This window comes from Paenibacillus sp. FSL H8-0261, assembly GCF_045040645.1.
Classification (GTDB): Bacteria; Bacillota; Bacilli; order Paenibacillales; family Paenibacillaceae; genus Paenibacillus_AQ.
Genome location: NZ_CP150297.1, coordinates 1,960,827 through 2,076,169, shown reverse-complemented (window position 1 = coordinate 2,076,169; position 115,343 = coordinate 1,960,827). Strand labels below are relative to the sequence as shown.

The window sequence follows — 115,343 nt, the reverse complement described above, 5'->3', positions numbered from 1 at the left end:
ACTACATCCCCAACTCGTAAACTACGGATATCCTCTTCACTAATCGGTGTAGTCAGGTGGACTTCGCGAGATCCAGTAGCTGCATTGTCTTCACTTGCATCTGCCACTTCCGTTTCCGACGCCTGGTCCCGTCCATCATCAACCGAAATCCCTGTACCACTCTCGTACAACCAGTCCTCTATATTGCCTGTTGACGGATCAACCAGCACACCTTGGCGACGGAAAGCCCAACAATTGTAGGCAACAGATACGAAAAAGCTGGCTGGCAAACGATTCATAACGCCGACCTTACAACCAAGCAGCGAAACTTCCCCACCAAAGCCCATCGTTCCAATACCCAACTTATTGGCATTCTCCATGATGTAGTCTTCCAGCTTGCTGAGATCCTCTATTGGATTAACATCCTCCACTTTGCGGAACAACTGCTTCTTAGCCAGCTCATAGCCAGTTGTGCGGTCGCCGCCGATACCAACACCTATAAAACCAGCGCTACAGCCTTGCCCTTGTGCCTGATAAACAGCATGTAAAATACATTTACGAATTCCGTCCAGATCACGGCCTGCCTTGCCCAATCCTTCTAATTCTGCTGGAAGGCTGTATTGAATATTCTTATTCTCGCAGCCGCCACCCTTCAGAATCAGTCTGACATCTATTTTTTCCTCTTCCCATTGTTCAAAATGAATGACCGGTGTCCCTGCTCCCAAATTATCTCCGCTGTTCTCACCTGTCAATGAATCTACAGAATTTGGACGAAGCTTACCATTCTTGGTCGCCCGTACAATGGCGTTGTGAATATCTTTTTTCATCTCAATCTGATTGATTCCCACAGGTGTGTGAATGATAAATGTAGGCATTCCCGTATCCTGACAGATCGGTGATACTTGCTGCTCAGCCATTCCGATATTTTGAGCAATCGTAGTTAACGCAAGACCTGACCGGGTAGCTCTGTCCTCTAGTGCGCGACCCTTGGCGACCGCCCGGCGTACATCACCCGGCAAGTTCGTGGACGTTTCAACAATTAGATTATAAATGCTGTCTTCAAAATGCTGCATATTCATTCAAGCTCCTCTCAGCAGATCCAGATTATCAAAAGTCTGATACAATTAGTATAATAATATCATACCTAGCAGCTCATGAAAGGGGTTACTTTAAAATTGAACTACCATTTTTCCGCCTATTTATATCGGCTTCAATACATTCAGCGCTGGAGCCTAATGCGCAGCACCGCACCTGAGAACGTTGCTGAGCATTCTTTCCATGTAGCTCTGCTCACACATATGCTCTGTTCCATTGGTAATATTCATTATGGACGTTCATTAAACGCCGAAAGAGCAGCAACTATGGCCCTGTTCCATGATGCCAGCGAAGTGTTCACGGGTGACATTGCCACACCAGTGAAATACAATAATCCTCGGCTACTAACCAGCTTCCGCGAAATGGAAAGAATTGCTGCGGAACGCTTGACCGGTATGATTCCTCCCGAACTTCAGGGCATTTACACGCAGCTCATGCAGCCAGAAGACAGTTCTCCCGATTCGGAGGACGTTCTCCTGCACAGCTACGTTAAGGCAGCCGATCGACTGGATGCTTACCTAAAGTGTGTCTGGGAGGTTGCTGCGGGCAACCGTGAATTCGCAGCGGCGAAAGAGCAGACAGGTGCGAAGCTACGCGGACTCGGCTTACAGGAAGTAGATTATTTCCTCACTCATATGGCTCCGAGCTTTGAAATGTCGCTCGATGAGCTGTCTGCTGGAAACTAAATCCCAAGATCAATACAAAAAGCTCTAATTCGGCTAACCCTGAATTAGAGCTTTTTATATAAGTATCTAGGTTTGGTTGGCTGAGCCTCTACCCGTTTACGACCTCGCCACCGTTTACATGGATGACCTGTCCGGTCACATAACTCGAATCGTCGGAGGCTAGATATACATAAGCTGGGGCCAGCTCCTCCGGTTGTCCCGGTCGCTTCATAGGCTGCGTACCGCCGAACTCACTAACCTGTTTTGCATCAAAAGTAGATGGAATAAGCGGTGTCCAAATTGGACCCGGAGCAACGCCATTTACCCGAATGCCTTTCTCTGCCAGATTCGTAGATAAGGAACGCGTGAAGCTCAGAATGGCTCCTTTCGTTGAAGAGTAGTCCAGTAATTGTGGACTACCACGATAAGCGGTAATCGAAGTCGTATTAATGATAGCTGATCCTGCTTTCAGATGAGGCATAGCCGCTTTGGTCAAATAAAACATTGCAAAAATATTCGTACGGAATGTACGCTCTAGCTGCTCGGACGTAATATCCTCAATCTTAGCTTGTGGATGTTGCTCCGCCGCGTTATTGATGAGAATATCCAGTTTCCCGAGGCCCTCTACCGTCTGTTTAATGAGATCTTTACAGAAGGTTTCCACACCAATATCTCCTGGAATCAGAATGCATTTGCGACCTTCCTGCTCCACCTGGCGTTTCGTTTCCTCTGCATCAGAGTGTTCATTCAGATATGAAATAACTACATCGGCGCCTTCTTTTGCAAAAAGAACAGCCACTGCCCGTCCGATCCCGCTGTCTCCTCCAGTAATAAGTGCCGCCTTGCCCTGCAATTTACCTGCCGCCTTATAATTAGCCGGCTCATATTTCGGCAACGGCTTCATTTCGCTCTCAATTCCTGGCTGATGATGCTGTTCTTGCGGGGGTAAGGTTTTCGTAGCTTGCTTGTCGTTTGACATAATCCTAGCTCCTCTCGTTAAGTAATTGATAGTTAACTGATCGTCTTAGGATGGCTCAAGCGTATACGTTTATACGCCGGCTTTATCATTTTTTTAAAATTGCTGTATGAAAAGTTACTTACCACATGGCTGAGAGAATCAAACAATCCGAAGTTTTTTTGAACACAAAAAAACCCGCTCTCCTTTACGGAAGCGGGCTCATAGTCGTACAGATTAAATAATATCGTTAAATACCATGAAGAATACCATCAGCAGCAATGACACGGACAGCAGCGCACTAAGCGTACGCAATTTGCCTGTTTCTGCTTTGACATCACGGTTCTCACGAATTCCAGCAGCAGCAAGACGCAGAGGCTTGCTCATAATACCACCAAGCGCAAACATTGCTAGCAACAATACAACGATAATGATCATCCATGCTACAGAATAATCACCCTTGGTCATCATGTAACCACCTGTAAGTAGTTGAATCACTAAACCGTACTGTGCAAAGCGGTTAAATCCAGTAACTGCACTTAACGTACCTTCTTTTGCTGCAGGCGACAATTTTTCAGCACGACCGATGATGAAAGGCAGTACAAGGTAAAATCCTAGTGCCAGCGTCCCGATCATATGTAAGAAAAACAAAACGTTCCAATCCATATCATATCTCCTCCAATTTAACTGTGATAATAGTTACATATAATTATACCCATAATATTAGAATAAGAAAAGCAACTTAGGTGTCCATTCTTTGAAGTTGTTGATATAAAAAAAGAGAGCGCCCTTAAGCCATTTCACGGCCTTCGGGACCCTCCCCTTTCATCTGACACAATCTACACAGATAATATTGCTGTTACACTACGTACGGACTCTGCGGACTTATCTAAAGCCGCTTTCTCCTCAGCCGTAAGCTCCAGTTCAAAGATCTTCTCAATCCCATTCGCACCAAGAAGAGCTGGAACACCCAGAAACAGATTGTCATAACCATATTCGCCTTCAAGCAAGGCAATAACCGGAATGATCCGTTTCTTATCCTTCAAGATCGCTTCCGTCATCTGAACTAAAGAGGCTGCAGGAGCATAATACGCACTACCATTTCCTAAAAGGTCAACGATTTCCCCGCCACCCACACGTGTACGCTTCACAATCTCCTCGATACGATCCGCAGAAATCAATGTATCGATTGGAATGCCTCCGACACTAGAATAACGAACGAGCGGTACCATATCATTGCCGTGTCCGCCTATTACGAAACCACGTACATCTTCAACGGATACGTTCAGTTCTTGCGCAATAAAAGTGCAGTAACGCGCTGTATCCAGCACGCCGGATTGTCCAATTACGCGGTTTTTCGGAAAGCCTAACGCTTCAAATGCAGCATAAGTCATCGCATCTACCGGATTACTCAAAATAATTACGATGGATTCCGGTGCTACATCTCTTACGTTCTCGCATACCGACTTTACAATCCCTGCATTGATATTCACAAGATCGTCGCGGCTCATCCCAGGTTTACGGGCAATCCCTGCAGTGATAATTACAATATCAGAATCTACAGCATCTTCATAACTTGAGGTTCCAATAATATGACTGTCGAATCTCTGCACAGGACCTGCTTCTTGCATGTCAAGCGCCTTACCCTTGGTTGGGTTCTCCATTTGTGGAATATCGAGCAGCACAACGTCTCCAAGTTCCTTTTGAGCTAACATAAGAGCTGTAGTAGCGCCGGTAAAACCGGCGCCTACCACTGTAATTTTATAACGCTTGATCGCCACAGATTCGCCTCCTAGAAATGATAAAGGTAAGGCTAATGTTATCTGGCTAATCTAACCTATAGGTGGTTAATAATTTCGTCTGCAAATGCGGAGCATTTCAGCTCAGTTGCACCTTCCATCAGACGGGCAAAGTCATAAGTCACGGTCTTATTGTTGATAGCAGTTTCCATACCTTTATAAATCAGGTCCGCTGCTTCCTGCCAGCCCAAGTGCTCCAAGAGCATTACGCCGGACAGAATAACAGAACCGGGATTCACAACGTCTTTGTCTGCATATTTAGGAGCTGTACCATGGGTAGCTTCAAAGATGGCGTGGCCAGTAATGTAGTTAATGTTCGCTCCAGGAGCGATGCCGATGCCGCCGATTTGTGCAGCCAGTGCGTCGGACAGGTAATCCCCGTTCAGGTTCAACGTAGCAATAACATCGAAATCAGTTGGACGAGTCAGAACTTGTTGCAGCGCGATATCCGCAATTGCATCCTTGATAATGATTTTGCCAGCAGCTTCAGCATCCTTCTGAGCAGCATTAGCGGCAGCCTCACCGTCACGTTCCTTAATCACATCATATTGACTCCAAGTGAAGACCTTATCTCCGAACTCTTGCTCAGCTACTTCATAACCCCAGTTTTTGAAGGCACCTTCAGTAAACTTCATGATGTTTCCTTTGTGAACAAGCGTTACGCTCTTACGTCCGTGCTTGATCGCATATTCAATTGCAGCGCGCACCAAGCGCTTCGAACCTTCGGAGGATACCGGTTTGATACCAATACCAGAAGTTTCAGGGAAACGGATTTTGTTAACTCCCATTTCTTTTTGCAGGAATTCGATGACTTTCTTCACTTCAGCAGAGCCTTCTTGATATTCAATCCCTGCATAGATATCCTCTGTATTCTCACGGAAAATAACCATATCCACCAGCTCAGGACGTTTAACAGGAGAAGGAACACCTTGGAAATAACGAACTGGACGCAGACATACGTACAAATCCAATTCTTGACGCAAAGCTACATTCAATGAACGAATACCGCCTCCGATTGGAGTAGTAAGTGGTCCCTTGATCGCCACAAAATATTCGCGGATTGCTTCCAACGTATCATTTGGCAACCATTCACCATATGTATTGAAAGCTTTTTCGCCAGCAAATACTTCGTACCAAGCGATTTGCTTAGTGCCACCATAAGCTTTAGTTACTGCTGCATCAAGTACGCGCTTGGAAGCTTTCCAAATATCACGGCCTGTGCCGTCACCCTCGATAAAAGGAATGATTGGATTATTCGGAACTTGTAGTTTTCCTTCTTTAATCGTGATTTGTTCGCCTTCTGTAGGTAGATCGAATTTTTCTAGTTTCAACATTTGAGTGTATTCCTCCTAAAGTTTTGTGGGATTTAAATAGCATTGACAAGCATCGAACAAAACTCTCATCATCATTAAAATCAAAAATTTAAAACACTATTGCTAGGGTTCATTCTACTAAACTTTAGGAGCAGCCCGCAAGGCTGCTCTTCTATCTTTCGTCTACTGGAACGTATTTCTGTTCAACCATACCCGTGTATTCTGCACGTGGACGAATAATGCGGTTATCTGTATATTGCTCCAGAATATGCGCAGTCCAACCTGAAGTCCGGCTAATTGCAAAAATAGGAGTGAACAGTTCACGATCTATGCCTAGCTGTGTATAAACAGAAGCCGAATAGAAATCAACATTCGGTCTTAATCCCTTTTGCCCGGTAATCAATTGTTCAATATTTACGGACATGTCGTACAGGGTGGTGTCATTTTTCATCGTACCAAGCTCCAGCGACATTTTCATCAAATGTTTTGCACGTGGATCACCATTCTTATATACTCGATGACCGAAGCCCATGATTTTCTCACGGTTATCCAGTTTCTTACGGATAAACGGTTCAACCGCTTCCAAACTTCCGATCTCCTCTAGCATCTTCATAACTGCTTCATTCGCCCCACCGTGAAGCGGGCCTTTGAGCGCACCAATAGCGGAGGTGACCCCAGAATAAATATCGGATAATGTCGCAACTGTAACCCGGCCAGCAAAAGTTGAAGCATTCAGCTCATGGTCCGCATGAAGAACAAGTGCGGTATCAAGTGCTTTGACAGATACGCTGTCCGGCTCTTTTCCCCACAGCATATACAGGAAGTTCTCAGCAATAGAAACGCCTTCTTTCGGAGCCACTGGTTCAAGCCCTTTGCGAATACGCGACAGTGCCGCCACAATAGTTGGGAGTTGTGCTTGCAGTTTTACCGCCTTAATCTCGTTCGCTTCTCTGCTCATATCGTCAGCCGCTTCATCATAGAGAGCAAGGCTTGATACAGCCGACCGCAATGCTGCCATGGTGTTGGCGTCTTTTGGATAGAGCTTCATTTGCTCGATTACCTGTTCAGGAATCTGTGCGAAGGCACTAAGATCCCGCTTGAGCGCTTCCAGCTCTGGCACCGTCGGCAGACTGCCGAACCATAACAAATAAGCTGTTTCTTCGAAGGTAGCATGTTCTGCAAGTTCATCAATATCATAACCGCGGTAAGTGAGTACACCATCCACAATAGAACTAATGGATGAAGTTGTTGCAACGATACCTTCCAAGCCTTTGGTAGCTGTCATAGCATATCTCTCCTTTGCCAACAAGGTATAAAAACAATCTTAGTTCCATGAAAACATTTCCAATTCAAAGCATTAAAAAATCTAATAAGTGCGTGTAAGAACATTTCCGTCAGGAATGCTGTATGACCAACATGCTTCGTATCTTTATTCATCATACTGGATTTTGTCGGTTATGTGAACAATGTGGAAGCTTTGGAGCGCATCAAATGATTTTATCAGAGAGATAGAAAAAAACTTCTAATCCTCTGATTCAATTTTTTCATTTCAGTTTAGAGATTCCGGCCCATTCTAATATTTATCCCGCATTCTAGTCTTTAAATCGATCCTATGAATATATATGAAGACGAGCTCTTATTCCCCTGTCTATGCAGGAATGAAGAAGGTGTGGTCTCGGTATGGATCGTTTGGTATTAAAAAGACTGCTGCGCGGCCTGTGGGTCGTTCTGGCAACTTCCATCCTCCTGCTCGCAATCTATTTATTACTTCCGCTGTTATACCCCCTGTTGCTCGCTTGGCTGCTCGCATATATCATGCATCCATTAGTACTTATTCTTAAAGGCTTTAAATTACCCAGCTGGCTTGCGGTATCACTTGCACTGCTATTTTATATAGGCGGAATCACACTAGTCTTAACCGCGATGATTACAAGACTCGTAAAAGAATTAATCGTCTTGCTGCAAACCTTTAATCTCCACACCGACCAATGGAAGGATCTTCTGATGTCCTTAAGCCAGAATGCAAGCATTCAGAACATCATCAACCAGATTAATCAATTCTACCGAGACAATCCTGACTATCATGCTACGATTGACAGCAATATCAGCAGAACAACGGAAACTGTAGGTTACGCAGTCACGCAAGTGGTCACGGGATTTTTTAATGTAATATTGAAACTGATCTCCGCACTTCCTAGTATGGGTACGATTCTTATCGTGGTTGTCCTTGCTGCCTTTTTCATTAGTACGAGTTGGGAGCGTCATAATGATAAACTTACAGGCTGGCTGCCGACAGTATTCCTAAAGCCTGTGTCAGATATCTGGAGAGATTTACGCAGAGCGCTCTTCGGTTATCTTCGCGCACAGGTCATCCTGATCTCCATCACAGCGATCATTGTAGTAATCGGGCTGTTGCTGCTGGGTGTGAAGTCTGCATTTGCTATCGGCTTAATGATTGGCTTTGTGGATCTATTGCCTTATCTCGGTGTGGGAATTGTGATGCTGCCTTGGGCGTTATATTCTTATATGACGGACAATTTGGCACTAGGGATAGGACTATCCATACTTTACGCTGTTATTCTTATTACCCGGCAGGTGCTTGAGCCGAAAGTGCTCGCCAGCAGCATCGGACTCGATCCCCTTGCCATGTTGATTGGCATGTTCGCCGGTCTGCAGTTGTTCGGTATGCTAGGGCTGATCATCGGACCCGTTGTCCTAGTAGTCCTTGTTGCCTTTAACCGAGCGGGCGTATTCCGAGCTTTGCACAGCTACATTGTTAGCGGCAGATTAAGATAGGAACCGATAATCATCAATTCGTAAAATAGCAAACAGAGCGGTCCCTTCAGCAATGACAGGGGTCCGCTCTGTTATTGTTGTAAAAAGTATACTAACGACGGTAAAAGGTGAAGGTGCCATTCTTCATCTTCTTCTCAATCCACTTCAGCAAAAATATACGGTACAAAGGCCGAGTTAATGGAAATACTAACGTGAAACCGACAATATCGGTTACGAAGCCCGGCAATATCAGTAGCAATCCTCCGAAAAAAATACATAAACCATCCAGCATCGTCCGACCAGGAACGCGGCCCTCCTGCATATGTGTTCTGCTGTCCTGCAGCACTTTCTTACCTTCAAATCGCATCATTAGTAGACCGATTACTGAAGTGGTCAGCATAAGCAGCAACGTTTTAAATGCTCCAAGTTGATCTGCTACGTAGATAAAACCGAATAATTCCACAGCAGGAATAATAAATAGTCCAGCCCATAACCATTTGCTTCTAATCATACTGAACCCCCTTCTTCCCGCAGCGCCTCTTTTATTGCGTGAAAGAGCTCTGGAAGGGCTCTATCCAGCCTAGCAGGCCTCCATTCCCGGTTCACCCAAACATGACTTGTCGTGCCGGTAACCAGCAGCTCCCCAGGTGGTTCCATCGACCGCAACTCCCCTAGAGTAGCCAATAAATCTTCTGAATTTCCACCTTCTTCTTCCGAAAGCCTCCGCACTTGATACTCAAATACGACTCGTAACGCTGAGAAGGTAGTCATTCGCGCATACACGGAGATAAGATCATCATATCGCGCCGGACTTTTAAATTGCAAATCTGCTGAGGTGACAGGAAGTAAGACGCCTTGTTTCTCAAGTTCACGATAAGTAAAACCAACCTGACGAAACATCTCCGTACGACCAGACTCAAACCAGTTCAAATAATTCGCATGATACACGACACCCATCTGATCACTTTCCTGATAGCGAACACGCAGGGTTGACTTATACCATCGGCTGGGCAAGCCAGCTCGTTCTAATTCCATCTATAAATACTCCTTTCAGCATAGCAGCAGGGAAGCGTTAAGCCTGGGTCCCGCCTGAAGATAGCGTCGTCGATAATTTGCGCCGAGAGTTTCTGGCAACATAGAACAGCAGCATTGCTCCTGCGATAGAGCTCAACATACAAGACAGATTCATTACTTCTACCCCGCCTTGATTGAGCAAGAATCCATTCAGTAAATTACCGACAATGCCAGAAAAACCTGCAAACACCATATTAAATACACTTTGGCCAGTGGCCTGCATCTCGTTAGACGTGATCTGAGATACATATTCGACTGCAGCAATATAAAAGAACCCAAATGAAAGACCATGCAGCACTTGCACTCCGATCATTACCGATGGATAAGGAAAAGCAACCTGAATACCCCACCGCAAAACATAAATAAGAGCCCCAAGGAGCAAGGTCCGCTCACGACCCAACCTCTTAATCACCTTAGAAGCAAAAAGCATGGAAGGCACATTCGTCACCGATGCGAGAAAGAGCGCAATCCCTGCATAGCGAGTAGACCCTCCAACCGATTGAAAAGCAATTACAAAGTATGTACCAAAAGCAGCCATCGTCTGGTTCACAAGAAAGCTGCCACCCAAAAACGCAAGGAAGACCCGATTCCCCAGCAGTTGTCTTACCCCCTGAGTAAACGATTGCCTCATCATATGATTCTCTTCCGCCTGCTTCGGCAATGTAAACGCAATAAGGACTGCAATCAGATTAAAAAAGAGAAAAGGTAGCCATATCGTGGATACAGAGAAGGTAGATACGTACACCCCTCCTGCATAAGCTCCCAGAGCCGCCCCAATGCTCATCATAAGCCGGATGCTACCGTAAGTGGCTCCAGCTCTATTCGCCGCCGAGATCGCGTAAGAATCGGCTATAGGAGCCTGTGTAGAGGAGAAGATCGTTGAGCACGTATACACCAGAAGAAGTACAATGAAATATTCCGAACGATAAAAGACAGCTAGTAAGGCCGGAACCGCCACACTTAGGATAAGTACTAAACGCGTCTGATTATACCGATCAGAGATAATCCCCCACATCGGCTGAATGGTGATTGCAACTAGTGTGCCTGTTGCCATTAGTATACCTATCTGTCCACTATTAAGTCCATTATGGACCAGCAGCAGCGAAAGATAAGAGCCAAATGAACCGCCGGCCAATCCTAAAAATAGATAAAAGCCGCGCAGCTTCGATAATTTTTCCATTTGTACTATGAGTCCTCCAGCTTTATATTTTTATATTTTAACAGAACACCCGTACTTCATATGTAATCATCGCATTTAATATAGCAGTACTATAAAGGCGGTGGACAAGTTGAGCATAAAATATAACTCTCTCATGGTAAATCATCCTTGTCTAACAGACAAATCTAATGCGAGCAATAGACAAAGCTCTGCTTTTGGCTGGTCATCTAAGAACTGGAGTGGCTACACTGTTACTGGTAGAAAAGGTGCCTTCAATCGCATTTCCGGTGAATGGACCGTCCCATACGTAAAACCAACCCACAAATCCACCTATTCCTCCGCATGGATTGGCATCGACGGCTTCAAGAACAGCAACCTTATTCAGACGGGAACAGGTCATGAATTCGTAAATGGGATTGCCCGTTATTACGCCTGGTGGGAAATACTACCTGACGTCGAGACCGTAATCCCTTTTCCAGTATACCCCGGAGATCATATGAAGGGTACTATCACAAAAATAAGCCACACGAAGTGGTCTATCACACTCCGGAATTTAAGCCGAAATTGGACCTTCCGAACGCTTCAGCGATATACTGGTCCGCAGACCTCCGGCGAATGGATTATGGAGGCTCCTGAGGTCGATGGTTCCATCGCAAAGCTGGCCCGCGTGGGCACTACCTGCTTCAACTGCTGTCGAATCAATGGAAAACAACCTAGGTTAACTCTTTCTAATGGAGGGATCATGGTCCAGAATAACACCACCGTTGCGGTTCCTTCCAGTCCAAGCCCTCGAGGGGACTCTTTTAGCGTCAAACGTATATACTAACAGCATAAATGGATTCAGCACAAAAAAAAGAGCTGCCTCATTTGTAGATTTTCACTACATCTGAGACAGCTCTTCTATTTTGCGTAAAATCTACGAATCAGGCAAAGCACAGTCGAGTACTACTCGATTGTGCTTACTTTTACCAAGTTAGTGGAACCGGAACGTCCAAGTGGAATTCCTGCAGTAATCACAACTAGGTCGCCAGCTTGAACCAGACCGGAATCCTTACCACCTTGGATTGCTGTTTCAAGCAATTCATCTGTGGAAGTAGCTACTTTACCGAATACTGGCGTTACGCCCCAAACGAGGGACAATTGACGCATAGTTCTTTCTTGTGTCGTAACAGCAATGATTGGTGCTTTAGGACGGTATTTGGAAACAACGCGTGCAGTATGACCTGTAACAGTCGAAGAAAGAATAGCCTTAGCGTTCAGATCCAAAGCGGAAATTGCAACGGATTGGCTGATAGCTTCTGTAACTGTAGTTTCTTGTAAAGTTTGTTGTTTTGAGAAAATTTCACGGTGGTCCAGAGCGGACTCCGCTTTCTCAGCAATACGGGACATTGTAAGAACGGATTCTACTGGATATTTACCAGCAGCAGTTTCTCCGGAAAGCATGATTGCATCTGTTCCGTCGAAAATAGCGTTTGCTACGTCACTTGCTTCAGCGCGAGTAGGACGTGGGTTACGTTGCATAGAATCCAGCATTTGTGTAGCTGTGATTACTGGTTTGCCAGCAACGTTACATTTTTGAATCATCAATTTTTGAGCCAAAGGTACATCTTCAGCTGGAATTTCAACACCAAGGTCACCACGAGCAACCATCAGGCCATCGGAAGCTTCTAAAATTTCATCAAGGTTGTCAACACCTTGTTGGTTTTCGATTTTGGAAATGATTTGAATGTGAGAAGCGTTGTTTTTCGAAAGCAGCTCACGAATTTCCTGAACGTCGCTAGCTTTGCGAACGAAGGAAGCGGCGATAAAATCGATGTCCTGTTCGATACCAAAAAGAATATCGTTGGTGTCTTTTTCCGTAATACCCGGCAAGGAGATGTTTACTCCTGGTACGTTAACGCCCTTCTTGCTCTTGATCGTACCACCGTTTACAATACGGGTCTTGATTTCAGTTCCTTGAATGTCGACAACTGTCAAACCAATCAGACCGTCATCAATAAGGATGGTGGAGCCTACTTGAACATCATTAGGAAGCTCGCTGTACGTGATGGAAATACGTTCTTGGGTGCCAAGGATTTCTTCCGTAGTTAGTGTCAGGTACTCGTCCTGAACTAGTTCAATCGGTTCTACTTCCAACTTGCCTGTGCGAATCTCCGGTCCTTTTGTATCGAGCAGGATAGCAACAGTTTTGTTCAGTTCCTTAGATGCTTGACGGATCGTTTTAATCCGAGCACCATGCTCTTCAAAATCGCCGTGGGAGAAATTCAAACGGGCCACATTCATACCAGCCAAAATCAATTTTTTGATATTCTCCAACGATTCACTCGCAGGTCCGATCGTACATACAATTTTACTTTTCCGCATTAGGTTTTCCTCCGTTTTTTCGTTCTCTCTGTCTCACTTTTTCCAACTACAAAATCTACTACAAGGCTAACTAATTAAATAGGAACTTTGTCACATGTGCCTTTAACTACGCCCTTATGAATATTACTGCAACTTAGACACAAAATCAATGTTGTAGGCTCTTTTAGATGTAATTTGAGCTCGAATTATCTGAACGCACAAAAAAAATTAAAATAATCCCGGCATTGCGTCGAGATTATTTTAATTCCAATAAAATGTATAATTTACACTTAATTCAATATGGTCCACTAAGTATGGTTATATGTCTTAAAGTGCAAATGGAAAGGCACTATTCACACTTCAGATTCCACTTCTTCTTCAAGGAAAATCTGCTCCTGCTGGACTTCAGCAAACTCACCAATTTTACGGAATTTACGATAACGATCTTCTTTCAATTCCGCTCTATCCAGAGGAATTAGCTCCTGCAAGTGACGCCATAATGCATCCTTAATTGCAGCTGCCGTAGCTTCGTAATCACGATGTGCGCCGCCTTTTGGCTCAGGAACAATCTCTTCGATGACTTCCATTTCAAGCAGATCAGATGCCGTTATCTTCATGGCTTCTGCCGCTTGATCAGCCTTCGAAGCATCCTTCCATAGAATTGATGCAGCACCGTTAGGAGATATCGCCGAATAAATGGCATGTTCCAGCATAAGCACTCTATTACCAACTGCCAGTGCTAATGCGCCCCCACTTCCGCCTTCACCGATAACCACACAGATTACAGGAACACCAAACTGAGACATCTCGCGTAAATTACGGGCAATTGCTTCGGATTGCCCTCTTTCCTCAGCTGTATTGCCTGGATATGCACCTTTAGTATCTACAAAGGTTATAATGGGACGATTGAACTTGTCCGCTTGCTGCATCAGACGCAGTGACTTACGGAAGCCCTCAGGGTGTGCACTGCCGAAAAAGCGTAAAATATTCTCCTTCGTATCTTTACCGCGCTGCTGGCCAATGACCGTAACCGGGACACCGTTAAGTTTGGCGATACCGCCTACAATTGCAAGATCATCCCCAAACATTCGATCCCCGTGAAGCTCGATAAAATCTGTGAAGATCTGCCCCATAAGATCAAGAGAAGTCGGACGTCCTTGATGTCTAGCTAGATGCATTTTTTGGGAAGGGGAGATATTAGAATAAACTTCCTCCTCAAGCACACGGTACCGTTCTTCCAGTCTTGCTACCTCATCCGTAAAATCAATACTTTTCTCTTCGCCAAACTGCTTTAGCTCGGCAATTTTCTTGCGCATTTCAACCAGAGGCATTTCAAAAGGCAACTCTCCTGCCAACCTAAAATCCCCCTTTCACATCATGCAATTCCAAAATTTTGGTCAGTGTGGCGCGCATTTCTTTACGGTGCACAACCATATCAATCAAGCCATGCTGCAGATTAAATTCAGCCGTCTGGAAATCATCCGGAAGCTTCTGGCGAATTGTCTGTTCAATGACTATACGTCCTGCGAAACCGAATACCGCCCCAGGCTCAGCAATAATAATATCGCCAAGACTAGCAAAACTCGCAGATACTCCGCCAGTTGTCGGATCCGTAATTATAGAAATATAAAGGCCGCCCACTTCGTTGAAACGAGCAAGCGCTGCACTGGTCTTCGCCATTTGCATAAGACTTAGAATACTCTCCTGCATTCTCGCTCCGCCAGAAGTAGAGAAAATAAGGAGTGGAAGCTGCTTCTCCGTGGCTTCTTCAATCGCCCGGGTAATCTTCTCACCAACTACAGATCCCATACTGCCGGAGAAAAATTCGAAATTCATCACAGCTACGATCACTGGATGTCCGCCAATAGATCCCTGACCCGTAATCACGGCATCAGTTTGTCCCGATTTTAGTTGCTGTTGCTCCAGTTTAGAGGCATAACCCGGGAATTTCAGCGGATCTATAGAATACATTTCACTATCAAACTCAATAAAGCCCTCTGGGTCTAACGTCATAGCAATACGCTCTACGGCGTTCAAGCGCAAATGATGACCACAAGTAGGACATACTTTTAGATTCTTTTCCAATTCCTTGCTATACTGGATCGTTCCGCATTTATTACATTTACTCATTAATCCTTCTGGAATTTCCCGTTTGGGGCGTTCGCCTTCTGCAGGCACGCCGCTTCGCTCCAGACGTTCTGAAGGAATAGTCGCGTACTTCCGTTTCTTCTGAAATAAATCTTTGAACACACCCGCACCTCTTCAGCCGTTTATTTGCGTTATGCAGCTTGCCGCTGTCATGACTTTTCTCTTGATAGAAATTCAGGGATGCAGAATAAGATTAAGGACTTCCTGTACTTCCTCCAGTTCACCCGAAGGAACCAATATCTCAAACTGCTGCTTGGACATATTGATTGGACGGCATTTTACTAAAAAACCTTCTTCAGTCAGCTTACTCTTAATCATATCCGCCACTTTGGCGGTCGGCGCGATATATATTACCGTCCACATGCCTTGCAAGGCCTCCCCAATCTTAATTCCCAGCCGTATCCCGTATAATGGAATTATGATAACACAGTTTTCTTTTTTCCCGCAACAGGCGTAGGGCAAAGGAAGCAAGACTGAGGAACTCGTTCAAACGAAATGAATCGGGTCATTTATTCCGTATCCGTGACCAGAGGATATACTTTTGCCCCTTCCTGCCGATGAGCGATTCTAGCAGAAGCAGCTGCAGCGATACCCGCTACTAAGTCATCCAAGAACACGTGAATCCTCCCCTTATCATCGTTCAATTCACCAATGATTCCAAGCTTTATTTTGTCCAAGTACCCAAATCCTGTAAGTCCGATCATCCCATATACCCCTGTGATGCCAAGGGCTAGAGTCTCGTCCGCTCCATAAAGTGATTCATCCGCTTCCATTACTGCCTGGAGCGGCTGCGGAAGCAGTCTTTTCTCTGCCAGCTCATCAAGTGCGATCCCCGTCATTAACGTGTACTGCACTTCTCTTTTTCCCAATACAGATTTCACACTGGAAAGGCATTCTTCCTTGGATAAACCGGGATAATAGACCGATTGTAAAATATATACGATTTCAGCAATGGAAGAAAGTGATACGCCTCTACGTTCCAACAGATCAACTGCCATTTGATAGGACATGATGTGATTCCCCTTTCCGCCCAGGGATTCGCCCTGTGGTTTCCTAATGTATGCGGAAAAGGGTGGAATTGTTCTTATTTTATTCTTACGGTACCTGCCCCCAGCATAGACTCGATAGCCGCGATTAGCTCCTCGGTAGGCTTAATCCGATAATTATCGCTAAGGGCCAGGAGCTTCTGATCCCGTTCGTAGAACAGAATCGTCGCTACTGGGCCTGGATGATTCTGCAGCAGCTCCTTCAGGCGCGACAGCTGCGCAGCATTCTCGGCGGCCGGCGTGATCTTGATAAAGACACGCTGGCCTGAGCCCGGCGCTGACGCAGCAGCCGGTGCAGGTGTTGCAGGCGCAGCTGCGCTGCCTGCAGGGCCAGTGGCGGCCCCGCTAGCCCGCGAAGCAGGAGCCGCGCCACGCGGCTGCGCTCCTGCTGAGGCCGAGCGTCCCGCGCTATACGGACGGGACGCGGCGGCACTACGGCGCTGCAGCAGACCGCGGAGTGTCTCCGTGGATAGCAGCGCCACTTCCTCGGCCAGCAGCTTGAAGCCTTCGTCCTCCTGCTGCACCTTGGCGCGCAAGGCCAGCAGCGCGCCCTTGGCAATCAAGCCGCGGCTTCGCTTCCACACCTCGGGGAAGAGCACGACTTCGCAGCGCTCGATCTGATCTTCCCATTCGATGAAGGCCATCGATTTTCCTTGCTTCGTCGTAATTTCCTTAACGGATACGACCATGCCGGCCGTAACCGTCTGGCTCTCATCTGCGGCTTCGCCGAGATCCATAAGCCGCTGTATACCCGTCTCCTCAAGCAGCTCAGCACTATCGTCGAGCGGATGACCTGATAGATACAGCCCCAGCAGCTCACGTTCCATCTCCAGCTGCTGTCCTACTGTAAACTTAGGGATATCCGGATAGCGAATCTCCCAATTCGGCGTCTCCACCAAATTATCGAACAACTGAATTTGCAGTTCATCCCGCTCCTTGCGCCATTTCGTCGCGGCGTCAACGGTCTCGTCCAGCATAGCCAGCAGCTGGGCCCTATGACCCGGCAGACAGTCAAAGGCTCCTGCCTGCAGCAAAGACTCCACTACCCGCTTGTTGCAGACCCGCAGATCCACACGTCGACAGAAATCGAGCAGGCTGTCGAACGGCCGCTCCTTGCGGACCGACATAATATTCTCCACTGCTAGCGTGCCGACGTTCTTAATCGCTGCGAGCCCAAAGCGGATATGCCCTGTTCCCGTTTCCTCTCCTGGAACAGGGGTAAACAGTACGCCGCTCTCATTCACATCCGGCGGTAATACGCCGATGCCCGTACGGCGGCAGTCCAGTACATATTCCGCCACCTTACGGTGGGTTCCCATCACAGCGGTCAGCATAGATGCCATAAACTGTACCGGATAATGCGCCTTAAGATAAGCCGTCTGAAAAGCCAGCACACCATAAGCCGCCGCATGCGCACGCGGGAAGCCGTAATCGGCAAATCGTACGATCATATCATAAACGGCATTCGCATCCGTTTCGTTATATCCTTGCTGCAAGCTCCCCTGTACAAAATGACTGCGTTCCTTATCCAACGTCTCGCGCTTCTTCTTAGAAACCGCTCGGCGGAGCAGATCCGCTTCACCAAGCGAGAATCCAGCCATAAGCGAAGCAATCTGCATAATCTGTTCCTGATACACAATTATCCCATAGGTATCCGCTAATATAGATTTCAAATCAGGATGCGGATACTCTACTTCGATCTGACCGTGCTTACCTGCTATATATTTCGGGATAAACTCCATCGGACCCGGACGATACAAGGCTAGGACCGATACGATATCTTCAAAACCATTAGGCTTCAAATCCTTAAGCACACGTCTTACACCCGCCGACTCCAGCTGGAAGACCCCAGTCGTCTCACCAGCACCTAACATTTCATACGTGAGCGGATCATGATCTGGTATGATTTTAAAATCTGGAACACTGCCACTCATTTCTTTAATCGAATTCATGCAGCGTTCGATAATCGACAAAGTACGCAGGCCCAGAAAATCCATCTTCAGCAGCCCAACACTTTCCAAATGCTCCATAGAGTACTGAGTTAACGCTGTACTTTCGTTGCCCTCTTGAAGGGGTACAGCATCAGTCAGCGGACCTTTGGAAATAACAACCCCGGCAGCATGTGTCGAAGCATGACGAGGCATACCTTCCACTTTCATTGCCATATCCAGCAAGCCTTTGATCTTCGGATTACTGTCATACAGCGCTTTTAGGTCTGGAGTAGTCTCCAGCGCTCTAGCAAGGCTGATGCCTAGTTGTCCTGGGATGAGCTTGGCAGCCTTATCTACCTCGTTATAAGGTAAATTCAGTACCCTGCCCACATCACGAACTGCAGCCCGTGCAGCCATGGTTCCGAACGTAATGATCTGTGCCACATGTTCTTTGCCGTATTTCTCCACCACATAAGCGATAACCTCATCACGACGCTCATCACTAAAATCGATATCAATATCCGGCATCGTGATCCGTTCTGGATTTAAGAAACGTTCAAAGAGCAAGTTATACTTAAGCGGATCTACATCCGTGATTCGTAGGGAATAAGCGGTAAGACTCCCCGCGGAAGAACCCCGGCCCGGACCAGTAGCAATCCCCTGACGATGACAATAAGCGATAAAATCCCACACAATTAGAAAATAATCGCTAAAACCCATATTCTCGATGACGCCAAGCTCATAGGCAAGACGCTTTTCAGCGGTTTCTCTTTGCTCAGGCGATGCCCAAAGCGGTGTGTCTATATACCGTTCTTCAAGCCCTTTAAAGCACAACTCTCGCAAATATGCAGCGGAGTCCTTACCTTCTGGAATTGGTGAATAGGCAGGCAGAATATGTTGACCGAAGGTAAGCTCCAAATTACATTTTTCTGCGATCAATAGCGTGTTACTGATAGCTTCAGGCACATGCGGGAACAACGCCGCCATCTGATCACTGCTTTTGAGAAACAGCTGATCTGTTCCGATTTTGAGCCGTTCCTCATCATCCACAGTTTTACCTGTTCCAATACAGATCAGAACATCCTGTACCTCTGCATCTTCCTTGGCCAAATAATGGACGTCATTCGTAGCTACAAGTGGGATCTCACAGGCCTTGGCAAGTGCGATCAGCTTCGGATTTACTCGTTTTTGCTCGGAAATTCCGTGATCTTGAAGCTCCAGGTAGAAGTCTTCGCCAAAAATCTCCTTATATCGCAGCGCAGCTTTTCGCGCCTCGTCATCTCTTCCATGCAACAGATGCTGCGGCACTTCGCCGCCAAGACAGGCACTGAGGCATATGATCCCCTCCGAATGAGCGGCCAGAACCTCCATATCAATACGAGGTTTATAGTGATGACCTTCCAGATGACCGATAGAGATCAGCTTCATTAGGTTCTTGTAGCCGGTTTCATTCTTGACGAGCAGAATCAAGTGATAAATCGGTTGATCTTTACGACTGCCTCGCTCACGGCGAGAGCCCGCGGTTAAATAAGCTTCACAGCCGATAATCGGCTTGATTCCATTCTCTTTACACGCTTTATAAAAGGGGATCGCCCCATACATCACTCCATGATCCGTAAGCGCCAGCGACTTCATGCCGTATTCGCCGGCCCGGCGCACGAGATCGGTAATGCGCGCCGCCCCGTCCAGTAAACTGTATTCGCTGTGCACATGCAAATGCACGAAAGGGCTCATTATCCCACTTCCTTTCTACTACATAAATCAAACATAAATAGTTGTTCAAAAAGTCCGTTTTTATCACGAAGTAACCCAAGAAGCTTACTCGACATCGAAGATTGAATTCAGGCGAAACTTCCGGTGCTCACGTAGCTTCCACTACGCTCCACTCCTCATTTTCTACCTTCTTTCAATCTTCTCGGTGCTGAAAACCGTACTTTTTGAACTCGCACTATAAGATGAAACTATTTTATCATATTAAAGGGGGACCCGCCCATAGAATGGATTAAGAGCACATGGACAGGCAACGATTAGAGATGCCTCGTCCGGGAAGGGGCCTTTATGAGCATTTTTATGAGCAAAGCGATCCTCGATTTCTTTATCGCCTTCGGCATCGTACTTGGCGGAGCTATGGTCGGCGGAATCGGCGCCGTAGTATCCCTGCAACCACCGACGCAAACCATGCTAGATGTAGCAGACCGGATTAAAATATGGGCACTTGCCGCCGCTGTAGGGGGTACTATGGACCCTTTACGGGTCATTGAAAGCAATGTGATTGGAGGTAACCTCTCCCCCGCCATCAAGCAAATCATGTATATTGCCTTCGCTTTTCTCGGAGCTCATATGGGCAGCGAGCTAGTAAAATGGGTGTGCGGCAGGGGGTAACGCCAGTGAGAGTTCCACCATTCAGTCGTTTTCGTAGATTCACCCAAATTTCCGCTATATTCATGCTGGGGATCGTCGTAGGAGCCGTCATATACAACGGTATATACCATGTTGGATATAACGTGTTATGGCTGAATAATGCAGACCTGCGTGTACAGATCGAGCAATATCAAGAGGATATTAAAACACTCAAAAAATACAATAATACCTCTACGGTAATCAGAGAAATAAAAATTCGATCAGAGGAAAGCAAAGCCCAAGCAGAAGGCTCAACCTCAGTTGACCCCGTAACTTTAAAATTAATACTTAATGAAATACGATCAGATCTGGAGCCCATGCGTGGCCGCAGCATGTTCGATATTGACACAGACAGTAAACTGGTTAGGCTGCTGCTGGATGGCAAGCTTTACATTGTGCGTGATAAGGAATACTCTGTCAAAATCCGGACGATGCTCGTCATGGAAGGTGTTCTGCAAATCTGGGTGGAAATCAGTCCTTTTAAGCGCAACTGACAACAATCGTGTGATACAATAATGGACAGACAAAAGTGGAAATTACTTCAAGGCTTTTGCACGACATGATAAAGGAGCTGGCTGTCCATGGTTTTATTTATCAAGTACTTATTGTTTATCCTGCTGGTGATCTTTGTAATCGGCGCCGCTGTGTACAGCTTATCCTCTCGCCGTGCCTTAAATCCCCAAGATAAGGGGCTAAAACGCTCCGTCATGAATGTGATGCTGGGCTGTATGCTCGTAACGCTTTCCCTGATTTCCATGTTTCTATTTCGCGGCTCCACCGTTAATATCATTGTTGAAGCTGCCTTTCTTCTAATCGGTGTGTTTAACATCTTCTCAGGAATACGCAGCTATAGTTATTACAGCCGTAGCCGTAGCCAGGAACAACACCAGTCGAAAGCCTAGACTATCCCTCTGATAGGATTACAAGAATAAAATAGACTACCCTCTCTATCATCGTTGAGGGCAGTCTATTTAGCATGTTTGTGATTCATTATCTATTAGCCGTGATCAATGGATTGCAGCATCAGGACAGCTTTCGCTACCAGGGTATCCGAATAGCTGATCTCTATTTCTAGCTTACATGTACGGCGACTTATCTCGAGCAGTCTCGGCATTACAATAATCGCATGTTCGATCTGTACCGGCCGGATAAAATAGGTGGACATATTATCTAATACATAGTCATTTCCTGTAATATCCTTAGCTGCCTTAAACGCAGAGAGCGTCATTAGCGTAGACAATACACCTTCAGAAATGGTACCAAGGTCTGTGGCCATCTGAGGCGTAATAAAGCCGTGAAAAAACAATCGTCCCTCTTCATCCCGCTCATCCGCAAAACCATTCCAGATGAGATGATCGAAGGTCTCCCCAAGCTGTGGAGTGTTACGGACATCTCGCAGACTTTGCAGCACTTCTTTACGGGTTAGGGAGCCCACCAATTTGCGGTTACGGTCTACAATGGGGAGAAAATCGACACCTTCCCACATCATGATCTGCGCAGCTGAAGCTAGTGAGGTATGCAGCGCAGCGGTAACCGGACTCCGAACCATAGCCTTTTCAATACTTTGCCCTTCTGCCAGGTCCTCTACTTCGCGTCGGCCGATAATCCCAATCACTCGGTTCCATTCATCTGTAACGGGAAAACGTTGCTCTCCAGTTTCCTCAGAAATCTGTCGTAACTCACCTACGGTACTTGAAATTTTTAACGTAATCATACGCGGTTTGCTGTCGACAATATCTTCTACCAGCATAATTTTTTTCTTAATCAATCTATCAAAAATCGCTCGGTTAATCATTGATGCCACGGTAAACGTGTCATGTCTTGATGAAATGATGGGGAGATCCAGTTCGTCGGCTAATGCCTTCACTTCACGACTCGTCCCGAAACCACCTGTAACCAGAACTCCGGCACCCTGCTCTAGCGCCAAGGAGTGAACATCATCGCGGTTACCCACAATAAGCAGACTGTCTGCGTCTATATAACGAATCATCGCGTCGACCTTCATCGCACCGATTACATATTTATGTAGATGTTTACTCAGTCCGCTAGCCCCGCCGAGAACATGACCTTCCACAATATCAACCACGTCACCAAACGTCAGCTGTTCAGAAATGTTACGAGGCTTCTTTTCTACACGTACTGTACCAATCCGTTCCTTCGTAATGACAATTCCAAGATTCTCAGCTTCCTTAACGGCACGATAAGCCGTTCCCTCACTGACCAACATTTCTTTTGCAAGCTTACGAACAGATATTTTGGAGCCTACCTTAAGACTTTCAATATGCTGCAGCAGTTGCTCGTGTTTAGTAATTGCATCGCCTTGACCTTCCAACTGTTACACCCCCGTACTCCGATCTGTACTATACTGTACTCATTATACACGGAGAGAATGGCACAGTACAACCGATTCATAAGCATCGAATTCGAATTTAATTGCCCGTTATTTAGCAACCTTTTCCTCTTTTTTATAGTCTGAGAGTTAAAGAAAGAGGAAAGGAGCATTGTGGATATGAACAAGACCATGTTAATAATATTTACCATTACTTTGCTTTTCATAGGACTGATCGGCTGTGGAAATGCGAGAACCGAAGTAAAACAATCAAGCCAAATAGAGCTGGATGCACAAAATATAGTTTCTATTAACTTAATAGAAGAAGACCAACCGGTGACGACTATTTCTGAAGCATCATCCTTGGAACATTTCGTTCAAGCCATAACTGCTGCTGAATATGATAAAGCACAACTAGATATTGCTCCAAGCGATTACAGAACCACCGTAAACATGAAGGACGGCATAAGTTATGAGTTCTCTTTTTGGATCGTCGGAAGCAACAGTGGGTTACTCATTAAATCGGAACAAACGGGTCACTATCGTCTTTCGGATATCAGCAAAAAAGATCTGTTGGACTTATTCCAATCGACTGTTAAAGAAGATAAGATTTCTCCAGCAGACACTACTAACCCACAGCCCCCTAACGTTCAAGTTACTGTTGGCGGTGAGCAATTCGCTGCCATTCAAGGCTCTTATTGCTGGAATGACAATGGCAAAGGCGTCTGTGTAGATATGGCTTCTTACGATCAATTAGTTACCAAACAGAAGGTACATCCCAAAGCCACCAGCCGAGATCAGGTAGAACTCAAATTCTCATCTGCACCCAAGGAGTTAGAGGTTGTGGCTTCATTTCCAGGTGAGGAACGTCCGGACGAAGCTCTTTCCGTAGAAAATAACAGTTTTCAACTCGCAGCAGGTAGCGGAAAACATCTGTATATAATCCAAGCAAGATGGCCTCAGGGGAGCGCCAGTTATGTATTTGAAGTAGAATGCTCTGCCAGTAAAGAGTAACCCGTTTGTTAGACAAACTGGGTAGTGGGTAGGCGAATAGAGAATAGTCCCTTAAGAAAAAAAGGAAAAATATGTTATGATGGAGAGGTGAAAGGGGATGACTTTATGCAATTTCTTTTTATACTCGCGATTCTCGTTCCTGCGGTATGGTACTACGCGGCTCTAGGTAAACGGATATCTGCAGAAGAAAAGAAAGCTGGAAAAGATCTCTCGGATGAGATCAATCCTTTTACAGGTGCAAAATAACTTTAATCCCCCTGCTTTGCGGGGCAATTTTAAAGCCCACTGGCTTAAGCTAGTGGGCTTTTCTGTGAATCTAAGGGATTTATACCCCTCTTTTTGCTAATTCGGCGCTTTTCACGGCAATCTAGGGGATTTATACCCCTCTTTTAGCTAATTCGGTGCTTTTTACGGGAATCTAGGGGATTTATACCCCTCTTTTAGCTAATTCGGCGCTTTTCACGGGAATATTTAAATCTAGTTACTTAAGAACGCAGCCCCAATTCTATGATCTTTGTGTAACTCTAGTTTCTTCTTTCCATTTGGACTGCCATTGCTCCAATTTTGCTTTTCGCACAGCTTCCAAACGCTTGGTCTTCTCCTCATCAACACCGATAATAAAATGCAGATGTGCCGCAATAACCATAAAGGCAAAAAGTGACCAGACTACCCCAAAACCAAATACCCAGCTAGGCCCATTCGCAAGCGATAACTTCGGCAGAGCATACAAAAGCATGGCCAACGCCAGCAACAGATAGACACCATGTTTAAACTTGTTTCTTTTTCTCATTACTAACAGCTCCTCGTAGACAAGATATTCGATTGAATCTATATCTCTACTCTATGAACATGAAGCCCGTAATATGAGACAAGTCCATAAAAATATACTTCTACTCAAAAAATTATATAAAATAGTATGCATTTATGTAGCTAGCAAAGCTTATATATGAGATGATTATTTCATTTAGGGGGCGATTTAGAATTGAATGCAACTTATACTCATACCGAATACATAATTCGAAAAAAGGTATTTTCGATCATGGGTGCGAAGCTTCATATTTATGATAACACCGAGCAGCTTGTACTCTATTCACAAATGAAAGCATTCAAGTTGAAAGAGGATATTGCACTGTACACGGATGAGTCTATGCAAAAGGAGCTTCTGCGTATAAAAGCCCGCAATGCCATCGACTTTAGTGCCGTTTATGATGTGCATGATTCGGAGACTGGCGAGCATGTTGGTGCTCTTCGGCGTAAGGGACTCAAATCGATTTTGAAAGATGAATGGACGATTCTCGATCATCATGATCAGGAAATCGGAAAAATCAAGGAAGATAGCACCGCAATGGCTATACTCCGCCGCTTCATCTCTATTATCCCTCAAAAATATAATATCGAGATGAATGATACAACGATCCCGACTTTCAAACAAAATTTTAATCCATTCGTTACAAAAATCATCGCTGACTTCTCTGAGGATCCCAAGGGAATGCTTGATCGCCGCCTAGGTTTGGCTGCTGGTATTCTTCTCTGCGCAATCGAAGGAAAACAAGATTAGCGAGTTTACTCATGTGCTAGTCACAAGAATAAATAGGGTGTTCCCAATGCCAACCGGCTTCGGGAACACCCTATTTAGATTGCACTGATCAAACTTTTCAGGTGAATACCCGCTTACTAAAAGCGTTTATTCGCCATACAATTGCGACAAGCTCTCGGTAATGATCTTGTTTACATCCTCGATTACAACACTCAGACGGCGTTCTGCATCGAACAGACGGCGAATCCCAAGATTCATGTTAAGCACCTCGAATAATTTCTCCATCTTCTCCATTTCTTCCTGTGGAGGCATATCTCCGCTCATCATCCGTTGTTGAAGCTCCAATTGGCCATTACGGAAGTTGTCGAGCATCGCCTTGGCTTCAGGATCTGTTTCTACCAGTTTCATCGCGTTGGTGATATCCGCTACCTCAGTGCTTTCTTTAATGGCTTTCGCCAGTTCATGTGCTTTGTCGTGAATACTCATTATGATTCCTCCTAAAAGTTTTGTAAGTCACTACTTCTCGATTCGTCTTCGTACAAAACTCACTTCGAAAGCGTTGCTTAAGTTTTGTTAGCGTTCGCTTCCTAGAGTTACTTCGTACAAAACTCGCACCGGAAGCATACGCTTAAGTTTCCAAATATTGATTCATCCCATGCTTGTTTCGCTTCTTGGGTCAGACTTATGAAATGATGCGGCAAGGTTTTTAAAGAGTAGGTCAATCACCAAGGGTCATATGTCTCCATATGATGAATGATATGTAACCCTTAGCTACCAAATTGCCGGCATCATGCTGCCTACCGGAAGGAGATCCACGATGTCCCAATTCAAGATCCCGGTCCATACGGTCCACACGGGCATCCTGCAGGAAAACGCTATAATGCTTGGCGAACGATCCATGAAAAGACTCAAAATCCCGGCTCACGGAACGCTCCAGCTGGCTTTCGGCTCTTTCCGGCAGGAGGTTACCATTATCCCGGCTCCCAAATCCGAAAGCCTGCGTGTAAGCGAAGGACTGGCGCGGCGGACCGGATGGAAACATCGGCAAACCCTCAACGCCTCTTACAGCTCCGTAAGTCGTACCTTGCGACTCGGACCGTTGATCGGTGTACTCGTCAGCCGTGACCATCCAGATAATCTCGACAGGCTGTTTGGACCCATTACCATGTTCTGTCGAGAATTAACAAATGCCTGCCACTCACAAGGCGCCTATGTATATTTCTTTACCCCGGAAGCGCTGGAAACAAGCAGCTCTTCCATCCAGGGCTGGGTATACAACGAGGGTTGGAGGAAAATGAGTCTGCCCATTGCCGATGTAATCAACAATCGGCTAACGACGCGAAAGGTGGAGAATAAACCTAGCGTACAGCATTTTTTGGCGGATGTAAAATCACGGTATGGAACGCATTTCTTCAACGAAAAATTTCTTGACAAGACAGAAGTATTTGAAGCTTTAGCGCAAGACCCTTCATTGAAGCGGTATTTACCGGAATCGCATGCTTTAAACGGTTTTGCTGTTGTAAAGAAAATGTGTAGCCAATACCCAAGCGTGTTTCTAAAGCCTGTACGGGGCAGTCTCGGCAAAGGCATTCTCCGAATCTCCAAAGATGAAGGCGGAGGATACCGTTTGTTATCTACTACCTCTATAGGTACACGCAAACAAAGCTACCCGACATTAGCTAAACTGTACCAGTCCATTGCTCCCAAGATGAAGACAACGCGCTACCAGATTCAACAAGGATTGCCCTTAATGGAGCTCGGTAAGCGTCCTGTAGATTTCCGAGCACTTGTACAGAAGAATGGTACCGGAAAATGGGGCGTTACCTCCATTGTCGCTCGCACCGCTGGAAGCAATCATTTCGTCTCCAATCTAGCAAGAGGTGGCAGTCTCAGTACTGTCCGTGAAGCCGTAAGCAAGAGCAGCCTTCCTCCAGGTACCAAGGATAGCGTACAGCTTCAGCTTCCAAGAGCAGCACTAGCCATTGCAAGAGGAGTAGAAACCTTTATCCCTGCTCATTTCGGAGAGCTCGGAATCGATCTGGCACTGGATCAATCCGGACGAATATGGCTCTTGGAGGTTAACTCCAAACCTTCCAAGAACGATAATACACCGCTAAACGATCAAAAAATCAGACCGTCCGTCAAGCAAATGATTCTGTATTGCCGCTATTTGGCCGGTTTATAAGGAGGACACAATGACTGAAACAGCTATGGGGTTCCTCGGTATTATGACGGGCCGTCGCCATGGGAATCCTCCGATTGCCGAGCCAGAATTTTGCAGTCATTTATGCCGTGCAGCTCCGCGATACAACCTTAAAGTCCTCGTGTTTCATCCGGACGGAGTAGCGGCAGACGGGTCATCTATAACCGGTTATACATGGAAAGACGGAAGCTGGCACAATACGACCTCTACACCACCAGATATCATTTATAATCGTTGTTTTTACAATAGTCCGAAAGAAAGAAAAGAAGCCTCGTCTGCACTCTCTTTCCTTCACCGCTCACTACCTTGGTCAAGAGGTTTACCTGATAAATGGGGCGTATACGAGATCTTGAAGCGCAACCGAAGAGCCGCTATTTTACTGCCGGAAACTGTTCTTTATACCGGTACACGCAAGTTAAGCAATATGCTCGCTGAAAGAGAATACGGGGTCTTCCTAAAACCCAAAGCAGGCTCTCATGGCAAACGTACATTGCATGCCATACTGCAGAACAGACGCTCTGGAGGAGGCATAAGAGTACGAGGGCGTGATGGGACAAATACACCCTTTCAATATGTATTCAGCTCGCAGGATGAAGGACTGAACTGGATTCATGAATTTATCGGCACACGCCGCTATATTATACAGCCTTATCTGCACCTAACTAATCGTAAGGGGCAACCGTTCGATGTGCGTGTATTGATGCAAAAGAATGGCCTCGGTCGCTGGGATCTTACTGGCATGGCCGTTCGGCTGGGTAATCATGGTTCACTGACTTCGAACCTGCATGGCGGTGGAACTGCGGTTCCTCCCTTGCCCTTTTTACTTGCAGAATATGGTCAGGACGGAAAAGACATCATGCAGGAGCTTGCTGCAGAAGCTGCATACTTGCCTCCTCTTCTGGAGGCCGCATGCGGTAGGCTTGGAGAACTCGGCCTAGATTTCGGTATTGATTCGAGCGGTCGGATTCATTTACTTGAAGCAAATTCCAAGCCAGGGCGCACGGTATTCCGGCTGACGGGCGACCGCCGGGCTGCTAAGCTCGCCGCCGAGAATCCACTGTCTTATGCGCGCCATCTGCTACTCACACAGCGACGGATACCATCCCTATCTACGGACAGCTCCGTTATAAACGGGAGAATGATAACAATGGTTCCTAAGGAGGATTCATAAATGAGTCTCACTTTTTGCAATGTGCATTTTACTAAGCAGCCCCAAAGAGTTGTATATGTATCAGGTGCACTGATGAAAAGCTTGAAATTAACCGGGAAGAAGAACATTCGCCTTAGACTCGGTAAAGATGCCATCCCGACCATGATCAAGCCCATCAAGCGCGCCGGAAATCATCTATTCCTCGCCACTGGTGTAAAGAGTGCTATCAAGGTTCCGAAATCTGGTGGTATCTATTTACGCAATCTGCAAAACGACGAGGTACAGCTTGGACCTTTGGTCGGTGTTTTGACCGATGGGCCAGCATCTTCAAATCAACCCTTCGGTTCTCGCACTGGCTTTATAAAGCAATTACTGCGGGAAGGCAGTAACAAATGTTATATATTTGCCTTTATGCCGCGTGATATCAACTGGCAACAGGAGCAGGTCTATGGTTATTTCTTAACCGCAGGCGGCAAATTCGAACGTAAAATGGTTCCTCTGCCTGATGTCGTCTACAATCGGCTCCCCAGTCGGAGAGCGGAGACTTCACCTTATATCAACCAGCTTCGCGAACGCTTTATGCGCAAGAAAATCCCTTACTTCAACTGGAGCTTCTTCAATAAGTCCGATATTTATCGGTTGCTAGAGAATGACGGAGCTGCAAACCGTTACGTACCTGAGACACACAGCAATCCCTCCTCCGAAAAAATGAGGGAAATGCTGGATCACCACCATTTTGTATATTACAAACCTTCCGCAGGCAGCCTGGGTCACGGGATTTACCGACTTACCTATCTGCCGAAAAAAGGATATTTTGCCCGCTACCGCAAAGGTGGAAAAAACGTACTTCTGCGCTTCACTACCTTTGAAAGCCTCATGCGTATGCTTCGGTCACGACACGGTCAAGGCCTGCAAAATTATATCGTCCAACAAGGAATACGTTTGATTGAAATTGATGGCTGCCCCATTGACTTCCGATTCCATATGCATAAAAACGGCAGTAATCAATGGATTGTAGTCGGTATTGGCGCTAAGAAAGCCGGCCGGGGCAGTGTCACCACTCACCTCAAAAACGGGGGGGCATTGCTTACACCTGGGCAGGCGCTCGGGCGTGTATTCGGCAGCCGAGCAGATGAAGTATTACAGCGTGCGAAGAGTACAGCCATTAAGCTGGCAGAATCCTTAGAAATCCAGCATCGTCATTTGCTCGGTGAAATTGGCTTTGATCTCGGCATTGATCAGGATGAAGACATCTGGATGTTCGAGGCCAACGCCAAACCAGGACGTTCCATCTTCCGTCATCCTTCCCTGCGCGCTGAGGGCAAAGCTTCCATCGAGCACATTCTGGAGCATTGTCTATACCTCAGCAAATTCCGCAGGAGGGATGAGATGTGAACACCCATATTCCGGATGAAACAAAACCCGTTATTGCCATACTGACAACCAGCGATAAAGTAAGGCATTTTAATGGCAACCGTAATAATTTCCGGGACATCATTCGCACAGGCAAGGAACTGGGATTTCTTGTCTACGTCGTCACTGTCCGTGACTTGAAGCTCGAGGAACGGATGGTGAACGGTTATGTCCCATCATCCAGCGGAAGAATATGGTACAGCATTCCTGTACCTCTTCCACAAATCATCTATAATCGAATTCCTACCCGTGAGGATGAGGAAAAACCTGCTGTCGTACGCAAAATAGCTCAATGCTTGGAACATCCAGGCATTAAGCTATATAATCCATATTTTTTCAATAAATGGAGTCTATTTGAATGGCTGAAGGGCTCGCATGCCACCTCAAAGCATGTTCCAAAAACCAGACGTTTACGCAGTGCAAACACGCTTATTGCCATGCTAAATAATCATACCAGTCTCTACCTAAAACCTGAGAATGGCAAAGCAGGTAAAGGAATTATGCGTTTAAAATACCGTGCAGATACCACCTTACCCTATCGTCTGCAAATTCAAAGCGGCAAAAAAAATGTGACCTACAAAGCTGCCTCAGTAGAACGCCTCTGGGCACGGATAGGAAAAGAAAAGGGAAGCTCACGCTATATCGTACAGCAAGCTATTGAACTAGCATCTCACCGAGGACGACCATTTGATCTACGTGTACTTCTGCAGAAAAACGGCAGAGGCGGCTGGGCAATGACCGGCATAGGTGCACGTCTAGCTGGTGCCCGCAGCATCACTACGCATGTACCTCGTGGCGGAAGTATCGAGGAGCCCTCCACCATGCTGGAAAGCACATTTGGAACCGAAAGAGCAGCCTCTATCTTAAAAAGTGTACCTACAACTGCTCTCTTAATTGCCAGACAAATTGAAAGAGCCTCTGATTCTATGCTTGGGGAGATGTCGATGGATCTCGGTGTCGATGAGAACGGTGGACTCTGGTTCTTTGAGGCAAACTCCCGGCCGATGAAATTTGATGAGCCTGCGATTCGCAAGCTTTCTTTGGAGCGAATCTTTCAATATGGCCAGCACTTAGCACGCCATATCAAGTAGAATTCATTAAAGGATGTGACACAGCATGCAGATATCCTCTATCTACGACACTGATGCTAAAAAGTGGAAATCGCGGCTAACCGGACTGCTTGAGTTTATAAGAGAGCATGGGGAGCGTCGGATTACAAACCAAGCTTGCAAGGTAATGGCCCGATTAACTCCAGAACAGTTGTCAGAGCCGGGTGTCTCGCTGCTTGTCGCCACCGTACGCGGTCAGAATGGGCGCCAGCTAGCAGGAGTAAGCTTCGTATCCGGTTTCGGTGAAGAGGCTTGTCTCGTTGCCGTACATCCCTTATACCGAAATAGGCATACCGGCACCGCCCTTATGGCCGCCCAGTTAAAGCGTTTAGGCCGTCTGGAATGCAGTGTTGCTAGCGATAATACAGCCAGTCTGAAAATGTGTTTCAATGTTGGTCTTGCCGCAGTGGCGCTTACTAGTGGCCCTACTGGCAAGCCAACTTTATTGATCCGGTCACCACAGAATACCGTCAGTACTACAAACTCTCCACAAGAAGGTGAACTCCTGTGCCAGAGCCCGTCTTAGGCATTCTTACTTTGTATATAAATGAAGCCAAGCAGCTTGAAGAAAAGGCCGTGTACCGGAGAATGATCATTGAGGGCAATCGAATGGGCTTGGATGTTTTTGTGTTTACCCCCATGGATGTCCATCCCAGCAAAGAGCAGATCCATGCCCTTGTCTTTGATCCAAAGAGCGGGAAATGGTCACGCAAATGGCGTTCCTTCCCGAACATGATTTATGACCGTTGCCGTATCCAGCGCAGCACGCGCTTTCAACAGTTGCTTCGTTTCCGTGAACGCTATAAACATCTGCTGTTTCTGAATCGTCCACTGCGCAACAAATGGACCATTCACCAAACGTTCTCACAAAAGAGTCGCTTCCGGCAGCATATGCCAGAAACATTACTATATAACTCCTCTGCGGATCTGCACCGAATGTTAAAGCAGAGCCCGGTCCTCTATATCAAGCCTGCAAACGGCACAGGTGGACGCGGTATCCTTAGAATTGAGCGGGTAAAGAACAGTAAAGGGGTATTTGATATTCAAGGCCGCCGCCAAGATCGCCGGATTATTCCACCCCGAAAGGTCTCTGCCTCCCGATTGGATTCCATCGTTCGACAATGGTGTATTGGTGGACGTTTCCTCGTCCAACAGGGGATTCCACTACGTTTGCCTGGCGGACGTTTCCATGATTACCGCATGCTCGTTCAAAAGAATGGGCAAGGCGTCTGGGAACTGACAGGAATGGCAGCAAGGGTCGGTGCGGCGCGAAGCGTAACCTCCAATCTTCATGGCGGTGGGCACGCCGTTCGAGCTGAAACGCTCCTGAAGGAATGGCTGGGTAGTCAAGATAAAACCGATAAGGTTATGAAAACTGCCGAAAGGTTAGGTCTTGATGCCGCTGCCTTCTTGGAAGAAAGTTTCGGAGCCTTATGTGAACTTGCACTAGATCTTGCCATTGATCGAGAAGGAAAAATCTATGTGCTGGAGGTTAATCCAAAGCCTGCACGTGAAGTGTTTGCCCGATCAGGGGACGGCAACACCTATCGCAAAGCACTAGTGCGACCTTTAGAATATGCGTTATGGCTATATAATAACAAAGGTGCCCCAACCACAGCTAAGACTACTGAGGAATAAATTGATACTCAACAACAAAAGCAGCGGCTTCCCAACTTGGGCAACCGCTGCTTTTGTTAAAAATAGGAATTAATAAATTCACTGCTACAATTAAGGATTTATGATTCCCGACTGAATCAGAAGTCTTCTTACTGCAGCGGCTGCCTCGGCACGAGTAATATTCTCGTTAGGCGCCAGCCGCTCATTTCTACCTACAATGATGCCGGCAGAAAGATTCATTTTCACGTCTTTTTCTGCCCATTTGGCAATCGATTTCGAATCCGTAAAAGACTGAAGCAGCTCTAAATACTGCTCTTCACTGCGGGTAGATACTAGCTTGGTAATTTTCATCGCTCTGCTGACGATGGTCATCGCTTCTTGTCGGGTAATGCTGTTATTCGGTCTGAATGTATCGTCAGGATAACCGGCAATTAGACCATACTCTATCGCAACTTCCATTTCCCGTTCATACCAGACATGTGCCGGGACATCACTGAAGGATACAGACCGCTCATCATAATTGACAATTCCCAAAGCTCTGACCATCATAGCCGTGAATTCCGCTCTGGTGATTGCGCGCTGCGGCTCATAGACCGTATCGCTCGTGCCATTCGCAACGAGCCTGGAGCCCATAACATTAACATCCTGTTTGCTCCAATGCCGCTCAACATCCTGGAACTCTTCCGGATTCCAGATTAATCCGAAGACTCCGGTCTCGAGGCTGTTAATGCGCGCATAGTAACGTCCATTCTCTATATTCACATAAGTTGGCTGATGATAAATCTCACCATCCTTGTAGAGAACACCTGTTGTAATCTTCATTCCTTCCGGTACCGGCAACGTATATTCTCCCCAACCTTGACTTGAAACGGATCGGGTCTGATTTTTATACGATGCTTCGATATAGAACTTGACAGGTTGACCTACAGGCTGTACCTGCTCCCTCTTGGCTGCCAGTTTGAATCCTTCAATGTAACTCTGATCGGCTGCGGTTAATCCTACACGAATCACAATGTCTTTTGGATTCATATGTTCTTGTCCAAATAGCTTCTGGATTTTATCCAGACTTACATTACCAGAATTCAGCTTGATAGTACCTAAGTCGGTTTCAACCTTAATCACTCCATCCTGATCTTGCAGCTCCTTCAACTTCTCGCCAGTCAGTTCAGTACTTCTGGTGTCTGCTGGTACCGGTACAGGAGCAGTGCTGACAACAATCGGGTTGCCGGAGTGCTGAGAGTCGTCCGATTTCTTATCTGCGATTTGAATCATTTGGAAAATACTGAATTTATCAATCCGGAACTCTGCAAATTCCGGTTCACCTTTAGCGGTGTATCCAATCCGGAGAGGAGAATACACTACAATGTCTCCGTCACTATGCTCAACATAGATTCTCAGACTATCCAGGAAGGCATCTCTGGCAACGGAGCTCTGAACAGGAATCTTGTCAGTCAGCTCAGACAGCGGAATCCGGATATACGTATTGATCCCACTGTAGTTAGTCTCAATCCCCCGCGGTATTCCCTGAACTTTAACGGTATGGTTATTGGCTAGTAAAAGCTTCGTAGTACCAATATTAACGGCGTTCGTCTGGAAGGTCTGCTGTTCCTTTAAATTCCGTACCGGTACAATTCTGAAATACAAGTCTGTACCGGCAGCTTCAAGCTGCTTGATACTTGCTTCATCCAAATGAATGGATGCCAGACTGGTGACGATATCCAATGCAATGTTGCGCCCTGCAAGGGTCAATATGGCCGATGCCGGAATTTCTATGGCAATCTCATCCGCATGTTCAGAAGGATCGTCCACGTGACTTATGGTCAGACTTCGATTCGCCACGTCTGGATCATTCGGATTTACAGCTTCCACCAGATTAAACATTTCATTGTCATCCACAATGATTGTATCGATCTTAGTCCCATCCGACATATTCGTTCTTAGGATGTTGATACCTTGCTGCAACGGCTTGCCATCGTTATTAATAGACAACTCTGCCTGTCTGGAGGTCACTTGACGGATAGCTCCGTCCTTTGCCACTCCCACCGCCTTGACAATCAGCAGATATTTTTTGGTCGCAGTTTTGCCATTTCGGCTAAAGGTTGCAGTCAGGATGACGTTGGTCTCTTCATTTTTCCGGTTAACCTTGCCTATAACTTGATCAGCGTTCTGATCAATTCCGATAACTGACGGTTGATTAGAGGCCCATGTAATATCAGTGCTGTACTTTCCAGTCTGCAGCAGCAGGAAGCCTTCAGTTACACTTTCCCAAATGTCACCTTCTGCAAAGACTGCGGCATCGTCTATCTTCAAACTTCTTGCTGCCTCGTCCACTGCTTCTTGATCACTCAGCTTTTTGACGATGACCGTAAATGTCTTGACTCTAAATTCGCCCGGCTTTTCCGGATCGGCAAGCCGCACGGTAAGCACTATCTTTACATCCTCTTCTTCCGGACCTGGTCTGCTGACCCGGCCAGTGTTCGAGATGATGTCAGGATTACTAGATGTCCAAGACAGTAAGGAACCCGTATCTCCTTTAGTCGTCAAAAATATATTTTTCTTTACAGAAGTCTCGGAATCTCCTGGTGCGTATACAATATTCGCATTAAGTTCATCCTTGGGAAGATCAACCAGACTTGTTCCCTTAACCGTGATGTAGAAGTCCTTTTCATGAAAGAAGCCATCCTTCGTTACCCGGGCGGTCAATCTGACAATCGTATCTTTCAATGGTCGCTGGATTTCTCCTGTGTTACTGACAATATCGCTTCTATGGCTGGTCCATACTACTTTGGAATCATAGAAGCCATTCGAGATCAGCTGGATATTTTGCGTTACGCTGTTTACCGAATCCGGATTGGTATAGCCAATTCTCAACATACCGATTTCTTCTGCCAACTGTTCATTAATATCTGCAATCTTTGCCTTAACATAAAGGACAAACTCTTTCTTAAAGATCACTTCACCCTTGCTTACCACTGCAGTCAGGGTTACCTTCTGGTCCCCTTCCAGATAACCAGGACGCGTCACCTTACCATCTGTGCCGATGACTTCCTTATTCGATGTACTCCAGGTAATGCTGCTGCCGTTGCTACCTTTTGTCAGCAGTTTCAGCAGCGTCTTCACATCCTCCTGGCGCTCATTTTCGGCCCGGATCATCTTCCAGGTCAACCCTGCCAGGTCTTCGCTTACGGCTTCCGCGTCATTCATCGGCTGCTTGATGACTGTCACAACGAATTCCTTGGTCTGAACAGCTTTACCCTTGCTTACTGTCGCAGTCAAGGTTACATTCTGGTCCCCTTCCAGATAACCAGGACGCGTCACCTTACCGTCTGTGCCGATGACTTCCTTATTCGAAGTACTCCAGGTAATACTGCTGCCGTTGCTGCCTTTTGTCAGCAGTTTCAGCAGCGTCTTCACGTCTTTCTGGCTTTCATTATCGGCCCGAATCATCTCCCAGGTTAACCGATTTAAATCTTCAGCAACCGACTGTTCATCGGTTCCCGCTTCTTTTTTGACAATAAGAATAAAGGTCTTCGTCTGGACAGAAGAACCGTTCTTGAATTCCGCTGTTAATGTAACCTCTTGATCCCCTTTCTCGAATGAGGGTCTAGTAACAGTACCGTCAGGCGAGATGACCGCTTCATTCGTAGATTTCCAGATGATCTTACTTCCGTAAGTCCCCTTCTCAGTAAGATATACATCCGAGGTGACAGACTCTTGCTGGATATTCTCTTCCCGGATCGTGTCCCAGGTAAGATCAGTCATATCCCTAACAATTAGAGAAGTTGCATCCGGCACCTGCAAATCGAAATTATTTGAGGTGAGTGATGCTGCAGCGTCAATGACAATTGCAGGATCAACTGTGACCGAAGCAAATGCGGAAGCATCGGATTTCTTCGTTGCCTGCCCCGTAAAGTGGACTTCGAGTATAGTGTCACTGATGCGCACCACAGTGAAGTCCAGTCCCTCCGGTAGGTTATTGATCGTTACACCAGTGTTAACCTCTTCGGTAAATCTGCCGTTCTTCAGGGTTACCCTCAAGGTCTCCTCGACCGAGCCGTCGCCCGCATCATGGAGAACATCTGGAGAAGCCGAAATGGACGGCGGCGGAGAACGGAATAGGACCGAGAAGGTAGTTGACGGGATTCCCGCGACCGTCACCTCCGCATTATTTATACTATCCGTGATTTCGTGGCTGTTTGCATGTCCGGCAATAGATAAGGTTATTTGGGTAGGATTGTCAATCGTAATATCGCCTATTTCCAACCCATCCGGCCAATTCACCGCGTATACTGAATCTTTAACGGATGCATCAAAGATTCCGTTCTTGAGCTCCAGAACCAGTGCATCGGCAATGCTGCCATCATTAAGATCGGATTCATAAACAGGTGAGTGAACGACCAGAAAAGGCTCCTTGTCCTTAAAATCAATCTTAAACGTATTAGTGCTTAGAGATGTCGGACTTCCGACAAGCTTATCAGCCGCTACCGTTACGTAGGCATTGTATACGTCCTCCGTCTCCATTGCGATGCCGTCAAAGCCGATTTGAAGCTCCTTATCAGAGATTCTCTTCAATGTCGCGCTTAGCCCGTCAGGAAGATTTCGAATCTCGATATCATTTGAACCAATATCCGAAGCAAATTTGCCGCCGGTAACGGACAACAGCAATGTCTCGGAAATCTGCCCACTACCGTATACCGCTTCCGAGACAATGCCTTTATCCAAGCTCAGCATAGCTGGATCAATAAAGGTAAGACTGAAGGTCTTGGTTGTTAAATCAGCGGAAGTCCCGATCAGATTCTCTTTGCCGACTGTCACAGACAAGTTATCTACACTAAATTCCTTACTGTGGTTTACCGCTGCACCGGTCAGCTTGAAGTTGAGCTCGGTCTCACTCAGCCGGGTCACCTCACAGCCCAGTCCGGCGGGCAGGTTGTTGATCCGAATATGGTTCACGTCAATCGGATCGGTAAGGGTAGCTCCAAGGATGTTGACCTTCTGGTTACCCTTCACCGTACCATCATTGGCCTCCGTCTCAGTCAGAGGGCCGCTGCCCTCATCCAGCTCGATTTCCGCGAGAACCTCTTTGAAGTCCCGCTCGTCTAGACTGGTGTAGTAGGTGAAGCTCTTGCTCTCACTTGGAGCCAGAGCGCCCGAATCCCAGGTCATCGTGATACCCGTATCAGCCACCACTTCCTGATTTTTAGGCTTCGGACTGTCATACGCCTCAAAGGCATAAGGATCTACATTGGTAAATCCGAATACGGATGCCTTGGCCTGCGGATTGCTTGAGTAAAAGAAGATAGGTGCTCTCGAACTAAATGCTTTAAAGAGCGGGTCTGCGTCCGAATTGGTCTTCGCTTCAACGACAGCAACGCCATCCTCCTCTACGGTATGAGTTACCCTATTAGCCGTTGCATATGATCCGCCCTGGTCTACCGTATTATCCGGATCCATTGAACGCATATACCGAGCTCCATCCCAGGTCTGGTCGGAGAGATTCTTAATGGTAACGTCATTACGGTAGAACTTGTAATCTTCTTTAAAGCTTATAACCTGCTTAATTTCCATTGTTCCGTCCCATGTAGAGACGATAGTCGCACTCAGGAGCCCTTTATCCTCCTGCGAGGTATTCAATACCGTAGTCGGCATTTGCTTGGTGTTCATCACAGCTGAATTGGATTTCGCATATGTATTTCCACCCACCTTATAGCCTACCGCGAACCGTTCCTCGGGAGTCCCAGGCAAATAATAATCCACGGGCAGATCCAAGCCAGTGCCATACCCGTCATGATCCGCACTCATGCCAAGATTATTTCTACTGCTTGTTCCGCGGAAGTTCGCGGGTTTATTGCCCTCAGTGCCGAAATCGCCCCAGTTGCTGATTCCAAGCTCTATATATTTCCCTCCAAGGAATAGCTCAGACCCGCCTAATCCGCCATATTCGGCCCTTGCCCCCGCTGAACCTGCAGCCGCGTTTACTGTTGCAGGTGCAACAGGAAGCATGGACAATACCAAAGACAACACCAACATTATCGAAAACAGCTTATACCTCTTCATTGTTCACTCTCCATTCCTCATAGTCGTTTTACTGCCTTCACTTTTCCGGTGTATGAAAAATGATGGCAGGAGACTGCGAATGTTTACAGCCTGCCACCCCCAACGGGGGAACTTGCTAACAGGCAGGATGTCCAATTCGCGCCAATCTTTCAGTTTGAGCACCTGCACTCCTCCTTTTAGAGAATGATGTAGTTTCATAAAACCAAATCAATCTCACAAAAAACTCACAAAAACTCGATTGGTGTCGAGATATTTTCCAGCAGCACAAAAAAAGCAGAGCGAACGATGGCTCGTTGGCGCTCTGCCTGCATAGGTTATGAAAACTGCCGAAAGGTTAGGTCTTGATGCCACTGCCTTCCTGGAAGATTCTGATGTTCTGAGGAACTTATATTAGAAAAACTCGTTGTATTGAAGATTTTGATTAGCTCAGCCAAGGCGTTAGAAAAAAGAAGAGCATAGTGGTACCCACACAAATATGGAGCAAGAGCTGTAAGTCCTTTTCTAATAGATGTTTAATAAACAAAAGATAGCTCACGATACACAATAAAAAAACAGCAATATAAAAAAATAAGGAATCATAATGAGTAACTATAAATAAGTCTCCGCCACCAATAGAAAAGACTATACCTATTACTAAAAACCACATGCCCACTCCAAGTGCAGCGCTTAAAGCAATAAAAAGGAAGCTCATTATCATTTTTTATACTCCTTTAACATGCTTCTCGATTCCTTATCATCACATAGGAATAACCCCTTTCCATGATCTATCGGATCATCCCCTTTGTTTATGTATATCTTTTTAGCTTTGAGCTATTCCTGCATCTGCATTTAGAACCTTAACATTAAAAAAGGCAACCCTCTGCTTAGATGAGGTTTGCCTTTTATTCGTTTACCAAATATAAATCGCGATATTCCTATTCGCTAACCGATGCGTTGTCGTACAAGTCTATCAACTCATCAAAGGAAGTGATAATTACATCGGAGCCCTTCAGCTCATCCTGACGGCCAAAACCTGCATACGCACAGCCGATGACGGTTTGAGCATTTCCCTTACCTGCCTCCACATCGGACGAGCGATCGCCTACCATCCAGGCACTCTTGATTCCATGATTGTCCAGCAAAATGCGTAGCAATTCTGTCTTCGTCGCAGTGCCTTGACCACCGGCACTATACAATCCTTCAAATAACTCTTTAAGCTCATGCACCACAACTATACTGTGAATGTATTCCTCCAGCCCATTACTAGCCACAAACAACCGTACTCCACGCTCTTTTAGGGCAGTCAGTGTTTCGACCACCTGAGGATACAGTAACGTCCCACCTGCTTCAAGTCCTTCGACCTCAAGCTGCAATAGCAGCTCATCTGCACGGCGGTGCACCGCCTCATCGGCATCAGGCATAACCTTCTTCCAAATATCTGCCAGCAGCATCCCTAAGCCGCTTAGAATAAGCTCTTCAGGCGGTGTTGGTCCTGAGTATAATCCCTCTTCCCGCAAAATATCGAACATTTTATGATATGCAGGTAATAAAAGACTTTCAGTCTGGAACAGTGTTCCATCCATATCAAAAACAATCGCTTCCGGCTTGTTCAACTCCGAGTGAACCGCGTTCAGTTCTGTTCCTTGTACCTCATTACTCATCTGTTGTTCCTCCCCATTCTCTTTTGCTTCAGGTAAGCACATTCATCTGCACGAAATTCCCAGTACAAGCCCTATGATATATGATATCACTTCGGAATGTCCATGCTCTCCACTTTTCTTGTTGCAGTTTATATTTCAATATGTTATATTACAACCTGTAATATAACATATTGAAATATAAAGGAGAGTTAATCATGTCACGTCCATTAATCATGCGCTTCCTCAAGCAGCCTGCTACCATCGTCGGGATTATAACTGCACTGTTGTTCCAAGTCTTTTTCAGCTTAATCTGGATTACAGGGTATGACCATGTAACTGATCGGGTAGATCGGTTGCCGATTGCTATTGTGAATGAGGATGGTGCGAATGCTCAGCCTGTAGTCGATGGCATTACCCAGTCCCTTCAGTTCGTAACCAGACAGGACCTTCCACTAAAAGCTGCCAAGGAAGCCCTTGAGCATAGAGAAATCCGCATGATTATCAATATTCCACAAGGGTTCACCGGAGCGATTAGTAATCCATCCGGAAAGTCTGAACTCCGTTACCTCATAAATGAATCTAATCCGCAAATGGTTAGCAATGTTATGCAGACTGTAGCCCTTAAAGTCACGGCTGCCATGAACACACAAAGCAGTAATACAGCACTAAACCAAACCCTCGAAGCTATGAAGCTGCCACAAGCACAAGCAGAGATCATCAAAAGTGCGGCAAGCAGCCGAATCTCCGCAAACGTTGAAGTCATCCATCCTACAACTAATTTTGCACAAACTATGGTTCCGTTAATGATTGTTACTGCCTCCTTTACCGGAGCTATGCTACTCGCCATGAATCTGCAAAAAGCTTCTTCCAACTTATCGGGTCAATTTGGTAAATGGGATCGCTTTGGAGCCCGGTTTGCCATTATGGGTGCAACGGCTGTACTAACCTCTCTAGTGGGGACTATCATGGTTAACTCACTCGGGATCCACTCCAACCATGGCTTTCTGCTCATGTGGCTGTTCGAATTCATTGTGATTCTCTCCTGCATGATTCTTGCACAGTTCAGTCTGCTGCTACTCGGCGACGCTGGTGCCTGGCTAAATATCGCACTTCTTTCCATACAAATGTTAGCTTCCGGAGCAACAATTCCTCGCGATGTGCTTTCTCCTTTTTATAGCTGGATCGGTCCCTTCTCACCTGCTTACTACGCGGTAAATGGCATGCTCGACCTAGTTATCGGAGGCAATGGTGTATGGAAAGATATGTTCTATCTACTCTGCATTGGTGCAGCAATAGCTGGATTAAGCATTATCCTAACCTTCATTCGCAAGGAAACTCAGTTATCACAAGAACAAGAGCCCGTACCAGCAAATGCGTAATTATTTAGTTTGCCTCCTTGGTTATGCCTTTTCAAATTGAGAGCGAAATGCAGTTGTGATATGGTAGGAGGTGAAAGAGAGGAGCGACAATGATTCATGAATATACAAGATGTCATTCTAGGGATATTAAGTGAAAAACCTCATTCGGGTTATGAGATAAAACGGCATTTCGAGGAATACTTTTCTTTTTTCTTTGATGCCAGCTACGGCACCATCTACCCAACCCTCAGCAAGATGGAGAAGCTGGACCTAATCACCAAAGAATCCATACGGCAGGAAGGCAAACCTGACAAAAATGTATTTACCATTACCCGTGCCGGCTTGGATCAGTTCCATGCTTACTTGCAAACACCGGCTGAAAAGGAAGTTCTGCGTTCAGACTTTTTTATGCATCTGTATTTCGGAGATAAGACCGATAAAGAGAACATAGATAATCTACTTCGGCAAGCATTGATAGAAAAGCAGGCAATGTACGATGATCTTGATCAGAAATTAAAGCAACTAGATTGCAAACTGTCCCCTTACCAGAAGCTGTGTATGGAATTGGGCCTAGTGCAATATGAAGCCTTTATCAAAAAGATTCAAAGTGTGCTGGAGTCTGAATAAGGATCGTGTGAGCAGTAGATTTCCTATTATTCTAGGGGATTTGCTGCTTTTTTTGTTGTGCTATCATAAAAAAGAACCGGCAGCATGCACAAATTGTGCTTGCTGTACCGGTTCTTTTTTAGCAAAAATGTGTAATCTATCGACTACACTCTGTCAAAGCTAGAAATCAGCTCATCGAGAACATCTTTGCTTACCATTTTACCTTTGAAATTGATGAGGTTCTCTGCGCTTCCGGAGAAGATACAAGTTGGCTCGTATTTTCTAAGAATAATTTTCTCTCCATCTACAAAAATCTCGAGCGGGTCTTTTATGTCAATTCCCATCGTTCTACGTAGTTCAATAGGAATTACGATACGTCCCAATTCATCTACTTTTCTTACTATGCCTGTCGCTTTCATCATCGTACATCCTCCCTTAAATTCACATTAATAATCATTTTTGCTAAAAGCTATGTAGGCTTCTAAGTGATAGTAATGATTACGCTATACTCTAATATTAAAGTGCTATTCATTCCCTGTCAATTTTATTTCTACAAAATATGATATTTATCGACAATTATTCGACAAAAATATGTACAATTTCGACAAAATGCTGTAAAGCGATCCAAATTATTTGTCTTGAAATTAATAAATATCCAACATTGCGATTACAAATCAGCTTGCAGAGTATCCCAATTGATACCCTCATTTACCCAATACATCAAGTCTGGAAACACTCCGACGTATATCAGAGCAAAGAAACGTTTAGTAGAGTTAATACAGACTATTTATGCTTTATGCATCTACTTTTTTCGACAATCCAGCTTTCTACTATGTACTGATTTAATATAAGTATTACATATTATTAATAGAAAGATCAAATATTGGATAAATTTAGTATAATTAATTGAATTTAATTACAAAAAAACCGACCAGTGATCTCTGGTCGATCTATTCTATCGTTATAATGGTTTCTCCGTAACCCTGCCATTCGCATCAATAATTGCATTATAAGATAGGCTATTCATTAGCTTGATCGTCTTCTTATTATAAGAATCGTCCATGAAGTTCGGCTGTCCACCAATAATTTTGACTGGCGTAATCTTACTAGTCACCTTGGCCTCATTAATCTCAAAATTCACCAGCATCGAGTGAAGCGTCTTTTCTCCACCACGTGTTGAACGATTAAACACAAAGTTTCCAAGTGAATAATAGATCGGTTTATTTTTGTAGTATTCGATGCCCATCAGGCAATGGCTGTGTGCGCCGAGTATGATATCTGCACCACTATCAATCATCTGTTTGGCTAGCGTGCGGGCGTATTGTTCAGGATAATCCTTAAACTCTTCATTCCAGTGAATGTACACAATCGTGTAATCATTCTCCTTTGACATCTTCTGAATAGCCGTAAGCATAGGCTGCGAGGTGTACGCTGAGGCAGCTCCCGGTTTATTGTTGCCGGCATACCAAGAAGGGCCTGAAAGCACTCGACTTACACCTAAGATAGCGATCTTCTTCCCCTTTACCGTCCTTGTATACGGTTTGAACGCTTCCTCTACATTTTTACCAGCTCCTGTATGGCCAATCTTGTTTCGATCCAGATGCACCAATGTATCGAGCATAGCGTCTGTTCCGAAATCTAAAATGTGATTATTAGCCAAAGAAACGCCGTCAATCCCAGCATAGGTTAAGCCACTAAGCACTGCTGGTTTAGACCTAAAGGCAAAGGTTTTCTCTGCTGCCTTCCCTCGAATAGACACTGGCGTTTCCAGATTCGCGAAGGCGATATCTGCCTTTTGCAAGGTAGGTGCGACTTTCACAAACGGAAAGTTCACTCCGTATTTCGCGATCTGATCACCCACAAAACCGTCCAAGAGAATATCACCAGCAAAAGCAAGTCTGATAGGTTCTGAAGATGGCGAAGCTGCACTAGATGCAATCGTCGAAGGGAGAATCAGTGATAATAGAAGTGTAGTAAGTAGCATGCTGCGAAGTACATTCGACCCTAATCTCAAAAAATACAGCCTCCTATCCTCATTATGGAATCTATAATAGCTATTATTCTAGCTTACTGGAAATAGATTACTAATTTAAGGGTAAGAAGACCTGTTATGCCTTTGATTTTTTCAAAACAGCCCGGAAGCATTGTAACCCACCCCACAAATCTGTGGACACAGCATCTACAGGCAACTCAAAATCCGTCTCCCCCCAATATTGAAATCCAGCTTGCAGCAGCAAATCATTCATGAGATTTAAGTTTACCGTTGGGTAATCAAACGTTAGCACGAGCAGCCCTTCTTCGTTCAACGTTCGGTGAAATTCCCGTAAAGTGCCGACCGTATCCTCTAAGGTCAAATGCTCCAGCACTGATATGCAAAAAATAGTGTCAAAGCTCTCATCCTCATATGGAAGAGCCGCAAGATTGGCCTGAGCAAGATGCAAGTTGTTCGTTCTTCTAGCTATAACCTGCTTTGCCGCTTTTTCCCCGATCTCATCTGTAATCGCATCTAGGATGTCCTCCCGGTAAATAACCCTGCTGTCCATATCGCAAGCATAAACCTCTGCACATACCCCAGCTAAATAAAATTTCAAGGGATGAGGAATTCCACAAGCAGCATCCAGCACCACACCATGTGGAGAAATAAAGTTAATACACCACTCATATTCAAAGGGACGGCTCCACCAGGATTCTGGCAAATCATAAATTAACTTCTCACGGCTTGCATCTGAGTTTACAAAAAAACGCGAGACAAAGGGATGTGTTGGCATGGCCAGGACTCCTTTTTAACGGAATTTAAGGTAGTGAGAGTATATTCATGATTTGCTGATTCATTCCATAACCTTACATTGAGCTAGACAAACCCAAAAAAAACGGCTGCTCCCTTAGGAACAGACCGTCTTTAAATATTAACCGTACAAATCTTATGAGTAAAAGGATAGAGGCTTGGCCTCAACTCCATGTTTCTCGATCAAATGATCTAGTAAAGCAGACCATTCCGCATCAACCGTGCATTGATCTGGATGAGCCTCGAACCAAGCAATTGACTGCTTTATCCCTTCAGAGAAAGGAACGGCAGCCTGGAAGTCAGGCACGAGACGTTTGATTTTACGATTGTCAAAAACACTGCTGACCGCTTGATCGCCGATCAAGCCATCCGCCGTCCCTGGAGGGGAGAAGGCTGTGATAAAGTCTGTAGAGATATGAACCACTTTCGGCTCCACACCTGCCGCTTGCCCAATGGCCGCATAGATCTGATTCCAGTTCAACACCTCATCAGAAGTAATATGAATGGCCTCCCCAATCGCTTCCGGATGCCCAAGCAATCCGACGAACCCTTTGGCAAAATCTGAGTTATGCGTCAGTGTCCACAAAGATGTTCCATCTCCATGGATGACTAAAGGCAAGCCACGACGGATACGATCAATCAAGGACCAAGGATGCTGTCCGCTCGTGAGTGCCGCAGGGATGGCTGTATTTCCGTAAGTATGGGAAGGACGAACAATCGTAACCGGGAATCCGCTGCTCTTGTGTGCTTCCATCAATAGCTGCTCACAAGCAATTTTATTTCTCGAGTATTCCCAATAAGGATTCTCCAGGGGTGTCTCTTCTGTGATTATATAATTACGCTGTGGCTTCTGATAAGCCGAGGCCGAGCTGATAAAAATGTACTGCTTCGTTTTACCTGTAAACAGATCAATATCTGCCTGCACATGTTCCGGTGTAAAAGCAATCCAGTCTACCACTACGTCAAATTCATAATCTCGCAATACTTCGGCAGCCTCCGCCGGATTACGAATGTCACCTTGAATCACCTTCGCCCCATCCGGAACGAATTCGCCTCTTTGTCCTCTGTTAAACAAATACAGCTCTATTCCTTGTTCTACCGCGTGCGGGGATACAGCCTGGCTAATCAGTCCTGTACCTCCGATAAATAATACCTTCATTTCACACGCTCCTTATAGAGGATGTTCAAAAACCGTACTTTTTGAACTCTCCTTTATAGTAAAAGTAAACCTGGCTCGTCATTTATTCATTAACGTAATCTCGCCATAAGTGCTTGGGCTGCCAATTCAGCAGCTTCTTCGCCTTCGCATTGCTGAGTAACGACTCATGGCCTTCCAGCGGCTGGCGGAAATCCGTCACCTCTGGATAACGTGCGGCCATTAACTCTCTGCTAGGAACAGCCATACTGGTCTCATCTGCGCATATATTAAGAGCAACTGCGCCCAATCCGTCCGTTTCAATCGCCAATTGGCAAGCTGTCGCTACATCCCGTGTATCAATATAACTCCACAGAATCCGATCACGCTGCGCGGGATCATGAATGAAGGAAGGAAAACGTTCATACGTCGATGGGTCAATGACATTTCCGATTCTTAGGGAAACGACTTGTATACCCGTTCTGCGCTGGAACATCTCTGCTGTCTTTTCATTCACAACTTTAGATAGACCGTAGCTGTCTTCAGGAAGTTGTGGATGATCTTCATCCATCGGTACATACTGGGGTCCCAACGGGTTAACCGCAAAACAGATGCCATAAGAGGATTCACTGGAAGCAATAACTGCTTTGCGAATGCCTAGTCCAGCAGCAGCCTCCAGAATGTTATAGGTGGATACTACATTATTTTGAAAGGTGACTTCACTCGTCTTTATATTTGCGGCCGGGATCGCAGCTAGATGCACAACTGCATCAGCGCCTGCAAGTACGCCGTACACTTCACCTAAATTATTCAAATCAGCAATGATCGTTTGGCACAAGGAATCTGGAGATTTTTGCGTATCCACATTCACAACCTCATACCCTTGCTCAACAAAATGCCGGACCACCCATCTGCCGAGCATCCCGCTTCCGCCAGTAACAACTACTTTCGCCATGATCATATCTCCTTTTTTATGAATCTATCTCTAGTTAAGAATCTCTTCAATTTTCTTAAGCATATCCTCGGAAAGTTCTATTCCCGAAGCCTTAACATTCTCTTCGACCTGCTGCGGACGACTGGCACCCACTAGTGCACTTGCTACATTAGGCTGACGCAGAATCCAAGCCAAAGCCAGATTTCCCACAGAAATATTCAACTCCGCAGCTACCCCGCTTAGTTGGCGAACCTTTTCAATCTTCTCTTCTGTAATCGCCTTTTTCAATCGATCCAGCTTAGCCGCACGGCTATCTTCAGGGATGTCCGCGTTATACTTTCCTGTTAACAGCCCTTGAGCCAGTGGAGAAAAAACAACCTGTCCAATGCCACGTCGCTCGCCGAGCGGAATAATTTCTTTCTCAATATAACGTTCGAACATATTATAAATCGGTTGGTTAACCACGATATGATCCAGTAAATAGCGGTCTGCTACAGCTAGCGCATCTGTCATTTGCGCCGCAGTCCACTCACTTACACCGACATAATATACCTTGCCTTGACGAACCAGATCATCCAACGCACGTAAGGTCTCTTCAATTGGAGTTTCCGTATCGAAACGATGGCAATACATAATATCCACGTATTCTACGCCGAGACGCTGCAAGCTTGCGTGACATTGTTCCGTAATATGCTTGCGGGATAGACCACGATCGTTAGGCCCCGTCCCCATTTCGCCAAATACTTTAGTGGCCAGCACATAGGATTCTCTCGGATAGTTCCGCAAGGTCTCGCCTAGCACTTTCTCAGCAGCACCCTTTTCGTAAACATTTGCCGTATCAAAAAAATTCACGCCTAGGTCGTAAGCGGTTTCAATGGCTTTAACAGCATTATCTCTTTCTACATATCCTCCGTATGTCAGCCAGCTTCCCAGACTAATCTCGCTAACTTTTAGGCCTGTTCCACCTAATCTACGATATTTCATAATAACTGCTCCTTTCCATAGTTCCGTGTTATGATTTCGGCAGGTTGCCTAACGCACATATTCATTCTAGAATAGTTTGTATATAATAGGAAGAAGTGAAATTTAGTTTACTATATGATCTCTAGAGTAGTTACTATACAAGAGTATAGTGGCACCAAAACAGGAGGAGATTCCTTGACAACAGCTAAATCTAGCAATAATTATATCCCTAAAACCCCACTTACTATTGAATGTAATGTAGAAAAAACACTTGAGGTATTGGGCGGAAAATGGGCTTTTCTCGTCCTAAGGGAGTTATTCGACGGTACCCAACGCTTTGGAGCGCTTCAGCGAAAAATCACTAATGTCAGCCCTCGTGCTTTGACTAGTACTCTACGCCATTTAGAGGAACACGGTGTACTAGAACGCCATGTGTTTCCTACCGTCCCGGTAACAGTGGAATATTCTTTAACTCCAAAAGGTGAGGATTTGCATCAAATTTTGAAGGAAATGAAGCTGTGGTCGGCCAAATGGACGTAGGTTTGGTAGGGTAGGTTGCGAACTTATATGCGTTGTACGCTAGAGAGTAATTAGTTATGATGGACTCAGAATGCTTGGGCAACGCAGAGCAGCGATCCTCCAATAACAGGAGAATCGCTGCTCTGTTGAACACTTATGGGACAACCTCTTCAGTATTTTTACTATAAGCTTAATATTTATCCACAACCGCGCCGAATACTGCCGTATTTACATACGGTTTTCCTCTAAGGCTTTGCAGCTCCTTAGCAGTTCCTGTAACAACAACTCCCAATAGCTGTACGTCACTGGCATCCGGTGCCGCTTTATCCTTTTTCAAATAGTTCGAGATTCGCTCAAATTCTCCGTAATACTTGCCCTCTTTCTGAAGCCCATATGCTAGTGATTGTAAAAAATCCTCTGGTTTCGGTTTAAATAACCCTTCCCAATTGACACCGTAACCGTATACTTGTCTCGCTGATTCCGGTAATGCATATTTATTCGGGCTGCTATCATTCGTAATAAACTCAAGCTTCTTTTTATTGTCATACGTATCTACCCAATACCACTTCTGTGTCAGCTCTGTTGGCAGCATCTTCTCTACTTCTGCTTGTGTATAGCTTTTATCAAACGAAACTGCCATTTCTACCAGCTTACCAGGTTCCATTTGTTCAAGTGCAGGTAGGTCATTCAACACCTTACCGTTATAATTCACCCCAGGTACATAGAACATCATTTCCCGCTGTCCATTTTGACTGTTATATCCTCGGTAATATTCATAATTTTGGCTTGTCATTATTGGATCAGGAACATTAATACTAGAGTATCCCCTGTAAAGTAGAGAAAAACGGCTGCTCATACTGAATTCCAGCTTTTTAGTATCCCACACGACAGGTACACCCTCAACAACCTTGTACGTACTCAGTTCAACTTTGCCCGATAAAAATCCTAAATCCAGCTCAGTTCTCAGCTCATGAAGATTAGGACTGCTAATTTCCATCATAATCCTCTCCTCATCCAGCCCACGCATCGCTAACCAGCTGGTCAGTTGAGAGATACCCAGCATGCCACCGAACAATACTATAATGGTCACGATCAGAGAAATGACCGTATTACGGATCATTGTTTTTCGTTTTGCTTTCTTAATTATTTTCGAAAGGTTTTGATCATCCTTTTGTTCCCATGGAGCCGTCATTCCGCTTCACCTCTGTATTTTTTTTGAAATTGCTTGCGGGCACGAAACAATGCCGATTTGACCGTATCCGTTGTGATCCCAAGGAGCTCAGCTATCTCCTGATAGGACAGCTCCAGCTCGTACTTCATAATAATGAGCTGTTTGTGGAGAGGAAGAAGCTCATCTAGTACACGTTCGATGTCCTCTCGTTTCTCTTTTAACAGCACATGATCCTCTGGCAGTTCCATGTCTGGAATATCCACATAATCAATAGGAATGACTATCCGTTTGCTGCGGCGGCACAGATCATAATAACGATTAATCGCTACTTTATATAGCCATGCACTGAATTTGTTCTCATCAATAGAATCGATATACAAAAGTGCCTTATATACCGTATCTTGTACGATATCCTCCGCGTCGGCTGCAGGTGCCCCGAGACGAATCAAGTATTTTTGGATTTCTAACATTTTCGGTTGAAGTATCTGATGTAGCTGCCCGGGCTTCATCCTGCACCTCCCTTCGTATGTATAACGGTTAAGTTCTCGAAATGTTAGCTGATAGTAGAAAAAACTTATAAAAGAAAAGTTTCGCAAAAAAATCCCCTTACCGCTAACAGTATATAGATACCGTATAGCGTAAAGGGGTGCTTTTTAAAAAATATTATTTATTCACTTATAGAAGATTCATTGATACTAGTAACATACGCCTTTTGAAATACCAAGTCCGCATCAAATTTTAGGCCAGATATGCAGCTACATAATCTTTAAACTCTGTTGAAGGAACCATTCCCAGCTCCGTACGATAAGCAATCTCGAATTTCTCATAGAGCCGTGCGATTTTTTCTTTATTTCCAAGTTTGGCATAAATATCAATCATTTGCTGGTTCATTTCTTCATGCAGCGGATATAAGCTTATGAACTTTTCTAATCGTTGCTCCGCTTTATGCCAGTCCTGAGTAGCACAATCACTGTCCACTAGCAATCGAGTCCAGGTTGTGAAATACTTGCAGTAAGCTTCCTCCAGCGAAATCTTCCATAGATAAGGCTTCCCATCCAGCAGGGGCCCCTGATATAAGAAACAAAGCCGCTCCATTTGAGTAGTGTTTTGTTTCCCTTCAGCCATTTCTAAATGAAACCTTTGATAATCAAGAGCATCATAACTTTCATTTCCGGTCTCCAACATATAACCATCATTCATTTTACGGATTTCCATGCCGAAGCCCTTTTCTTTTAGCATTTTTTTCAAGAGGTATATCGTATTATACAAATTGGATGCCCCTCTCTCATCCTGCATATCCGGCCATAACAAGTCCATTATTTTCCATTTGCTGATATAACGACCTGCATTACATAGGAAATAAGCGAATAATTCTTCTGCTCTACGTGTTCGAAAATGAATGGGCTTACCTTCTGAATCGCAAACCTCAAATCCACCAAAACAGCGGATCATAGGCCCCGTTTTCTTTGGCTCTAGGATCACCGCAGGTCTCATTCGTTTAACAAGTCGTTCAGTAACCCTGTTGATCGCTTCGGGTGTTATTGGCTTAAGTATATAATCTAGTGCACTAACCTCGAACGCTTCCAGTGCATAATTCTTGTAGGCCGTTGTAAATACAATCTCCGGCTGATGCATCAGCTTCTGAATTCTGCTTGCCAGCTCAATACCATTCATCTTTGGCATTTCAACATCTATAAACACGACATCCGGTTGTAAATCAGGTATACACTCCAGTGCCTCTAATGGATTTGAGAAGGCCCCGCTAATAGTATAATCTGGATTACGACCGATCAGTACCTTCATCAAATTCAAAATTGGCTTCTCATCTTCAACAATCACTACACGAATCATCGTGTTTCTCCCTCCATGCCCCCAAGGCTTGCTGGTAAATACATTGTTACTTTGGTCCCAAACCCAAGGTCGGAATGAATGGTTAGGGTAGCTCCGGGTATAGCGCCTAGACGCTTTCGAATGTTATGGATTCCAATACTGCCATCCAGCTGCTCGTCTCCAGTTAATTGATATAGCAAGTCATCTGGCATACCCACACCATCATCTTCGATGATAACTTTCATATAGTTACTACCTGCTTGAACCGTGAGCGAAACTCTGCCCTGACCCTCTTTTTCAAACAATCCATGTCTGATCGCATTTTCAACAAATGGCTGAATACATAAGGAAGGGATTTCTACAGAACGCAGACCCTCATCCATATAAAAAATAAAATCAAACCGTTCTCCAAAACGCGCTTTTTCGATCTCCACGTAGGCTTGAATCAGCTCTAACTCCCGGTGCAAAGGAACAACTAAAGTGGAACGGTCCATATCGAGAATATAACGGATGTATTGACTTAACATGGATAACAAATAGGCGGCTTTCTCTCCATCTGTATAACAGAAAGAGATCACACTGCTCAGTGCATTATACAGAAAATGCGGTTTGATTTGCGCTTGATGAAAAGCATACTCATTTCGTATCGCTTCTTGTATCGATGTCTTCATTGCAATCAGCGTTTGAATTCTCGCAATCAGCGTTTCTCCATCAAATGGTTTAGTTATATAATCATTCGCCCCAGCCCTGAAGCCAAGCGCAATATCTGTTGGCGCGTCTTTTACTGTAGCAAACAAAATAGGTAAATCCAGAATGGAGTAACGCACCCGCAACGTTCGGCACAACTCAATTCCTGAAATCCCCGGCATCATGACATCTAATATAACTAGGTCCATATTAGGGTACTGCTCCATTTTGTCCATTGCTTCATTCGCTGAAAACGCCGTAATTACATTGTAATGATGCCGTCTTAAAATATTCAGCAGAATATGAATGTTAGAGGCCTCATCATCCACAATTAAGATCGTATATCCACTCTGATCCACTATATCAAGCGAGGTTTGCTCAAAATGCGCGTGCTGCCCCACCCCTGTAGCTGCTACTTCGCGGTAGCCTGGGATCCGCTCGATTTTGGGCAAGGTGAAAATCATTCGAGTGCCTTGACCAACCTCAGACCAATCCACCCGAATCTCACCGCCCATCCGCTCAATTAGCTTTCTGCTAATATACAGACCCACACCCATTCCTGTGTAACCATCTTGCGGAAGTGGTTTATCGACTTGTTCAAAATATTCAAATATGGCGGTATGCATATCAGGGGATATCCCAGTTCCTGAATCTTCCACCGTAACAGATACTGTATTTCCCTCTACATAAGCTTTTATGGTAATAAATCCTTTATCCGTATGCTTGATCGCATTGTGAACTAAATTGTACATGACTTGTCTTAATCGACTATCATCCGCAAGCACCCAAACATCGGGTTCCACCTGATTATCTAATCGCACAGATTTCCCCGCGAGCTCAAACTGCAACACATCAAATACAATTTGTGAAGCCACCCTTAGATCAACCACTGTCTGCTGTAGTCGTAATTCTCCATGCTTCAAAAGACTAACATCAATCAAATCCTGAATGAGCATAGACAGCTTTGTAGAAGTGTCCTTAATTAACCAAAGATTCTGTTTCTGTAATGGATACAGATTATCTTCGCCATCTTCTAATAAAAAGGATGTCATATTCATAATGCCATGCAGCGGAGTTTTGATCTCATGAGAAGTGTTCATCAGAAATTCATCTTTAAGCTGGTTCGAGATTAGCAACTGACGGGACAGCATTTCCGTCTTATCATAAGTGTTTGAGAATCGTACAGCTAACATAATATTGAAGAAAACAATAAAACCAATGACTCCGCATTTACCCACCAAATCGGTCTGCAGAACATTTTCAGAGTAAAGACTTACATCAAAGAAAAATATCAGGAGCGAAATCGCACCGCCAATGAACAAAAACAGTTCTTTTCGATCCGTCGTCTGGCTCTGGCTGCGAACATATAAATAGATCATTCTGACTATGATTACCACCATAACGATTCCAAGATAGGTTACAAATAGATACTTCATACGAATGTGTACTCCATACGGGAGCACCAAAACCGATACAAGATATAAGAGAAATGGAGACAACACAATCTTCATCCTCTTACTTGACATCAACCGGGACTCGACCGAGCAGTAAAACATAATAATGATAATCGAACCGACAAACTGGCTTATTTCCAATAGCTTGTAAGTTGATTCAAAAGGGAAATGGGGTAATAACTGTTGAAATATCTTCTCTCCATATAGAGAATTGTTCAAAGAAAGAATAAGCAAATATAAACCGCTGAGCAAATAGGCCTTTTCTCTACGCCCAACGAAATAGAAGCTGAGATGATATGCTCCAAACATCCCCAGGATCAATATAATTCCAATGTCAGTACCCGTCTGAATACTGTTCAGTTTTGTAATATCCGTGTGCACGCCCAGTGGGATTGAATTCACGATCCCCCCAGTAATAAAGTTGAAGTTAGACACTTGAATTACAATTTCTATCTCTTGGGTATTAGACTGAAAAAATACCGTATACGGAGTATTCCCTGGCTTAAATGACTCACTTTCTGTTGAAGGAACCCCGTCCTCTCCTTCCTGCTTCCCATTGATAAATAACTTTTGAGACATACGGATACTTCTTATTTTCAAACCAAGAATCTCATCCGAATCTTTGACCAACACTTTAAGTCGATAGGTGCCAGCCCCTTTACGGTCCATTCCATCTTCTATGATCTTGCCTTTCCATGTGCCTGGGACAGATAGATATGTAGATTTCTTATCTATACTTTGCTGAATCTCAGAAGGACTCAGTAATTTATTTTCATAAAACTCCCATTCTCCGTCTAGATCAACTAATCCCTGTTTCTCAAAGTCCCATCTCGACAAATCCAGTACGCCCTGCTTGGCCACCGGGGTATCTTGGTCCTGAATCGTTGGGGAAATAATACTTACTAATAGGGAAAAGGCAAGGATAAAAAACAACCCCATCCCAACTATTCCACGATATTTCATCGTCCTCAACCTTCAGGCTCCTCTCACCAGCGAGTAATTCTACCATTCTACCCCGCTGCTCTCACAAAAATCTCTCAAAGTCCCGCCTGTAAGTTACTTCCAGACACTGTTTACCTATCCACCCCAAGCATCTCCAGCCCAAGCCGTACCCGAATGTCTTCGGCATTCTCTGTTAAATATAAGGCGTAAGCCTTTATAATCGGCGTGTCTAACTCACATTGAAGTTGAAATAGCTTCTGTTGCTCGAGATAAGGTTGTGCTATAGATCGTGGTAGAAATCCAAAGCCTGCCCCTAGTAGCAGCATGTCCAACATAATCATCGAGTGATCCGTCTGAAGTATAGGCACATAGCCCGCTCCAACGATACTAGTAAACCATTCCGGAAACGGACCTCCCCACTCTAAATGACAATACTCCCGCTGAAAAAAATCCTCCCTGCTTACAGGCGTTTCTCTTAATTGTGTGGAGACCAGAATAATCTCATCTTCAAACAGGAGATGTCTGGTCACCTTAGGATGTTCCGGCGGGTCATATTTAATAGCAACCTGGACTATTCCATCCAGTAAAAGATCACGTATCATATAGCTAGAATCAATATAACTTAGGAATTTGATGGCTACCTTGGGATGATCACGTCTAAATGAAAGAATATGCTGCAGGTAATAATAATGCCATACGGATCCGGGTCCACTCAAAATGATATAGTTCTCCAGTTCTTCGGATAGAGTCACCTTACTCTCTTCAAACAAACGAAGCATCCGCTCAGCATATGGAACAAAAGATATCCCTGCCTGCGTTAAGCTAACATTCCGGTTATCACGTGTAAAGAGCACCTTGCCCACCGAGTTTTCTAAAGCTTTTATTCTTGCGGTAACGGCGGACTGGGAGATATGTAGATGCTCTGAGGCTTTGGTGAAATTTCGAATTCTGCATACCGCCAAAAAAGCTTCTAATTGAGATAAGTCCATGGATAACACCCTCTACGATTCAAAATATTAATGATTATGATCTATAAAATTCGTTATACAAATTATATGTATTCAGTTATGATTTCGCTATATTTTTAAACTTATAAGTGCTGGAGGAATTTATATGGTTAGCAATGTCAGAATCAAACAATTATTTACGATTAAGGAATCTATTAATGAGCTTTCAAAGCTTCTAATACAGGTGGTGGAGGATGGAGCCTCCATTGGTTTTTTACCACCCTTAGATCCGTCAGACTCTACATCATATTGGCACAATGTTTTGGCGCCCGATGTGAATCTTTTTGTCGCAACAATGAATGATATTATCGTGGGAAGTGTACAACTACATTTATGTACAAAAGCAAACGGAACGCATCGAGCCGAAATCGCAAAGCTAATGACACACCCTAATTATCGTCGTAATGGTATTGCTCGTTCTCTTATGGAAAAGGCTGAAGAAAGAGCTAAGCAGGAAGAACGATCGTTATTAGTGCTTGATACAAGAGAAGGCGACCCCTCCAATCTCCTCTATACTTCAATGGGCTACATACAAGCTGGACGTATTCCGAGCTATGCGATATCAGCAAATGCTGAATTACATGCGACGATTTTTTATTATAAGGTTATTGGCTAGACATTTTGAACTTAAAAACATTCTAAAAGGAAGAGTGGCGAAGGGGAATCTTGAAACTGTAGGAGCGATAGCGCCCGCCTTTGCCTCCGGATTTCAACCGTGAAACACGGTATATAATCAAGAAATCTGGGGACAACAGCGGCCGGAAGTCCAAGCATTCACCGCAGTCACACAATTACCTTAATAGAAAAATCTTAAGTTCAACTAATATAGACATTTATAAAACACCAAGTTATAGTATTAACAGCACTTTTAATAACCATTTTCAAAAGTCTAGAGGTGATTAAAATAAACCAAATCGCAAACAATTCTATTCGTGTTAAAAAGATAAATCAGGAGCTTATCAAGCAAGCCTTGAAATCGATGAAAGAAGGAACCAAATCAACGATTGCAACCGCCACCGGGTTAAGTATTGCCACTTGCGGAAATATTCTGAATGAGCTTATGGAGACAGGTGAAGTCATTGAGACGGAGCTGGAGGCTTCGAATGGAGGCCGGCCGGCCCGAAGATTCATCTATAATGTCGATTTCTCCTACATCGCATGCATCTATGCCAAAATTGAAGATGGCCAACAATCCTTAACCTATGCAGTAACAAATTCCGTTGGCGAACGTGTAGATGATGGATATATCAAGGCTGAGAGTATTGACGCTACAACCATTGATCATTTAGTAGGCACACTAATTCAAGCCTATAACAACATCAAAGCCGTTGGCATTGGAATCCCGGGACTGGTTCACCGAGGCGTCATCAATATTTGTGATATCAACACTTTAATTCACGCTCCCTTAGAGTCACTCCTCAGAGAGAAATACGAGGTTGAAGTCACAGTTGAAAATGACATGAATCTAACCGTTTACGGATTCTATAAACAGCAGGATTACGAAGAGGATAAGACCATCGTCGTGTTGACCTTTATCAAAGGTGCCTTTCCAGGTGCAGGGATGATGATCGACGGGCATATCCACAAAGGCAATACTAGATTCGCGGGCGAAGTCTCATTTTTACCGTTTGGAATCTCTCGTGACGAGCAATTCATTCGTTTGGGGCAGACAGAAACGTTTATCCCATTGGCAGCTCATACCATCGCTTCATTGACGGCAGTTATTAACCCTGAGACGATTGCGCTCACAGGTGAACAAGTTAGACAAGAGGATGTGCCACATATCTATCAAAGTTGTCTGGCATTCATTCCAGAAGAGCATATGCCTCATCTAATTGTGCTGGATCACCCTGATGATTATTACATGAACGGATTAATTGCGATCACGCTGGAAAGCTTGACCTATTCGTTGCAGCTGGTTGAGAAGCGGCGGTAAGTATTTTTTATGACCCTAACATTTGCATCATGGATTGGATCTAAAACCAACAAGAACTTCAGGAGGAATTACGAATGGCAACAAACAAAGAGAATATGATTGCAGGAAAGCTTTACATGGCTGGTGGAGAAGAATTAGCTAGAGATAGCAAAAAATCCAGAATGCTCACTCGTTTATTTAACAATACGACGGAAGAACAAGGCGAATATAGAGTAGAATTACTTAAGCAATTATTCGAGTCTACGGGTGAATCGTTGCATATTGAGCCACCTTTCCGCTGCGATTATGGCAGCAATATTACCGTCGGAAATAACTTTTACGCCAATTTCGACTGCATTATCCTGGACGTAGCAAAAGTAACGATAGGTGAGAATGTTCTCTTTGGACCTAGAGTAAGTGTATATACCGCTGGCCACCCCATAGATGCGGACGTTCGTATTAGTCTGCTCGAATTCGGTACACCGATTACCATTGGAAACAATGTCTGGGTTGGCGGAAATGCCGTTATCAATCCCGGGGTAAATATCGGCAACAATGTAATCATCGGCGCAGGCTCCGTCGTGACTAAAGATATACCTGACAATGTAATCGCAGTGGGGAATCCTTGCAGAGTACTAAGAGAAATTACAGAGGACGATAAACAACACTGGGAGAAGCTTAAAGAAGAGTACTACAGAGACATCGAGCAATAAAGATACCCGATTCTGGAGGTTCTCACGTTGAAAAAACGCTTTGGCGGATTTAACAAAGTTTATGCCATGCAATTGGCAACGATCTTTTTGGGTTTTATTGTGTTTGGGATATCAGAAAATATTAAAGGGCCAGCCATTCCAAGAATTCAGTTTGACTTCAGTCTGGACGAAAAGCAGCTGGGTACCCTTTTATCCCTAAACGCACTAGGTTATTTGATCGCCTGTTCCTTCACAGCTGTATTGGTTCGTAAGTGGGGGATCAAGGCTGTCAGTATTATTGCTTTCGCATCTATGATATTCTCTGGGGTTCTAATTTACATCTCCCATAGCTATCCCCTCTTCTCGGCTTCATACTTCCTGATGTATATCGGAAACGGAATGCTTGAGATTGGGCTTGCCATTTTGGGAGCACGTATTTTCGTTAAAAATACAGGAACCATGATGAACTTATCCCATTTCTTTTACGGGTTTAGTTCCACGTTAGCTCCACTAATGGCAACAGGGCTGATGACAGTAAGTATATTCGGTCATACTCTGGATTGGCGCGGAATGTATCTAATAATGCTTAGCTTATCTTTACTGCCTATACTATTTGCCTTACGGAGTACTTTTCCAGGTGACGATCTTCCACATGAGGACCGTATTCCCTTAAAAACGCTTGTCGGTGACCCTGCTTTATGGCTAATGGTTCTTATCCTTTCCTTCGGAGTAGTGTCGGAGCTTGCTGTAGGCGGATGGCTCGTAAATTTCCTTGAAAAAGCATACCTGTGGGATACGGTTACTGCATCCGGGATGCTGTCTACCTTCTTTCTCTGCTTCTCGTTAGCAAGACTCCTACTCGGACCCGTTACTGATAAGATTGGATTTAACCTATCGCTTATCATCTTTTCAGCCTTCTCTGCCCTGTGTACGTTTGCCGCAATTTTGGGTGGAGAAAAGCTCGCATTTCTATTTGCCGCTGCAGGAATCGGGATTGCGATGATTTATCCTACGGTTATGGCTTTTATCGCCAAAAGATATCCACATGGTAGCGACACCGCCATCACATTTACAGTCACGTTAATGGGAGTAGGTAGCGTAATTGGCAACTATGCTATAGGTGCTGTGATCGAAGGCGTGAAGCGGCTTTACGGTGCAGAGACGCAAATAGGTTTATTACGCGGACTTCAAGCCGGTTATGGTTTTATCGGATTATGTGCAGCGATATGCGCGATATCCGGTTGTATTCTATATCGTTATTTACATCGCCGCCAAGAACTTATCTAACCTCATCTATATTACTTAACAAACCTGTCGATTTAATCGGCAGGTTTGTTGGATTTCAACTATAGCTTCCCTGTATGTGCTGAACCGTACGGCGAGCTAAGATCATCAGTTGATGGACTAAGCGATCTGCAGCCCACTCATCAGCTCCAGTATTTTTCTAACAATTTGTTCCTCTTCGTTGCTCACCTTTTCCGTTGCCAATTCACCAAGCTCTGTGTGTTGTCCAACACAAACTGAATGAGCGGAATGTCTAAACATTTCTATGTCGTTAGCATCGTTACCAAAAGCAATAAATTGCTGCATTTCTACGCCTAATTGTTGTAATCCTGTCCATTTATTTATGCCTTTAGGGCTAATATCTATAATGTCCTCTTGACCATGTCTATAAATCACAACAGGTAGTTTATGTAGCTGATCTAATAACTGTTCTCCGTTTAGGCTATTCAAAATAACTATTTTCACAAGCTCATCCAGCTCAGATGGACTTACATTTTTGGCGCGTTGTTCTGGATCTACATTTCTTCGAATGGGATGATCATCAGAACCCGAATATGAATAATCCCAGTGACTGTCAATCAAATAAGCTGCATTAAACTCTTCTATTAATTTCAAGAGGATGTCCGAAGTTTGCGCGTCAAAATGTATCGTCGAAATAACCTCTCCACCTTTTGCAATAAATGCACCATTCCCGCCAACCATAGAAAAATGATGCATATGAGCAGGCAACACAGGCAACAAATCACGAATAGGCCGGGCTGACGCAAAAATAACCTCATGACCTTTTTCAATTAGAGTATCCAAGGCTTGTACGATTCGTTCACTCAAAGGTTTGCCGCTAAAACATATGGTTCCATCTAAATCAAAAATAAATTTCATCGTCTATATCCTCCCCTTTTTCTCTATAATAACGAGTTCGTATATAATAGAAAGGACCGATGTCCAAAAAGGAGTACGCAATGAAAACTATTCAGGATCCAAATCTTATAGCACATTACATTACACAATTTAATCTAAATCAAGTATTCACGATATCAAAACATGCTTTAATTCAGTTACGTGTCTATGAGCAGAATGAAATCATTTTGCATGAGGGGGATGAGCTGGACGGAATTTATGTTCAAGTGGAGGGGCGTACTAAGGTCTCTTCTAGTGTGGGAACGGGAAAATCCTTGTTATTACGGTTCTGCTCACCCTTGTCATTATTCGGGGACATTGAATACGTGCAGGAGGTTGTGGTCCAATCACAAGTGGAAGCGGTACAACAAACCTCTCTCTTATTTATCCCGAAACAAAAGATTGAGTCTGACCTAATGGATAACCATAGCTTTAAAAACTTATTGCTGAAACATCTTTCTTACAAGCTTCTAACCTGCACATCCGCATCACGAACGAACTTACTAGGCGCTGTCGAGGAAAGGTTTGCAAGTTATCTATTAACGATACAGCTCCAACGGGAGTTTGGAAAAGAAATTCAGACACCCTATATCCCAGATATAGCATCGTTAATTGGGACTACTCCCCGCCATTTAAACCGTGTCATTCAGCGACTCACCGACATGGAGATCTTATATAAAGTTAAGCAAGAAATTGTAGTACTCGACTGGGAGCGTTTGGATGAAATGTCTAACGGAATAAGATTTGAATAACCTAAAAGCCCATCATTTAATTGAGGATAAAATGATCGATGTCATCATAACGGATATCGATCTTTTCTCCGTTTCTTTTGACAAGATTTATATACAGAGGAGCTGTATCAACACTTCCGCCACCAACTAATACATGGTAGTCATCATTGATTTCATATTTGCGGATGTACAAACCTGAACCGGCGTCTTCAAAGGGATAACCTTCAAAATCCTTCCACGACAACGCTTCGCCTTGCTGAGCTAGATCCCGTACTTCATCCATGGACAATATCGCAGCTTTTTTATCATTACAGGCTGAAAGTATAATCGTCAAAGCAAACAATAACAGCATTATCAAGTTACGCTTACTTCTCATTCATAAACCTCCCAACTCTTGAATATCCGGTCTCCAGAACGTGGAATACGGTTCAATTGAGGCAAACAGCTCCTCTAGTGTAAAAGGTGTGTTATTCAGAACCATCACGTCCTGAAAAAAACCAAGGTCAAATTGGAAGACCAGCCGCTCACTTTTAGGTGAAGCCATCACATAATGAATATCTCTACCTTTGATGAAGACGAACTCATTTTCTTTTAGCTGCATCGGCTGGTCATTTACTCCAAGGTTCACTTTCCCTTTAACAATCCAGATAATTTCCATTTCCTTATGCCAATGTGGTGTAGTTAATATACTGCCATCGTTCTCAATACAGCGGTACGAAAAGGCTTTATCAAGTCGTGGGAATTCCAAATAAATGGCCATCTGATCATCTCTCTTACTTATTTAGTGGATTTATAATCTCATTTATAGCGGACAAAGGCGAGTTTGGCTATTGAAGCTGTAACGTAAAAAGAGCTAACCAGTACCCAACCAGGGAAGCATGGACAGCAAATTTTAGGGATCGTTAATGATTCAATTTCTCTCATTTCGTAATTGCTCCACCGTCCCTACGAAACTGCTTGGGGGTCATGCCAGTGTATTTTTTAAATAACTGTGTATAGTAACTTTGGCTGCAAAATTTGAACATCAGAGCGATTTCAGAAATGGACTGGTTGGTATGAATAAGGATCGACTGCGATTCCTCAATTCTACGCCGGTTGATAAATTCTGTGAGCGGCATACCCGTTTCGCGCTTGAAGCGGTCAGACAAATAACTGGGATGCACACCGACATGCCGGGAGATCAGGCTAAGGTTCAAATCTTGAAACAGATGCTCGCGTATAAAATATACGGATAGATTGACTATATGCGAATAGTGAAGGTTCTCCTTCTGCTGGCGCATCACTGTAATGAATTGCAGGACCATTTCATATTCATATCGATGAAGTGCTCCCAGCTCCGTCGTAGCTTCCACCGCACGAATGAACGTATCACTCAGCTGAAAAGCGGTCTCAGGGTCAACACCACCCCGGATAATCGCACGTGTAAACAAGGTGCAGGATGCAATCATAGCATTTTTCTTGGAGCGCAGCGGATATCGGGCTAGCGTAGCCGCTTCCATTGCGTTAATTCTATGCAGTGCTTCCAGTGCCCGGTTCTCGTCACCAAGTCGGATCGCTTCCAAAAGCTCATGTTCATAATCCAGCGGAGGATGGACAAATCCCTCTGACAGCTCCACAGAACGTGTGGACCAATATTCCGGCAGTTTATGTTGTCCTTTAAGTTGATCCATACTTGTTAACCTCACCTAAAATTTTTGATAATATCCTAAATAATTTAGTATAATTCTAGCTCTTTCGGACTTAAAATTCAATTCATAACCATCAAGGGAGGAAACACAAGCATGAGCTGGAGCATTGCCAATCAGGGATTGTCGGCAGATACCCTACTGAATTTGGAAAGTATTTTTGCGCTGGGGAATGGATATTTGGGCGTGCGTGGCAATTTTGAAGAAGGGTATTCCGATAAAGAAATCCGCAGTATCCGCGGAACATATTTGAACGCCTTTCACGATGTGATTGACATTCCCTATGGGGAGAAGCTATTCGCCTTTCCAGGTACCCAGCAAAAACTGGTTAATATTATAGATTCCCAAGGGATAAATATTTATATAGGCGAAGATATGGAGCCATTTGCACTTACAGCAGAGAATGTCCTCGCCTATGAGCGTAAACTCCATCTGGACAAGGGATACTCGGAGCGTAAAATCCACTGGAAATCCCCCTCCGGTAAAGAACTCAAGCTGCATTTCCGTAGACTCGTTTCTTTCACTACCCGTGAACTCTTTGCCATTCATCTGACTGTTGAGCCTGTCAATTTCACCGGTCCAATCCGGGTTGTCTCTCGTGTAAATGGCGATGTTAGTAACTATACTAACCCGAATGACCCGCGTGTAGCTGCAGGACATTCCAAACGCCTGAGCGTAGTATCTTGCGAAGCTCGGGGTGAATATGTATGCCTGGAGAACGAGACAATGGCTTCGGCCCTGCGGACCTCCTGTGTTACCCGGCATGAATGGGAAGGTGACTGGCAGGTTGAAACTCAGGCTGGAGAAACCGACGCTACAGTGACGGCAACCGCCTCCTTGTCTGGGCCACTATCGCTGACCAAATGGAATGTCTATACCGATACACTACGACATGAACAAATGCTTGTAGATACCGGTATTCAGGTACAGGAATCATTGAAGCACCTCTCCTTTGAAGATATGCTGGAACAGCAGGAGCATTATTTGGCTGACTTCTGGAAGCGTTCCGATGTAGTCATTGAGAACGACTTGTCGCTTCAGGAGGGTATACGTTTCAACCTTTATCAGCTGCTGCAATCAGCCGGACGAGACGCGCATAGCAACATCTCCGCTAAAGGCTTATCCGGTGAAGGGTACGAAGGCCATTATTTCTGGGACACGGAGATTTATATGTTCCCTGTGTTCCTGATGACTTCGCCTGACTTGGCCCGGCAGCTCCTATTGTACCGGTATTCCAAGCTGGAGGAGGCAAGGGAACGTGCTAAAGAGATGGGCCACGCCCAAGGTGCATTGTTCCCATGGCGAACGATTTCAGGTACGGAATGTTCCTCCTTCTTCCCATCCGGCACAGCTCAATATCATATCAGCGCCGATGTAGCCTACAGCTATATCCAATACCATCTAGCGGAAGAAGATGACACCTTCTTGCTCCAATACGGCGCCGAGGTGCTATTTGAGACAGCACGGCTTTGGATGGAGATCGGTCATTACTACGAAGGTAAGTTTCACATCGATGAAGTGACTGGACCGGACGAATACACATGTCTTGTGAACAACAACTATTACACCAATGTAATGGCCAAACATAATTTAAAATGGGCCGCACGCAGTTTTGCGCGGCTTCAAGAATATGACGAGGCTGCATTCCAAGCTTTGTGTGTGCGCCTGCATGTAACTGGACCAGAAGCAAACAGCTGGCTGAAGGCGGCGAATGCCATGCTGCTTCCTTACGACGAGAAGCTGGGCATTAATCCGCAGGATGATACTTTTTTACGCAAAGCGGTCTGGGATTTCGAGAATACACCACCAGAGAAACATCCATTGTTGCTGCATTACCATCCACTCACGCTGTACCGTTATCAGGTCTGCAAGCAAGCCGATACTGTACTCGCTCATTACTTACTGGAAGATGAGCAGTCACAAGAAACGATTCGCAAATCGTACGATTATTATGAACAAATCACTACCCATGATTCCTCCTTGTCCTCTTGCATATTCAGCATTATGGCTTCGAAGATCGGGTATAAGGACAAAGCGTATAACTATTTTATCGAGACGGCGCGGCTCGATCTCGACAATACGCACGGAAACACTAAAGACGGATTACATCTCGCCAATATGGGTGGAACGTGGATGGCCATTGTGTACGGTTTTGCCGGAACACGTCTCAAGGAAAATGGCCTGTCACTCGCTCCGTCCCTACCTGCGGGCTGGCAGAAATATAACTTCCGCCTCACCTTCCGCGGCCGCCTCATTGCTGTAACCATTCGCGAGGAAGGTGTGGAGCTTGAATTGCTAGAGGGTGAAGCCCTTGAACTTACGCTCTACGGCCAATCGGTAACTCTGGGCAACGAGAAGCCGGTAACTCAGGCGTTGCAAGCCTAATTCATAAGGAGCGAAACACAATGAATGCAACATCTCAAATTCAAGCCGTAATCTTTGATCTAGACGGCGTTATCACCGATACCGCAGAATATCATTATCAGGCTTGGGGCATGATTGCGAAAGAGCTGAGCCTCCCGTTCACCCGAGAGTTCAATGAGAACCTCAAAGGTGTATCGCGAATAGCCTCACTGGAGTTGCTACTTGGACAAGCGGCAACTCCGCACACCTACTCTCCCGAAGAGATGGAGGAGATGGCGAACCGCAAAAATGAGTTTTATCAGCAGCTCATTCAGCAGGTAACCCCGGCCGATGTGTTGCCTGGCATTTCTGAATTGCTCGCCGAGCTGAAGGACCACGGAGTGAAGACTGGCATTGCCTCCGCTAGCAAAAATGCCTTTACAGTTATCCGCCTTCTAGGTATGGAGAATGACTTCGGAGTTATTGTAGATGCAGCCAAGCTTGCCCGCAACAAACCAGACCCGGAAGTGTTCCTGACCGCCGCCGATGCGCTTGATGTAGATCCGCAATTTTGCGTCGGGGTCGAAGACGCAGTCGCCGGGGTAGAAGCGATCAAAGCGGCCGGTATGTTCGCTGTATATATCTCCTTACAGGAGAGCTTGTCCAACGCTGATATGAACTTGAACAACACTGCTGAACTTAACTACTCCGAGCTAAACCAACAATTCGCTAATAAGAATAGAGTAACTAAATAATCGGGTATCCCAGTCTCAATATATGTAAGTCACGAACTAAGCCGGCAAGCTCCTAAGGGAAGCTTGCCGGCTTTTGTTTGAAATTTTCAGAAAATCCGCTTCTGATTTCGATCATCAATAACCTATTGATAATATTGCGCTTGCGCTTTCCACATAGTGCTGTACTCCTGCTGATCTTTCAACAATTGATCATGTGGACCGTATTTGTGCAATTCACCATTGTTAAAAAGTGCGATTTTATCTCAGAATTTACAAGCAGATAACCGATGTGATATATAAATAACGGTTTTATTTGCTGCCAAAAGATTGAAGTTGTTGTACATCTCAAACTCCGCATAAGGGTCCAACGCAGCTGTAGGCTCATCCAGAATAAGAATAGGTGACTTTTTGAGTAAAGCCCTAGCAATTGCTATCTTCTGACTTTCACCACCCGAAAAGTCTGTGCCTCTATCATCAAAGATTTTAAATACCTGTGTATCTAGTCCTCTTTCTAAATATTTCATTTTTGCTCCCAATCCTACTTGATTAAGCACTTCTTCCATTTCCTTATCCGATGTTTCGCTATCCTTCGCGCATAAGTTGTCTTTGATAGAAAATGAAAATAATTTATAATCCTGAAACACAACACCTAAGATTTTCATATATTCATCGTATCGATAATCTTGAATAGATCTTCCATTCAGAAGAATCTCTCCTTGATCAGGTTCATACAATCGGCAAAGCAGTTTAATAAAAGTCGTTTTACCTGCGCCATTTTGACCTACTATAGCTAACTTCTCTCCATTTTTTATGGTCATTGATACATTTTTTATTGAATAGCTCTCATTTCCCGCATATTTAAAAGACACATTACAAAATTCAATCTCCACATTCATGAGTTTCTCAAGACTCTCTCTTCCGCTTTTCATTGTTGGTTTTAGACTTTCAAACGCTCTAAACACCTCAATGTATTTACACATTTGTTGAAATTCTACGTAAGCATTCATTGCCAACGAAACTTGTGTTGAAAAGCTATTCGCGACAGAAATATAGATAACAAAACCACCCATTTGAATCTTACCTGTAACTACTTTCACAACCATGTAGGCGTAGATAATGACCATTTGCAATTGAAGATTAACGCTCGTCAGTCCTTTATATCTCCCTACTTTTTCATATAGACCACCAAAACCACGAACACTTTCATTATGGTAAATATCCACTTTATTCAGCAAATAAGGAGCCATCCCAAACAAACGGATATCTTTAGCCATGGAAAAATCAACTGCCAGTTTGGAATAATAACCAAATTTCCGATTCAGAGGAGCTAATAATTTATGAAAATTGAATTGAGCTTGTTGCGACTTTTTAAAGATAAAGGTATTAAGTGCAATCATCCCAATAATCAACACAATGATTCCAATGTTTAGCGTAGAGATTAAGGCCGTTAGCCCCAAAAGGGAGAGCATTGTTTGCAGTAAAGTCTTCATACTATCCAACATTTTACGTATAACATCCTGCTGTCTTATGGGAGCAAGCGCCTGTTCTTTAAGATCTAGCACTTTGGAATTCTCTAAACTCTCATAATCCAGGTCCATAATATGATTTCCAATATGTAGCTCTAAACTATCCATGACCACTAAATTGGACAGTTCAATTTGTTTATTAAGATAACTTTGGAGCAGCCCCAAGACAGCATTACCTGCCACCAAAATTCCTATCCAGAGGATAATATACATTTCGCGGCCGGCTCCCATCATTTCATCAATCAAATATTTGGGAAGAATGATGTTTATAAACGGGAAGATTGCACTGCATAATGAAGAAACCACCATTAGCGGAATGTACGATTTAGACATGGTATGTACTAACTTGCAAAAGTAAAGGGTCACATTCCAATCCTTTTTCAGTGCAGGGAATGGATTCATCAGCTAGGATTCACTCCCTTTATAATATTGTGCTTGAATCTGATACATTTGATTGTATCTTCCATTTTGTTTCATTAATTCACTGTGAGAACCCGCTTCGGCAATTTCTCCTTGCTCCATATACAGTATCTGATCACAGAACCGTGTGCTGGACAAGCGATGGGAAATATATAATGCTGTTCTCTCTCCGATCATTTCATTAAATCTTGTATACAGATTGAATTCTGCAATTGCATCAACTGCTACAGTCGGCTCATCCAAAATAATCAAATCTCCATTCTTATAAAGCGCCCTTGCCAACATCATTCTTTGGTTTTCCCCTCCAGAGAACTCAACGCCTTGATCATCCAAAAACTTTTGCATTGGGGTGAGAATACCTGATTTCAATGAGGCGACTTTTTCGCTTAGTCCCGCTTTTTCAAGACTGTCATGAATTCTTAAAGCGTCAGACTCTCTATGTTCTTTTAGAGAAATATTCTCTGCTAATGAGAAAGCGAGTACGCGAATTTCTTGAAATACCGTAGAAAATAATCTCCAGTAATCCGTTTTAGCAAAATGTTTGATATTGATTCCATTCAGCGTAATCTCTCCACTATCGGGTTCATACAACCTGCATAACAATTTGATAAGCGTTGTCTTGCCAGCACCATTATGACCCACAGTAGCAAGTCGTTGATGCGGAGGGATGATGAAGGATATTTTATTAAACACAGGCTGGCTAGTACCAGGATAAGTAAAGGAAACTTCTTTAAATTCTATCGAATAAGGGCCAGTTGGGAGTGTATGCATAGCTCCTTCCCCCTGCTTATCTTGCTGTATCTCTAAAAAGTTACGGAGTTCCTCTATGTATAAATTCTGTGTGCGCAGATGGGCTAAATCTTTCATAAATCCCTGAAGAACGCCAGAAAATCCAGCGACAGCAGTTGTGTACATCACAAAATCACCTATAGTTATCCTCTGATGAAGGTAAAGATACGCCAGATAACCATATACAATCCCCTCACGGAATAACCGGATCAAAATATCTAATATTTCACTTTGAAAATAAGAGCTGCTGATTGAGGACTGAATTTTCTGTCTATTTTGAACACTTGAATGGTATAGGGAGACCAATGTATTGTTAAAGGAATTAATCCGAATTTCATTACCAAAAGTAAAATCTTGCATAATATCCGAATAATACTTTCTCTTCCTCTCCAATTCCGAAAGCTGTTGTTCATGTTCATACTCATAACGTTTAGCACGAAAGGAAAACACATAAGAACACCCAATACTTACAATTAAAAAAACAATAACAGCAAAATTTAATCCTCCAATTACAGTGATATAGCCCGCAAAAGCAAGAAATCCAGCCAGACATGAAAAAAATGTATGAAAAAGTCCCTGAAACCCATTCTGCACACTTTGTAGAGAACGCTTGGCCTGCTCCATCTGATTAAGATAACCGGGATCTTCTGTATTTTTGAAATCAACATTCATATTTTGTGCAGTGTGGGCGTGGATCTGTTTAAATACAACTTTCATTAATTGAGTTAAACCCAAATTTTGTAGATATCCTGTAAAATAGCTAGTGATAGTCAGTATTAAAAACATCAGTGAAATTAGGAAGATAAAATGTTGAGGTCTTTGCTGTCCCGTCAGTTCATCTATAATAAATTTTGGGAATAGGATTAAAAGGAAGGGCTGCACAGCTAAAAGAAGCGTTACAGTAGAGTAATAAATAATGGAACGTCTACTGTTAATCCAGGATGTGGAGAGGACATAGCGAATGCTGGTCCAAGTGGAGGTTAAGGATTTTGTTCTCATTACATACAGTTCCCCTTAGTATTTAAAATGTTTCTTGATTACATTTTATCAATACTATTATTTGGAAACAGTATGAATAAATTAGTATAAACAGTATTATTTTAGGTAGATTAACGGGTGAATTCATGCATCACAAATAAAAAGGTTCTTGCTAGCAGAAGCTAGCAAGAACCTTAATCTTTAGTTTCATCCTCAGAACACCGACTTCTATTCGCCATTGCGGGCATTCTCACAGCATTCCAGCTTTATCAGACCTATCTTTAAAAAGCTTCTTTATAGTGAGTCCAAATAAAACACAGCAAGTCAGTGCCGCACAAAAATCAGCAATAGGCTCAGCAATAATCACTGCATCTGTTTTCGGGCTAATAAATGTCGGGAGCAAAAGTACTAATGGAATAAGCAAGATAATCTTACGCAAGATCGCGATAAAAATAGAAACTCGTGCTTGTCCCAAAGCAATAAATACTTGTTGAAACGCTAATTGAATACCAAAAATACAAGTGCCAAGGAAAAATATCTTCATTAATCTAGCTGTCAGAGCCACAAGCTCAGGATTATTGGTAAAAATGATAATGGGCAGCTTCGGAACAAAAATGGCCACGCCCCACATCGACAATCCGAAAGCTGCGCAAAAAACGCTACAATATAAAATGGTGGATTTTACACGTGCGAAATCGCGAGCTCCATAATTATAGCTAATAATAGGCTGTGCCCCTTGTGCAAAACCAGATAACAACGTCCCAAATATTTGCATCAGCGTGCCCATAATCCCCATGGCAGCAACGTACATATCGCCTCCAAATTTAGCTAAGGACGTGTTAAATACAATTTGAATTAAACTTTCGGTCGACATCATAATAAACGGAGAAAGCCCCAATGCAAGTACACTTGCAGCTTCTTTAGGTTTAATGCGCATATTCGATAGACGCAAGCGCAGATGAGCTCGTTTAGAGATTAAGAACCCCAATACCCAAATAGCCGAAATAAATTGGGCAATTACAGTTGCCAACGCTGCACCCTTAATGCCCATATTCATCTCAAAAATAAAAATGGCGTCAAGGACGATATTCACAACCGCTCCAATACATACCGTGAGCATAGCTGTCTTGGCGTATCCTTGTGCTGCAATGAACGGATTTAATCCTAAAGAAATGAGCACCGCCACAGTTCCTAGAAGGTAAATGCTTAAAAAATCGTTGGCTAGCGGCAATGTATCGTGGCTCGCCCCGAATAACGTTAAGAATGGCGACTTAAAGATAAGAAACAAAGCGGTTAGGATTATGGATGCCATCAGCAGCATAGTAAAACAACTTCCCAGCAATTCTTCTGCTTTTTTATGTTCTCCTTCGCCCATCTTTATGGAAGCTAGGGGTGCCCCACCAGCTCCGATTAGAGCTGCAAATGCTGAAATCAACATAATAATCGGAAAAGATATCCCTATAGCGGATAAGGCTAGCGTTCCCCCCTCCTCCATTCTTCCAAGAAACATCCGGTCAACTACACTGTACATGGCATTGATTAGCTGAGCTATAACGGCAGGAATAGCCAATAAGAAAATAAGCTTGGGTATACTTTGCTTGGCAAAACGATCCTTCATTTGATTATTCATTTATTCATTTCCAATATAGCTTCTCGGAGGCTTTTAGGAAGCTTTTTGACAACCATATCGTAGGAATGGTCTATCATGTCAAAGACATCCGACGCTGACAAGGAACCATCGATCATGATTGAATTCCAGTGTTTTTTATTCATATGAAAGCCTGGTCGAACGCAATCATGTTGCTCTCTTAAGTTCTCCGCAATGATCGGGTCACATTTTAGATTTAAGCGAACAACCTTCCCTGTTTCCTCAAAAATAAGTGCGAACATTTTATCAGCCACTTTGATGACCAATGGAGTAGGCCCAAACGGATGCTCCTGAGTCGCCCCTTTCTTTTTCAAACAATATTCGATGATGTTATTCTTCAACTCTCTCTCTCCTTTTCTGATCAAAGATCTGATCATTTCTGCCATTAACCACGTTTCTTAATTATATCATTTTGTTCACCCGAGCAGTTCCCACAATCATTTATAACAGAGAAAAGACCGTCTCCATCAGGAGCGGTCATAAAGTTCATTAATATATAAATAATAGTAATGCGACAACTTCTCTCAGAACACCCGCTTCTGATCCCGGTCATCAATAATAATCTGGACGGCTTCTTTAAACCGAATCGCATGAATAATTTCCCGCTCCCGCAGGAACTTAAGGCTATCCTGCAGATCCACATCATCCGTCATGTCAATCAGCCACTGATATGTAGCCCGAGCCTTTTCTTCAGCCGCAATGTCCTCATAAAGATCAGCCAGTGGGTCACCCTTAGCTTGAATATAAGCTGTTGTAAACGGTACGCCTGAGGCATTATTGTAGAACAAGGCATGATCATGTGCTGCAAAATGCGGTCCTAATCCAGCTTCCTCTAATTCGCATACCGACGCGTCCTTTGTCAGCTTGTAGATCATCGTGGCAATCATTTCGAGGTGGGCGAATTCTTCTGTAGAAATATCGTTCAAAACGCCAATAACTTTATCCGGAATCGTGTATCTTTGATTCATATAGCGCAGGGCTGCGGCGAGCTCACCGTCGGCTCCTCCGTATTGCTCACTTAAATAACGCGCCATCCGGATATCACATTTACCGACCCGTACCGGATATTGCAGCTTCTTCTCATATATCCACATTCGGGAACTTCCCCTCCTCTAGAAACTTAGTTCCTTACAGTACACACTTCTTACACCTGCCAAGGCCAAGGAGCCTGATTCCATTCCCACGGACATTTCGAATAAGCGCGACCAAAATTCTGCAGCGGACCATATAATTCCTGAAATTGATTCGCTAGCTTGGTACGTTCCTGAGTCAGTTGATTAAATTGTTCAATACTTCTTAAATCATCTGGATGAGTGTTCAGATATAAGTTTAATTCCACCAAGGCAAAATCAAGAGTCTGCAGCTGTTCAAGCATTTCATAATATCGTTGATCGCAAGGGTTTGCCTCCATAGTCTACTTCCCTCCTCCTTTGCACTTAGATTCATACGGGCTGAACAGTGCTGGCCAGAGCGTGCCATACTTCAAAGCTTCCTGTAAACTAAACTGCGGAAGATCGGGTGGCTGAAAGTTAATGAACTGATTCGGTGGAACTACATATGTCTTGAATGGTACCGGTGGGCAAGGATCAAACGGGCCCCTAAACGGGGTATACCTCCGTAGCTGTGATTCCATTTTTCGTACCTCCTTTGTTCCTGTTCCTTGTTTATTACTCCCTTAGCTAACTTATGACAGCAGGACACATTATAAAACGTTATTTATAAAAAAAGCACTGGAGCAAGATTGTCATGCAATTGCACAACAAATAAGCTGCCTTCGGAAAAGTACCGAAAACAGCTTATTATTTGGATCTTATTGAATATTAAGATCTAGACTTCACTTTTTTGACGAATCTTCGTGGGTAATCTCAAGGATATCCAACATAAAAACAAAGATGGGAATGCCAAGAAGAAGTCCCCAGACACCTATATAATGCTCAGAAAACAACAACACTATAAAGGTGTAGAACATCGGCAAATTCATTTTTGTGGACATCAACTTTGGGTTCAAGAAATACCCTTCGATAAAATGTAATACCGCAATAATCGCCAGCACATAAGTGACTGTTGTCAGACCGCCGATGTTGTAGCCGATGATTAAGAGCGGAATGAGCGAAATCAAAAAACCAACCACCGGAATGAGACTGAGCAGAAAAATCAAGATCGATAAGGCAAATAAATATGGGAAGTTAAGCAGCCACAAGCCAATAATAGTAAGACAGGTGTTGAATAAGGCAATGAGAATTTGCGCTTCAATTACTTTCCCAAAGGAAACGATGAATTTTCGGCTAAAATACTCCAGATCTATATAAAACCAGGCAATTCGGCTCTCTCTCATTCTAGAAGTGAAACTGACAACCCGGTTCTTCTCCAGAATAAACACAAAACTTAGAATGGTCGATATAACGAAAGTCGCACCCCAGTTGCTAACCTTCAACACATAATCGATACCTCTTTTGATGTAGGACTGATAGTTAAGGTCCCTGAGCATATCATACAAATACAATGTAATCTTGTTCTGCGGGAGATCTTCTGGTTTGAGATTGGTAAGGAAGATGGTTAATTGCTTAATCTGTTCCAATACTTTAGGGAGATATTTAGCAAGGGCCAGTACAATCACTGCGATTAAAGCGAGGTATAAAATGACAATAATCACCTTACTGTTAACCTTCATAAATTTACCAATTCGTTTACTAAGCAATGTCTGAAAGCTGTTCATGACAAAAGCAATCAAAAACGTCAGCAACACCAGATTAAGCATCCCTCGAATACTGAACAGCAGCAACCCGATAAGTGCGAGAATAAAAAAACGCCTGGTGGTTATATTCGCGTAGAATCGCTTCAATACATTCATAGATCTTGCTCCATTCGATTGCGATTAATATTGCTGATCATCCACTGGCTATAAAAAAGAAAACTTAGCCCCCACAAAAAAGCCGATGGAAACAAAAAGGAGTGACCAGGTTAGCGCTCCTGCAGTCGTTATGAGTATATATTTTTTGAAAGACATAGCACTGATTCCAGAGATATAGCTTGATACATGCCTCAGACCGGGAATGAAATAGGCAATGAAAATCGCCCAGTTGCCGAACCGCAAAAACCATCTTTTCATACTGGCAAAACGCTTGGGTGTAAGGCCCACCCACTTGCCGAATTTTTCTACCACAGGTTGCCCTAGTCTTAAACCAATGGTATAGCTGATAAGCATTCCTGTGATAGATCCCATGAAACAAACCAATACCGAAAGTGAAAAGTCCAAAACCATAACGGAGGATAAATAGCCTACAAACAGCATTAACACCTCATCCGGTACAGGAAGTCCGATAATCCCAAGCGCCATAAGGGCAAATATGGCTAAATATCCGTACTGCGAAATGATCTCAATAATCCAAGGCATGGCTGTATCACTTCCTGTTGAAGGATTTTTTAAGGGAAGGAAATGGGATACGACTGACCATCATTACAGACAGTATTGCCATTAATACGATGACCAGTCCTGGTTTCATACGTTCATCTAGTAAAGAAATCATCGACAGAATGACTCCAGCAGCAGTAATGGGCATCCCCACGAACCCTTTGGAAGGCGCCGACAGATTAAATCTGGCCAAACGAAGTGCGCCACAGATCAAAAAGAGAACCGAAACTGCAGGTCCAATCCAGTGAGCATCTTCTAACCTATACAACAAGATAAGGAAGGTTGGCGCTAAACCAAATGATATAATATCCGCCAATGAGTCCAATTGCTTACCGAATTCACTGGTACATTGCAGTATTCTTGCCAGTAACCCATCGAGTACATCGCATATTGCCGCGAGCAATATCATGAATAAAGCCAGGCTATATCGTTCTTGAATCGTGAAATACAAGGATAGTGACCCGAGTCCCAAGTTTGCAAGTGTGCACGTTGAAGGCAACCAGTTCAATTTCATACGATTTCACCCCTTTCATTACAGTATTATTATTGATCCGTTTAACCTTCAAAAGTCATTGTAAAGCTAACACCGTTTTTTGTGTTTTTCACAGTATAAAGACAAGCGTGCATATCTAGTATTCGCTTCGCTATTGAAAGCCCCAGACCCGTACCGCCTGTCATTCGACTGCGGGATGGCTCAGACCGATAGAACCGTTCCCAAATTTTCTCCAGCTGATCTTCAGGGATTGATTTTCCTATATTTTGAATAGTGAATACAATAGTCTGGGCATGACTCTCAATATTGACGGTGATAGAACTTCCTTCTTCCGCATGCCTGATAGCATTGGTCATAAAATTTAGTACAACTTGTTCGATCCAGTTCACATCAGCATATACCGGTAATTCATTTGCAGGAATAATAATGACCTCCAAATGTTTTTCACTCAGCAAGTGAACCAGCTTGTCCGTCACCTTTTCCGTCAGTTCACTTAACATAAAGGAAGTTTTCCGAAGTTTAATCGTGCCCGACTCCAACCGCGCTAGATCTAGCATATTTTTAACAAGAAACTCCATTTTATCTGCTTCCTCAATAATCACCTTAATGTAGTGATCCTGCTTGCCCGCGCTAACGCCGTCTTCCAATCCCTCGGCAAAACCTTTGATAATACTGAGCGGTGTCTTCAATTCATGGGAGGCATTGGCAAAGAAGTCCTGCTGCATGATCTCCATTCTTTGTTTCTGCTCCATATCCTCAACTAGCTGCTGATTGGCCTCTCTTAATTCTCGTAAAGCAGAATCCAAACTTAGCGATAAGGTGAACATGCTATTAGAAAGGCTGCCTAACTCATCCTTCTGCCGAATTGATGTGACCCCTGTAAAGTCCAGAGAAACCATCCGTTTGGCTATGTTGTTTAACTTAATTAGCGGACGTGTTACCATTTTCGAAAAAAAGAGGGAAAGAATCAGAATCAGGACAATGCCGCCAATTCCCAAATATAAAAAGAACCAATGTAACGCTTCATTCGAATCCTTAACTTCCTGTAACGAGGTCACTGTGAATAATAGTTCAATTTCTCCGTTACTTTGCTTAAGGGGCAAAATAATCACAGAATTGCGACTCCCGCTCCAGGGAGCAATCCAGTCTTGCTTCTGTATTTTCATTTTTTTGAAATCGTCTATCTGCGCCTGCGTCAAAGGAAACCATTCCTCTAGAGCCTCAAACAGTATTCCCTGGCGTGGATTCCATATTTTCATATCAGGCAGTACAATTTCTGTAACTGTACCAGATGCATGAATCATCCCACTCTCTTCAGCATCCCCTACTGTTCCACCCCCTTTTTTCGTAATACTTATGGGGTAGAGTATAAAGGGTGAAGAACTGTCTTCATCCAGAAGTTCGCCTTCAATGCTGAGCTGATCATCTACTTTAATGTTTGCTGCTCTAAGCGCATCTCCGTACTGGTTCATGAATAGGGATAAAGAGATAACTATACTCTTTCCATCATCATCGATTAACTTTATATGAAATGGATCTTCCGAATTCATCTTTCCATCCAGCTTCAAAATAACCATTTGTGTTTTATTCCGCAGCATAAACCGAACGAGCTCCTGGGAGGTTCGAGTGCTTCCCCACGGCTCGCTTATATATCTTGCAGCAAAGCTCTTAAGGTGTTTCTCCACGCGATGCTCTTTTTGCTTCTGATAGAAATTGTCAAACAACAGCAGTTGGCTTAGAATCACCATGCCATAAAAGCAAAGGAAAAAGATAACCGTCATCACAAATAGTTTAAAGGTAATTCCACGTCTTCTCATGCCTCTTCCTCGAACATATACCCTGTGCCAATCACCGTACGAATAAAACGTGATTCATAACCCAATTTACTTCGCAGCTTTTTGATATGACTGTCCACAACTCTGGAATCTCCTTCAAATTCAATTCCCCAGATCCGACTAAGGATCGTATCCCTTGAAATGACAATCCCTTTATTTCGTATTAAAAGCCATAAAAGATCATATTCCTTAGGGGTAAGCTCCACTTCCGCATCTTCTACCTCTAACCGATGAGCTAAGGTGTTAAACATCGCGGAACCAAATTTTATTATGCTAGATTCAGGTTGATGGGAGCCTTCAACACGCTTCATAAGTGCATTTGCCCGGGCTACCAGCACCTTTGGACTAAATGGCTTTGTAACATAATCATCCGCTCCTAATTCAAAGCCGTAGATTTTGTCGTCATCTGTAGACTTGGCGGTTAACAAAATGATAGGTACCGCTGATTTTTCACGAACTTCACGGCATACTTCAAAGCCATTCATAGCAGGCATCATAATATCCAAAATCAGCAGATCCGGCAGCAGTGAGTCAAACCAAACCAATGCATCTATTCCATTATCGGCTTCGAGTACTTCCCAATCATTCTGTATGAAGTAATCAGACACCAGTTCACGAATACGAATTTCATCCTCAACGAGAAGAAGCTTCTTTTTCAATCTAGACCCCGCTTTCAAACCATTTATAAATATTAGCATAGTCGAGCGTTATGTCCTTTATGTGTCCACAAAAAACTCCCCCTGTCATGAGCCATGCAGCTCTAGCAGGAGGAGTTCATTTTATCCCTGATCACTCGGAACAATACGCACAATTTTCAATAGGTTATTCTTTATTTCCGTCCGGCTCTGATGGATTTTCTTCGTTCTCAATGGGGGGTTCCCGATGGATATTAATTCGAGTGATCCGCAATCTTGTCGATTCCTCGACTTCAAATATCACATCTTCTACTTTAACCCGTTTTCCTTTGGTTGGATTCCCCTCCAGCTCCTTAAACAACCAGCCACCAATGGAATCCACTTCATCATCCTCGATCACTACACCCGTAAGATCGTTGACATCTTCAATCAGCATCCGGCCTTCAACGGAAATATAATCACCATTACGCTCCACACTCGGACGCTCATCTTCGAATTCGTCATGCAGATCGCCTACGATTTCTTCCAGAATTTCTTCTGCTGTCAGTAACCCGGCTGTACCGCCGTATTCATCGACAACTAGCGTTAGCTGAGCTTTATTCTTCTGCATAAAACGAAGCGTATGGCTAATCTCCATCGATTCCGGCACGTTAAGAATCGGTCGAACCAGCGTCGTAAGATCATTCTGCTGCTCAGGTGGAGCAAACAGCAGGTCGGTAATATGAATAAAACCAATAATACGGTCCTTGTCTTCAAAAGCAACCGGATAACGTGAATGTCTTGTTTCTGTAATAATCTTCATATTTTCTTCGAGCGAAAGATTGCTGTACAGCACATCCATATCCGTACGAGGCAACATGACTTCACGAGCGAGAAGATCAGAGAATTCAAAGATGTTATCCATCAGCTTCATCTCATCTTTATCAATGACACCACTCTTAGCGCTCTGATTCATAAGAATACGAATTTCCTCTTCCGAGTGGGCTGCCTCACTCTCATTCGCGGGCTCAACACCCACTAAACGAAGCAATGCGTTCGCCGATGCATTCAGTATCCAGATAAAAGGCATGAAGAGATTATAGAAGAACATCAGCGGTGCCGAGAGCAGTAGCGCAGATCCTTCTGTTCTTTGAATCGCAAGTGATTTCGGTGCAAGCTCACCAAGTACAATATGTAAAAATGTAATAATCGAAAATCCGATAACAACAGAAACAGTAGAAATCAGAGTACCGTCGGTAATCCCCATTTTATACATTAACGGTTCAACGAGCAGCTCTGAAATGGCCGGCTCACCGACCCAGCCTAATCCCAGTGACGCGAGTGTAATCCCAAACTGGGTGGCAGATAAGTAAGAATCCAGTCTCTTATTTACCTTGAGTGCATATCCAGCCATTTTATTACCTTCACTGACAAGTTGGGTCAGACGAGACTGCCTGACCTTAACTAATGAGAACTCCGCTGCTACAAAAATACCGTTCAATAATACGAGCACCAGAACAAGCAAAAGATTAAGCATTAATCTCCCTACTTCAAATTCCGTATGCGCCACTTTAACAACGCCTCATTTCTACAGATTGATCGCTTTTCTAGTTTTGAAATCAATTTCCGGATAATACATATCCGCTACTAACAGGTTAGGTCCGCAACAACCTGCTGCATCGCAGTAACAATTCACCTTCTGGTTCAGCGGATGCTTCGTCTGCCAATCGATAAATATATCATCCAGTTTTTGGTTGTCTATGTTACCAAAGGCTGCGATATCAGCGAAATCTGTAACGAAAACATCTCCAGTAAACATATTTACGTTCACACGATTCCGACCATCCGGATCGTTACGAAGCGTAACATTCTTCTCTGCACGCATTCTACTTAGCAATTTCTGATCTTCTTCAAGGAAGCTGCAAGCAAAAAACGGAAGCGTGCCGAACAACATCCATACCTCTGGATCACGCTGGTCCAGTAACGAATGGATCGCTGTCCGCATTTCATTTAAAGATAACACTGGCAAAGCGGAAGCAAAGCTCGAATTGTACATCGGATGAACTTCATGGCGTTTTGCTCCCATGTCGAGAATCAGCTTATGAATTTCAGGCAGCTTAGTGTGGGTACGGTAATTAATCATAGTTTCCGCAGAAATTAACATACCATCCTCACTTAGTTGGCGAGAGTTCTCAATCATTGTATTATATAGCCGGTAAGCGGCTTCCTTGGCAACCGCATGACCACTGTTCGCAAAACCGACTTCATGAAAATCGTCACCGTTCACATAATTAAATGAAATATGCATAACGTCCAGATATGGAAGCAGCTTCTCATAACGGGAATACGGCATCGTCAGATTAGAATTAATTTGTGATCTGATTCCCCGCTCTTTGGCGTATTTCAACAATGGCACAATGATATTATCCACCGTTCCGGCGCGGAACATGGGCTCTCCGCCCGTAATACTAATAGTTTCTAGATGCTCAACTTCTTCTAAACGGTCTAGCATATTCTTAAGCGGTAGCATATCTCCTTCTTTGGAGGTTAGACTATCACCAACAGCACAGTGCTCACACCGCATATTGCATAAATTGGTTACAGTGAATTCCACACTCGTTAGCACATGGCGGCCATGCTTACGTAGAGAAGTGATTGGATCCCATGGATCGTAACTTGGCGACAGCTCCCTCGGTGAAGATGTTAATGGTCTTAAAACATTCATTTGCACTAGCTCCTTTAAATCTTATTCCTATTATTAACCCAAAATCATGAAGAAAGAACGATGACTTACCCTATATCATACCACGTTAGTCAAAAAAACTGCACTTATGATGTCTTTCTGGCCTTCTATACTTGCCCTACATTTCAAAAAAATAAAAGCAGCGAGACGAAAAATAGGCTTCCGACATATCTTCGGACAAGCCTAATCTTCTCTCCACGCTGCTATAAATAATCAATTTGGCGTTTCCAGAGAACCGCCTTGTTCTGCGACGTCAATAATAACAACGGAGAGGGCTTTACTAAGATCTCGTTCAAACGGTACGACTTTCTCTCCTTCAGGACCCGTAAGCACACGTACGGTGGGTCTGTGAGGCGTACTTGGATCTATTTTGACCACAACCCCGCTCTCCCCCGTACTGAGCTTCACCGTAAGCCCCAGCGGATAGATAGCTACGCGATCTCTAAACAACTCTAAATGCTTCTGCTCATATAAAGTACCGGAACCAACATAGAGGGCCTCAACGGCTTGATGTGGCAGCATAGCCTTTTTGTAGACTCTATTGGAGGTCATGGCATCGTAGGAGTCCGCTACACCCAGCCACTTGGCATATTCATGGATTTGGGGCCCTGTTAATCCGCGAGGATATCCGGAACCGTCAATGCGTTCATGATGCTGCAAGGCACAATGTGCTGCGAGCAGCGGGATATTCGGCTCCTCCTTTAGAATCTGAAACCCAATCTCGGTATGAGCCTGCATGTGGCGGAATTCTTCATCACTGAGCCTGCCGGGTTTCTGTACGATTTTTATCGGGATTTGTGTCTTCCCAATATCATGCAGCAGCGCGCCTAGCCCAATCACTCGAAGTTCCTCTTTACTATACCCGTGAGCAATACCTAGCACTAAAGTGTACAAGCAGACATTCAGGGAATGGACATATAAATAGTTATCAGCAGTGTGCATATCCATCAGCATGATCATCGGATCTTCTTGTAAAGACATATCGTCTAAAATGTTATCCATGATCTTAGAAAATTTTTTGTCCAGATGATACAGACCCTTGGTAATTCCTGAAGCCCCAGACATTTGCTGAAATTGATTACGAATCACCTTTAGCGCCTGATTGCGCGTCTCATCCTGTAGAATACCAGTAATCACAATATCGTCCGTGACAGAATCCTCTATGTAGATATAGCCGATATCAATTCTTGCAAGACGCTTGATCAATGCATCCGTAAGCTCCACCCCGTCCGCGAGTAGAGTTAGACCTTCATCATTATATATTTTTTTACCTAATTTCATGCCTGCTTGAAGCTGATTCACGGATACTAAACGCACTAAACTCACTCCTGCCTTTAACGGTAAAATGCTATTCTGTATTGAAATCCTTGGGTCACACGCTTTGTCTATACCGTTTCTATGGAAATTCAGACAGGTGTACCTTAAAGAAAATCAGATGTGTCTAGGTCTATGCCAACGGGCATTAACGCATAATAAACAACCAGAATACAGCAGCAAGAATAAATCGATAGATCGCGAAATGCGTTAATCGAATCTTTTGAATCCATTTCATAAACAAAATGACCACTAAATATGCCACTACAAAAGAAATCAAAAAACCAATTACAAAATAACCAATCGTCTCACTTGTGAAGTTTTTATACGAATCCAGCAGTTCATACCCGGAAGCCGCACACATAATAGGAATGGCTATGAGGAAGGAAAAATCCGCAGAAGCCTTGTAGCTGACCCCACTTAACATCCCCCCGGAAATAGTAGACCCGGAACGGGAGAAGCCCGGCCAAAGTACCGAAATAATCTGATACAATCCAATCGCGAGCGCCTGTCCGTAAGACAAATCATCCAGTTCGTGAGCAGTAATTCGTATTTTGCGTCTGTTCACCCATTCTGCAACAATCATTAGAATCCCTCCGGCCACAAGTGCCCAGAGTACAGTCGAAGCTCCAAAAAGACTTTTGATAAAATCGCGGGCAAAAAATGCCACAGCAAGTGCTGGGGCAATCCCGAGAATCACATGAATTAAGTTCAGACGGGATGCCGGCATAACGCCTCCTCTACCTGAACTACTACGTCCAATCCCTAGCAAATTGAGTACTCGCTTGCGGTAAACAAGTGCAATCGCCAAAATCGCCCCTAGTTGAATTACAATTTCATAAGTCTTCATAATCGAATCTTGCTCAGCGAAACCTAATAGCTTCGTGGTCAAGATCATGTGTCCGGTCGAAGATACAGGAATAAATTCAGTGATCCCTTCGACAATTGCTAAAATAATAGCTGTAATCGTGTCCATAATGTCCTCCTATTTTTGGGAATCTAGCACTGTTAAATGGAGTCTATAAGTGTAGATTATGAGCTGTCGGCCTTATTCAGACTTAGCCTCCCAGCGAGTGAGCATGCATTCATCGAGGCTGTTTGGACGCTGTAACTCCATCCGCAAGAGATCGCGCAAAAAATGTGGCAATAGAAACAAAGCATCCTTCCCATTCGCGATCGTCTCATAGCCGGCCCTGAAAGTAAACATGTCCAGCGTACCAACATTATACTCTCTTTCATCCTCCAGTGGGTTTCCTTCGACAAAAACTGCAACACTCTTATCATACGGTATCATTAGTGGGTCGTACAAGATTTTTAATCCATCTACTGCCAAGCTGCCCAGATGATTCCCGCGGAAACCGTACCCGTAAATGACCTTACTATAAAACTCCTCTGTAAGGCTCTGTTCCAAAGCTGTGCGAATATCTTTACCCTTCAGCTTAATGATGCAAGTATTGATGGGAGAAGGACAAAGTGCGTGCAAAATCCCTGTCGTAACCTCGCCTTCCGGCAATGGTCCTAGCAGCTGACCCGTGTTAACTAATGACATACTAGTTCCTGTAAATCTACGTACTGCTTGTGCCAAAAGATTGCCAAAGGGGGACTCTCCCCGCAAGTTCAAAGGAAGCTCACGGTCAGTAATCGCAGCGATCGTCTGAAGAGATTCTTGGCCATGCTTCAAATGAATAGCGACTGCAGGACCTATAACCTCCTCCTTCTGAAGGGGGTCAATAGGAATACATTCACCCGTCACTAGTCTGAAATCAGACTGAGGATCTAGTCGCTCAAATTGTAGGCGCCCGAGATACCGACCGAATTTCCCAGCACCGCATACGGCAGTACCATTAATCATAATAGGCTCTTCTAACAGATGGTGCGTATGTCCACCAAGAATGGCATGTACGCCCTCTAACCGTTCTGCCAGAATTTTATCCGTAGGAAGTCCGAGATGAGATAGAACGATTAATATATCCACCTGTGGCGCTAAAAGTAGGCATTGTTCCCGGAGTGCTGTCTCAGGATCTAAAGCATCCCAGCCCAAAAGGGAATAGAATGAAGTGAATGCTGCTGTTGCTCCGGTCACTCCAATTCTAATTCCATCCTTCTCCAAGACCGCATGACGCTTCATCCAGCTTGGCGGCTCTCCTGTCGAAGACTCTACAAAATTACAGCATACTACCGGACACTGTAACCCGGAAAAAATAGATGACAACATATCCTGAGAGAACGTGAGCCCCTCATTATTGCCAATGGTTACAGCATCATATCCTGTTAAGTTTAATACGTCGATGTTAGCCTGACCCATAGTGCCTTCTGTCTCAACAGCTGCACGATCCATATGATCACCAATATCCAGCAGCAGTACAGGCTCTTCTCCCGCTGCAGCCCTTTGTGCGGCGATTTCCGCTGCCACCGGACTTACCATTTCAAAATGGCTATGTATATCATTGGTATGAAGTATGGTCAGTCTTTGTGGCACATGCCCCATAAGCAACATTCCTCCTACCCTTGAGCTGCTCTTTAATGAAGCAGTCGGTGCGTGATCTTATAGAGCCTAGCATAACATTTTCAGACACATTATGGTATATTGAAGACATCAGATCATACATCAGAGGAGAATAAAAATGCATATTACTATCCGACTATTCGCGGGTCTGGCTGAGACAATCGGCTCTTCTTCTCTGTCCTTCCAAGCGACTGAGATTCCCTTAACAGCTGGCAAGCTGAAGGAGCTTCTATCTGCCTCTTATCCGAATGCAGCATCCCAAATTGGGGCTTCTTTAATTGCCATTGACCGGGAGTATGCTCCTGATGATTCTATCATCACAGCGTCTTCCGAAGTCGCACTTATTCCTCCAGTTTCCGGGGGAGAGAATGGCACTATATATGAAACTACTACTGATGGTCTCTATAGCATAACGGACCAGCCTTTAAATGCAGAGAAGCTTCTAGATGCCGTTCTTGACGTCAATCACGGAGCATCCTTATTATTTATCGGCACTACACGTGAAATGACCGGAGAACAACGTACAACCGCACTTCATTATGATGCCTATATTCCTATGGCCTTAAGTAAACTAGAGGAGATTGGTAAAGAAGTGAAGAACCGCTGGAACGCAAACTGCGCCATATCTCACCGCATTGGGCTTGTAGGTTTAAAGGAAGCAAGTGTTATCATTGCCGTCTCCACACCTCATCGCGATACCTGCTACGAAGCCAGTCGCTTTGCCATTGAACGATTGAAACAGACGGTTCCCGTTTGGAAAAAAGACATTAATGAATCGGGCCAACATTGGGTGAACTCTGATCAAAAAGCTAGCGATACAATCCACAAATAATCTTTTCTCCTTTTTGATTGAAAAATCTGAACTTTGTTGATATTCTGGATAAAATCGGATAAAAGGTGGCATAGGCATTGAGAGTACACGTCTCGGATCTAAAACCTGGTAATCACCTTAACGCGGACGCATATAGTTCTAGGGGTTTACATGTACTACCAAAAGGATCACTGCTCCAAATAAATGATATCGCCAAGCTGATGCAGCTTGGAGTTGATTATGTTGATATCGAGACGTTAGAAGAAGAGGTATCACCCCTCAGCAGACCTTCAATTATTCAGACGGTGACCACTAGTTTTGATACCATGATTGACGGCTTCGAGTCTCTTTATATGGAAGCGTTATTAAAAGGAAGCTTCAACCAATCCGTGGTAAACGACATTCTTCAGCCTTCGCTTCAAACTTTGGACAAGCATAAAGATGTAGTGTCCCTCCTGCTTTTGCTAGATCGGGAAGATAACTATACCTATAATCACTCCCTTCAGGTAGGCATGCTCTCTTATTATATTGCGATATGGCTTGGTTATTCCAAACAAGAATGCTATGAAATTGGTCGTGCAGGCTATTTGATTGATATTGGAAAATGCCGAATTTCACCCTCTCTCTTGAATAAACCAGGGAAGCTAACGCCAGATGAGTTCGAGGAAATCAAACTACATACTAAGTACGGCTACGAAATTATACGTAATTCCATGGACGATTCTTACACAGCTTTGGCTGCGCTCCAACATCATGAGCGTGAGGACGGCTCTGGCTATCCGAGCGGTCTAACCAAATCTGATATTCATCCTTATGCACAAATTGCAGCTGTAGCTGACATTTATAGTGCGATGACTTCTAAACGAGTCTATCAGTCGAAGCAAGAGCTTATTTCCGTCCTGCGTGAAATAAACAATCTAAGTTTCGGTAAACTGAACGCTAAAACCGTTCAAGCCTTTATCCAGCATTTAATGCCCAACTTCATCGGCAAGCGTGTGTTGCTGAACACAGGTGATATTGGCGTAATTATTATGAACAATCTGGTCGATATTTTCCGACCACTGGTAAAGGTTGACGGAATGTTCGTGGACCTTTCCCGCGAACGGAACGTTGCCATTGTAGAAATTTACATGGACTAAGGCATTTCGATCCCTCCCAAACCCTCCCTTCCAAGGGAGGGCCCCAAGGGCTCCGCCATCTGGACACCCGGAAGTTTGATGTATACTTGTGGCGATGGTGGATAGAAGGAACGCCTTGTGTAACCTCACCTTGAGGCTCCTGCTTTGCTGGCGCAAAGATCGGGGCCTCAAAGCTATCTTTCGAAATCCATGATCCCCCGTTTTCTTTCGGGGGATTTTTTCTGTTGTATTTTGCACAACAGAATTTATGTACGTAGAGCTGGATTGTAGTTCTGTTGTATTTTGTGCAATCAAAAATAAAGAAAACGTCTTTTATAAGCACATTTTCCTAATACTGTTGCACAAAGTGCAGTAGATGCTATTTTATGAGTGGATTCGGAGCTTTCTATTGTAAATACTGCAATAGAAAGCTCCGAATCCAGGTTCCTTATTCCTTACCTTCTTTAATCTGTACCTACCTAAATTCTTCCTTCCTACAAATCCCCAACAGATCCTCCCATTGCCCATAACCCTTTGTCAGTTGTACCCCTCCTATCATTAATCTCTTGATGATTGAATTACTAATTTCTTGGCGAGACTAATATGTGGTTTAAATATTTCCAGGAGGTAAAAAGTATGCTTCCAGTCCATGAACGTCTTGCCGAGCTGTTCACTCTAAGTCGTCTACGCCAGCTTACAGCCTCCGAAGAAACGGAACAACAGCAATGCCTACAGGTGAATGCCACTTACTGTTGGGAGATGGCACGACTACAGAATGAAATACTGTTAGCGGAACAAACAACGGATACACAGTGGCATCAGGATATTTGTGCCCAAATGTTTGAGCTACGTATAACGGGTAGATTACCTAAACGCCCGAAATAATTGGACGTACGATATAAAACAGCCCACTCCTCATTTGCTTTCGTAAGGGGAATGGGCTGTTGTTCTTTGCTATAGAAAGCGGAACTGCGCTTCTATTAATCCGTTATACACACCATCACGTGATGTCAGTTCTCGGTGGGTTCCTTCTTCTTTAATCTCACCATGGTCCAGAACGACTATTTTATCCGCATGGCGAATGGTAGATAGTCTATGAGCGACGATAAAGGAGGTCCGGCCCTGAAGTAAGATTTTGAGTGCCTCTTGAATCTTCAGCTCCGTCTCTGTATCAATACTTGCCGTAGCTTCATCAAGGATCAAAATCCGTGGATTCGCCAATAGTGCACGGGCAAAGGAGAGCAGCTGACGCTGTCCCATGGACAAGGCACTACCACGCTCTTCTACCTCTGTCTCATACCCTCCAGGAAGCTTCATAATAAAGTCATGGGCATCTACTGCTTTCGCGGCATTTTCCACTTCTTCATCGGTAGCATCCAGTCGACCAAATCGGATATTATCGCGAATCGTTCCTGAGAAAATGAAGGTATCCTGCAGCACGATTCCGATCTGCCTTCTCAGACTATCTAGAGTAACTTCACGGATATCTTCACCGTCAATCGTAATTCTTCCGCTCTTAATATCATAAAACCGGCCAATCAGGTTAATAATCGTGCTTTTCCCCGAGCCAGTATGACCCACCAGCGCGATCGATTGCCCAGCTTTTACATCCAGATCGATACCCTTTAAAGCCGCCCGACCTTTTTCATATTCAAAAACAACCTTATTAAAGTTAATATCTCCACGAATCGTTCCTAGTGGTTTAGCCCCTGGATTATCTTGAACCGAAGGCTGCTCATCCAAATATTCAAAGATCCGTTCTGAGGAGGCCATCGCTACCAGCAGCTGGTTATACATCTGCCCCAGACGGTTGATCGGGTCCCAGAAGTTGCTGACATAAGAACTAAACGCTACCAGCAAACCGACAGTAAGCTCGCCAGATTGGATGAGATACGCCCCTAGCCAAAAGAGGATCATCGTTCCAAAACCACCAGTGATCTCGATCATCGGCCCGAAAGCTTGGTTCATCGCAGATGCTTTATTCCAGGACTTTTTACTATCTGTATTCATAAAATCGAAATAATTCATGTTTTCACGTTCTTGTGTATAGGCCTGTGTGACTCTGATCCCCTGAATCGATTCGTTCAAGTGAGAATTAATTCTAGAGTTCTTCATCCGCACATCCTGCCAAGCGATCCGAATCTTCTGACGCAGCTTAGTAGAAATAAAGAACATGATCGGAACCGTAACCATTACTGCAAGACCAAGTTTCCAGTTGATCAATAACAGAATAATGGTAATCCCCAAAAGCTGTACACAGTCAATCATCAGATTGACTACCCCGTTCGTGAACAAATCCTGCAGTGAGTTGATATCATTCGTCACACGTACTAATACCGAACCTGCTGGGCGTTTATCGAAGAAGTTAAAAGAGAGCTTCTGAATATGCTTGAACAAGTCAGAACGCAAGTCATAAATGACTCTTTGTCCAATGATGTTCGTGTACTTAATCCGGTACACACCTGCAATCCATTGAATGAGATATAAGACAATGACACCTGCGGTAAGCGAATAAAGAAGTGTTAAGCTTGGATTCCCAACCTTAGGCGCTATAGCACGGTCGATAGCTAAACTTGTCAAGAAAGGAACGGTCAGCTTCGTAATGGTTCCCAGAATCATCATGATAGAAACCAGTGGAAGCATCTGTTTGGCGTAAGGCTTCATATAGCTGAATAATCTGGTGAACTGCTTCCAGTCAAACGCTTTGTCGATCACATCATCATCTTTGTACACGAAACGTTCGTCAAGTGTCTTCTGCTCGGCTGCTTTACGCTTTGCTCCCGAAGCGGTGTTCTGTATGGCTTCAAGTTTCATATGCCTCACTCCTCCCCTCTTCCGGTAGCTCTGGCCAGATAGTCAGCATATTGTATCCGGTATACATCTTGGTATGGACCCGGAACTTCAATTAGCTCCTGATGAGTACCACGCTGCTGAACATGACCTTCGTTCATAACAATGATCTGATCCGCATGTCGCAAGGAGGATATCCGATGGGCAATTATAAGTGTTGTACGCCCATTCATGACCTCCTGGAATCCCGCTTGAATCTCATGTTCCGTTTCCATATCGACCGCACTGGTCGCATCGTCGAGGATGAGGATACGCGGATTCTTAAGCAGGGCTCTTGCGATCGCAATCCGCTGCTTTTGTCCGCCAGAGAGACCCATCCCGCGTTCACCCACTACAGTGTCATAGCCGTCTGCCATCTCCATAATGAAATCATGCGCCTTTGCCAGCTGTGCAGCACGGATAATCTCCTCCATGCTTACATTTTTCAAGCCATATGAAATATTGTTGCGGATGGATGAGGAGAACAGGAATGTTTCCTGGAATACGGTGGCAATCTGTGACCGCAGGCTGCGCACACTGTATTCTCTAATATCAATGCCATCCAGCGTAATACTCCCTTCATTGACATCATAAGCACGCATCATCAGTTGAGTAATAGTGGATTTACCTGAACCTGTGCCTCCAAGAAATCCGATAATTTCACCTGATTTAGCTTCAAAATGGATGTCAGTAACAGCAGGCATTTTGTTCCCGTACGCAAAGGTGACATGATTAAAGGCAACATCCCCCTTAACCTCGGAAGGCACCAGTTCACGGGCATCCTCTTTATCCTTAACATCAATTTTTTGATTAAGTACTTCAAGTACACGTTCTCCCGAAGCTTTGGACTGTGTATAGTTATTAATATGAAAGCCTAGACCCCATACCGGTCCAATGATGTACCAAATCAAACTGAAGAAGGCAACCAATTCACCTAGTGACATTTTCCCGTTAATGACGAGTGTACCACCTACGCCTAACAGGATAGCTATACTGACCGATGCTAAAAGCTCCATGACCGGAAAAAACTTACTCCAGAGCTCAGCGGCAAAAATCTGATTATTCTTATAACGTTCATTACGGTGTGAGAACTTTTCAACTTCGTGAGCCTCTCTAGCAAACGATTTGACAGTTCGCACACCGGTGATATTCTCCTGTACAGCCGTTGTCAGAGAACTTAGCGCAAGACGCATCTCTTGAAAGGCCGGATGAATCTTGGACTCAAATCTTAAAGCTACTGCTGCCAGAAATGGCATAGTAATCAAAGTAACCAATGTTAGCTGCCAATTAATGGTGAACATCATGATAGAACCAAAGAGCACCATAAAAAACACATTTAGCAACTGAGCAAAACCAAAACCGATAAAGTTCCGAATCGCTTCCAAATCCCCGGTCAGCCGGGACATCAGATCTCCTGTTTTCGCGGTATCATAATAACGGAAAGATAGAAATTGTAATTTCTCATAACAAGCGTTACGTAGCCGATATGCTAGAAAATTACCTAACCGCCCTCCAAAAAAACCATGTGCAAATTGCAGGCATGCTTTTACGATAACTACAGCTAACACACTGAGAGCCAACACGGGCACCTCTTTAAACTTGAGTGGAACAATTACTTCATCGATCAGCTTCCTTAACAAATTGGGGGTAATTAGCCCCACTGCAGTTGCGGCGGCCAAGCATACAATCGAAAGAATCAAATAATGTAGCTTCTCTCGGTAATAGCCTCGCAGTTGCCTGAGAACATCCATATCTCTCCTCCTTAAAGCTTTACGAAGTAAAGCTGCTTCGTAAGCATAGACTTAGCTTTACAAAATAAAGCTATTTTTTAGCGCTTTCAATTTTAGTGACTTTAAGCAGTGTATCATCCCTAATTTAAAGCGGCAAAGGGTAGAATTGAGCGTTTATCCTGTTATTTCGGAAAAAAGACCCATATATAGGTGATAAACGACCATCATTGTCTTAAAATACTCGAGTTTCCTCCTTAATGCTGTTGAATTAAGAAACATCATGATCCTTGATCTGATCGCCCCCTCCAAAATAAACTTTTATCAAGCTTTTTTGCATAAAATTTGGATTTAACCCTCTAGAATGAAAACCCCATCTCAATTTCCAATAAAAAATACGTATTCGAGTGACTTGAGCATAAAAGCATCAAGATCACTGCGAATACGTATTTTGTATTACTTATTAGAATGAAGCCGGAACCTTGAAGATCAAGGTTAACCGATACTTCCTTCCATTTCGAATTTTATCAAACGGTTCATTTCGACCGCATATTCCATCGGCAGTTCTTTGGTGAACGGCTCGATGAAGCCCATAACGATCATTTGAGTTGCCTCAGCTTCTGTTAGGCCGCGGCTCATTAGATAGAACAACTGCTCCTCAGAAACTTTGGATACCGTTGCTTCGTGCTCAAGCACGATGTTATCGTTCATGATTTCATTGTAAGGAATCGTATCCGAAGTGGATTCGTTATCCAAAATGAGCGTATCACATTTGATGTTCGATTTCGCACCTTCTGCCTGACGGCCAAAGGAAGCAAGACCACGATAAGTTACTTTACCACCGTGCTTACTGATCGATTTCGATACAATGGTGGATGTTGTGTCTGGAGCCAAATGGATCATCTTGGCACCCGCATCCTGATGCTGGCCTTTACCCGCTACCGCGATGGACAGTACTGAACCTTTAGCTCCACGGCCTTTAAGAACAACCGCAGGGTATTTCATAGTCAGCTTGGAACCGATGTTGCCATCGACCCATTCCATCGTTGCATTCTCTTCTGCAACCGCACGTTTAGTAACGAGGTTGTAGATGTTTGGAGCCCAGTTCTGAATCGTAGTATAACGAACGCGTGAGTTCTTCATACACAAGATTTCAACAACTGCACTGTGCAGAGAATTCGTGCTGTAGATTGGCGCTGTACAGCCTTCTACATAATGCACGAAGCTATCTTCGTCAGCGAGGATCAAGGTACGCTCAAATTGTCCCATGTTCTCGGAGTTAATACGGAAGTAAGCCTGCAAAGGAACTTCACATTTCACACCTTTAGGAACGTAGATGAAGCTTCCGCCTGACCAAACTGCACTGTTAAGTGCTGCAAATTTATTATCGGTTGGAGGGATGATCGTCCCGAAGAACTTCTTAAGAAGTTCTGGATGTTCACGCAGTGCAGTATCGGTATCTGTAAAAATAACCCCTTGATCTTCAAGGCTCTTCTGCATGCTGTGGTATACAACCTCAGATTCATATTGTGCCGATACGCCGGCGAGGAACTTCTGTTCCGCTTCAGGAATACCCAGCTTATCAAAGGTTTCCTTGATTTCGGAAGGAACTTCTTCCCAAGTCTTCCCTTGTTTCTCGGAAGGTCTTACATAATATTGAATATCCTCAAAATCTAAATCATCCATATTGCCGCCCCATGTAGGCATCGGCATTTTACGGAACTGTTCAAGGGATTTTAAGCGGAAATCAAGCATCCACTGTGGTTCATTTTTGATTGCTGAAATTTCTTTAACAATTTCGGCCGTCAAACCTTTACCAGACTGGAATATCGACTTATGCTCATCACGGAACCCGTATTGGTACTCTTCCATATCAGGCGCTTTCTTAGCCATGGTGTCAGCCTCCTTGTTCTACTGTTATTTATGTTGCTCTTCTTCGTCAATTCCTTTACGAAGCGCGTTCCAAGCCAGTGTTGCACATTTGATCCGCGCAGGGAATTTATTCACACCCGATAGGGCTTCAATGTCTTCATAATCTCCAAAATCCACGTCTTCACCCTTCATCAGTAAGGAGAAGTTATCGGCTAGTTCGAGTGCTCGTTCAACCGTTTGTCCTTTGATCGCCTCAGTCATCATCGAAGCCGATGACATACTGATCGAGCAACCTTCACCGTTATAACGGGCATCCTTGACGATTCCATCCTCTACCTTAAGCTGAAGTGTAATACGGTCACCACAAGTTGGGTTATTCAGTTCAATTTTCAGAGCATCATCTTCAAATGAACCACGATTCCTAGGACTTTTATAATGATCCATAATAACGCGTCTGTACAAGTCATCCAAGTTCATAGCCGAAGTACTCCTTTGTCTTGATTAAAGCGTCCACCAGTCGATCTACATCCTGCTCGGTGTTATACAGGTAAAAGCTCGCACGTGCTGTTGAGCTGGCTTCCAGCCAGCGCATCAGCGGCTGACAGCAGTGATGACCAGCACGGATAGCAATTCCCTCCGCATCTAGTACTGTAGCGACATCATGCGGGTGAACGTCACCCAGATTAAAAGTCACAACGCCAACTTCACGATTGCGCGGACCATAAATGGTCAAGCCATCAATTTCAGATAAACGCTGTTCTGCGTATGCGGCAAGCTGCTTCTCATGGCTGTGAATCTCATCCATGCCGATTTCTTGTAAGAAATCTACGGCTGCACCTAATCCAACAGCTCCTGCAATGATCGGCGTACCGCCCTCAAACTTCCAAGGAAGTTCTTTCCATGTCGATTCATAGAGACCCACATCATCAATCATTTCGCCACCGAACTCAATAGGTTCCATAGCTTCAAGGAGTGCTCTTTTGCCGTACAAAGCCCCAATTCCAGTCGGTGCTAGCATTTTATGTCCGGAAAGTGCATAGAAATCACAATCCAGATCCTGCATATCGACCTTCACATGAGGTGTGCTCTGTGCGCCGTCTACGACAATTACCGCACCGTTTCGATGAGCAATCGCCGCAAGCTCTTTAATCGGATGAGTTACTCCCATAACATTAGACACATAAGCGATAGCAACGATCTTGGTTTTATCCGTAATCGTCTTCTCAGCATCTTCAAGCGTAATCGTTCCGTCAGGTTGCAACGGTATATATTTTAAAGTAGCACCTGTCTTCTTAGCTAGCTGCTGCCAGGGGATCAAATTACTATGATGCTCCATCAGGGTGATGACAATTTCATCGCCTTCACCCACTGCAGATGGCCCGTAAGAAGAGGCAACAAGATTTAGGGCAGTGGTTGTGCCGCGCGTAAAGATGATTTCTTTAGTGCTGCGGGCGTTAATAAACTTAGCTAGCTTCTCCCGGGCTCCCTCGTAGGCATCTGTTGCACGGCTGCCTAGAGTATGGACGCCACGGTGTACGTTGGCGTTATCCCACTCATAATACGACTTGACCGCCTCAATCACTTGACGAGGCTTCTGTGAAGTAGCAGCACTGTCAAGATAGACCAGTGGATGGCCGTTCACATTCTGGTTCAGTATGGGAAATTGCTCCCGGATGGCGTTGCTAATCATTGACCTAACTTCCTTTCCACAAGAGATTGGAGCTGATTGCGCAGTCCCTCTAGTGGAATTTGCGACACAACAGGAGCCAAGAAGCCATAGATGATCAGAGTTTCTGCATCATGCCGTGTAATTCCGCGGGACATCAGGTAAAAGACTTGCTCGTGATTGACCTGTCCTACGGAAGCGGCATGGCCTGCTGTAACATCATCTTCATCAATCAGCAGGATCGGATTGGCGTCACCACGGGCTTTTGGACTCAGCATCAATACTTTCTCCGTTTGCTGACCGTCGGCTCTTGTAGCACCTTTCTCGATCTTGGTAATTCCGTTGATGATAGAAGTAGCATTATCACGCATAACCGCACGAGTGATCATGTCACTTGGGGTATTTTTGCCGAAATGCTGAGCTTGAGTTGTGTAATTCAGTTTCTGTGATCCCGTACCTACAGCAATTACTTTAGCATCCGAGCTAGAGCCATTACCTTTGAGTACAGATTTGGTATCACTTGCTGTATCACCATAGTTCATCTCTCCAACAATCCATTCGATCGTTCCGTCATTCTCAACAACAGCGCGGCGGTAAGTCACATCTGTTGTATCCACGCCCAGCTGGTGCACTGTAGCATAACGTACTTTAGCACCTGCACCCACGAATACTTCTACAGCACCATTGTGCAAGCCAGCTTCCTCTTTATCCGACACGTAGTTGTCTACGTATGTCAGGGAGCTGTTAGTATCCGCTACAATCAGAATGTGAGGAACAAATGAAGCTTCCGCATCATCTGTTAACAGCACCGCCTGAAGTGGAGTTTCAACCACTACATTCTTAGGAACATAGAGGAATACTCCCCCGTTCCATAGTGCTGCATGAAGCGCAGCGATAGAATGCTCGTCAGGCTGAATCGCCTTATGAAGGTAACGTTGTACCAAATCTCCGTGCTCTTTAACAGCCGTTTGCAGATCGGTAAAAATAACACCTTGTGCTGCAAGTTCAGGAGCTAGTCGTGTATATACTGCACCAGAGTTACGTTGAATAATCAGACTGCCTTCTTCCTGATCCTTGATCAAGGAGGAAATGGAAGCAGGTGCATCCTTCAGTGAAGCAATGGTTTCGCTTGCTTTGTAGCTACCATAATTGTTCACATTCCAACGATCAATCCGTGTCTTCTCTAATTTAGGCAGTGTCAGAGTAGCTGCCAGTTCAAGTGCTTTCAAGCGGCTTTCTTTCAGCCAACCCGGTTCGCCGCTACTATGCGATAATTCGCTCAAGCGCTCGGCATCCACCGGAAGAATGGTCTGTGTCGTCATAAGTGTTCTCCTCCTTCCTGGCGTTTCTTACGCGTCTTGCCCTACTGTTTCGTCTTCAATTCCAAGTTCTTCTTTAATCCATTCGTAGCCTTCTGCTTCCAGACGTTGTGCAAGCTCAGGACCACCGGATTTTACAATTCTGCCCTGCATCATAACATGTACAAAATCAGGCTTGATGTAGTTCAAGAGACGTTGATAGTGGGTAATAACCAGGAAACCGCGATCTTCACTCCGCATGGAGTTTACACCTTCGGCAACAATTTTCAAAGCATCAATATCAAGACCAGAGTCAATTTCGTCCAGAATCACGATTTTTGGATCTAGCATCATCATTTGTAGAATTTCGTTACGTTTCTTCTCACCACCGGAGAAGCCTTCGTTCAGGTAACGGTGTAGGAACTCAGGATTCATGTCCAGTTCTTTCATCTTCGCTTCCATAAGACGAATAAAACGAATCAAAGAAATTTCGCTTCCCTCTTCACGACGGGCATTAATGGCTGAGCGCAAGAAATCGGAGTTTGTTACTCCGGAAATTTCACTTGGGTACTGCATAGCAAGGAAAAGACCTGCACGTGCGCGTTCATCAACCGCCATCTCCAGAAGATCTTCACCTTCAAGTGTTGCTGTTCCTTCAGTTACTTCATATTTAGGGTGACCCATAAGAGCTGACGCCAAGGTACTTTTACCTGTACCGTTTGGTCCCATGATGGCGTGAATTTCGCCACCTTTCATTTGAAGGTTAATCCCCTTCAAAATCTCTTTTCCCTCAATCGTCGCTTTAAGTCCCTCAATGACAAAATCTGCTGCCATAATATTATTCCCTCCATTGATCGATTTGCGAAATCAAAAGTTGTATTGAAACAGGATGATCCTGATTCCCAGCACAATTAGATTCTATATCACATTATAATTATTATAAATTGAATCACAATGATTATCAATGATTCTCAACAATTTTATAACAAACCCTGTCTTTTTACAAATATCTCTTTTTATTTATCCTTTAATGCACCGCATGTTTCGCTATTTTCCGTAACCACCTAACGCAAAAAATAAGACCTCCCGCAGGAAGCCTTATTTCATATACTTTATCGTTTAGCTAAGGTAGGAACGCAGCATCCATTGATGTTTCTCAAGATCACCACGAATTTTAATAAACATGTCAGAGGTAGGCTGGTCCTTAATTTCCTCAGCAAGCTCAATGCCTTCTGTCAACTCTTCAGAAATAGTAGCGAAGTCTTCAATCAGAGACTGGACCATACCACGTGTGTCCTCTTTACCAGTAGCTTCTTGAATCGTTGCCAATTCCAGATATTCTTTCATCGTTGCAGCGGGACTTCCTTTAATGCTTAGCAGACGCTCTGCAACTTCATCCATTTGCAGCGTCACTTCATTATATAGATCCTCAAATTTCACGTGAAGAGAGAAGAATTGTTCTCCTTTTACGTACCAATGAAAATTATGGATTTTAACGTACAATACATTCAAGTTAGCAACCTGACGATTCAAAATTTGTTCCAGTGATGTTGTATTTACTTTATTAGATGCTTTAGCCATGAGATGATCCCATCCTTATCCTTTATATTTACCGGGCTACTTAATCCTTCATCCGGCAGCAACTTGTCTATTCTTAATTTACCCCTTAGGATGTAAGACGAAACAAGGAGAACCCTTCCATAAAATCTCTGTTTAAATTATTTGCACTAAAGACGCTCTCTATAATGTTCAAATTCTGATTCTTGCAAAAAAACACAAGAGGCCAATGGCCTCTTGTGTTTTGGATTTTGTAAGATTGTTCAGTCAGACCATGAGAAGTAATGCATCCGCACCCGTCATGCCGGGTACGATACCTAGACGCTCCGCTTCTATGGTTACAGACTCCAATGGGGCAGCTAACAGCTGTGACAGCGTACGTACACCAACCGCCCGGGCTGCGATAATATGCCGATCACTGAGCTTCTCATTGAGCAAACCAACATCCAGCGCACCACACATAATATACCCTCGGCTTGTGCTGATTGAGAGCAGCGTTGTTTTCGGAAGCTTAACTTCTACCCCGATCAGCGTATGTTCACCTACGGTAATGGGCTCCATAGTAACCAATAGCAGCACCTCCTTTATTCACCAACCACGATGTATATGTATGCTTCACCCCCTGCTGATGTGCAGTTGGTAGTCCTAGGCTTTTCGTAAAAAACACAGTACCTTGGTCCCATTTTCTCTAGTGTCAGGTATATGATTATTACTTGTTTAATGTTATAGTTTATTTACATTCTTATAATTGTAAAGAAATGTTCAAACGAAAAGCTGGGGGATCTATGGACGAGAAACTACAACACACAGACGGCAACTATTTATTTAATGTCGACATCCTGATTAATGCCCGTACCAACCCGCTTGCATTGCAATATCTGCTTGAAATGTTGAACAATAATGACAAAATCACAGATTTCAACATTAACTCCGGTCTTGAATTGGGGAGAACCATTGACAGCTTGCTTCGTTCTGCCAAACTAGCCTTGAATCAAAGCTCTGCTCCTCCAACTTCATTTAAGCTGCCACCAAAGACCACTAAAAAGCAGCTCGATAAACCGATTGATAAACAGGCAATATTGCCTGCACAACAGTCAGCTATTGAGACGCCAGCTGATGCATACGGGAAAATTCGACAGTATATTCAGAACAACCAATTAGTACGTTTACGAGCGAATCGGTACGGAAAACAAGTGTCCATGCCCTGTCGTATTTTAAATTTTGATGAAGCAGCCAACTCTATTAGTGTCTATCACGTGGATGAGAAACAGGTATACAGCTTTAATTTAAATGAGATCGACGAATTTCTGTAAACGTATACGTTACAGATAAATAAGCATCCGCCCCTTTATGGAACGGATGCTTATTTATCAACTTCTGTAACTTGATTGCTTAGGATGCCTCTTTGCTGCGTGAGAATGCTTCCACAGCCAGACATAACCACCCTGCTATGAAGCATACACCACCAATAGGTGTAATCGCTCCAAGCACCTTAATCCCGGAAATGCTCAGTACATATAAGCTACCAGAGAACAAAATCGTCCCTGCTATTAATAGCCTTCCTGCCCAGCGTAACCGGGTACTTTCTCCCCATTGACCTACAGCCAGTGCTATCAGAATTACACCCAGCGCATGTACCAAATGATACTGTACACCCGTCTCATATACCTTCATATATTCTTCGCTAATAACAGGTTTTAATAAATGAGCGCCAAAAGCACCTACTCCTACTGCCAGCATTGCTAGCACAGCCCCCCAGGCCATAAGTTTCCGTTGCATGCGATTACAACTCCTTAATATTAGACTTCTTCTATCATAAACGATTACCGATTGCTTTTTCCAGCAGCCATTTACGAATTAGCCACAATCAGGGGTTGCTTTTTTAGCATCAATATGAAAAAGTGGATATTAACAACATTTCATTCTTATCTCTCAAGGAGTGCAACCTATGGACCTTAATTCTCTCTCAAAATCTGACGCGCCTACAGCAGAGGTAGGAAATACCCAACCTGATCTGAGTCAGCCAAGTGCTGGTTCGTCGTATTCGTACCAGAAAGTAGATCATGACCTGCACCACTCTGGACCTGGTATTGCTTCTTTCATCATCAGCCTCGTGACCATAATGGGTTATGCAGCTCTCTTCGTTTTCATTATTATGAAAGCTTCTTCCATGGTTAACGAGAACTCGAATCTATTAGCCGAATCATCGCAGTCCATCATGCTTCTTGGAATGACTGTTATTATTCTTTCAGCTCTTAATGTAATTGGTGTTGTCATCGGCATTATTGGGCTTTCCATCCGGAAGAGACGTAAGGTTTTCGGCGTTATAGGCACTATCATCAACGGTGTGATTATCCTACTCTTTATGCTGCTTATTACTATTTTCTTAGTCAATGCCGGGACGCTATAACGTTCATTTCTAATTCCAAGACAAAAGGGCTGTTCCTGAAATCAATCAGGAGCAGCCCTTTTGTTATTCATAAATGATAGCGTTTCTTTATTTTGCAAGTGACAGCTTCGAAAGTACACGCTGTTTAACTGTAGCATCGCCTTCCACTGCTTTTTCAACATATTCAAAAGCCACAGGATCATCCGTATTTAACTTCTCAATAACGCTCTCCATACCAGCTGTGATCTCAAAAGCCGTAGGACCTTCTTTGGTCTCAATCTCAACAGAATGACTATCTATTTGGCCGACGTAAACGCCTGTTCCTTTAAGAATTTTAGCTTCTGGATTTGCAGTAGGTTTGGGTGCGGGAGTACTTGGATTCTCTGTTGGTGCAGTGGTACTTGTACCTTCTGTAGGTACGGGTGTGCTTGTGGTCTCCTCTGTTGGTACTGGAGAAGCTGTTGCACTTGGTTCTGCAGATGGCTGTGCTGAATTATTAGTAGCACCGCAAGCGGTTAGGGCTAGCGTTAATGCTGCGATTGCAGCTATAGCGGGTAAGGAACGTTGTTTTTTCATGTTGACTGCCTCCTCTATGTTTAGCGGTTGTTTGCAAAGTCATTTTCTATAAGCCTACTCCTATAAACGTATCAACTCTGCTAAGGTTTCATAATACGTTATTTTTAGTAACTTCCAATCTTTAATAGGCATCCGCCGGATGCAGGCTTAAGCGAGATTAATACAATAGTGTTGAGCCTGATTTATCCCTAAGGAGTGGTCCCCTTGAGAATCGATATCGGCTGCGGATCCAGTAAAGAAGCAGGTTATCTCGGGATCGATCGTATCGCGGGTCCCAACGTAGATATTGTCTGTGACATTAGCCAAGGCATCCCTTTGCCGGACAATACCGCCGAGTTTGTAATGGCTAGTCGTGTATTACCTTATATCGACGATTTATCCGCGGTTATGTCGGAAATTCACAGAATTAGCACCCACAAAGCCATTGTTTGTATACTGGCCCCGTATGCCCACAGTTTTGTTCATATGTCCAATCCTTCCTTTAAGCAGAAGTTTGATGAATATACGCCGAGATATTTCACAGGATCCTTTTTCCAGCCCCCGTCCGGTCCAGTATGCCCATCGATTCCTGACTATCCCATCCCGGTGCCGCCGTTCGATTATCGATTGCTGCGGATGGAGCTTTTCTATCAATACCCTTATGAAGATCCTCTTTATGAAACAGAAGAATTAGAAATACTAAAGACGCTTCAAGCCAATGTTGTGCATGAAATCATGTACCACTTCACCGTAATCAAAGAAGATATTTCTATTCATGAGCTGGAATTGATGAGTAGAGGGCATTACGCTGAACCGCGTGTTCTTATGAAACGCAGGCTAAAATCACACGATAGACAAAATTTCCTATAATTTATTGATGGGACATACAATAATACCCGAATTACATCATAGGCTAACATACAGGTATTAACTGTGCCGTCCTGATTATGGGACGGTTCACTTTTTTAAAAGCAAATTGACCTCGAAGGAGGTGAGAATCATTCCACTAGTCGTACGGGCAACGATCAATGCGACCGGTGCTATCACATTTACAGGCAACACACTTGGACTTAGTCGCTCCGATACGGTCGGAGTGCCAGGGACACTAGACAGCATCGGCGGTTTCACCACTGTTAACACTACATCTATTTTTGGCACCTATCCTAATGGAACAACAAGTCTTTATACGAGCAACAGTTCATCCGCTATACTGGTCTTGCCATCAGGCAGCACTGTGCTATATGCAGAGCTGATATGGGGCGGTACTTATATTAACGGAACTGTGAATCTCAGTGCGGCCATAAACAACCCAGTCTCTTTAATTACGCCTACCGGAAGTACGTTCAGCATAACTCCCGATGCAGCTACTAGTAATACTGTTGATTTGGGAGGTGGTGCTTCCGCATATGTCCGTTCTGCCAATGTCACCAGCATTATTTCACAAGGCGGCGCTGGGACCTACACCACTGGCGGTGTAGTTGGTACGATCGTTATTCCTAGTGATTCCACAGCTAATCATGCGGGCTGGACACTTGGTGTAATCTATCAAAATACATCCTTGCCCTTCCGTAATATGTCCTTACGGGCAGGCGCAATACTTGTACAGGCAACTTCTGCACCAGTCTCTACTACAATAACAGGCTTTGCAACTCCAATTACAGGTGCACTTGGAGGCAGGGCACTATTTAGCGCACAGGAGGGTGATGCGAATCGTTCGGGAGACCAGGCATTGTTCGGGCCTACATCAGCTACGCTTGTAGCTTTATCAGGACCCAATAACTTTGCCAACAACTTCTTCGCTTCACAGATTAACAACGATCTAGGTGTACTGGATACCACTGGAACATTCGGAAATCGCAATCAAACAAACGGAAATCCAGGCACCAACATTATCGGTGGCCGACAAGGCTGGGACATTACTAATGTTGACGTGTCAGCCAGACTTGTAAATAATCAGTCTTCAGCGATTTTACAATTAACTACCTCTGGTGACGCTTATGTGCTTAATGGAAATGCCATACAAGTAGATATAAATGCACCCAAAATAAACCTTACTAAAAGTGCCAATGTGTCCGGGCCAATAGTCGGGGATACGGTAACTTACACTGTAATTATCAATAATACTGGTACAGCGAGTGCAGCTAGCGTCGTTTTATCAGATGCGCTGCCAGCAGGATCAACCTTTGTTACCGGAAGCGTTGTAGTGGCCGGCGTCGCAAGACCAACCTTTGATATTACAGCAGGAATCTCTCTAGGTTCATTAGCTTTGGGTACTTCAATAACGGTTACATATCAAGCCAAAGTTACTTCATTACCACCAAGTCCGCAAAATATCGCGAATACCGCAAATGCTGCCTTTACGTTTCAAAGTGTAGCAGGAGGCCCTATCATGACCGGGGTCATTCCATCCAATACTGTAACTTTACCCGTATACTCACCCGTTCTTAACATTGTAAAATCAGCCAACACTGCAAATGCGACCGTCGGAAATCAAATCACATATACGCTTCAAATCACCAACACCGGAAACATCGGTGCGCTAACGACACTTACGGATAACATTCCTGCAGGGAGCTCTTATGTTGCAGGAAGTTTCACCGTCAATGGAACACCATTCGCTGGAAATCCTGCTACAGGTATTGCTATTGGAACGATAGCTGCTGGAGGTAGTTCTACCGTTCAATTCCGTGTATTAGTGAACAGTCTTCCGTCCCCTCCACAACTGGTCGATCAAGCAAGCGCCGCTTATACCTTTCAGGTTCCAGATGGACGAATTATTGCTGGATCAGCCTCGTCCAATACATTGTCTATTCCCGTTAGACTCCCAAATGTTGCCGTGGTTAAAAGTGCAGGTTTTGCCGATGTCGCCGTCGGCGATACACTCCTATATACTTCTGTAATCACCAACAACGGAATCGAAGCAGTTACTAACGTCACCCTTACAGACACCATTCCCGCAGGGACTTCGCTGGTTACGGGAAGTGTTACCGTTGCGGGGACGTCACAACCCTCTGCAAATCCAGGAACAGGGATTACTGTGGGTTCAATCGCTGCGGGAAGTTCAGTTGCCGTCACCTTTCAAGTCAGTGTTACCTCTTTACCTAGTCCAGCACAGCTATTAAACAAGTCTACGGCATCCTACAGTTCAGGGGTCTTTACTGGCATTTCGCTTTCCAACACGACTACGACCCCGGTATACCAACCCATCATTCAAATTGTCAAAAGCTCTAACACCGCTAGTGCAACCGTAGGCGGTAATATTCTTTATACATTAAATGTTCAGAACTCTGGAAACATTGGGGCAACCGTAACCTTAACCGACAATATTCCCTCAGGCGCATCCTTTGTATCGGGTAGCGTAACCGTCAATGGAGTCACACGACCCACAGACTCTCCACTTACGGGTATTAATCTAGGTACAGTAGCCATAGGAACGGTTGTGCCCGTAACATTTCTTGTCTCTGTGCAATCTTTGCCTTCACCACCTGTTCTGAACAATCAAGGCAGCAGCAGCTACACCTACCAACTACCAAGCGGTAGATCCTTATCCGGAACTAGCCAATCAAACACCGTTAGCATCCCAGTCTCCGCTCCAAATATTACGCTAACCAAATCCGCAAGCCTTGCTGATGTCACAGTCGGCGAGAATCTGACTTACACAGTCCAAGTGTCCAACACAAGCAGCGTAGCTGTGAATAACGTTGTCGTCTCTGACCCCATTCCTACGGGAGGCACTTTTGTAGCAGGCAGCGTTATTGTTGGCGGTTCATCGGTACCAGCCGCAAATCCAGGTACAGGAATATCTATCGGTAGTATTGCGGCTGGCAGCTCTATTACAGTCTCTTTTAGAGTGAATGTTTCTTCTTTACCAAATCCATCACAATTTACAAACAGAGCTAGTGCGTCTTTCTCATCCGGTGCCTTCACTGGTTCTTCACTTTCGAACACGGTAGTAACCCCTGTGTATCAACCTATTATTAGTATGGTCAAAAGCGCGAATACCGCTCAGGCATCCGTAGGAGGATCTTTGTCTTTCTCGATTCTCATCAGCAATACCGGGAATATTGCAACCACTCTACTATTAACTGATAATCTTCCACCCCAAGCTTTATTTAACGCGAACAGCGTAATCATCGGGGGAACACCTTTACCCGGATATAATCCAGTAACCGGAATCCCTGTAGGCCCATTGGCACCAGGTGACAGCGTATCTGTGAGCTTTCTGGTCACGATAACAGCGTTACCTCCTTCACAGATGTTACTGAACTCCGCTTCGGCAACATATAGCTTCACCCTCCCGGACGGGCGTCAACTCGGAGGAAATGTAGTATCAAATACGCTCTCTGTCCCTGTATCCGCACCTAATGTCAGTGTCGTAAAAAGTGTGAATGCAGCTACTGCCGTTACGGGCGATATCCTTACATTCACCTCAGTATTGACGAACAACAGCATAGCTACTGTAAGCAACATCATTCTCAGCGATCCTCTGCCTGAGAATGTAGCTTTTATTCCCGGAACCGTAATTGTAGGCGGCATTACTCAGCCGCTAGCAGTTCCGTCCGCCGGCATTCCAATCGGTAGTCTGGGTCCAGGCGCCACAGCTACCGTAACATTCGAGGTGAGGATAACGATGCCGATACCATCACAAATTAATAATCAGTCATCCGTCAGTTTTACATCCGGTGTATTCTCCGGTTCTTCTTCATCCAACATTACTAGCACACCAGTCATTCAGCCACAGATCTCCTTATTAAAAAGTGCTGTCGATGGAGATGGTGACGCCGATGCTCTTGTTGTAGGTGATACCGTCATCTACACAGTGGTTGTAAGTAATGCAGGTAATCTTGCTGCAAATGTAACCTTAACCGACAACATTCCTACTGGAACTGTCTTCAATCCTAACAGTGTTATTGTAGGAGGCATGCCGCAACCAGGTGCAGCACCCAATACCGGCATAGCTGTAGGAAATGTCGCGCCGGGAACCAGTGTCCCTGTTAGCTTCTCTGTTAATATCGTTTCCTTGCCATCACCACAACAAATCAGCAATCAGGCTTCTGCAAGCTTCACCTTTACTCCGCCTGACGGTAGACCCTTAAGCGGAACTGCTGTATCTAATACCGTCACACTACAGGTCTCAGCTCCTAATATCGTGGTAGTCAAAAGCTCCACCTCAACTTCCGTAGCGATCGGAGATACGGTCACTTATAACGTAAATATTTCAAATAACGGTATAGAAGCTGTCAATAGCATAATCCTTAATGATCCAACACCAGCAGGTGCTGCTTTTGTAACGGGTAGCGTATCCGTGAACGGAGTACCTTTCCCAAACCTGAATCCTTCTTCGGGGATATCAATTGGTACCTTAGCGCCTGGAGCTTCAGCTCTGGTTGCTTACAGTGTTACCGTGACCTCTGTTCCTCCTACTGCTACACTTATCAATAAGGCATCCGTAACCTTTACATCAGGTGTTTTTTCCGGTTCGACTTTCTCCAATACCGTTACCATCCCTGTTTACCAGCCGAACATCTCGGTCGTCAAAACAGCAAGTACGAATAACGCTACAACAGGTGACGCTGTCAGCTATACCCTGACCGTGAGTAACACAGGAAACTATCCGGCAAGCTTAATCATTACGGACAATATTCCTGCGGGTACCACCTTCGTTCCGAATAGTGTGCTCATTAATGGACTGCCCTTAGCGCAAGCAGATCCATCTACGGGGATTCCAGCTGGAGTTATTGCACCCGGTGCTACTACTGCAGTAATATTCACTGTTGATATCACCTCACTGCCCAATCCTCAGCAGTTGGTCAATCAGGGTACCGTAGCGTATAGCTTCACTTTGCCTGACGGCCGCACACTTGGCGGTTCCGTCCTATCCAATACAATTACTATCCCTGTCTCTTCACCAAATCTGGCTGTAGTAAAATCTACGCCTACCACATCAACTACAGTTGGAGACACGATCACCTATTCAGTTACAATTACCAATAACGGAATCGAAACGGTAAATAACGCAGTCTTCACAGACGCACTTCCTGCGGGTACCACATTTGTATCTGGCAGTGTATTAGTAGATGGTGTGCCTCGTCCAGGGGGTAGCCCTTCCACCGGGGTAACCTTGGGCAGTATTGCACCAGGTGTAACTGTAACTGTGGCATTCACAGTGAATACAGTCTCATTGCCACCTTCAGGCCTCCTAAATAACCAGTCAACGGTGAGCTTCACCTCTGGAGTTCTCTCGAATGTTGCCTTCTCTAATATTGTATCAACGCCTATTTACTTACCGATTCTAGCCGCAGCAAAAAGCTCAAATTCAGTTCAAGCGACCGTCGGAGATACGATAACCTACACGATTAATGTAACCAATACAGGAAATTACGGGGCTTTAGCTACTCTGAGTGATACTATCCCATCTGGAACAACATTTGTGCCAAACAGTGTGCTTATTCAAGGTGCCCCAGCTCCGGGAGCAGATCCAGCGGCTGGCATTCCACTCGGTGTTATATCCGCAGGTGCAACACTATCTGTTATGTTCTCAGTACTCATTTCAACACTGCCAGCAAGCCAGCAACTAATTAACCAAGCATCGGTAGCATTTGCTTACACCTTGCCTGATGGGCGGACGTTTAACAGTTCGATCAATTCCAATTCGACAACGATTTCGGTATCCTCACCGAATGTGATCGTAACTAAGTCATCACCAGCAACAGATGCCGTTGTTGGCGATACAATTACCTACAACCTTACAGTTACCAATAGCGGAATCGCCAATATCAGCAACGTAAACATCAGTGATCCAATACCAGCAGGTTCTTCGTTTGTTGCTGGCAGTGTGATCGTTGATGGCACTCCACGTCCTAATGCCAATCCAGCGAATGGCATCTCACTCGGCACAATTGCACCGGGCGTTTCGGTCAATATTTCGTTCAACACTATCGTCAATGTACTGCCTAATCCTGCCACGCTCACCGATCAAGCTTCCGTCAGCTTCACATCTGGAGCATTCTCGGGATCCTCATTCTCTAATACACTTGTTATTCCGGTGTATCAGCCTATCATCGTTGTAGTCAAAGGGGCAGACAGAACCGCCGCAACTGTCGGAGATACGATTACTTACTCCTTAAATGTGACTAATACTGGTAACCTCATAGCAAATGTAGTCATAACTGACACGATTCCTAGCGGAGCTATTTTCGTTCCAAACAGCGTGCTCGTTAATGGTGTGCCACAACCAGGCTCCGACCCGTCTACTGGATTAAATATTGGAGCAGTTGCGCCGGGAAGCACGGTAACAGTGACCATAACCCTGCAGGTTACAGTAGCCTCCCTCCCGTCGCCGCAGCAGTTAGTCAATCAGGCTTCAGCAACTTTCTCATTCACACCACCAGATGGCCGTCTGCTCACCGGAACTTCACTTTCAAATGTCCTAATTATCCCTGTCTCTTCTCCGGATGTAAGTGTCGTTAAGAGCACTACTTCTATTGATGCCGTTGTCGGCGATATCATCACCTATACGATTGTTGTTACCAACTTAGGGATTTCAGCAGTCAATAACGTCATCATGGTTGACCCTATTCCAGCAGGCAGCCAGTTTGTAACAGGCAGCATCACTGTAGACGGAACCCCACGACCTAATGGCAGCCCGGCTTCCGGCATTGCCATCGGAACGATTGCTGCTGGCGCTTCCTCAACCATCACCTTCCAGGTTCAGGTAGTAGCGTTATGATTCCCGGCTCACGTACCCAACCTGTCGTAACCAATCAATCTATGGTACTCTTCAACTCGGCAGCGGGTGTTGACGGCATTGTCTATTCCAATACCGTTAAGACCCCGGTCGTGGGCCCCGTGCTTTCATTGCTGAAGAGTACAGACAAACTCCATGCCTCTTTAGGTGACACTCTGGTGTATACCATTAAAGCTTCTAATAATGGAAACACAGATGCTTCGCTAACCGTGTATGACATTCTTCCAGAGTGTGTATCCTTTATTTCCAACAGCGTGCTTAGAGACGGTGTGCCTCTCCCAGGGGCTACACCGTCTTCGGGCATACCGCTAGGTTCTATTGCTCCGCAGAGTCAAGTGAGCATCGCCTTTCAAGTGGTTATCATTTCACTTCCCTCTTCACTAGTGCTGCAAAATAAAGCACTGGGCCGTTTTTCTTTTGCCACACCCGAGGGAAGAATCGTTAATGGAGATTTATATTCTAATTCCGTACTAGTTTCTTTACGCTCCTACCAGCTCTCTACCTTGTTGTCTGCAAGCACTCCGACCTCTTTTATAGGTGATGTAATTACCTATACATTACGGCTTACGAACGAAGGTAACAGCCTATTAAACCAAATCATCGCAACGATTTCTATTCCTAACGGATCTGTGTTCATTCCAGGGAGTGTCATTGCAGGTGGCGTCTATTATCCAGAATCAGAGCCTACGCAAGGAATATTAATTGGTCAACTTGATAAAGACCTAAGCATTGATATTACCTTTCGCGTTCGAGTTACTGAGATCCCCTCATCCTTGGACCTGACTAACCATGCAGCTGTCACTTATACCGTCGACGACGATCCCAATACCACCGAGAGTAACACCGTCGTTGTCTCACTTGTTTTGGCAGGCGTCACCATCAGCAAGAGAGTAGATCATGTTACAGCAGCTCCAGGTGACAACCTAAGATATGAACTAACGGTAACCAACAGCGGGAACTTGGCCGTAAATGCGGTTCTGACCGATGCTATCCCTTCGGGCACTCTTTTCGTATGGGATAGTGTTCTCTTAAACGGAGTGATGCAAAAAGGCGCCCGTCCTGCTGATGGCATTCAGCTAGGCACATTAAGAGGCGGAACTTCAGCGGTCGTGGTCTTTCAAGTGAGCATTCCTGCAGCTATAAACATTCATGCCCACGCAGCTGTCCAAAATCATGGCAGTGTTCAGTATACTTTTGTGCTCCCGGACGGACGGACAGTAAGACAAACCTCTCGTTCCAATATCGTTACTACCTTAATAGTCATGCCTATCATTTCTCTCGAAACTCATGCAAAGCCTACCCTTGTCGAAGAAGGAGAACATGTCCAATGCTGGATCTCCCTAACGAATAGTGGGAATTGGCCAGCAGAAGTATCCCTTGATCGGCTCACACCGGAGGAATGTCTTATTGATCCTAGCAGCATTGTGATTGATGGGATTCCAAATCCACAATCTTCATTTAACGGTATCTTGTCGCTAGGGACAGTCAAAGCTGCTGCCACTGTAAACATCCATTATTTTGTGAGGGTTAGTGAACATGTACTGGGTCGTTTCCTTAAAGGTTTAGTAACCGCTCCATACTTCTTCAATCTGGATGGACGTGAATACACTGGCGAGAGCCAGTCGAACAGTTATATATTGACCGTGGAAGAGATCAGTGAATAAGAAATCACATATCCCCCATCCCCATGAATATACTTTAGTTACAACCCCAAAACATAAATATTTATATCCCATGGGAGGTGGTCATCCTGTCGCAATCATCTGGTCCCTTTTCCTTTGTAGTCTCAAAAGAAGACTGGTCCCTTCATCGCAAAGGCCATCAGGATCAGGAACGTCATCAGCAAAAGGTCAGAGAAGCTATCAAGGATAATTTGCCGGATCTCGTGACCGAAGAAAATATTATTTTGTCAGGCGGTAAGCAGATTGTAAAGGTTCCGATTCGCAGTCTGGATGAATATCGAATTATCTATAACTTTCGTAAGCAAAAGCATGTAGGACAGGGCGACGGGGAAAGTCAGGTCGGTGATGTACTTGGGCGGGATTCACAGTCGGCACAGCCCGGCAAAGGGGAAAAAGCAGGCGATCAACCCGGTCAGGACACCGTGGATTCAGAGGTCAATCTGGAGGATCTGGAGGACATCTTGTTTCAGGATATGGAGTTGCCACATCTGAAGCCCAAGAATAAGGAAGAGATCGAGGTTAAATCCATCATCTTCAACGATATTCGTAAAAAAGGCATGATGTCCAACATCGATAAGAAACGTACCCTGCTGGAGAACCTTCGGCGTAATGCAAGCAGAGGTAATCCCGGCATTCACAGCATAAGTCCTGATGATCTGCGCTACAAAACATGGGATGACATTCGAACGCCTCACTCCAATGCGGTCATTATTGCGATGATGGATACTTCAGGTTCGATGGGTTCTTTTGAAAAATACTGCGCTCGCAGCTTCTTCTTCTGGATGACCCGCTTTCTACGCCGCCAGTATGAGAAGGTGGAGATTGTCTTTCTCGCCCACCATACGGAGGCTAAAGAGGTCAGCGAGCATGATTTCTTCACCCGCGGAGAGAGTGGAGGAACCATCTGTTCCTCAGCTTATCAAAAAGCGATTGAGATTATCGACAGCCGATACCCGCCAGCGCAGTACAACATTTATCCGTTTCACTTCTCTGATGGCGATAACCTCACCTCCGACAACGAACGCTGTGTAAAGCTAATTGGAGAACTGCTAAAACGAAGCAATATGTTTGGTTACGGGGAAGTGAATCAGTACAACCGCAGCAGCACACTAATGTCCGCTTATCGTCATCTGAAGCACGAGCAATTCATGCATTATGTCATTAAAGATAAAAAAGAAGTGTACCAGGCGCTAAAGACCTTCTTCAGTCAAAAGGGCACTGTTAATTCATAATTCCTACGTTTGATTATAGCCCACAGCTAGACTACCTGTTTTATTGTCCTACCCATATAAAAAAACCTCCATTCCAGAGCTTGGGAGGGGAGGTTTTTTTTCATAACGGAAATCTATTCAACTGTCCTAAACCGTTCCACAATACTTTTATTACCACTCAGAAAATAGATGGCAAGAGTCATATTCCAAATGAGTTGTAAACTCTACAACCTATTGAACCTTCTCTCTATCCTTGCCTTTATCAGATTCACCGGCATTTCTATTCGCTGCTTCCCGGTCCTCCATCATCTCGTCCACCGTCTTTACCTTCAGGCGAGCTGCGCCTTCATTGCTGGCATTCGTTGGAATAAGATCTCCTGAAGCTAAGCGCTCCTTCGCTTTTGCAATGGCCTCGCTATATTGTGGCAGCCACTGCTCCCCAGCTACGAGCATCTCATCGACCATCTGCCAGATTTCTTTCGGGTTACATACGGCGCCTACCAACGGATCCATCATAAATGCTTGACGTAGCAGCTTGTCATCGCCGTGCACAGCAGCTTCAACAGCTAAACGTTGCACTGAGATACTAACGTTGCACACTGCGGCTGCTCCTAAAGGCAATTCACCTACAAGCGGCATCGATATACCATTCCGATCCACATACCCTGGTGCTTCGATAATCGCATCATCTGGCAAATTAGAGATCACGCCATTGTTCACAGTATTAAAGTGACCTCTATACACTCTGCCCGTTTCCAAGCCTTCAATAATAAATGAACCATGTTCTTCTCCGCGATTCTCCACTGTATACTCCAGTGCCGAGTCCTTCATCCAATTCGGAAAATCCGTTTCGAACCAATTCCGCCCTTCGGTGCAGACACGTAGATATCCACCCGTCTCACCGTTAATCCAGCTTCCCAGGTCGATCCAATCCATAATTTCATCGCTGCGTTTACGATACCATGGCACATATTCACTTAGGTGACCATTGGATTCTGTACTATAATATCCAAAGCGGCGCAGCATGTCGATCCGAACTTTTTCTGTGCGGCTGAATTCTGGATGACTCTCAAAAGCTTCTAAAAGACCTTCGGTCAAATCTTTACCCTTATGACTCGCCGAAATATACCAAGTCTGGTGATTGATACCCGCACAAATAATATCGACTTCCGACTTTTTCAGCCCATACACATCTGCAATTTGCCCATGCCCATGCTGCACCCCATGACACAGACCAATCGTCCGTACACCACCGTATTTGTTGCAAGCCCAAGTCAGCATAGCCATAGGATTCGAATAGTTAAGTAGGAGTACATCCGGCGCAGCCATTTCCCTAATATCACTGCAAATATTCAGCATTTCCGCAATCCCGCGCTGACCATACATGATGCCTCCTGCACAAAGGGTATCCCCTACGCACTGATCGACTCCGTATTTCAATGGAATATCCACATCTGTAGCAAATGCTTCCAGTCCACCCATACGAATAGTACAAAATACATACTTCGCATCCTTCAGGGCTTCTCTTCGATCCGTCGTTGCCTGGATTTGAATATTTAATCCATTCTCTTTAATATCACGTTGGCACAGCTCGGTAACCATCTCCAAGTTGTGGCTATTAATATCCATAAATGAGACTTCAATATTATTAAATTCCGGCACGGTTAGTAAGTCCCGCAACAATCCACGGGTAAATCCAATGCTGCCTGCCCCTATAAAAGACACTTTAAATGACATCCTTATCAGCCTCCGGTAATGAATTGATTGTTCCTGTCCATTGTAGCAAGGGCGCTAGAGAAAGCGTAACCAATATCATGACCTCTTTTGAAGGAAGGTGTCAAAAATCCTAACTTATCTATTGAACATCCATCTCTTCATAACTCCAAGCATGACGCTCAATGGAATTACGATATTCTATGGGCGTGTTGTCAGTATATTTTTTGAAGAGGAGATGAAAATATTGTCTGCTACTAATCCCTACATAATCGGCAATTTCAGCAATTGGAATATCACTCTGTCCCAGCAGCATCTTTGCTTTCTCCATTCGCAGCATATTCAAATAATCACTGAGTGTCCTACCTGTATGTGACTTAAAAATACGATGCAGATATCCGGGATGCAGATTGACCGCGGCAGCGATATCCTTAACCTGAATACTCTGGTCGTAATTCTGATGCAGGAATTCGATACTGCGCCGCACATAGAGCTGCGAAGGCTGTTGACTGGCATGAAGCTGATCCTGTCGCAAGCTTGATACTCGAAGTAGAAGCTCACAGAACAATAAGTCGACCATACTTCCGCCTTTCCCGCCACTTTGATCAAGCTCTAGTACAAGTCCTTTTAGAACATGATAAATTTCCTCCGGATCAGGCATGACTAGACTGGAAAAGGGCATCTGTAACCATTCAGCTAGTGCCGTTTCTTTCCGAGCGAGCTTGCCGATAGATGGAGCAACCCCTGTATATTCCATAAATCCAAACTCCACATTCAGCATTCGGCAGGGCGTCCCATCCTCGACAATCAGTCTGTGCGGTACATTTGCATCGAGGATGATCAGTTCTCCCCGCTTCAACCTAAATCTCTCTTCTTCACCTGCTTTTGAACGGACATCCACGACACAGCTTCCTGAGATCAAATACATGATTTCAGTTGAATTATGCTGATGGTAGGTCATATAGTAGTTGTTCCATTGTTTATAATAGTAAGCAAAAAAATGAGGACTATAATCCCCTTCGATTAATGCCTGCTGAAAAAGACTCCCACTAAGACTTAGATGCAATTTCGTCAATCGATCACTCCTTTCTTCTATTAAAATGTTAACCCAAGTGTATCTCTCAAACTACTTCTAAGACAAGAAGAGCTACTTGAAGTCATTAAGTTAGAAAAAAACGAGCAAAACTCCATTACACAGGAGAGTTGCTCGTTTTATTGTTTTTACTAATAAGATTTAATTCTCATACTTGAAAAGAAACCATAGATTGCTTAAGATCTGCTGCTAAGCTCTCCAGCTTTTGGGATAAGGAAACTAGCTCCTCACTTACAGTAAATTGCTGTGAAGACATAGAAGCTACCTCCTGCGTCGAAGCCGTCGTCTGCTGTACAATGGAACTGACACTCGCCATGGATTCACCTAATTGACGCTGAAACTCTATCAGTTCATGAATAGAAGCAGAGGATTCACTAAGATGTCCCATGAAGTGTTCCATTTCCTCTTTGACACTCGCAAAAATCGTTGACGACTCACGCACGGAAGAAATCTGCTCACGGAACTTTGGAGCGGTCTCATTGATATCTTTAACCGTGTTCTCAATGTGTAGACCAATCTCTTCCGTAATCTTGGAGACCGATTGGATCGACTCATTCGATTGGTTAGCGAGCTGTCTGATTTCATCAGCAATCACTATAAAGCCTCTGCCTGCTGCACCGGCTCTTACCGCCTCTATAGTGGCATTTAGCGCCAAAATATTGGTCTGCTTATTTACGGCAATCATAGGACTAAGAATACTACGAATTAAATGAGTACTCTCTCTTAGCTTATTGGAGTTCTCTTGTATTCGATTGAACATCTCCACCGTAGATTCACTCTGCTCTACCAGCAGCTTCATCAGCTCTGTCCCCTGATCACTAACCTCAATAACTCGTTCCGCCGAAGCGTCCATTACTGTATTTAGTTCAGTTACTTCACTCATCTTACTGCCAATGATTTCGACATTAGCATGGCTTTTTTCTGCTTCGACAGCAAGGCTTGCTGCTCCAAGTGCAATTTCACCCGTAGCAGATGCAACCTCTCTGGCATGAAGTGAGGTTGTACCTGACGCTTTGACTAATTGTTCTGAAGTACCAAGCACTTCATCCGCTGACATTTCACTCTGGCTTGCAAGCAGAGAAATTTGCTCCATCATTTTGTTAAAGCTATGCCCGAGCCGACCAATCTCATCCTTACCCTTAAAATTCGTTCGTACACGAAGGTTTCCTCGCTCACCTTCTTCCATTAAGGTCGCCAGTTTACCTAGTGGACGCCCAACCAACCGAACAAGAACATAACCAATTAATAGGGCTATCACGGCAGCTGCAAGCACAACAGAGAACGTAATATAAAGGAGCTTGTCCGCTGACTTCGTAAAATCACTAACTGGCGCATATCCCATGAGCGTCCACTTTGCAGTCGTTAAAGGTTGATAAACGACAAGCTGAGGACTTC

At 44.4% G+C, this 115,343-nt stretch carries 102 protein-coding genes (2 of these 102 cut by a window edge); 34 read left to right on the top strand and 68 right to left on the bottom strand.

The features are described from left to right. Nucleotides 1–1,052 carry the 5' portion of a fumarate hydratase gene (locus MHI27_RS09015; RefSeq protein ID WP_405176709.1) on the bottom strand. The gene continues 511 nt to the left of window position 1, outside the view, so the window shows 1,052 of its 1,563 coding nt (coding positions 1–1,052); the start codon lies at nt 1,050–1,052; the stop codon falls past the left edge of the window. Nucleotides 1,053–1,154: 102 nt separating this feature from the next. Between MHI27_RS09015 and yfbR the strand changes: the two genes are divergently transcribed. Then, on the top strand, nt 1,155–1,760 hold the full coding sequence (yfbR, locus tag MHI27_RS09010) for a 5'-deoxynucleotidase (protein WP_143764010.1): 606 nt from the start codon (nt 1,155–1,157) through the stop codon (nt 1,758–1,760). An 88-nt stretch (nt 1,761–1,848) separates the two neighbouring features. Here the strand turns inward: yfbR and MHI27_RS09005 are convergent, their stop codons facing one another. The 5 genes from MHI27_RS09005 to MHI27_RS08985 all read right to left on the bottom strand — a co-directional run bounded on the left by MHI27_RS09005 (nt 1,849) and on the right by MHI27_RS08985 (nt 7,091). After that, nucleotides 1,849–2,718 carry an SDR family oxidoreductase gene (locus tag MHI27_RS09005; protein WP_042186532.1) on the bottom strand — a complete coding sequence of 290 codons (870 nt, stop codon included), beginning with the start codon at nt 2,716–2,718 and terminating at the stop codon, nt 1,849–1,851. 213 nt (nt 2,719–2,931) lie between these two features. Then, complete coding sequence (locus MHI27_RS09000) at nt 2,932–3,360, bottom strand: hypothetical protein (RefSeq protein WP_042125989.1); 429 nt, start codon at nt 3,358–3,360, stop codon at nt 2,932–2,934. A gap of 173 nt (nt 3,361–3,533) precedes the next feature. Further along, nucleotides 3,534–4,475 (bottom strand): malate dehydrogenase, encoded by a 942-nt coding sequence (mdh, locus tag MHI27_RS08995; RefSeq protein ID WP_339802086.1) that lies wholly within the window; start codon nt 4,473–4,475, stop codon nt 3,534–3,536. Between the two features lie 56 nt (nt 4,476–4,531). After that, on the bottom strand, nt 4,532–5,827 hold the full coding sequence (gene icd / locus MHI27_RS08990) for an NADP-dependent isocitrate dehydrogenase (RefSeq protein WP_042125986.1): 1,296 nt from the start codon (nt 5,825–5,827) through the stop codon (nt 4,532–4,534). A 151-nt stretch (nt 5,828–5,978) separates the two neighbouring features. Continuing rightward, on the bottom strand, nt 5,979–7,091 hold the full coding sequence (locus tag MHI27_RS08985; RefSeq protein ID WP_042186527.1) for a citrate/2-methylcitrate synthase: 1,113 nt from the start codon (nt 7,089–7,091) through the stop codon (nt 5,979–5,981). A gap of 395 nt (nt 7,092–7,486) precedes the next feature. On the opposite strand from MHI27_RS08985, the gene ytvI reads away from it, so the two are divergent. Further along, nucleotides 7,487–8,602, top strand: coding sequence for a sporulation integral membrane protein YtvI (ytvI, locus tag MHI27_RS08980; protein ID WP_076283318.1), 1,116 nt, complete (start codon nt 7,487–7,489; stop codon nt 8,600–8,602). Between the two features lie 91 nt (nt 8,603–8,693). Here ytvI and MHI27_RS08975 read toward each other — a convergent pair whose 3' ends face one another. The 3 genes from MHI27_RS08975 to MHI27_RS08965 are packed head-to-tail and all read right to left on the bottom strand — an operon-like array spanning nt 8,694 to nt 10,835. Continuing rightward, on the bottom strand, nt 8,694–9,092 hold the full coding sequence (locus MHI27_RS08975) for an FxsA family protein (RefSeq protein ID WP_042186523.1): 399 nt from the start codon (nt 9,090–9,092) through the stop codon (nt 8,694–8,696). Next, on the bottom strand, nt 9,089–9,616 hold the full coding sequence (locus MHI27_RS08970) for an acyl-CoA thioesterase (protein ID WP_405176063.1): 528 nt from the start codon (nt 9,614–9,616) through the stop codon (nt 9,089–9,091). The genes MHI27_RS08975 and MHI27_RS08970 overlap by 4 nt, the downstream gene beginning before the upstream one ends. 37 nt (nt 9,617–9,653) lie before the next feature. Next, a complete protein-coding gene (locus MHI27_RS08965) occupies nt 9,654–10,835 on the bottom strand; it encodes an MFS transporter (RefSeq protein ID WP_076283320.1) in 1,182 nt (393 codons plus the stop codon). A gap of 109 nt (nt 10,836–10,944) precedes the next feature. On the opposite strand from MHI27_RS08965, the gene MHI27_RS08960 reads away from it, so the two are divergent. After that, nucleotides 10,945–11,640, top strand: coding sequence for a G1 family glutamic endopeptidase (locus MHI27_RS08960; protein WP_256716421.1), 696 nt, complete (start codon nt 10,945–10,947; stop codon nt 11,638–11,640). 119 nt (nt 11,641–11,759) lie between these two features. On the opposite strand, the gene pyk is transcribed toward MHI27_RS08960, so the two are convergent. The 6 genes from pyk to MHI27_RS08930 form a co-directional block, all read right to left on the bottom strand. Then, entirely contained in the window at nt 11,760–13,178 is a 1,419-nt protein-coding gene (pyk, locus tag MHI27_RS08955) for a pyruvate kinase (protein WP_042186514.1), read from the bottom strand. Nucleotides 13,179–13,510: 332 nt separating this feature from the next. Continuing rightward, nucleotides 13,511–14,512: an acetyl-CoA carboxylase carboxyltransferase subunit alpha gene (locus tag MHI27_RS08950; RefSeq protein ID WP_042186511.1), complete on the bottom strand. Its 1,002-nt coding sequence runs from the start codon at nt 14,510–14,512 to the stop codon at nt 13,511–13,513. 1 nt (nt 14,513) lies between these two features. Next, nucleotides 14,514–15,407, bottom strand: a complete 894-nt coding sequence (accD, locus tag MHI27_RS08945; protein ID WP_042186509.1) for an acetyl-CoA carboxylase, carboxyltransferase subunit beta — start codon at nt 15,405–15,407, stop codon at nt 14,514–14,516. 72 nt (nt 15,408–15,479) lie between these two features. Further along, a complete protein-coding gene (locus tag MHI27_RS08940; protein WP_042125966.1) occupies nt 15,480–15,668 on the bottom strand; it encodes a hypothetical protein in 189 nt (62 codons plus the stop codon). A 146-nt stretch (nt 15,669–15,814) separates the two neighbouring features. Beyond that, entirely contained in the window at nt 15,815–16,315 is a 501-nt protein-coding gene (locus tag MHI27_RS08935) for a phosphatidylglycerophosphatase A (protein ID WP_042186505.1), read from the bottom strand. A gap of 74 nt (nt 16,316–16,389) precedes the next feature. Then, nucleotides 16,390–20,016: a DNA polymerase III subunit alpha gene (locus tag MHI27_RS08930; protein WP_405176062.1), complete on the bottom strand. Its 3,627-nt coding sequence runs from the start codon at nt 20,014–20,016 to the stop codon at nt 16,390–16,392. A gap of 324 nt (nt 20,017–20,340) precedes the next feature. On the opposite strand from MHI27_RS08930, the gene MHI27_RS08925 reads away from it, so the two are divergent. The 3 genes from MHI27_RS08925 to MHI27_RS08915 all read left to right on the top strand — a co-directional run bounded on the left by MHI27_RS08925 (nt 20,341) and on the right by MHI27_RS08915 (nt 21,584). Beyond that, nucleotides 20,341–20,664, top strand: a complete 324-nt coding sequence (locus tag MHI27_RS08925; protein WP_042186502.1) for a YtrH family sporulation protein — start codon at nt 20,341–20,343, stop codon at nt 20,662–20,664. Between the two features lie 5 nt (nt 20,665–20,669). Beyond that, nucleotides 20,670–21,176: a hypothetical protein gene (locus tag MHI27_RS08920; RefSeq protein WP_405176061.1), complete on the top strand. Its 507-nt coding sequence runs from the start codon at nt 20,670–20,672 to the stop codon at nt 21,174–21,176. Nucleotides 21,177–21,263: 87 nt separating this feature from the next. Beyond that, nucleotides 21,264–21,584 (top strand): YtpI family protein, encoded by a 321-nt coding sequence (locus MHI27_RS08915; RefSeq protein WP_234541033.1) that lies wholly within the window; start codon nt 21,264–21,266, stop codon nt 21,582–21,584. Nucleotides 21,585–21,679: 95 nt separating this feature from the next. Here the strand turns inward: MHI27_RS08915 and MHI27_RS08910 are convergent, their stop codons facing one another. Continuing rightward, nucleotides 21,680–23,014 (bottom strand): DRTGG domain-containing protein, encoded by a 1,335-nt coding sequence (locus MHI27_RS08910; RefSeq protein ID WP_076283325.1) that lies wholly within the window; start codon nt 23,012–23,014, stop codon nt 21,680–21,682. A 177-nt stretch (nt 23,015–23,191) separates the two neighbouring features. Here MHI27_RS08910 and MHI27_RS08905 point away from each other — a divergent pair, with 177 nt between their 5' ends. Beyond that, nucleotides 23,192–24,025: a hypothetical protein gene (locus tag MHI27_RS08905; RefSeq protein ID WP_405176060.1), complete on the top strand. Its 834-nt coding sequence runs from the start codon at nt 23,192–23,194 to the stop codon at nt 24,023–24,025. Nucleotides 24,026–24,130: 105 nt separating this feature from the next. Then, nucleotides 24,131–24,271 (top strand): hypothetical protein, encoded by a 141-nt coding sequence (locus tag MHI27_RS08900; protein ID WP_405176059.1) that lies wholly within the window; start codon nt 24,131–24,133, stop codon nt 24,269–24,271. 259 nt (nt 24,272–24,530) lie between these two features. Here MHI27_RS08900 and MHI27_RS08895 read toward each other — a convergent pair whose 3' ends face one another. After that, the gene (locus tag MHI27_RS08895; RefSeq protein ID WP_042186490.1) at nt 24,531–24,815 is read right to left on the bottom strand and encodes a hypothetical protein; all 285 of its coding nucleotides are present in this window, start codon (nt 24,813–24,815) and stop codon (nt 24,531–24,533) included. A 192-nt stretch (nt 24,816–25,007) separates the two neighbouring features. Between MHI27_RS08895 and MHI27_RS08890 the strand changes: the two genes are divergently transcribed. Continuing rightward, nucleotides 25,008–25,583: a hypothetical protein gene (locus MHI27_RS08890; protein WP_405176058.1), complete on the top strand. Its 576-nt coding sequence runs from the start codon at nt 25,008–25,010 to the stop codon at nt 25,581–25,583. Nucleotides 25,584–25,709: 126 nt separating this feature from the next. Here the strand turns inward: MHI27_RS08890 and MHI27_RS08885 are convergent, their stop codons facing one another. Continuing rightward, a complete protein-coding gene (locus MHI27_RS08885; protein WP_042186485.1) occupies nt 25,710–26,048 on the bottom strand; it encodes a YlbF family regulator in 339 nt (112 codons plus the stop codon). A 331-nt stretch (nt 26,049–26,379) separates the two neighbouring features. On the opposite strand from MHI27_RS08885, the gene MHI27_RS08880 reads away from it, so the two are divergent. The 6 genes from MHI27_RS08880 to MHI27_RS08855 are packed head-to-tail and all read left to right on the top strand — an operon-like array spanning nt 26,380 to nt 33,075. Beyond that, on the top strand, nt 26,380–27,747 hold the full coding sequence (locus tag MHI27_RS08880; RefSeq protein WP_076283327.1) for a YheC/YheD family protein: 1,368 nt from the start codon (nt 26,380–26,382) through the stop codon (nt 27,745–27,747). 10 nt (nt 27,748–27,757) lie between these two features. Then, nucleotides 27,758–28,936: a YheC/YheD family protein gene (locus tag MHI27_RS08875; RefSeq protein WP_052404216.1), complete on the top strand. Its 1,179-nt coding sequence runs from the start codon at nt 27,758–27,760 to the stop codon at nt 28,934–28,936. After that, the gene (locus MHI27_RS08870; protein ID WP_042186478.1) at nt 28,937–30,310 is read left to right on the top strand and encodes a YheC/YheD family protein; all 1,374 of its coding nucleotides are present in this window, start codon (nt 28,937–28,939) and stop codon (nt 30,308–30,310) included. After that, on the top strand, nt 30,307–31,419 hold the full coding sequence (locus tag MHI27_RS08865; RefSeq protein ID WP_405176057.1) for a YheC/YheD family protein: 1,113 nt from the start codon (nt 30,307–30,309) through the stop codon (nt 31,417–31,419). Before MHI27_RS08870 ends, MHI27_RS08865 begins: the two co-directional genes overlap by 4 nt. Nucleotides 31,420–31,444: 25 nt before the next feature. Beyond that, entirely contained in the window at nt 31,445–31,963 is a 519-nt protein-coding gene (locus tag MHI27_RS08860; RefSeq protein WP_076283330.1) for a GNAT family N-acetyltransferase, read from the top strand. Next, nucleotides 31,945–33,075, top strand: coding sequence for a YheC/YheD family protein (locus MHI27_RS08855; RefSeq protein ID WP_042186470.1), 1,131 nt, complete (start codon nt 31,945–31,947; stop codon nt 33,073–33,075). The genes MHI27_RS08860 and MHI27_RS08855 overlap by 19 nt, the downstream gene beginning before the upstream one ends. A gap of 90 nt (nt 33,076–33,165) precedes the next feature. Here MHI27_RS08855 and MHI27_RS08850 read toward each other — a convergent pair whose 3' ends face one another. The 4 genes from MHI27_RS08850 to MHI27_RS08835 form a co-directional block, all read right to left on the bottom strand. Then, nucleotides 33,166–39,111 (bottom strand): immunoglobulin-like domain-containing protein, encoded by a 5,946-nt coding sequence (locus MHI27_RS08850; RefSeq protein WP_405176056.1) that lies wholly within the window; start codon nt 39,109–39,111, stop codon nt 33,166–33,168. 3 nt (nt 39,112–39,114) lie between these two features. Beyond that, a complete protein-coding gene (locus MHI27_RS08845; RefSeq protein WP_340968386.1) occupies nt 39,115–39,273 on the bottom strand; it encodes a hypothetical protein in 159 nt (52 codons plus the stop codon). 259 nt (nt 39,274–39,532) lie between these two features. After that, nucleotides 39,533–39,808, bottom strand: a complete 276-nt coding sequence (locus MHI27_RS08840) for a hypothetical protein (protein WP_042186467.1) — start codon at nt 39,806–39,808, stop codon at nt 39,533–39,535. Nucleotides 39,809–40,025: 217 nt separating this feature from the next. After that, nucleotides 40,026–40,751, bottom strand: a complete 726-nt coding sequence (locus MHI27_RS08835; RefSeq protein ID WP_042186464.1) for an HAD family hydrolase — start codon at nt 40,749–40,751, stop codon at nt 40,026–40,028. A 194-nt stretch (nt 40,752–40,945) separates the two neighbouring features. Between MHI27_RS08835 and MHI27_RS08830 the strand changes: the two genes are divergently transcribed. Together MHI27_RS08830 and MHI27_RS08825 are read left to right on the top strand one after the other, a co-directional pair. Beyond that, nucleotides 40,946–42,109 (top strand): ABC transporter permease, encoded by a 1,164-nt coding sequence (locus MHI27_RS08830; protein WP_405176054.1) that lies wholly within the window; start codon nt 40,946–40,948, stop codon nt 42,107–42,109. Between the two features lie 96 nt (nt 42,110–42,205). Continuing rightward, complete coding sequence (locus tag MHI27_RS08825; protein ID WP_042186461.1) at nt 42,206–42,715, top strand: PadR family transcriptional regulator; 510 nt, start codon at nt 42,206–42,208, stop codon at nt 42,713–42,715. Between the two features lie 143 nt (nt 42,716–42,858). Here MHI27_RS08825 and MHI27_RS08820 read toward each other — a convergent pair whose 3' ends face one another. From MHI27_RS08820 to MHI27_RS08795, 6 genes are all read right to left on the bottom strand, one after another. Next, complete coding sequence (locus MHI27_RS08820) at nt 42,859–43,116, bottom strand: AbrB/MazE/SpoVT family DNA-binding domain-containing protein (protein ID WP_042125931.1); 258 nt, start codon at nt 43,114–43,116, stop codon at nt 42,859–42,861. A gap of 539 nt (nt 43,117–43,655) precedes the next feature. Then, nucleotides 43,656–44,708 (bottom strand): CapA family protein, encoded by a 1,053-nt coding sequence (locus MHI27_RS08815; RefSeq protein ID WP_231573409.1) that lies wholly within the window; start codon nt 44,706–44,708, stop codon nt 43,656–43,658. A gap of 94 nt (nt 44,709–44,802) precedes the next feature. Next, nucleotides 44,803–45,462 carry a bifunctional 2-polyprenyl-6-hydroxyphenol methylase/3-demethylubiquinol 3-O-methyltransferase UbiG gene (locus tag MHI27_RS08810; protein ID WP_042186460.1) on the bottom strand — a complete coding sequence of 220 codons (660 nt, stop codon included), beginning with the start codon at nt 45,460–45,462 and terminating at the stop codon, nt 44,803–44,805. A 153-nt stretch (nt 45,463–45,615) separates the two neighbouring features. Beyond that, the gene (locus tag MHI27_RS08805; protein WP_405176053.1) at nt 45,616–46,638 is read right to left on the bottom strand and encodes an SDR family oxidoreductase; all 1,023 of its coding nucleotides are present in this window, start codon (nt 46,636–46,638) and stop codon (nt 45,616–45,618) included. Nucleotides 46,639–46,720: 82 nt separating this feature from the next. Further along, nucleotides 46,721–47,569, bottom strand: a complete 849-nt coding sequence (locus tag MHI27_RS08800; RefSeq protein WP_076283337.1) for an NAD(P)-dependent oxidoreductase — start codon at nt 47,567–47,569, stop codon at nt 46,721–46,723. A gap of 30 nt (nt 47,570–47,599) precedes the next feature. Continuing rightward, a complete protein-coding gene (locus tag MHI27_RS08795) occupies nt 47,600–48,532 on the bottom strand; it encodes an aldo/keto reductase family protein (protein WP_042186453.1) in 933 nt (310 codons plus the stop codon). 174 nt (nt 48,533–48,706) lie between these two features. Between MHI27_RS08795 and MHI27_RS08790 the strand changes: the two genes are divergently transcribed. Then, nucleotides 48,707–49,051 (top strand): helix-turn-helix domain-containing protein, encoded by a 345-nt coding sequence (locus tag MHI27_RS08790; protein ID WP_042186450.1) that lies wholly within the window; start codon nt 48,707–48,709, stop codon nt 49,049–49,051. A 169-nt stretch (nt 49,052–49,220) separates the two neighbouring features. Here MHI27_RS08790 and MHI27_RS08785 read toward each other — a convergent pair whose 3' ends face one another. The 5 genes from MHI27_RS08785 to MHI27_RS08765 form a co-directional block, all read right to left on the bottom strand. Continuing rightward, nucleotides 49,221–50,222, bottom strand: coding sequence for an anti-sigma factor (locus MHI27_RS08785; protein ID WP_405176052.1), 1,002 nt, complete (start codon nt 50,220–50,222; stop codon nt 49,221–49,223). Next, the gene (locus tag MHI27_RS08780; protein ID WP_076283341.1) at nt 50,219–50,710 is read right to left on the bottom strand and encodes an RNA polymerase sigma factor; all 492 of its coding nucleotides are present in this window, start codon (nt 50,708–50,710) and stop codon (nt 50,219–50,221) included. The genes MHI27_RS08785 and MHI27_RS08780 overlap by 4 nt, the downstream gene beginning before the upstream one ends. Nucleotides 50,711–50,939: 229 nt before the next feature. Continuing rightward, nucleotides 50,940–52,052, bottom strand: a complete 1,113-nt coding sequence (locus MHI27_RS08775) for a response regulator (RefSeq protein ID WP_405176051.1) — start codon at nt 52,050–52,052, stop codon at nt 50,940–50,942. Continuing rightward, nucleotides 52,049–55,135, bottom strand: coding sequence for an ATP-binding protein (locus MHI27_RS08770; protein WP_405176708.1), 3,087 nt, complete (start codon nt 55,133–55,135; stop codon nt 52,049–52,051). The genes MHI27_RS08775 and MHI27_RS08770 overlap by 4 nt, the downstream gene beginning before the upstream one ends. A 110-nt stretch (nt 55,136–55,245) precedes the next feature. Continuing rightward, entirely contained in the window at nt 55,246–56,103 is an 858-nt protein-coding gene (locus tag MHI27_RS08765) for a LysR family transcriptional regulator (RefSeq protein ID WP_405176050.1), read from the bottom strand. 124 nt (nt 56,104–56,227) lie between these two features. On the opposite strand from MHI27_RS08765, the gene MHI27_RS08760 reads away from it, so the two are divergent. The 4 genes from MHI27_RS08760 to MHI27_RS08745 all read left to right on the top strand — a co-directional run bounded on the left by MHI27_RS08760 (nt 56,228) and on the right by MHI27_RS08745 (nt 60,015). Beyond that, nucleotides 56,228–56,737: a GNAT family N-acetyltransferase gene (locus MHI27_RS08760; protein ID WP_405176049.1), complete on the top strand. Its 510-nt coding sequence runs from the start codon at nt 56,228–56,230 to the stop codon at nt 56,735–56,737. A 363-nt stretch (nt 56,738–57,100) separates the two neighbouring features. After that, nucleotides 57,101–58,057, top strand: coding sequence for an ROK family protein (locus MHI27_RS08755; protein WP_081951268.1), 957 nt, complete (start codon nt 57,101–57,103; stop codon nt 58,055–58,057). A 74-nt stretch (nt 58,058–58,131) separates the two neighbouring features. Further along, the gene (locus MHI27_RS08750; protein WP_076283349.1) at nt 58,132–58,749 is read left to right on the top strand and encodes a sugar O-acetyltransferase; all 618 of its coding nucleotides are present in this window, start codon (nt 58,132–58,134) and stop codon (nt 58,747–58,749) included. Between the two features lie 66 nt (nt 58,750–58,815). Beyond that, the gene (locus MHI27_RS08745) at nt 58,816–60,015 is read left to right on the top strand and encodes an MFS transporter (protein ID WP_405176707.1); all 1,200 of its coding nucleotides are present in this window, start codon (nt 58,816–58,818) and stop codon (nt 60,013–60,015) included. Between the two features lie 117 nt (nt 60,016–60,132). Here MHI27_RS08745 and MHI27_RS08740 read toward each other — a convergent pair whose 3' ends face one another. Further along, nucleotides 60,133–60,891 (bottom strand): HAD-IIB family hydrolase, encoded by a 759-nt coding sequence (locus MHI27_RS08740; RefSeq protein ID WP_405176048.1) that lies wholly within the window; start codon nt 60,889–60,891, stop codon nt 60,133–60,135. An 80-nt stretch (nt 60,892–60,971) separates the two neighbouring features. On the opposite strand from MHI27_RS08740, the gene MHI27_RS08735 reads away from it, so the two are divergent. Next, nucleotides 60,972–61,661 (top strand): Crp/Fnr family transcriptional regulator, encoded by a 690-nt coding sequence (locus MHI27_RS08735; RefSeq protein WP_405176047.1) that lies wholly within the window; start codon nt 60,972–60,974, stop codon nt 61,659–61,661. Between the two features lie 16 nt (nt 61,662–61,677). On the opposite strand, the gene MHI27_RS08730 is transcribed toward MHI27_RS08735, so the two are convergent. The 3 genes from MHI27_RS08730 to MHI27_RS08720 all read right to left on the bottom strand — a co-directional run bounded on the left by MHI27_RS08730 (nt 61,678) and on the right by MHI27_RS08720 (nt 63,310). Next, nucleotides 61,678–62,016, bottom strand: a complete 339-nt coding sequence (locus MHI27_RS08730; RefSeq protein ID WP_405176046.1) for a hypothetical protein — start codon at nt 62,014–62,016, stop codon at nt 61,678–61,680. Then, nucleotides 62,017–62,400 carry a cupin domain-containing protein gene (locus MHI27_RS08725; protein ID WP_405176045.1) on the bottom strand — a complete coding sequence of 128 codons (384 nt, stop codon included), beginning with the start codon at nt 62,398–62,400 and terminating at the stop codon, nt 62,017–62,019. It abuts the gene before it with no gap. Nucleotides 62,401–62,560: 160 nt separating this feature from the next. Next, nucleotides 62,561–63,310: an AraC family transcriptional regulator gene (locus tag MHI27_RS08720; RefSeq protein ID WP_405176044.1), complete on the bottom strand. Its 750-nt coding sequence runs from the start codon at nt 63,308–63,310 to the stop codon at nt 62,561–62,563. Nucleotides 63,311–63,421: 111 nt separating this feature from the next. Here MHI27_RS08720 and MHI27_RS08715 point away from each other — a divergent pair, with 111 nt between their 5' ends. Together MHI27_RS08715 and pgmB are read left to right on the top strand one after the other, a co-directional pair. Next, on the top strand, nt 63,422–65,710 hold the full coding sequence (locus MHI27_RS08715) for a glycoside hydrolase family 65 protein (RefSeq protein WP_405176043.1): 2,289 nt from the start codon (nt 63,422–63,424) through the stop codon (nt 65,708–65,710). A 20-nt stretch (nt 65,711–65,730) separates the two neighbouring features. Beyond that, nucleotides 65,731–66,423, top strand: coding sequence for a beta-phosphoglucomutase (gene pgmB / locus MHI27_RS08710; protein ID WP_405176042.1), 693 nt, complete (start codon nt 65,731–65,733; stop codon nt 66,421–66,423). 242 nt (nt 66,424–66,665) lie between these two features. On the opposite strand, the gene MHI27_RS08705 is transcribed toward pgmB, so the two are convergent. The 17 genes from MHI27_RS08705 to MHI27_RS08625 all read right to left on the bottom strand — a co-directional run bounded on the left by MHI27_RS08705 (nt 66,666) and on the right by MHI27_RS08625 (nt 84,662). Then, the gene (locus MHI27_RS08705; protein ID WP_405176041.1) at nt 66,666–68,330 is read right to left on the bottom strand and encodes an ABC transporter ATP-binding protein; all 1,665 of its coding nucleotides are present in this window, start codon (nt 68,328–68,330) and stop codon (nt 66,666–66,668) included. A 3-nt stretch (nt 68,331–68,333) separates the two neighbouring features. After that, entirely contained in the window at nt 68,334–70,136 is a 1,803-nt protein-coding gene (locus MHI27_RS08700; protein ID WP_405176040.1) for an ABC transporter ATP-binding protein, read from the bottom strand. A 229-nt stretch (nt 70,137–70,365) separates the two neighbouring features. Next, the gene (locus tag MHI27_RS08695; RefSeq protein WP_405176039.1) at nt 70,366–71,745 is read right to left on the bottom strand and encodes an MATE family efflux transporter; all 1,380 of its coding nucleotides are present in this window, start codon (nt 71,743–71,745) and stop codon (nt 70,366–70,368) included. Beyond that, nucleotides 71,742–72,104, bottom strand: coding sequence for an MmcQ/YjbR family DNA-binding protein (locus tag MHI27_RS08690; RefSeq protein ID WP_042193530.1), 363 nt, complete (start codon nt 72,102–72,104; stop codon nt 71,742–71,744). The genes MHI27_RS08695 and MHI27_RS08690 overlap by 4 nt, the downstream gene beginning before the upstream one ends. Before the next feature lie 183 nt (nt 72,105–72,287). Continuing rightward, nucleotides 72,288–72,857: a manganese catalase family protein gene (locus MHI27_RS08685; RefSeq protein WP_149645896.1), complete on the bottom strand. Its 570-nt coding sequence runs from the start codon at nt 72,855–72,857 to the stop codon at nt 72,288–72,290. A 50-nt stretch (nt 72,858–72,907) separates the two neighbouring features. After that, nucleotides 72,908–73,174, bottom strand: coding sequence for a spore coat protein CotJB (locus tag MHI27_RS08680; protein ID WP_042186389.1), 267 nt, complete (start codon nt 73,172–73,174; stop codon nt 72,908–72,910). Between the two features lie 3 nt (nt 73,175–73,177). Beyond that, on the bottom strand, nt 73,178–73,396 hold the full coding sequence (locus tag MHI27_RS08675) for a spore coat associated protein CotJA (RefSeq protein WP_042186387.1): 219 nt from the start codon (nt 73,394–73,396) through the stop codon (nt 73,178–73,180). 201 nt (nt 73,397–73,597) lie between these two features. After that, complete coding sequence (locus tag MHI27_RS08670) at nt 73,598–74,614, bottom strand: AI-2E family transporter (protein WP_042186385.1); 1,017 nt, start codon at nt 74,612–74,614, stop codon at nt 73,598–73,600. Nucleotides 74,615–74,662: 48 nt separating this feature from the next. Further along, nucleotides 74,663–75,157, bottom strand: a complete 495-nt coding sequence (locus MHI27_RS08665; RefSeq protein WP_042186384.1) for a DedA family protein — start codon at nt 75,155–75,157, stop codon at nt 74,663–74,665. A gap of 7 nt (nt 75,158–75,164) precedes the next feature. Then, a complete protein-coding gene (pssA, locus tag MHI27_RS08660; protein ID WP_341061590.1) occupies nt 75,165–75,689 on the bottom strand; it encodes a CDP-diacylglycerol--serine O-phosphatidyltransferase in 525 nt (174 codons plus the stop codon). A 41-nt stretch (nt 75,690–75,730) separates the two neighbouring features. Beyond that, complete coding sequence (locus tag MHI27_RS08655) at nt 75,731–77,485, bottom strand: HAMP domain-containing sensor histidine kinase (RefSeq protein WP_341061589.1); 1,755 nt, start codon at nt 77,483–77,485, stop codon at nt 75,731–75,733. Then, entirely contained in the window at nt 77,482–78,162 is a 681-nt protein-coding gene (locus tag MHI27_RS08650; RefSeq protein ID WP_060624606.1) for a response regulator transcription factor, read from the bottom strand. Before MHI27_RS08650 ends, MHI27_RS08655 begins: the two co-directional genes overlap by 4 nt. Before the next feature lie 163 nt (nt 78,163–78,325). Then, a complete protein-coding gene (locus MHI27_RS08645) occupies nt 78,326–79,654 on the bottom strand; it encodes a hemolysin family protein (protein ID WP_042193528.1) in 1,329 nt (442 codons plus the stop codon). A gap of 51 nt (nt 79,655–79,705) precedes the next feature. Further along, nucleotides 79,706–80,842, bottom strand: a complete 1,137-nt coding sequence (gene yfkAB / locus MHI27_RS08640; RefSeq protein WP_076284179.1) for a radical SAM/CxCxxxxC motif protein YfkAB — start codon at nt 80,840–80,842, stop codon at nt 79,706–79,708. 231 nt (nt 80,843–81,073) lie between these two features. Next, nucleotides 81,074–82,177, bottom strand: a complete 1,104-nt coding sequence (locus MHI27_RS08635) for an HD-GYP domain-containing protein (protein ID WP_042186374.1) — start codon at nt 82,175–82,177, stop codon at nt 81,074–81,076. 145 nt (nt 82,178–82,322) lie between these two features. Then, nucleotides 82,323–83,150 (bottom strand): undecaprenyl-diphosphate phosphatase, encoded by an 828-nt coding sequence (locus tag MHI27_RS08630; protein ID WP_042186371.1) that lies wholly within the window; start codon nt 83,148–83,150, stop codon nt 82,323–82,325. Nucleotides 83,151–83,222: 72 nt separating this feature from the next. After that, on the bottom strand, nt 83,223–84,662 hold the full coding sequence (locus MHI27_RS08625; RefSeq protein WP_405176038.1) for a bifunctional metallophosphatase/5'-nucleotidase: 1,440 nt from the start codon (nt 84,660–84,662) through the stop codon (nt 83,223–83,225). Between the two features lie 136 nt (nt 84,663–84,798). On the opposite strand from MHI27_RS08625, the gene MHI27_RS08620 reads away from it, so the two are divergent. The 3 genes from MHI27_RS08620 to MHI27_RS08610 all read left to right on the top strand — a co-directional run bounded on the left by MHI27_RS08620 (nt 84,799) and on the right by MHI27_RS08610 (nt 87,494). Beyond that, complete coding sequence (locus tag MHI27_RS08620) at nt 84,799–85,512, top strand: molybdenum cofactor biosynthesis protein MoaE (RefSeq protein WP_042186367.1); 714 nt, start codon at nt 84,799–84,801, stop codon at nt 85,510–85,512. Between the two features lie 77 nt (nt 85,513–85,589). Continuing rightward, nucleotides 85,590–86,630, top strand: coding sequence for an HD-GYP domain-containing protein (locus MHI27_RS08615; protein WP_076284183.1), 1,041 nt, complete (start codon nt 85,590–85,592; stop codon nt 86,628–86,630). 615 nt (nt 86,631–87,245) lie between these two features. Beyond that, nucleotides 87,246–87,494 carry a hypothetical protein gene (locus MHI27_RS08610; protein ID WP_042186363.1) on the top strand — a complete coding sequence of 83 codons (249 nt, stop codon included), beginning with the start codon at nt 87,246–87,248 and terminating at the stop codon, nt 87,492–87,494. Nucleotides 87,495–87,563: 69 nt separating this feature from the next. Here the strand turns inward: MHI27_RS08610 and MHI27_RS08605 are convergent, their stop codons facing one another. The 9 genes from MHI27_RS08605 to MHI27_RS08565 all read right to left on the bottom strand — a co-directional run bounded on the left by MHI27_RS08605 (nt 87,564) and on the right by MHI27_RS08565 (nt 98,128). Continuing rightward, nucleotides 87,564–89,423 carry an ABC transporter ATP-binding protein gene (locus tag MHI27_RS08605; protein ID WP_405176037.1) on the bottom strand — a complete coding sequence of 620 codons (1,860 nt, stop codon included), beginning with the start codon at nt 89,421–89,423 and terminating at the stop codon, nt 87,564–87,566. Nucleotides 89,424–89,428: 5 nt separating this feature from the next. Beyond that, nucleotides 89,429–91,189, bottom strand: coding sequence for an ABC transporter ATP-binding protein (locus tag MHI27_RS08600; protein ID WP_042186359.1), 1,761 nt, complete (start codon nt 91,187–91,189; stop codon nt 89,429–89,431). Nucleotides 91,190–91,660: 471 nt separating this feature from the next. Beyond that, nucleotides 91,661–93,058: a Fe-S cluster assembly protein SufB gene (sufB, locus tag MHI27_RS08595; RefSeq protein ID WP_042186357.1), complete on the bottom strand. Its 1,398-nt coding sequence runs from the start codon at nt 93,056–93,058 to the stop codon at nt 91,661–91,663. Nucleotides 93,059–93,082: 24 nt separating this feature from the next. After that, a complete protein-coding gene (sufU, locus tag MHI27_RS08590) occupies nt 93,083–93,514 on the bottom strand; it encodes a Fe-S cluster assembly sulfur transfer protein SufU (RefSeq protein ID WP_036684339.1) in 432 nt (143 codons plus the stop codon). Continuing rightward, nucleotides 93,501–94,727 carry a cysteine desulfurase gene (locus MHI27_RS08585; RefSeq protein WP_076284184.1) on the bottom strand — a complete coding sequence of 409 codons (1,227 nt, stop codon included), beginning with the start codon at nt 94,725–94,727 and terminating at the stop codon, nt 93,501–93,503. The genes sufU and MHI27_RS08585 overlap by 14 nt, the downstream gene beginning before the upstream one ends. After that, complete coding sequence (sufD, locus tag MHI27_RS08580) at nt 94,724–96,025, bottom strand: Fe-S cluster assembly protein SufD (protein WP_042186353.1); 1,302 nt, start codon at nt 96,023–96,025, stop codon at nt 94,724–94,726. Before sufD ends, MHI27_RS08585 begins: the two co-directional genes overlap by 4 nt. Before the next feature lie 27 nt (nt 96,026–96,052). Continuing rightward, complete coding sequence (sufC, locus tag MHI27_RS08575; protein WP_042186351.1) at nt 96,053–96,835, bottom strand: Fe-S cluster assembly ATPase SufC; 783 nt, start codon at nt 96,833–96,835, stop codon at nt 96,053–96,055. A gap of 285 nt (nt 96,836–97,120) precedes the next feature. After that, a complete protein-coding gene (locus MHI27_RS08570; RefSeq protein ID WP_042125852.1) occupies nt 97,121–97,582 on the bottom strand; it encodes a Dps family protein in 462 nt (153 codons plus the stop codon). 243 nt (nt 97,583–97,825) lie between these two features. Continuing rightward, on the bottom strand, nt 97,826–98,128 hold the full coding sequence (locus MHI27_RS08565) for a YunC family protein (RefSeq protein WP_042186349.1): 303 nt from the start codon (nt 98,126–98,128) through the stop codon (nt 97,826–97,828). A gap of 215 nt (nt 98,129–98,343) precedes the next feature. Here MHI27_RS08565 and MHI27_RS08560 point away from each other — a divergent pair, with 215 nt between their 5' ends. Then, nucleotides 98,344–98,871, top strand: a complete 528-nt coding sequence (locus tag MHI27_RS08560; RefSeq protein ID WP_042186347.1) for a hypothetical protein — start codon at nt 98,344–98,346, stop codon at nt 98,869–98,871. A gap of 79 nt (nt 98,872–98,950) precedes the next feature. On the opposite strand, the gene MHI27_RS08555 is transcribed toward MHI27_RS08560, so the two are convergent. Continuing rightward, nucleotides 98,951–99,337, bottom strand: coding sequence for a DUF423 domain-containing protein (locus MHI27_RS08555; protein WP_076284185.1), 387 nt, complete (start codon nt 99,335–99,337; stop codon nt 98,951–98,953). Between the two features lie 169 nt (nt 99,338–99,506). On the opposite strand from MHI27_RS08555, the gene MHI27_RS08550 reads away from it, so the two are divergent. Next, nucleotides 99,507–99,968: a hypothetical protein gene (locus MHI27_RS08550; protein ID WP_076284186.1), complete on the top strand. Its 462-nt coding sequence runs from the start codon at nt 99,507–99,509 to the stop codon at nt 99,966–99,968. A gap of 87 nt (nt 99,969–100,055) precedes the next feature. Here the strand turns inward: MHI27_RS08550 and MHI27_RS08545 are convergent, their stop codons facing one another. After that, on the bottom strand, nt 100,056–100,523 hold the full coding sequence (locus MHI27_RS08545) for a hypothetical protein (RefSeq protein ID WP_076284187.1): 468 nt from the start codon (nt 100,521–100,523) through the stop codon (nt 100,056–100,058). A 204-nt stretch (nt 100,524–100,727) separates the two neighbouring features. Between MHI27_RS08545 and MHI27_RS08540 the strand changes: the two genes are divergently transcribed. From MHI27_RS08540 to yhbH, 4 genes are all read left to right on the top strand, one after another. Beyond that, nucleotides 100,728–101,372 carry a methyltransferase domain-containing protein gene (locus MHI27_RS08540; RefSeq protein WP_042186343.1) on the top strand — a complete coding sequence of 215 codons (645 nt, stop codon included), beginning with the start codon at nt 100,728–100,730 and terminating at the stop codon, nt 101,370–101,372. 121 nt (nt 101,373–101,493) lie between these two features. Further along, the gene (locus MHI27_RS08535; protein ID WP_405176036.1) at nt 101,494–108,231 is read left to right on the top strand and encodes a hypothetical protein; all 6,738 of its coding nucleotides are present in this window, start codon (nt 101,494–101,496) and stop codon (nt 108,229–108,231) included. Then, nucleotides 108,228–109,913, top strand: coding sequence for a DUF11 domain-containing protein (locus MHI27_RS08530; RefSeq protein ID WP_405176035.1), 1,686 nt, complete (start codon nt 108,228–108,230; stop codon nt 109,911–109,913). Before MHI27_RS08535 ends, MHI27_RS08530 begins: the two co-directional genes overlap by 4 nt. 86 nt (nt 109,914–109,999) lie before the next feature. Further along, nucleotides 110,000–111,163 (top strand): sporulation protein YhbH, encoded by a 1,164-nt coding sequence (gene yhbH / locus MHI27_RS08525; protein WP_405176706.1) that lies wholly within the window; start codon nt 110,000–110,002, stop codon nt 111,161–111,163. Nucleotides 111,164–111,373: 210 nt separating this feature from the next. On the opposite strand, the gene MHI27_RS08520 is transcribed toward yhbH, so the two are convergent. From MHI27_RS08520 to MHI27_RS08510, 3 genes are all read right to left on the bottom strand, one after another. Then, the gene (locus MHI27_RS08520) at nt 111,374–112,879 is read right to left on the bottom strand and encodes an alpha-glucosidase/alpha-galactosidase (RefSeq protein WP_341125818.1); all 1,506 of its coding nucleotides are present in this window, start codon (nt 112,877–112,879) and stop codon (nt 111,374–111,376) included. A gap of 118 nt (nt 112,880–112,997) precedes the next feature. After that, nucleotides 112,998–113,930: an AraC family transcriptional regulator gene (locus tag MHI27_RS08515; protein WP_405176034.1), complete on the bottom strand. Its 933-nt coding sequence runs from the start codon at nt 113,928–113,930 to the stop codon at nt 112,998–113,000. 166 nt (nt 113,931–114,096) lie between these two features. Then, nucleotides 114,097–115,343, bottom strand: the 3' portion of a protein-coding gene (locus MHI27_RS08510) for a methyl-accepting chemotaxis protein (protein ID WP_405176033.1). Its footprint extends 808 nt past the window's final position; the window shows 1,247 of its 2,055 coding nt (coding positions 809–2,055); the start codon falls outside the window, past its right edge; its stop codon occupies nt 114,097–114,099.

Excerpts from the sequence above, each read along its gene's own strand:
- MHI27_RS09005 (WP_042186532.1), bottom strand. The coding sequence starts at position 2,718 with ATGTCAAACGACAAGCAAGCTACGAAAACCTTACCCCCGCAAGAACAG.
- MHI27_RS09000 (WP_042125989.1), bottom strand. The coding sequence starts at position 3,360 with ATGGATTGGAACGTTTTGTTTTTCTTACATATGATCGGGACGCTGGCA.
- icd (WP_042125986.1), bottom strand. The coding sequence starts at position 5,827 with ATGTTGAAACTAGAAAAATTCGATCTACCTACAGAAGGCGAACAAATC.
- MHI27_RS08985 (WP_042186527.1), bottom strand. The coding sequence starts at position 7,091 with ATGACAGCTACCAAAGGCTTGGAAGGTATCGTTGCAACAACTTCATCC.
- ytvI (WP_076283318.1), top strand. The coding sequence starts at position 7,487 with ATGGATCGTTTGGTATTAAAAAGACTGCTGCGCGGCCTGTGGGTCGTT.
- MHI27_RS08975 (WP_042186523.1), bottom strand. The coding sequence starts at position 9,092 with ATGATTAGAAGCAAATGGTTATGGGCTGGACTATTTATTATTCCTGCT.
- MHI27_RS08970 (WP_405176063.1), bottom strand. The coding sequence starts at position 9,616 with ATGGAATTAGAACGAGCTGGCTTGCCCAGCCGATGGTATAAGTCAACC.
- MHI27_RS08965 (WP_076283320.1), bottom strand. The coding sequence starts at position 10,835 with ATGGAAAAATTATCGAAGCTGCGCGGCTTTTATCTATTTTTAGGATTG.
- pyk (WP_042186514.1), bottom strand. The coding sequence starts at position 13,178 with ATGCGGAAAAGTAAAATTGTATGTACGATCGGACCTGCGAGTGAATCG.
- MHI27_RS08940 (WP_042125966.1), bottom strand. The coding sequence starts at position 15,668 with ATGTGGACGGTAATATATATCGCGCCGACCGCCAAAGTGGCGGATATG.
- MHI27_RS08935 (WP_042186505.1), bottom strand. The coding sequence starts at position 16,315 with ATGTCCTATCAAATGGCAGTTGATCTGTTGGAACGTAGAGGCGTATCA.
- MHI27_RS08930 (WP_405176062.1), bottom strand. The coding sequence starts at position 20,016 with ATGAGCCCTTTCGTGCATTTGCATGTGCACAGCGAATACAGTTTACTG.
- MHI27_RS08925 (WP_042186502.1), top strand. The coding sequence starts at position 20,341 with ATGAGCATTTTTATGAGCAAAGCGATCCTCGATTTCTTTATCGCCTTC.
- MHI27_RS08915 (WP_234541033.1), top strand. The coding sequence starts at position 21,264 with ATGGTTTTATTTATCAAGTACTTATTGTTTATCCTGCTGGTGATCTTT.
- MHI27_RS08905 (WP_405176060.1), top strand. The coding sequence starts at position 23,192 with ATGAACAAGACCATGTTAATAATATTTACCATTACTTTGCTTTTCATA.
- MHI27_RS08900 (WP_405176059.1), top strand. The coding sequence starts at position 24,131 with ATGCAATTTCTTTTTATACTCGCGATTCTCGTTCCTGCGGTATGGTAC.
- MHI27_RS08895 (WP_042186490.1), bottom strand. The coding sequence starts at position 24,815 with ATGAGAAAAAGAAACAAGTTTAAACATGGTGTCTATCTGTTGCTGGCG.
- MHI27_RS08885 (WP_042186485.1), bottom strand. The coding sequence starts at position 26,048 with ATGAGTATTCACGACAAAGCACATGAACTGGCGAAAGCCATTAAAGAA.
- MHI27_RS08880 (WP_076283327.1), top strand. The coding sequence starts at position 26,380 with ATGTCCCAATTCAAGATCCCGGTCCATACGGTCCACACGGGCATCCTG.
- MHI27_RS08875 (WP_052404216.1), top strand. The coding sequence starts at position 27,758 with ATGACTGAAACAGCTATGGGGTTCCTCGGTATTATGACGGGCCGTCGC.
- MHI27_RS08870 (WP_042186478.1), top strand. The coding sequence starts at position 28,937 with ATGAGTCTCACTTTTTGCAATGTGCATTTTACTAAGCAGCCCCAAAGA.
- MHI27_RS08860 (WP_076283330.1), top strand. The coding sequence starts at position 31,445 with ATGCAGATATCCTCTATCTACGACACTGATGCTAAAAAGTGGAAATCG.
- MHI27_RS08850 (WP_405176056.1), bottom strand. The coding sequence starts at position 39,111 with ATGAAGAGGTATAAGCTGTTTTCGATAATGTTGGTGTTGTCTTTGGTA.
- MHI27_RS08840 (WP_042186467.1), bottom strand. The coding sequence starts at position 39,808 with ATGATAATGAGCTTCCTTTTTATTGCTTTAAGCGCTGCACTTGGAGTG.
- MHI27_RS08835 (WP_042186464.1), bottom strand. The coding sequence starts at position 40,751 with ATGAGTAATGAGGTACAAGGAACAGAACTGAACGCGGTTCACTCGGAG.
- MHI27_RS08830 (WP_405176054.1), top strand. The coding sequence starts at position 40,946 with ATGTCACGTCCATTAATCATGCGCTTCCTCAAGCAGCCTGCTACCATC.
- MHI27_RS08825 (WP_042186461.1), top strand. The coding sequence starts at position 42,206 with ATGAATATACAAGATGTCATTCTAGGGATATTAAGTGAAAAACCTCAT.
- MHI27_RS08820 (WP_042125931.1), bottom strand. The coding sequence starts at position 43,116 with ATGATGAAAGCGACAGGCATAGTAAGAAAAGTAGATGAATTGGGACGT.
- MHI27_RS08810 (WP_042186460.1), bottom strand. The coding sequence starts at position 45,462 with ATGCCAACACATCCCTTTGTCTCGCGTTTTTTTGTAAACTCAGATGCA.
- MHI27_RS08805 (WP_405176053.1), bottom strand. The coding sequence starts at position 46,638 with ATGAAGGTATTATTTATCGGAGGTACAGGACTGATTAGCCAGGCTGTA.
- MHI27_RS08800 (WP_076283337.1), bottom strand. The coding sequence starts at position 47,569 with ATGGCGAAAGTAGTTGTTACTGGCGGAAGCGGGATGCTCGGCAGATGG.
- MHI27_RS08795 (WP_042186453.1), bottom strand. The coding sequence starts at position 48,532 with ATGAAATATCGTAGATTAGGTGGAACAGGCCTAAAAGTTAGCGAGATT.
- MHI27_RS08785 (WP_405176052.1), bottom strand. The coding sequence starts at position 50,222 with ATGACGGCTCCATGGGAACAAAAGGATGATCAAAACCTTTCGAAAATA.
- MHI27_RS08780 (WP_076283341.1), bottom strand. The coding sequence starts at position 50,710 with ATGAAGCCCGGGCAGCTACATCAGATACTTCAACCGAAAATGTTAGAA.
- MHI27_RS08775 (WP_405176051.1), bottom strand. The coding sequence starts at position 52,052 with ATGATTCGTGTAGTGATTGTTGAAGATGAGAAGCCAATTTTGAATTTG.
- MHI27_RS08770 (WP_405176708.1), bottom strand. The coding sequence starts at position 55,135 with ATGAAATATCGTGGAATAGTTGGGATGGGGTTGTTTTTTATCCTTGCC.
- MHI27_RS08765 (WP_405176050.1), bottom strand. The coding sequence starts at position 56,103 with ATGGACTTATCTCAATTAGAAGCTTTTTTGGCGGTATGCAGAATTCGA.
- MHI27_RS08760 (WP_405176049.1), top strand. The coding sequence starts at position 56,228 with ATGGTTAGCAATGTCAGAATCAAACAATTATTTACGATTAAGGAATCT.
- MHI27_RS08755 (WP_081951268.1), top strand. The coding sequence starts at position 57,101 with ATGAAAGAAGGAACCAAATCAACGATTGCAACCGCCACCGGGTTAAGT.
- MHI27_RS08750 (WP_076283349.1), top strand. The coding sequence starts at position 58,132 with ATGGCAACAAACAAAGAGAATATGATTGCAGGAAAGCTTTACATGGCT.
- MHI27_RS08745 (WP_405176707.1), top strand. The coding sequence starts at position 58,816 with ATGCAATTGGCAACGATCTTTTTGGGTTTTATTGTGTTTGGGATATCA.
- MHI27_RS08740 (WP_405176048.1), bottom strand. The coding sequence starts at position 60,891 with ATGAAATTTATTTTTGATTTAGATGGAACCATATGTTTTAGCGGCAAA.
- MHI27_RS08735 (WP_405176047.1), top strand. The coding sequence starts at position 60,972 with ATGAAAACTATTCAGGATCCAAATCTTATAGCACATTACATTACACAA.
- MHI27_RS08730 (WP_405176046.1), bottom strand. The coding sequence starts at position 62,016 with ATGAGAAGTAAGCGTAACTTGATAATGCTGTTATTGTTTGCTTTGACG.
- MHI27_RS08725 (WP_405176045.1), bottom strand. The coding sequence starts at position 62,400 with ATGGCCATTTATTTGGAATTCCCACGACTTGATAAAGCCTTTTCGTAC.
- MHI27_RS08720 (WP_405176044.1), bottom strand. The coding sequence starts at position 63,310 with ATGGATCAACTTAAAGGACAACATAAACTGCCGGAATATTGGTCCACA.
- MHI27_RS08715 (WP_405176043.1), top strand. The coding sequence starts at position 63,422 with ATGAGCTGGAGCATTGCCAATCAGGGATTGTCGGCAGATACCCTACTG.
- pgmB (WP_405176042.1), top strand. The coding sequence starts at position 65,731 with ATGAATGCAACATCTCAAATTCAAGCCGTAATCTTTGATCTAGACGGC.
- MHI27_RS08705 (WP_405176041.1), bottom strand. The coding sequence starts at position 68,330 with ATGAATCCATTCCCTGCACTGAAAAAGGATTGGAATGTGACCCTTTAC.
- MHI27_RS08700 (WP_405176040.1), bottom strand. The coding sequence starts at position 70,136 with ATGAGAACAAAATCCTTAACCTCCACTTGGACCAGCATTCGCTATGTC.
- MHI27_RS08695 (WP_405176039.1), bottom strand. The coding sequence starts at position 71,745 with ATGAATAATCAAATGAAGGATCGTTTTGCCAAGCAAAGTATACCCAAG.
- MHI27_RS08685 (WP_149645896.1), bottom strand. The coding sequence starts at position 72,857 with ATGTGGATATATGAGAAGAAGCTGCAATATCCGGTACGGGTCGGTAAA.
- MHI27_RS08680 (WP_042186389.1), bottom strand. The coding sequence starts at position 73,174 with ATGGAGGCAAACCCTTGCGATCAACGATATTATGAAATGCTTGAACAG.
- MHI27_RS08675 (WP_042186387.1), bottom strand. The coding sequence starts at position 73,396 with ATGGAATCACAGCTACGGAGGTATACCCCGTTTAGGGGCCCGTTTGAT.
- MHI27_RS08670 (WP_042186385.1), bottom strand. The coding sequence starts at position 74,614 with ATGAATGTATTGAAGCGATTCTACGCGAATATAACCACCAGGCGTTTT.
- MHI27_RS08665 (WP_042186384.1), bottom strand. The coding sequence starts at position 75,157 with ATGCCTTGGATTATTGAGATCATTTCGCAGTACGGATATTTAGCCATA.
- pssA (WP_341061590.1), bottom strand. The coding sequence starts at position 75,689 with ATGAAATTGAACTGGTTGCCTTCAACGTGCACACTTGCAAACTTGGGA.
- MHI27_RS08655 (WP_341061589.1), bottom strand. The coding sequence starts at position 77,485 with ATGAGAAGACGTGGAATTACCTTTAAACTATTTGTGATGACGGTTATC.
- MHI27_RS08645 (WP_042193528.1), bottom strand. The coding sequence starts at position 79,654 with ATGCTTAATCTTTTGCTTGTTCTGGTGCTCGTATTATTGAACGGTATT.
- yfkAB (WP_076284179.1), bottom strand. The coding sequence starts at position 80,842 with ATGAATGTTTTAAGACCATTAACATCTTCACCGAGGGAGCTGTCGCCA.
- MHI27_RS08630 (WP_042186371.1), bottom strand. The coding sequence starts at position 83,150 with ATGGACACGATTACAGCTATTATTTTAGCAATTGTCGAAGGGATCACT.
- MHI27_RS08625 (WP_405176038.1), bottom strand. The coding sequence starts at position 84,662 with ATGGGGCATGTGCCACAAAGACTGACCATACTTCATACCAATGATATA.
- MHI27_RS08620 (WP_042186367.1), top strand. The coding sequence starts at position 84,799 with ATGCATATTACTATCCGACTATTCGCGGGTCTGGCTGAGACAATCGGC.
- MHI27_RS08610 (WP_042186363.1), top strand. The coding sequence starts at position 87,246 with ATGCTTCCAGTCCATGAACGTCTTGCCGAGCTGTTCACTCTAAGTCGT.
- MHI27_RS08605 (WP_405176037.1), bottom strand. The coding sequence starts at position 89,423 with ATGAAACTTGAAGCCATACAGAACACCGCTTCGGGAGCAAAGCGTAAA.
- MHI27_RS08600 (WP_042186359.1), bottom strand. The coding sequence starts at position 91,189 with ATGGATGTTCTCAGGCAACTGCGAGGCTATTACCGAGAGAAGCTACAT.
- sufB (WP_042186357.1), bottom strand. The coding sequence starts at position 93,058 with ATGGCTAAGAAAGCGCCTGATATGGAAGAGTACCAATACGGGTTCCGT.
- sufU (WP_036684339.1), bottom strand. The coding sequence starts at position 93,514 with ATGAACTTGGATGACTTGTACAGACGCGTTATTATGGATCATTATAAA.
- MHI27_RS08585 (WP_076284184.1), bottom strand. The coding sequence starts at position 94,727 with ATGATTAGCAACGCCATCCGGGAGCAATTTCCCATACTGAACCAGAAT.
- sufD (WP_042186353.1), bottom strand. The coding sequence starts at position 96,025 with ATGACGACACAGACCATTCTTCCGGTGGATGCCGAGCGCTTGAGCGAA.
- sufC (WP_042186351.1), bottom strand. The coding sequence starts at position 96,835 with ATGGCAGCAGATTTTGTCATTGAGGGACTTAAAGCGACGATTGAGGGA.
- MHI27_RS08570 (WP_042125852.1), bottom strand. The coding sequence starts at position 97,582 with ATGGCTAAAGCATCTAATAAAGTAAATACAACATCACTGGAACAAATT.
- MHI27_RS08560 (WP_042186347.1), top strand. The coding sequence starts at position 98,344 with ATGGACGAGAAACTACAACACACAGACGGCAACTATTTATTTAATGTC.
- MHI27_RS08555 (WP_076284185.1), bottom strand. The coding sequence starts at position 99,337 with ATGCAACGGAAACTTATGGCCTGGGGGGCTGTGCTAGCAATGCTGGCA.
- MHI27_RS08550 (WP_076284186.1), top strand. The coding sequence starts at position 99,507 with ATGGACCTTAATTCTCTCTCAAAATCTGACGCGCCTACAGCAGAGGTA.
- MHI27_RS08545 (WP_076284187.1), bottom strand. The coding sequence starts at position 100,523 with ATGAAAAAACAACGTTCCTTACCCGCTATAGCTGCAATCGCAGCATTA.
- MHI27_RS08530 (WP_405176035.1), top strand. The coding sequence starts at position 108,228 with ATGATTCCCGGCTCACGTACCCAACCTGTCGTAACCAATCAATCTATG.
- MHI27_RS08520 (WP_341125818.1), bottom strand. The coding sequence starts at position 112,879 with ATGTCATTTAAAGTGTCTTTTATAGGGGCAGGCAGCATTGGATTTACC.